This is a genomic window from Paraburkholderia ginsengiterrae (assembly GCF_001645125.1).
GTDB classification, from domain to species: domain Bacteria; phylum Pseudomonadota; class Gammaproteobacteria; order Burkholderiales; family Burkholderiaceae; genus Paraburkholderia; species Paraburkholderia ginsengiterrae.
The window spans coordinates 173,015-276,400 of the sequence record NZ_LXKA01000360.1 but is presented as its reverse complement, the minus strand read 5'-3'; the positions used below and the strand labels follow the sequence as shown (position 1 = coordinate 276,400).

General features: G+C 62.0%; 92 protein-coding genes and 4 pseudogenes (1 of these 96 running past the window's edge). 41 read left to right on the top strand and 55 right to left on the bottom strand.

Translation table 11 applies throughout. The features are described 5' to 3' along the window. From A6V37_RS42655 to A6V37_RS33725, 15 genes and pseudogenes are all read left to right on the top strand, one after another. Positions 1-495: pseudogene (locus tag A6V37_RS42655) on the top strand (hypothetical protein); the annotation flags it as partial. Positions 496-696: 201 nt separating this feature from the next. Then, a complete protein-coding gene (locus tag A6V37_RS33785; RefSeq protein WP_064267984.1) occupies positions 697-1,332 on the top strand; it encodes a TetR/AcrR family transcriptional regulator in 636 nt (211 codons plus the stop codon). A gap of 43 nt (positions 1,333-1,375) precedes the next feature. Beyond that, on the top strand, positions 1,376-2,611 hold the full coding sequence (locus A6V37_RS33780) for an ABC transporter ATP-binding protein (protein WP_082902712.1): 1,236 nt from the start codon (positions 1,376-1,378) through the stop codon (positions 2,609-2,611). After that, complete coding sequence (locus A6V37_RS33775; protein WP_064267982.1) at positions 2,611-3,507, top strand: ABC transporter permease; 897 nt, start codon at positions 2,611-2,613, stop codon at positions 3,505-3,507. Before A6V37_RS33780 ends, A6V37_RS33775 begins: the two co-directional genes overlap by 1 nt. Continuing rightward, complete coding sequence (locus tag A6V37_RS33770) at positions 3,504-4,325, top strand: ABC transporter permease (protein WP_082902711.1); 822 nt, start codon at positions 3,504-3,506, stop codon at positions 4,323-4,325. The genes A6V37_RS33775 and A6V37_RS33770 overlap by 4 nt, the downstream gene beginning before the upstream one ends. A gap of 46 nt (positions 4,326-4,371) precedes the next feature. Beyond that, positions 4,372-5,403 carry an extracellular solute-binding protein gene (locus A6V37_RS33765; protein ID WP_064267981.1) on the top strand — a complete coding sequence of 344 codons (1,032 nt, stop codon included), beginning with the start codon at positions 4,372-4,374 and terminating at the stop codon, positions 5,401-5,403. Positions 5,404-5,424: 21 nt separating this feature from the next. After that, positions 5,425-7,476, top strand: a complete 2,052-nt coding sequence (locus A6V37_RS33760) for a hydantoinase/oxoprolinase family protein (RefSeq protein WP_064267980.1) — start codon at positions 5,425-5,427, stop codon at positions 7,474-7,476. A gap of 9 nt (positions 7,477-7,485) precedes the next feature. Then, positions 7,486-9,504, top strand: a complete 2,019-nt coding sequence (locus A6V37_RS33755) for a hydantoinase B/oxoprolinase family protein (protein WP_064267979.1) — start codon at positions 7,486-7,488, stop codon at positions 9,502-9,504. A 31-nt stretch (positions 9,505-9,535) separates the two neighbouring features. After that, on the top strand, positions 9,536-9,691 hold the full coding sequence (locus A6V37_RS41595) for a hypothetical protein (protein WP_165614437.1): 156 nt from the start codon (positions 9,536-9,538) through the stop codon (positions 9,689-9,691). Further along, a complete protein-coding gene (locus tag A6V37_RS33750) occupies positions 9,675-10,766 on the top strand; it encodes an ABC transporter substrate-binding protein (protein WP_064267978.1) in 1,092 nt (363 codons plus the stop codon). Before A6V37_RS41595 ends, A6V37_RS33750 begins: the two co-directional genes overlap by 17 nt. A 31-nt stretch (positions 10,767-10,797) precedes the next feature. Then, positions 10,798-12,018 (top strand): alpha-hydroxy acid oxidase, encoded by a 1,221-nt coding sequence (locus A6V37_RS33745; protein WP_064267977.1) that lies wholly within the window; start codon positions 10,798-10,800, stop codon positions 12,016-12,018. Next, positions 12,015-13,427 (top strand): FAD-binding oxidoreductase, encoded by a 1,413-nt coding sequence (locus A6V37_RS33740; RefSeq protein WP_064286796.1) that lies wholly within the window; start codon positions 12,015-12,017, stop codon positions 13,425-13,427. The genes A6V37_RS33745 and A6V37_RS33740 overlap by 4 nt, the downstream gene beginning before the upstream one ends. A gap of 32 nt (positions 13,428-13,459) precedes the next feature. After that, complete coding sequence (gene dapA / locus A6V37_RS33735; protein ID WP_064267975.1) at positions 13,460-14,368, top strand: 4-hydroxy-tetrahydrodipicolinate synthase; 909 nt, start codon at positions 13,460-13,462, stop codon at positions 14,366-14,368. 215 nt (positions 14,369-14,583) lie between these two features. Further along, a complete protein-coding gene (locus A6V37_RS33730) occupies positions 14,584-15,705 on the top strand; it encodes an ABC transporter ATP-binding protein (RefSeq protein WP_064267974.1) in 1,122 nt (373 codons plus the stop codon). Positions 15,706-15,801: 96 nt separating this feature from the next. Then, positions 15,802-17,517 carry an ABC transporter permease subunit gene (locus tag A6V37_RS33725; RefSeq protein WP_064267998.1) on the top strand — a complete coding sequence of 572 codons (1,716 nt, stop codon included), beginning with the start codon at positions 15,802-15,804 and terminating at the stop codon, positions 17,515-17,517. 921 nt (positions 17,518-18,438) lie between these two features. Here A6V37_RS33725 and A6V37_RS33715 read toward each other — a convergent pair. The 3 genes from A6V37_RS33715 to A6V37_RS33705 form a co-directional block, all read right to left on the bottom strand. Then, on the bottom strand, positions 18,439-18,861 hold the full coding sequence (locus A6V37_RS33715) for an ExbD/TolR family protein (RefSeq protein ID WP_064267972.1): 423 nt from the start codon (positions 18,859-18,861) through the stop codon (positions 18,439-18,441). Continuing rightward, on the bottom strand, positions 18,858-19,298 hold the full coding sequence (locus A6V37_RS33710; protein ID WP_244174067.1) for a MotA/TolQ/ExbB proton channel family protein: 441 nt from the start codon (positions 19,296-19,298) through the stop codon (positions 18,858-18,860). The genes A6V37_RS33715 and A6V37_RS33710 overlap by 4 nt, the downstream gene beginning before the upstream one ends. A 274-nt stretch (positions 19,299-19,572) precedes the next feature. Then, positions 19,573-20,412 carry an energy transducer TonB gene (locus A6V37_RS33705; RefSeq protein WP_082902709.1) on the bottom strand — a complete coding sequence of 280 codons (840 nt, stop codon included), beginning with the start codon at positions 20,410-20,412 and terminating at the stop codon, positions 19,573-19,575. Positions 20,413-20,724: 312 nt separating this feature from the next. On the opposite strand from A6V37_RS33705, the gene A6V37_RS33700 reads away from it, so the two are divergent. Then, on the top strand, positions 20,725-23,010 hold the full coding sequence (locus A6V37_RS33700) for a TonB-dependent receptor (protein ID WP_064267970.1): 2,286 nt from the start codon (positions 20,725-20,727) through the stop codon (positions 23,008-23,010). A gap of 77 nt (positions 23,011-23,087) precedes the next feature. On the opposite strand, the gene adh is transcribed toward A6V37_RS33700, so the two are convergent. Then, a complete protein-coding gene (gene adh, locus A6V37_RS33695) occupies positions 23,088-24,608 on the bottom strand; it encodes an aldehyde dehydrogenase (RefSeq protein WP_064267969.1) in 1,521 nt (506 codons plus the stop codon). A gap of 473 nt (positions 24,609-25,081) precedes the next feature. Between adh and A6V37_RS33690 the strand changes: the two genes are divergently transcribed. Together A6V37_RS33690 and A6V37_RS33685 are read left to right on the top strand one after the other, a co-directional pair. Continuing rightward, positions 25,082-26,812, top strand: coding sequence for a methanol/ethanol family PQQ-dependent dehydrogenase (locus A6V37_RS33690; protein WP_064286795.1), 1,731 nt, complete (start codon positions 25,082-25,084; stop codon positions 26,810-26,812). Positions 26,813-26,902: 90 nt separating this feature from the next. Further along, positions 26,903-28,144: a c-type cytochrome gene (locus tag A6V37_RS33685; RefSeq protein WP_064267967.1), complete on the top strand. Its 1,242-nt coding sequence runs from the start codon at positions 26,903-26,905 to the stop codon at positions 28,142-28,144. Between the two features lie 116 nt (positions 28,145-28,260). On the opposite strand, the gene pqqE is transcribed toward A6V37_RS33685, so the two are convergent. From pqqE to A6V37_RS33660, 6 genes are all read right to left on the bottom strand, one after another. Beyond that, complete coding sequence (pqqE, locus tag A6V37_RS33680) at positions 28,261-29,439, bottom strand: pyrroloquinoline quinone biosynthesis protein PqqE (RefSeq protein WP_423213120.1); 1,179 nt, start codon at positions 29,437-29,439, stop codon at positions 28,261-28,263. Beyond that, positions 29,411-29,692: a pyrroloquinoline quinone biosynthesis peptide chaperone PqqD gene (gene pqqD, locus A6V37_RS33675; protein WP_064267966.1), complete on the bottom strand. Its 282-nt coding sequence runs from the start codon at positions 29,690-29,692 to the stop codon at positions 29,411-29,413. The genes pqqE and pqqD overlap by 29 nt, the downstream gene beginning before the upstream one ends. Continuing rightward, the gene (pqqC, locus tag A6V37_RS33670; RefSeq protein ID WP_064267965.1) at positions 29,689-30,408 is read right to left on the bottom strand and encodes a pyrroloquinoline-quinone synthase PqqC; all 720 of its coding nucleotides are present in this window, start codon (positions 30,406-30,408) and stop codon (positions 29,689-29,691) included. The genes pqqD and pqqC overlap by 4 nt, the downstream gene beginning before the upstream one ends. A 2-nt stretch (positions 30,409-30,410) precedes the next feature. Then, complete coding sequence (pqqB, locus tag A6V37_RS33665; RefSeq protein WP_064267964.1) at positions 30,411-31,334, bottom strand: pyrroloquinoline quinone biosynthesis protein PqqB; 924 nt, start codon at positions 31,332-31,334, stop codon at positions 30,411-30,413. Positions 31,335-31,399: 65 nt separating this feature from the next. Further along, complete coding sequence (pqqA, locus tag A6V37_RS39650) at positions 31,400-31,474, bottom strand: pyrroloquinoline quinone precursor peptide PqqA (RefSeq protein WP_007178434.1); 75 nt, start codon at positions 31,472-31,474, stop codon at positions 31,400-31,402. Between the two features lie 273 nt (positions 31,475-31,747). Next, entirely contained in the window at positions 31,748-33,715 is a 1,968-nt protein-coding gene (locus tag A6V37_RS33660) for a sigma-54-dependent Fis family transcriptional regulator (protein WP_064267963.1), read from the bottom strand. 464 nt (positions 33,716-34,179) lie between these two features. Here A6V37_RS33660 and A6V37_RS33655 point away from each other — a divergent pair, with 464 nt between their 5' ends. Beyond that, entirely contained in the window at positions 34,180-34,644 is a 465-nt protein-coding gene (locus tag A6V37_RS33655) for a universal stress protein (RefSeq protein ID WP_341845769.1), read from the top strand. Positions 34,645-34,793: 149 nt separating this feature from the next. Continuing rightward, positions 34,794-35,780, top strand: a complete 987-nt coding sequence (locus A6V37_RS33650; RefSeq protein WP_064267962.1) for a zinc-dependent alcohol dehydrogenase family protein — start codon at positions 34,794-34,796, stop codon at positions 35,778-35,780. 27 nt (positions 35,781-35,807) lie between these two features. Here the strand turns inward: A6V37_RS33650 and A6V37_RS33645 are convergent, their stop codons facing one another. From A6V37_RS33645 to A6V37_RS33635, 3 genes are read right to left on the bottom strand one after another with little or no spacing between them, the layout of a single operon-like run. Further along, a complete protein-coding gene (locus tag A6V37_RS33645) occupies positions 35,808-36,635 on the bottom strand; it encodes a universal stress protein (RefSeq protein WP_064286794.1) in 828 nt (275 codons plus the stop codon). After that, complete coding sequence (locus A6V37_RS33640; protein ID WP_064286793.1) at positions 36,632-37,141, bottom strand: universal stress protein; 510 nt, start codon at positions 37,139-37,141, stop codon at positions 36,632-36,634. Before A6V37_RS33640 ends, A6V37_RS33645 begins: the two co-directional genes overlap by 4 nt. Before the next feature lie 35 nt (positions 37,142-37,176). Then, positions 37,177-38,013 carry a universal stress protein gene (locus A6V37_RS33635; RefSeq protein WP_064267959.1) on the bottom strand — a complete coding sequence of 279 codons (837 nt, stop codon included), beginning with the start codon at positions 38,011-38,013 and terminating at the stop codon, positions 37,177-37,179. Between the two features lie 218 nt (positions 38,014-38,231). On the opposite strand from A6V37_RS33635, the gene A6V37_RS33630 reads away from it, so the two are divergent. After that, positions 38,232-38,453, top strand: a complete 222-nt coding sequence (locus A6V37_RS33630; RefSeq protein WP_242665802.1) for a hypothetical protein — start codon at positions 38,232-38,234, stop codon at positions 38,451-38,453. Between the two features lie 12 nt (positions 38,454-38,465). On the opposite strand, the gene A6V37_RS33625 is transcribed toward A6V37_RS33630, so the two are convergent. Beyond that, positions 38,466-39,812, bottom strand: a complete 1,347-nt coding sequence (locus tag A6V37_RS33625) for an NRAMP family divalent metal transporter (protein ID WP_082902708.1) — start codon at positions 39,810-39,812, stop codon at positions 38,466-38,468. 269 nt (positions 39,813-40,081) lie between these two features. Here A6V37_RS33625 and A6V37_RS33620 point away from each other — a divergent pair, with 269 nt between their 5' ends. The 4 genes from A6V37_RS33620 to A6V37_RS33605 all read left to right on the top strand — a co-directional run bounded on the left by A6V37_RS33620 (position 40,082) and on the right by A6V37_RS33605 (position 43,110). Then, positions 40,082-40,435 carry a hypothetical protein gene (locus A6V37_RS33620; RefSeq protein ID WP_064267958.1) on the top strand — a complete coding sequence of 118 codons (354 nt, stop codon included), beginning with the start codon at positions 40,082-40,084 and terminating at the stop codon, positions 40,433-40,435. Between the two features lie 57 nt (positions 40,436-40,492). After that, positions 40,493-41,533, top strand: coding sequence for a zinc-dependent alcohol dehydrogenase family protein (locus A6V37_RS33615; RefSeq protein WP_064267956.1), 1,041 nt, complete (start codon positions 40,493-40,495; stop codon positions 41,531-41,533). Between the two features lie 80 nt (positions 41,534-41,613). Then, the gene (locus tag A6V37_RS33610; RefSeq protein WP_064267954.1) at positions 41,614-42,264 is read left to right on the top strand and encodes a BON domain-containing protein; all 651 of its coding nucleotides are present in this window, start codon (positions 41,614-41,616) and stop codon (positions 42,262-42,264) included. A 156-nt stretch (positions 42,265-42,420) separates the two neighbouring features. Beyond that, complete coding sequence (locus A6V37_RS33605; RefSeq protein ID WP_064267952.1) at positions 42,421-43,110, top strand: CBS domain-containing protein; 690 nt, start codon at positions 42,421-42,423, stop codon at positions 43,108-43,110. 93 nt (positions 43,111-43,203) lie between these two features. Here A6V37_RS33605 and arcC read toward each other — a convergent pair whose 3' ends face one another. Continuing rightward, on the bottom strand, positions 43,204-44,115 hold the full coding sequence (gene arcC / locus A6V37_RS33600; RefSeq protein WP_064286792.1) for a carbamate kinase: 912 nt from the start codon (positions 44,113-44,115) through the stop codon (positions 43,204-43,206). A gap of 273 nt (positions 44,116-44,388) precedes the next feature. Here arcC and A6V37_RS33595 point away from each other — a divergent pair, with 273 nt between their 5' ends. After that, a complete protein-coding gene (locus A6V37_RS33595) occupies positions 44,389-45,936 on the top strand; it encodes a sensor domain-containing diguanylate cyclase (RefSeq protein ID WP_341845768.1) in 1,548 nt (515 codons plus the stop codon). A gap of 49 nt (positions 45,937-45,985) precedes the next feature. Here the strand turns inward: A6V37_RS33595 and A6V37_RS33590 are convergent, their stop codons facing one another. Beyond that, positions 45,986-47,086, bottom strand: a complete 1,101-nt coding sequence (locus tag A6V37_RS33590) for a PAS domain-containing sensor histidine kinase (protein ID WP_064267949.1) — start codon at positions 47,084-47,086, stop codon at positions 45,986-45,988. Positions 47,087-47,455: 369 nt separating this feature from the next. On the opposite strand from A6V37_RS33590, the gene A6V37_RS33585 reads away from it, so the two are divergent. Together A6V37_RS33585 and A6V37_RS33580 are read left to right on the top strand one after the other, a co-directional pair. Beyond that, positions 47,456-47,887 carry an Hsp20/alpha crystallin family protein gene (locus A6V37_RS33585; protein WP_064267947.1) on the top strand — a complete coding sequence of 144 codons (432 nt, stop codon included), beginning with the start codon at positions 47,456-47,458 and terminating at the stop codon, positions 47,885-47,887. Between the two features lie 93 nt (positions 47,888-47,980). Continuing rightward, the gene (locus A6V37_RS33580) at positions 47,981-48,241 is read left to right on the top strand and encodes a hypothetical protein (RefSeq protein ID WP_064267946.1); all 261 of its coding nucleotides are present in this window, start codon (positions 47,981-47,983) and stop codon (positions 48,239-48,241) included. Positions 48,242-48,288: 47 nt separating this feature from the next. Here the strand turns inward: A6V37_RS33580 and A6V37_RS33575 are convergent, their stop codons facing one another. The 9 genes and pseudogenes from A6V37_RS33575 to A6V37_RS33535 form a co-directional block, all read right to left on the bottom strand. After that, positions 48,289-49,449, bottom strand: a complete 1,161-nt coding sequence (locus A6V37_RS33575; RefSeq protein ID WP_064267944.1) for a phosphoketolase family protein — start codon at positions 49,447-49,449, stop codon at positions 48,289-48,291. Continuing rightward, positions 49,436-49,858, bottom strand: coding sequence for a DUF3564 domain-containing protein (locus tag A6V37_RS41050; RefSeq protein WP_064267943.1), 423 nt, complete (start codon positions 49,856-49,858; stop codon positions 49,436-49,438). Before A6V37_RS41050 ends, A6V37_RS33575 begins: the two co-directional genes overlap by 14 nt. Positions 49,859-49,906: 48 nt before the next feature. Further along, positions 49,907-50,203 carry a c-type cytochrome gene (locus A6V37_RS41045; protein WP_423213119.1) on the bottom strand — a complete coding sequence of 99 codons (297 nt, stop codon included), beginning with the start codon at positions 50,201-50,203 and terminating at the stop codon, positions 49,907-49,909. Positions 50,204-50,345: 142 nt separating this feature from the next. Next, a pseudogene (locus tag A6V37_RS33560) lies at positions 50,346-50,966 on the bottom strand (Acg family FMN-binding oxidoreductase); the annotation flags it as partial. A gap of 64 nt (positions 50,967-51,030) precedes the next feature. Continuing rightward, complete coding sequence (gene fnr, locus A6V37_RS33555) at positions 51,031-51,813, bottom strand: fumarate/nitrate reduction transcriptional regulator Fnr (RefSeq protein ID WP_064267992.1); 783 nt, start codon at positions 51,811-51,813, stop codon at positions 51,031-51,033. 13 nt (positions 51,814-51,826) lie between these two features. After that, positions 51,827-52,237: a response regulator gene (locus A6V37_RS33550; RefSeq protein WP_064267940.1), complete on the bottom strand. Its 411-nt coding sequence runs from the start codon at positions 52,235-52,237 to the stop codon at positions 51,827-51,829. A 135-nt stretch (positions 52,238-52,372) separates the two neighbouring features. Next, positions 52,373-53,020 (bottom strand): response regulator, encoded by a 648-nt coding sequence (locus A6V37_RS33545; RefSeq protein ID WP_064267939.1) that lies wholly within the window; start codon positions 53,018-53,020, stop codon positions 52,373-52,375. Further along, positions 53,017-54,303: pseudogene (locus A6V37_RS33540) on the bottom strand (PAS domain-containing sensor histidine kinase); the annotation flags it as partial. The pseudogene A6V37_RS33540 and the gene A6V37_RS33545, both read right to left, overlap by 4 nt. A gap of 261 nt (positions 54,304-54,564) precedes the next feature. Beyond that, positions 54,565-55,815, bottom strand: a complete 1,251-nt coding sequence (locus A6V37_RS33535) for an acetate/propionate family kinase (protein WP_064267937.1) — start codon at positions 55,813-55,815, stop codon at positions 54,565-54,567. Positions 55,816-56,020: 205 nt separating this feature from the next. Between A6V37_RS33535 and phbB the strand changes: the two genes are divergently transcribed. The 3 genes from phbB (at position 56,021) to A6V37_RS33520 (ending at position 58,358) form a co-directional block, all read left to right on the top strand. Then, on the top strand, positions 56,021-56,767 hold the full coding sequence (gene phbB, locus A6V37_RS33530) for an acetoacetyl-CoA reductase (protein WP_064267936.1): 747 nt from the start codon (positions 56,021-56,023) through the stop codon (positions 56,765-56,767). After that, a complete protein-coding gene (locus tag A6V37_RS33525; protein WP_082902706.1) occupies positions 56,764-57,324 on the top strand; it encodes a poly-beta-hydroxybutyrate polymerase N-terminal domain-containing protein in 561 nt (186 codons plus the stop codon). The genes phbB and A6V37_RS33525 overlap by 4 nt, the downstream gene beginning before the upstream one ends. A 194-nt stretch (positions 57,325-57,518) precedes the next feature. Beyond that, a complete protein-coding gene (locus A6V37_RS33520; RefSeq protein WP_064267934.1) occupies positions 57,519-58,358 on the top strand; it encodes a potassium channel family protein in 840 nt (279 codons plus the stop codon). 535 nt (positions 58,359-58,893) lie between these two features. On the opposite strand, the gene A6V37_RS33515 is transcribed toward A6V37_RS33520, so the two are convergent. After that, positions 58,894-60,258, bottom strand: a complete 1,365-nt coding sequence (locus A6V37_RS33515; RefSeq protein ID WP_064267933.1) for an MBL fold metallo-hydrolase RNA specificity domain-containing protein — start codon at positions 60,256-60,258, stop codon at positions 58,894-58,896. Between the two features lie 388 nt (positions 60,259-60,646). On the opposite strand from A6V37_RS33515, the gene A6V37_RS33510 reads away from it, so the two are divergent. Then, a complete protein-coding gene (locus tag A6V37_RS33510) occupies positions 60,647-61,231 on the top strand; it encodes a hemerythrin domain-containing protein (RefSeq protein ID WP_242665801.1) in 585 nt (194 codons plus the stop codon). Between the two features lie 16 nt (positions 61,232-61,247). Here A6V37_RS33510 and A6V37_RS33505 read toward each other — a convergent pair whose 3' ends face one another. Then, positions 61,248-61,742, bottom strand: coding sequence for a LuxR C-terminal-related transcriptional regulator (locus A6V37_RS33505; protein WP_082902705.1), 495 nt, complete (start codon positions 61,740-61,742; stop codon positions 61,248-61,250). Between the two features lie 465 nt (positions 61,743-62,207). Beyond that, positions 62,208-62,577: pseudogene (locus A6V37_RS40240) on the bottom strand (hypothetical protein); the annotation flags it as partial. A 565-nt stretch (positions 62,578-63,142) separates the two neighbouring features. On the opposite strand from A6V37_RS40240, the gene A6V37_RS33495 reads away from it, so the two are divergent. The 7 genes from A6V37_RS33495 (at position 63,143) to A6V37_RS33465 (ending at position 72,317) form a co-directional block, all read left to right on the top strand. Beyond that, positions 63,143-65,446 (top strand): sigma-54-dependent transcriptional regulator, encoded by a 2,304-nt coding sequence (locus A6V37_RS33495; protein ID WP_064286790.1) that lies wholly within the window; start codon positions 63,143-63,145, stop codon positions 65,444-65,446. 3 nt (positions 65,447-65,449) lie between these two features. Next, positions 65,450-66,676, top strand: coding sequence for a DUF917 domain-containing protein (locus A6V37_RS33490; RefSeq protein WP_064286789.1), 1,227 nt, complete (start codon positions 65,450-65,452; stop codon positions 66,674-66,676). Then, positions 66,673-67,398 carry an aspartate/glutamate racemase family protein gene (locus tag A6V37_RS33485; RefSeq protein WP_064286788.1) on the top strand — a complete coding sequence of 242 codons (726 nt, stop codon included), beginning with the start codon at positions 66,673-66,675 and terminating at the stop codon, positions 67,396-67,398. The genes A6V37_RS33490 and A6V37_RS33485 overlap by 4 nt, the downstream gene beginning before the upstream one ends. Positions 67,399-68,194: 796 nt before the next feature. Next, entirely contained in the window at positions 68,195-68,383 is a 189-nt protein-coding gene (locus A6V37_RS33480; RefSeq protein WP_064267927.1) for a hypothetical protein, read from the top strand. A gap of 247 nt (positions 68,384-68,630) precedes the next feature. Next, on the top strand, positions 68,631-69,503 hold the full coding sequence (locus tag A6V37_RS33475) for a M24 family metallopeptidase (protein ID WP_064267926.1): 873 nt from the start codon (positions 68,631-68,633) through the stop codon (positions 69,501-69,503). Positions 69,504-69,604: 101 nt separating this feature from the next. After that, on the top strand, positions 69,605-71,350 hold the full coding sequence (locus tag A6V37_RS33470) for an SDR family oxidoreductase (protein WP_064286798.1): 1,746 nt from the start codon (positions 69,605-69,607) through the stop codon (positions 71,348-71,350). A gap of 64 nt (positions 71,351-71,414) precedes the next feature. Continuing rightward, the gene (locus A6V37_RS33465; RefSeq protein ID WP_064267925.1) at positions 71,415-72,317 is read left to right on the top strand and encodes a metal-dependent hydrolase; all 903 of its coding nucleotides are present in this window, start codon (positions 71,415-71,417) and stop codon (positions 72,315-72,317) included. A gap of 48 nt (positions 72,318-72,365) precedes the next feature. On the opposite strand, the gene A6V37_RS33460 is transcribed toward A6V37_RS33465, so the two are convergent. The 17 genes from A6V37_RS33460 to A6V37_RS33380 form a co-directional block, all read right to left on the bottom strand. Continuing rightward, on the bottom strand, positions 72,366-73,919 hold the full coding sequence (locus A6V37_RS33460; protein ID WP_064286787.1) for a phospholipase D family protein: 1,554 nt from the start codon (positions 73,917-73,919) through the stop codon (positions 72,366-72,368). Positions 73,920-74,298: 379 nt separating this feature from the next. Then, on the bottom strand, positions 74,299-74,535 hold the full coding sequence (locus A6V37_RS33455; RefSeq protein ID WP_242665800.1) for a hypothetical protein: 237 nt from the start codon (positions 74,533-74,535) through the stop codon (positions 74,299-74,301). A 93-nt stretch (positions 74,536-74,628) separates the two neighbouring features. Then, positions 74,629-75,000: a DUF6697 family protein gene (locus A6V37_RS33450; protein WP_064267922.1), complete on the bottom strand. Its 372-nt coding sequence runs from the start codon at positions 74,998-75,000 to the stop codon at positions 74,629-74,631. A 433-nt stretch (positions 75,001-75,433) separates the two neighbouring features. Then, positions 75,434-76,138, bottom strand: coding sequence for a phosphatase PAP2 family protein (locus tag A6V37_RS33445; protein WP_064267921.1), 705 nt, complete (start codon positions 76,136-76,138; stop codon positions 75,434-75,436). A gap of 423 nt (positions 76,139-76,561) precedes the next feature. Next, the gene (locus A6V37_RS33440; protein ID WP_100249385.1) at positions 76,562-77,095 is read right to left on the bottom strand and encodes a type II secretion system protein; all 534 of its coding nucleotides are present in this window, start codon (positions 77,093-77,095) and stop codon (positions 76,562-76,564) included. A 95-nt stretch (positions 77,096-77,190) separates the two neighbouring features. Further along, on the bottom strand, positions 77,191-77,580 hold the full coding sequence (locus tag A6V37_RS33435) for a type IV pilin protein (RefSeq protein ID WP_064267920.1): 390 nt from the start codon (positions 77,578-77,580) through the stop codon (positions 77,191-77,193). Between the two features lie 9 nt (positions 77,581-77,589). Further along, on the bottom strand, positions 77,590-78,135 hold the full coding sequence (locus A6V37_RS33430) for a type II secretion system protein (protein WP_064267919.1): 546 nt from the start codon (positions 78,133-78,135) through the stop codon (positions 77,590-77,592). A 3-nt stretch (positions 78,136-78,138) separates the two neighbouring features. Beyond that, a complete protein-coding gene (locus A6V37_RS33425) occupies positions 78,139-80,415 on the bottom strand; it encodes a secretin N-terminal domain-containing protein (RefSeq protein ID WP_064286786.1) in 2,277 nt (758 codons plus the stop codon). Then, positions 80,416-81,051 (bottom strand): hypothetical protein, encoded by a 636-nt coding sequence (locus A6V37_RS33420; protein ID WP_064267917.1) that lies wholly within the window; start codon positions 81,049-81,051, stop codon positions 80,416-80,418. Continuing rightward, positions 81,048-81,614: a hypothetical protein gene (locus tag A6V37_RS33415; RefSeq protein WP_064267916.1), complete on the bottom strand. Its 567-nt coding sequence runs from the start codon at positions 81,612-81,614 to the stop codon at positions 81,048-81,050. The genes A6V37_RS33420 and A6V37_RS33415 overlap by 4 nt, the downstream gene beginning before the upstream one ends. After that, on the bottom strand, positions 81,611-82,174 hold the full coding sequence (locus A6V37_RS33410) for a hypothetical protein (protein ID WP_064267915.1): 564 nt from the start codon (positions 82,172-82,174) through the stop codon (positions 81,611-81,613). The genes A6V37_RS33415 and A6V37_RS33410 overlap by 4 nt, the downstream gene beginning before the upstream one ends. After that, positions 82,171-83,103, bottom strand: a complete 933-nt coding sequence (locus A6V37_RS33405; RefSeq protein ID WP_064267914.1) for a hypothetical protein — start codon at positions 83,101-83,103, stop codon at positions 82,171-82,173. The genes A6V37_RS33410 and A6V37_RS33405 overlap by 4 nt, the downstream gene beginning before the upstream one ends. Next, positions 83,084-84,838, bottom strand: a complete 1,755-nt coding sequence (locus A6V37_RS33400) for a GspE/PulE family protein (RefSeq protein ID WP_064286785.1) — start codon at positions 84,836-84,838, stop codon at positions 83,084-83,086. The genes A6V37_RS33405 and A6V37_RS33400 overlap by 20 nt, the downstream gene beginning before the upstream one ends. An 18-nt stretch (positions 84,839-84,856) precedes the next feature. Then, positions 84,857-86,059 carry a type II secretion system F family protein gene (locus tag A6V37_RS33395; RefSeq protein ID WP_064267912.1) on the bottom strand — a complete coding sequence of 401 codons (1,203 nt, stop codon included), beginning with the start codon at positions 86,057-86,059 and terminating at the stop codon, positions 84,857-84,859. Positions 86,060-86,138: 79 nt separating this feature from the next. Then, positions 86,139-86,588, bottom strand: a complete 450-nt coding sequence (gene gspG / locus A6V37_RS33390; protein WP_064267911.1) for a type II secretion system major pseudopilin GspG — start codon at positions 86,586-86,588, stop codon at positions 86,139-86,141. 166 nt (positions 86,589-86,754) lie between these two features. Then, on the bottom strand, positions 86,755-87,444 hold the full coding sequence (locus A6V37_RS33385; RefSeq protein ID WP_064286784.1) for a response regulator: 690 nt from the start codon (positions 87,442-87,444) through the stop codon (positions 86,755-86,757). 36 nt (positions 87,445-87,480) lie between these two features. Then, entirely contained in the window at positions 87,481-88,113 is a 633-nt protein-coding gene (locus A6V37_RS33380) for an SCO family protein (protein WP_064267909.1), read from the bottom strand. A 303-nt stretch (positions 88,114-88,416) separates the two neighbouring features. Between A6V37_RS33380 and A6V37_RS33375 the strand changes: the two genes are divergently transcribed. After that, positions 88,417-89,550 carry a PAS domain-containing sensor histidine kinase gene (locus A6V37_RS33375; RefSeq protein WP_064267908.1) on the top strand — a complete coding sequence of 378 codons (1,134 nt, stop codon included), beginning with the start codon at positions 88,417-88,419 and terminating at the stop codon, positions 89,548-89,550. Between the two features lie 40 nt (positions 89,551-89,590). Here the strand turns inward: A6V37_RS33375 and A6V37_RS33370 are convergent, their stop codons facing one another. Continuing rightward, positions 89,591-90,388 carry a response regulator gene (locus A6V37_RS33370; protein WP_082902704.1) on the bottom strand — a complete coding sequence of 266 codons (798 nt, stop codon included), beginning with the start codon at positions 90,386-90,388 and terminating at the stop codon, positions 89,591-89,593. Between the two features lie 558 nt (positions 90,389-90,946). Here A6V37_RS33370 and A6V37_RS33365 point away from each other — a divergent pair. Next, on the top strand, positions 90,947-91,579 hold the full coding sequence (locus A6V37_RS33365) for a lytic transglycosylase domain-containing protein (RefSeq protein WP_064267988.1): 633 nt from the start codon (positions 90,947-90,949) through the stop codon (positions 91,577-91,579). A 100-nt stretch (positions 91,580-91,679) separates the two neighbouring features. Here A6V37_RS33365 and A6V37_RS33360 read toward each other — a convergent pair whose 3' ends face one another. From A6V37_RS33360 to A6V37_RS33315, 9 genes are all read right to left on the bottom strand, one after another. Further along, a complete protein-coding gene (locus tag A6V37_RS33360) occupies positions 91,680-92,189 on the bottom strand; it encodes a hypothetical protein (RefSeq protein ID WP_064286783.1) in 510 nt (169 codons plus the stop codon). 142 nt (positions 92,190-92,331) lie between these two features. After that, on the bottom strand, positions 92,332-93,555 hold the full coding sequence (ccsB, locus tag A6V37_RS33355; RefSeq protein ID WP_064267906.1) for a c-type cytochrome biogenesis protein CcsB: 1,224 nt from the start codon (positions 93,553-93,555) through the stop codon (positions 92,332-92,334). A 318-nt stretch (positions 93,556-93,873) separates the two neighbouring features. Further along, a complete protein-coding gene (locus tag A6V37_RS33345; protein WP_064267904.1) occupies positions 93,874-94,548 on the bottom strand; it encodes a c-type cytochrome in 675 nt (224 codons plus the stop codon). Positions 94,549-94,599: 51 nt separating this feature from the next. Continuing rightward, positions 94,600-95,904: a cytochrome C gene (locus tag A6V37_RS33340; RefSeq protein ID WP_100249388.1), complete on the bottom strand. Its 1,305-nt coding sequence runs from the start codon at positions 95,902-95,904 to the stop codon at positions 94,600-94,602. 270 nt (positions 95,905-96,174) lie between these two features. After that, positions 96,175-97,878, bottom strand: coding sequence for a type 1 periplasmic-binding domain-containing protein (locus tag A6V37_RS33335; protein WP_064267903.1), 1,704 nt, complete (start codon positions 97,876-97,878; stop codon positions 96,175-96,177). 2 nt (positions 97,879-97,880) lie between these two features. Next, a complete protein-coding gene (locus A6V37_RS33330; RefSeq protein ID WP_064267902.1) occupies positions 97,881-98,717 on the bottom strand; it encodes a LolA-like protein in 837 nt (278 codons plus the stop codon). A 26-nt stretch (positions 98,718-98,743) separates the two neighbouring features. After that, positions 98,744-99,592 (bottom strand): LolA-like protein, encoded by an 849-nt coding sequence (locus A6V37_RS33325; protein WP_131799869.1) that lies wholly within the window; start codon positions 99,590-99,592, stop codon positions 98,744-98,746. 42 nt (positions 99,593-99,634) lie between these two features. Then, entirely contained in the window at positions 99,635-100,129 is a 495-nt protein-coding gene (locus A6V37_RS33320; protein ID WP_064267901.1) for a hypothetical protein, read from the bottom strand. 13 nt (positions 100,130-100,142) lie between these two features. Continuing rightward, a protein-coding gene (locus tag A6V37_RS33315) for a choice-of-anchor Q domain-containing protein (RefSeq protein WP_165614436.1) crosses the window boundary here: on the bottom strand, positions 100,143-103,386 show its 3' portion. The gene runs 5,027 nt beyond the window's last position; 3,244 of the gene's 8,271 nt are visible here — the last part of the coding sequence; its start codon lies off the right edge, out of view — the gene reads right to left on this strand; the stop codon is at positions 100,143-100,145.

The following is a 103,386-nucleotide window of genomic DNA, read 5'->3' as shown; positions in this document are numbered from 1 at the left end:
GCATGGGGTGAGGCGCTGGTCCGAACGGCAAAGAAGCAACCCGAAGCTTCCCTACAAGTGCCGACAGTCAAACGTCGGCTTAGGCCAACAACCGGTCAGCAGGGCCAGCAGCAAACGACCGCTGTGCTTCAAGACGAAACGTGGCGTCGGTCGCGTCGATACTGCCTATGCTGTGATAAGCCGCATTATCACGGCGAAACCACTCAAACGGATCGGCGCGCGTTGCAAGAGAGTCGACCATTTCGTCCGTTCGAAACCGCACGTCAATTTCGACTTCACGTTGAGGTCGTCCGTCGGTCGAATGATCACAATGACGATTGTGGGGCATCGGTTGACCACATCGAAATCTACGCCGACAAATCTGGCGCGTTCTCTGTGAGTAGAAAGCCCGCCGTCGATGAACGAATCGAGCGTCTGCGGAAGTATCGTGGTCGCCTGCCTGCTGACTTCAAGTTTGATCGGAAATCGCTCAGCGAGAGGGATAACGCTGAATGACCGTTGACGCACGAGTCTGTTGAAAAAGTCGGCAGGCAAGTGAACTGTTCGCCGTCCTGGAAGACCTTGGTAGAAGGGAGGGACAGCATGCGTGCCATCTGTCATGGCCAGGGTTTGTCCTGGGTGGAATCGTTTTTGTGGCCGTCGTAACTTACATACCAATCAGTTGGTATCTTAAATGGGACCTCACGGAGAGCAGTGATGTCACTTGCAGAAAAGCGTCGCACCCAGGCAGATCGAACCGCGCTCGCGCGGGCCGCGCTCGTGCAGTCCACAATCGCACTGCTGAGTGAGCAAGGGTTTGCGAGGACGACGACCGCAGCCATCGCGCTGCACACGGGCGTGACGACGGGCGCGTTGCACCATCATTTCCCGACCAAGGAAAGCCTGCTTTTCGCGGTGCTCGACGAGCTTGCTGATGAGGCGCTTGCGCTCTTGCGCGCGCTGCGCGATGCCGACCTACACGATGACGCGCCGGCGCGCGCGATCGTCACCTCGCTGTGGTCGTTCTATGGCAGCCGGCGCTATTGGGCCGTGTGGGAGATCAACCTCGGCCTGCGTCCAGATAGCGAAATGTACGACGCGCTGAAAGCGCATCGTGCCCGCACGCGCGAGCAAATGTACCAGGCGATCAATACCAATGTCGCGCTCAGGCCACATACAAAGCGCGCTTTGACTATGCTGCTGCCGTTCCTGCTTTCGACGATGCGAGGAATTTTCCTCGACACCTTTTTCGCGGGGCACGAAGCCGAATGGCTCGACCGCCAACTCGAACGACTGATTCACGCGCTCGATCAGGAAATGCGTGTGTTATCGAACGTCCTGCCCGCGGCTTGATGAACAAGACCGACTAATCCCGTTCCAGTATTAGGGAGTTCGAATGAATTGCCCTCCTCAAGCGACAGCGCACAGATCTTCCGCAACTTCCAAAGCGGGTTCGAAGAGTCTCGCGCTCGAGGCCGTGAGCAAGCGCTACGGCAACGCGCTCGCGCTGGACATGCTTACGCTGAACGTGGAGCCGGGTGAACTCGTGTCGCTTCTCGGTCCTTCGGGCTGCGGTAAGACCACGACGCTGCGCCTGATCGCCGGCTTCGATTTCCCTGATACGGGAACTGTGCAGATTGGCGGCGCGGACGTTTCGGCACTACCGCCGAACAAGCGCGGCCTCGGCATGGTGTTTCAGAACTACAGCCTGTTCCCGCACATGACAGTCGGTGGGAACATTGGCTTCGGTCTGCGCATGGCAGGTGCGAAAAAGGCGGAGATTGCGGCGGCGACGAAGCGCATGCTCGACCTCATTCGCCTGCCGGAGTATGGCGAGCGCCGCATCTCTCAGCTTTCGGGCGGTCAGCAGCAGCGCGTCGCGCTGGCGCGCGCGATCGTGAATGATCCGTCCGTGCTGCTGCTGGACGAACCGCTTGGCGCACTCGACAAGAACCTGCGCGAAGGCATGCAGTTCGAGATTCGCAGCCTGCAACAGAGCCTCGGTATCACGAGTGTGATGGTCACGCACGACCAGGAAGAGGCGATGACGATGAGTGATCGCATCGTCGTGATGAGCCATGGTCGCATCCTGCAAACCGGTGCGCCGCGCGAAGTCTATGACCATCCGCGCAATCGCTTCGTCGCCGAATTCCTCGGTGCCGCCAATATCTTCGCGTGCCGAGTGAGCGCGCGCAGCGCCCACACAATGACAGTGATGACCTCGCCCGTGGGCGCTGAACCTGGCGTCGAACTCACGCTTGCGTTGCCGCAATCCCTGCAACGCGACTTGCCGAACGCGCTCGAGTTGGCCGTGCGCCCCGAAAAAATCGCACTGAACGCGCCGAAGCCCGGACACCTGCAATTTCGCGGCCGGATCGTGCAGCATGTGTTCCGCGGTTCGCAGCATTCATACGAGCTTGACGTGCCGGGCCTCGGCTCCGGTGTCTATGCGTGCCAGCAAGCGTTTTCCACCGATCACGCCGGCCATGCGCGCGGCGAAGCCGTGACGGTATCGTTCGCGCCACACGATGTGATCACGCTCGAGCCCGACGAAGTGCCGCTCCCTGCGTCGGGTGCGCACTCGACGCCCTTCGGCCGCTCGACCCCGCTCGCTAGCGAAGGAGCGCGCTGATGTCATCGCCAACCATCACTTCGTCGGTGCCGCTATCGCGCAGCCGCGCGCGCTCCGCTGCGGCTCGCGTGGCGCTGCTGTGCGCCCCGGCGGTCGTGCTGCTACTCGTGTTCTTCGCGCTCCCGCTGATCGGCAATGCCGTGCGGAGCTTCGGGCTCGATACGAACTTATCCACGGCAAGCGGCAATCCGCTCGCGAACTACGAGAAGCTGTACTTCGATCCATACTATCGCGGCGTGATTGTCGAAACGCTCCAGGTCAGCTTCGTTTCGATGCTGCTGTGCCTTGCGATCGGCTATCCCGTTGCGCACTTCATGGTACGCCGCGCGGGACGCCTGGCTATGCCGATGCTATTCCTGCTGATCGCGCCGCTGCTCACCTCGATCATCATGCGCACGTTTGGCTGGCGAGTGCTGTTCGGGCGCCACGGGCCTGTGAACGACCTACTGCTGTGGCTGAATCTGATCGAGCGGCCGTTGCACGTGCTTGGGGGGCCGCTAGGCGTGTATATCGGCATCGTGCATGTGATGGTGCCATTCATGGTGCTTTCGATCGTGCCGGTTCTGCGCGGCGTGGACCGGCGGCTCGAAGAATCAGCGCGCATTCTTGGCGCGGGTGCGATTCGGACCTTCGTGCTCGTCACGTTGCCGCTTGCAGCCGAAGGCATCATGACGGGTTGCGTACTAGTGTTCATGCTGACGAGCGGCAGCTTCGTCACTCAGCTCCTGCTCGGCGACGGCAGCGTGGTCACGCTGCCGCTCCTGATCTTTCAACAGTTCTCGCTGACCCAGGACTTGAGCTTCGCAAGCGCCATGGGCAACCTGCTGCTCGTAATCGTGCTCGGCTGTCTATATATTCAGCTGCGCCTGGCAGGCGGCAAAGGAGAGTCGCAATGATGCGGGCCGGTACGCTGGACAAACACGCGGCACGCGCCGGCGCCGCATCGCTCTCGTGCTTCACGGCGCTTTTCTTCGTCGCGTTGATCGCACCGATCGTGGTTGTTGTGCTCGTGTCGTTCTCGGCGGACGAATCGATCGCGGTGCCGATCAGCGGCTTCTCGCTGCGCTGGTATCACCGGCTCTGGGAGTACCGGCCGTTTGTCGACTCGCTACTGACGAGCCTATATCTGGCGCTTAGCGCATCGTTCATCGCGATCCTGGTCGCCGTGCCGGCTGCGATCGGCGTGGGCCGCAGCAGCGGCCGCATGGCTACCGCGCTCACTACATTCCTGCTCGCGCCCATTGCGATACCGGCGCTGGTGATCGGTCTTTCGCTGCTGTACTTTCTCTCGAATATTGGCATTGGCGTGTCTTTCACGGCCCTGCTGATCGCGCATACGGTGGTGTCGGTGCCGTATGTGATGCGCACTACGCTCGCCACGTACCGCAACACGCAGGCTTCGTACCTCGAAGCGGCAGCTGTATTGGGTGCAAGCCAATGGCAGACGTTCTGCCATGTAACGCTGCCGCTGATCGCCCCCGGCATTTTCGCGGGCGGGCTCTTTTCGATTCTCGTGTCGCTCGACAATCTCGGCGTGTCGTACTTCTTTGGCACCGCAAACGTCACGACGCTGCCGGTCGTCATGCTGTCCTATCTACAGAACCAGTTTGATCCCGCCATTGCGGCAATCAGCACCGTGCAGATGGGCATTACAGTGCTGCTGCTGCTGATCGTCGAAAAAACCTACGGCCTGCGCGCGTTGACGACGCAATGACATGATTGCCGATTCGCTTGCCACACTATCACGCTATGGAGTCCAAATGAAAGCCTCTCGTGCATTACGTGTAGTCTCACTGACTCTTTCGCTTTGTGTCGCCGCGATCGCCGCGCAGGCAGCCGACCTGACAGTGACTGCATACGGCGGCGCGTGGGAGCAGGCGTACCGCAAGTGCTTCGTGCAGCCGTTCGAAAAGCAGACCGGCAAGTCGGTAGACGTGATCCTCGGCAGCCCAATGCAGTGGATTAACCAGATCGGCGCGAACCCCGCGCATCCGCCTATCGACGTGATGATCGGTCTCGTGGATAGCGGCGAGATCGCGCGTCAGCGCGGGCTCGTCGAGCCGATCAATACGACCGCGATCCCGAACCTGAAGGACATCAAGCCGGACATGATTGCGTACGGCAAGGGGTATGGCTTTCCGATCGCCTATGGCGACTTTGGTCTGATGTACAGCAAGAAGGCCGTGCCGAATCCGCCGAAGACCTGGAAAGAGTTTGTCGACGGCACGATCGCCGGCAAGTGGCACGTCGCGTTGCCCGGAATCGCCTATGTGGGAACTGCGCAGGGACTGATCGGGCTGTTCGCGAAGGTGTATGGCGGCAGCCTCGACAACGTTCAGCCCGGCCTCGACGAGATCAAGAAGATGCAGCGGAGCGGCAACGTCACGTTCTATAGCGAGCCGAACTCCCCGCTCATCGCGCTCAAATCGGGCGATATCGACATGGCGATGTACTTCGACGGCCGCGCGTGGGCCGAGCACGACGCGAACAACCCGGATATCGGCTATGTCAATCCGCAGCCGGGCGCGGTGGCGTTCCCGACAATGGTGCAGAAAGTCAAGAACGGTTCGCCGCTTGGCTTCCAGTTCATGAACGAGATTGCGTCGGCCGAGGGCCAAAGCTGTTTCGCCAATGCGATGCAGTATTCGGCATCGAACAAGGATGTGAAGTACACGGACAAGGTGGCACAGCGAGTGGCAAAAGACAACGACTCGATGTGGCTGCCGTTCGACGTGATTTCGCAAAAGACGCCCCAGTGGGTCGAACAGTGGAACAAGCAGATCGGTCGTTGACCTCAACAGGGGATCAAGTTCATGAGTTTAAGAATCGGAGTGGACATCGGCGGTTCCTTCACCGACTTTGCGGTGTTGGACGAGGACTCACGCAAGATCCGCACGCTCAAGGTGTTCTCTCGGCCCGACAATCCCGGTAGCGAAGTGCTGGCCGGGATGACGGGGCTGATCGAGCGCTACGGTATAGACGCGAAAGAGGTGGCTTATTTCACGCACGGAACGACGGTCGGCGTGAACGCCGTGGTGCAGCGCAAGGGGCTGCGTCTTGCGCTCGTCACGACGGAGAAGTTCGAGGACGTGCTGGAGATTGCGCGCCTGAAGATTCCCGACATGTATCACTTGCTGTCGAAGCGGCCGGAGCCGCTGATCCCGCGCGATCGCGTGTTCGGCGTGAAAGGACGACTGGCGGCGGACGGCAGCGAGGAGGCGCCGGTCGACGAAGCGAGCGTGCTCGCGGCAATCGAGGGTATTCGGGCCGCCGGCTGCGAAGGCGTGGTGATCTCGCTGTTGCATGCATACCGCAATCCGCAGCATGAGAACGCGGTGAAGGCGCTGATTGCGAAGCATTGCCCGGAGTTGTTCGTGTCGTGCTCACACGAGGTGTGGCCGATCATCCGCGAGTATGAGCGCACCTCCACGGCGATCATCAGCGGCTATGTGCAGCCGAAGGTGGCGAACTATCTCACGCGTTTGCAGTCGGCGCTCGCTGAGGTGGGGGTGCCGGCTGAGCTGAAGGTGACGAAATCTAACGGTGGCGTGATGAGCGCCGAAAACGGCAAGACGAACTGCGTGCAGATGATCTTGTCCGGCACCGCGTCGGGCGTGATTGGCGCCGCGTATATCGCCAGTCAGTGCGGTATCAAGAATTGCATGAGCCTCGATATCGGCGGCACCACGGCAGACGTCGCGTTGATCGTCGACGGCAACGTTCAGTATGCGACGGGCGAGTATATCGGGGACTTTCAGATTCATATTCCCTCGGTATCGGTCTCGTCGATCGGCGACGGAGGCGGCTCTATTGCCTGGGTTGATGATTTTGGCGTACTAAAGGTAGGGCCCAACAGCGCGGGGTCGAATCCAGGACCGGTATGCTATGGTCGCGGCGGCGAGCAGCCCACGATCACCGACGCCTTCGCCGTGATGGGCATACTCGGCCAGTCCGATCTGGGCTACAACTCAGTCACGCTCGATCGCACGGCCGCACGCCGTGCGATCGGCGCGCTCGCCGAGCGCCTCGGCAAGAGTGTCGAGCAAACGGCCGAGGCGATCATCCGCGTTTCGACGTCGAGCATGTATGCAGGAACGAGCCGGCTCGTTTCGCGTTTTGGCATCGATCCGCGCACATTCACGCTGCTGCCGTTCGGCGGCGCGGGTCCGATGCTTGGCTGCTACCTCGCGCGCGCGCTGAATATGCCGAACGTGACGGTGCCGGTCACACCAGGCGTGCTGAGTGCATTGGGCGGCCTCATTGCCGACATCAAGAACGATTTCGTCAAGACGACCTACTACGAGCTGAACGATGTGACACTGGCGCTGCTGGCCGAAGACGCGAAGGTACTCGAAGCTGAGGCCCGCGCGTGGATGGCGCACCAGATCGGCCACAGCGAGGGCGCCTCCCTCGTGCTCACGGCCGACATGCGTTATCGCGGTCAGTCGTTCGAGATCGAGACGCCAATCAACGCAGCCGCGATAGCAGGGCGCGATGTTGCGGCGATTCGGGCGGCGTTCCATCGCGAGCACGACCGTCTCTATGGTCACAGCGACGCCGGGGCCGGAATCCAGGTCGTCGCGCTGCGGCTCGTCATCGCCTCGGCCACGCCAAAGCCCGAACTCGAGCGAATCGAAGCAAGCGTCGCCGTTCCAGTGCCGCTGCGCGAGATCGACGTATGGATGGACGACGCCTCGCACCGCATTCCGCTCTATCGCCGCGCCGATTTGCGCGCGGGTCAAACGTTCGACGGCCCCGCGGTGATATCGCAGGACGACGCGACCACCTGTGTGTTGCCCGGCTTTACGGTGAACGTCGACGCATACGGCAATCTGGTTCTGGTGAACCGCACCATCCAATCTTGAAGGCCGACCATGAAATTCGACAAATCGGAACTGCAGATCTTCGCGAACTATTGCGTGGCGGCCGCCGAGAGCATGGCCTATACGCTCGTGCGCACCGCACATTCAACGTTCGTAAAGGAAACCGAAGATTTTTCGTGTGCGCTGACGAGCATCGACGGACTGACCTTTGCTTCGCCGCGCACGTTCGGCGCGACCTGGTACGTGGGACTCGACTACGGTCCGCTGATTCGCTCCTTCAGCGATTACCGGCCCGGTGACGTGTGCATGACCAACGACCCGTACAGCGGCTACGTGGCCACGCACACGCCTGACGTCGTGATGTGGAAGCCGGTGTTCTACGCGGGCGAGATTATCTGCTTCGTAGCGGGCCACATTCACAACACCGATATGGGCGGCGCGGTGCCGGCCTCGCTTTCGCGTACGCTAACCGAGATCCATCAGGAAGGGATTCGTTTTCCGCCGACGAGGGTAGTGGAGGGCGGCGTGCTCAACGAAACGCTGCTGGCGTGGATGATGGCGAACGTGCGCGCCCCCGCGCAAAACGTCGGCGACCTGAAGGCGCAGATCGCGAGCCTGGCGACGGGCGAGCGCCGTGTGCTCGAAATCGTCGAGCGCTTCGGCGTGGAGGCGTTCAAGGCTGGCATTGGTCAACTGCTCGACTATTCGGAGAGCCAGGCACGCGCGGTGGCGCGCACGATTCCTGACGGCCGGTATTTCTTCGCCGAATACGTCGATGAAGATGCCGTGGGCGGCAAGCCGATGCGTATTGCGCTCACGCTCACAGTGGCCGACGGTCTGCTGCACTTCGACTTTACGGGCAGTGATCCGCAACTCGCATCGTCGATGAACGTGCCGACTGGCGGTCATCCACGGCACGCACTGTTGCTGGTCGGCTTGAACTACGTGCTGTACTCGCTCAACCCCGACATTCTGCTCAACGCCGGCATGTTGCGCATCGCGACGTGCGAGATGCCGTTGGGCAGCGTGCTTAATCCCCTGGCGCCGGCGGCGGTCGGCATGCGCACGCTTACGTGTGTGGTAGTGCAGGCGGCGGTGTTTGGCGTGTTCGCACAGGCGCTGCCCGAGCGCATGCCCGCGTGCCCGGCGTCGAGCGTGTGCCTGCTCAACGTGAAGACGACCGATGCGACGGGCCGCACGATCATGGCCTCGATTGGGCCGGTAGGCGGTGGTGCAGGCGGCTCGTCGGCCGGCGACGGGTCCGATGCGTCGGGTGCGAACATGGCGTTTCTGCGCAATACGCCGGTGGAAATCAATGAAGCAGAGGTGCCAATCCGCATTCAGGAGTATGGCCTCGTTTGTGATAGCGGCGGCGCGGGCCAGTATCGTGGCGGCCTTGCGATTGTGATGGAGTTCAAGGTATCCGCGCCGAACACACTCGTCACGGCGCGCAATCGCGACCGCACGCTGTTCAGTTCGTGGGGCGTCAAGGGTGGCAGGGCGGGGCGCACGTCGGTGTTCACGCACAATCCGCGCAGCGCGAGCGAAACCGTGCTCGGCAATACCGATCTCGTGGCCTGCAAGCCTGGCGATGTGATTCGTCTCGAAGGAAACGGTGGCGGCGGCTACGGGGCGCCGACGCTCCGCCCGGTCGAAGCCGTCGAGCGTGACGTACTTCGCGGCTGCGTATCTGCGCAGCAGGCGCGAGAAGTCTATGGTGTGGTCTGGGCAAATGGTGCGATGGACGCGAAGGCGACAGCGGCATTGCGTGGGTCAATGGGCGACGCGCGCGAACTCGACGACGGTTTCTTCGATTACGGCCCGAACCGCCGCGCTCACGAGGCCATATGGACGAAGGCACGCTATGCGGCGCTTTGCGAGCGCCTCGAATCGGTGGCGGTTGGCTGGCGCTTCTTTCTCAAACATCAGATGTTCGACCGTCTCGCCGCACGCGTGGCTCGCAACGAGGCGCCGGGAGGCGCGGATATCGTCGCCACGCTGTTTGAGGAACTGGTTGCCGAATATCCGGCGCTGGCCGCGCAGCGTAAGGAGCCGGAACTGACGGCTTGAGCGGGAAACGTTGCTGAACAGCATGCGCATCATGACCGAAGTGCATCAGATGGTGTCATTAAATCGCGTGGCCGCGCGTCGCACGCAGGTCGATGATGAGCGCAATGTCGATCCACCATGCGGCTTCGCGGATCGGCTGACTTCGTCACTCGCCTTTAAAGGGATATCTCATGGCAAACGATCATAGAAAGCCATTCGCCGCTTCGCGGCGCGATTTCATTCGCCTCAGCGTGGCCAGCACCGCTGGTTTGGCAATGCCGGCCATCTGGACATCGGCCAAGGCTGACACGAAGCGCCTTGTGGTGCGCGACTCGGGCGGCGTCTATACCGATGTCTATACGAAAACACTATACAAGCCCTTTCAGGCTGCGACCGGCATTGAAGTCGTTGGCGTTGCCTCGGGTGCGGAGCCAACCGCGCAAATCAGGAGCATTGTCGATACCGGCGCGAAGACGTGGGACATGGCGGAGCTAAGCTTCCCCGCGGTTTATCTGCTTTCGCGCGGCCAGAAGGTGTATCTCGAGCCGATCAAGCTGGAGAAAGACCCGGCCGTCGCGAAGATTCCCGCGCAGTTCGCGGATCCGTACGCCATCGGACACAACGTCTACGCGACGGTCATGGTGTATCACGCCGATGTGTTCAAGAATGGCGCGGCGCCTTCGTCGTGGGCCGACTTCTGGAATGCGAAAACCTTTCCGGGCCGCCGCGCGTTACGCAAGTTCCCCTTCGACACAATTGAGGAATCGCTGATGGCGGCCGGCGTGGCGCCGGGTTCGATGTATCCGTGCAATCTCGACGCGGCTTTCAAGAGTCTCGACGCGGTGAAGCCGCATATCGACATCTGGTGGACGACCGGCGCGCAGTGCGAACAGATTCTGCGCTCCGGCGAAGTGGCACTTGCCTCGAGCTGGATCGCACGCGTGCTGCCGGCTATCGAAAGCGGCGCGCCGCTGGCCATTTCGTGGAACGGCCACATCTATGGCCCGCAGGGCTTCGGCATTCTCAAAGGCGGCGACAACGTCGATGCGTGCCGCCGTTTCATTGCGTTCTGCGCGGACCCGAAGCGCCAGGCCCAGGTGGCGAGCGCACTCGCGGTCGGGCCAACGCAGCCGGAAGCGTTCCAGTTCATCGACCCCAAGCGCGCGAAATACCTGCCTACGTGGCCCGACAACCTGCGCCGGGGCGTGCGGATTGATCCCGCGTACTGGCCCGCGCACCAAGATGCGGCGATTGAGCGCTTCAACGAATGGGTGCTGAGCTAGGTGCCGTTGCTTGACTTGGACTGCTAATCGAATGAGTCTCTTCTACTCGTCCACGCGCGGCTTTGCGAGCGTCGCCGACTATCGTGAAGCCGCTCGACGAAGGCTTGCCAGAATCGCCTTCGACTATCTCGATTGCGGCGCGGAAGGTGGTCACACGCTCGCGCGCAATCGAGCGGCTTTTGCCGAGGTGCACTTCGCGCCGCGCGTTATGGAGGACGTGTCGTGCGTTTCTCCGGCGGCGCCGCTATGCGGCTATGCAAGCGCCGCGCCGATGGTGGTCGGGCCTACGGGCCTGAATGGCCTTTTCTGGCCGAACGCCGACCAGGTACTTGCGCGCGCCGCCGCGGCACGTGGCATTCCATTCGCGCTGTCGAGCGCCTCCACCTCGCTGCTCGAAGACGTGCGCGCGGCAGCGCCGGATGGCGAGCTGTGGATGCAACTGTATGTGCAGCGGGATCGCCGCATTGCCGAAAGCATCATGCGGCGAGCGGCCGAAGCGCGTTATAGCACGCTGCTCGTGACCGTCGATACGCCTGTTCACGGCAAGCGCGATCACGATATCCGCAACGGCTACCGTCTGCCGCTACCCGTTACACCAAAGCTGATGCTCGATTTGCTGTGCCATCCGCATTGGGCGTTGCAGATCGTGCGTCATGGCACGCCGCAGCTCGTCAACCTCGCAAAGAGCCTCGGCGAAGCGCCGGATCTGCAACGCCAGGCGCAAGCCCTCGCGCGCCAGATGGACCTTTCGCTGACATGGCGCGACATTGCGTGGCTGCGCCGGCACTGGAAGGGTCGTGTGCTGATCAAGGGCGTCATGACCGTCGAGGACGCACGCCTCGCCCAGCACCACGGGGCCGATGGCGTCGTTCTGTCGAATCACGGTGGCCGGCAGCTCGAAGGCTCGCTTGCACCGATCGAAGTCTTGCCGGCAGTGGCCGGTGCGCTCGGCGCCTCGTTCGACGTGTTCGTCGACGGCGGCGTACGGCGTGGCGCCGACGTGGTGAAAGCCGTCGCGCTTGGCGCGCGCGGCGTGCTGCTCGGGCGTGCGCCGTTGTACGGTCTCGCCGCGCGCGGCGATGCCGGAGTCGCTCACGTGCTTACGCTGCTCTACGAGGAGATCGTGACGACCATGACACTACTCGGCTGCACGAGCGTCGAGACGCTGCATGAGCGGATCGTCGATGTGCCCCCGCAGTCCTTGTGCGCTGTGTGTTCCTCTCCTCCTGCTTCAAGGCTCCTCCATTCATGAACTTAATCGAATCGCTGCGGGAAATCGTCGGCTCATCAGGATTCGTCGCCGAGGGCGACGCCGAGCCTTTGCTTACCGACTGGCGCGGCCGCTATCGCGGCAAGGCGTGCGCCATCGTCAAGCCATCGAGTACCGTGCAAGTCGCACAGGTGCTAAAGCTGTGCGCTGAGCTTGGCATAGGCGTTGTGCCGCAGGGTGGCAACACCGGTCTCGTGGGTGGCGCCACGCCGTCCGAAGCGGGCGACGCCGTCGTGATCTGCCTCGCGCGCATGACAAAGATCCGCGCTATCGATACCGGCAACGATACGGTCACGGTCGAAGCCGGTTGCACGTTGCAGCAAATCCAGGAACTCGCGGCTTCGGTAGACCGGCTTTTTCCGCTTTCGCTCGCAAGCGAGGGCTCTTGCCAGGTCGGTGGCAATATCTCGACCAACGCGGGCGGCACGGCTGTGCTGCGCTACGGCAGTATGCGCGCGCTCGTCCTCGGCATCGAGGCCGTATTGCCCGATGGTCGCATCTGGGACGGCCTGCGAGGACTGCGCAAGGACAACACGGGCTACGACCTCAAGCAGTTGTTCATCGGCGCGGAGGGCACGCTCGGTGTCGTCACTGCCGCCGTGCTCAAGCTCTTTCCCGCGCTGCACTCGCGCGCCACCGCATGGGTCGCGCTCGATTCCGCCGATGCGGCCATCGAACTGCTCGCGCGCTGCCGCGCCGTATGCGGCGACGCGCTGACCTCGTTCGAGCTGATGTCGCGCAGCCAACTCGATGTCGTCTACGAGCACGTGCCGGGCACGCGCGATCCGCTCGATGGCCAGTCGCCATGGGTGCTGCTGATCGAGCTCGCCGATCCGTCGAACGATGCGCCGCTGCAAGCGATGCTCGAAGACGTCATTGGCGCTGCGCTCGAAGCGGGTCTCGCGCTCGACGCCGCAGCGGCGGCGAGCGCGGCCCAGGCTGCCGCTCTCTGGCATATCCGCCACATCGTCTCGGAAGCGAACGTGCGTTGCGGCATCAGCGTCACGCACGATATCTCATTGCCGATCTCGCAGATCCCGCGGTGCCTCGCGACAACCGAGGCGAAACTGATCGAGGCCGGCCTTGTCGATGGCGCGCGCTTTCTTTACGTCGGCCACGTGGGCGACGGCAACATCCATTCGATCGTGCTGTTTCCACATGCTGCCTGGGCGCGCGTGAGCGACGCCGACGCGCGTGTCGATGCGATTGGCAAGGTCGTCAACGGCACGGCGGTGCAGTACGGTGGCAGCATCAGCGCAGAGCATGGTATTGGCCGAGCGCATCGCGCCGAACTCGCGCACTACAAAAGCGCAGTGGAGATCGACATGATGCGTGCCGTGAAGCACGCGCTCGATCCGGATGGCCGCATGAATCCCGGCAAGCTGCTGTAACGCAAGTTCACTACGTGACAGGACACCGACTCATGACACTTGAACGATCCGCCTTGAAAGGCATGTTCCCGGCATTTCCCACGCCATTCGACGCGCTCGGCGCCATTGACGTCGAGCGCTTGCGCACGCTCGTCGAGACGTTGATCGCCAATGGCGCAACGGGTCTTGTGCCAGTTGGCGGCACGGGAGAATACACTGCGCTCTCGCCGGCTGAGCGTACACAGGTCGTGCGCGCGACCGTCGATGCCGCGCGTGGGCGGGTGCCGGTGGTTGCCGGCGTGGTGTCGCCCGGCTATGCCGAAGCGCTCGACGCGGGCCGCTCGTTTGTGGATGTCGGTGCGGACGGCCTGTTGCTCGTCACGCCTTTCTACGTGACGCCGACCGATGCCGGCGTGCGTGCATACTTCGCCCGCTATCGCGAGGCAGTCGGCGTGCCGCTTCTGCTCTACGACATTCCGTCGCGCACGCGCTACGCGACGCCGCCCGCGATGGTCGCGGCCATGGCGCGCGACGACGGCTCGATTATCGGCATGAAGGCGTGCAACACGGATCTCACCGTGTTTGCCCGGACCGTCGAGGTGAGCGGCGATCATCTGGCGATCTTGAGCGGCGACGATCTGCTGTACGTGCAGCATGTGCTGCTTGGGGCGACGGGCGGCATTCTCGCCTCAGCGAGCCTGCTGCCGAAACCGTGGACGCACATCCACACCAGCGCGGCGAGCGGCGACGCAGCCGCGGCGCTGCGCGAGCACGGCAAGCTCACCGCTCTGCTCGATGCGCTGTTCAGCGAAGTCAATCCGGGGCCGGCGAAAAAGGCGTTCGAGCTGCTGGGCCAGTCGCTTGGGTCCGTGCGCTTGCCGCTCGTGGAGCCTGCGGCGGCCACGGTCGAGCGGCTGCGCGCGGCGCTCTCGGCGCTGCCGCAAGCGTGGGTGCCGGGGTAGAGGTTGCAGGAGAGGGAGCCTCAAGCCGCCTTGCATCGTGAATTCGCGGGTCTGCTTCAGCGGCCGCGCACGAAACTGTTCGAGCGGCTGACCATGACTGTGCCCGGTCGGATAGATAAGGCAATAGGCCGATGCGAGTTGCGTGGCCACCTCGGTTCGAGCCCACGCGCCAGGTGGTTGGCGATCGTTGTTGACGAGTGATGCAAGGAGTTCCAATGGCAACCCTCAATCTCCAGATATCGGGTCTGGGCAAGCGCTACGGCGACTTCGTGGCGCTTGCGCCAACCGACCTCGACGTGGCCCCGGGCGAGTTCCTCACATTGCTCGGCCCAAGCGGTTCGGGCAAGACAACCTTATTAAGCCTGATTGCGGGCCTCGCGCAGGCCGACAGCGGCTCCATCCGCATCAACGGCGCAGACGTCACCCACGGTGCGCCGTACGATCGCGACATTGGCATGGTGTTCCAGAACTACGCTCTCTTTCCGCATATGACGGTGGCGGAGAACATCGCGTTCCCGCTGCAAATGCGCAAGATCGACACCGCGAGTGCGAAGAAACGCGTGACCGATGCCTTGGAGATGGTGCACCTGCCGCATGTTGCCGGGCGCTACCCGCGTGAGCTTTCGGGCGGGCAGCAGCAGCGCATTGCACTTGCACGCGCCCTGGTATATCGGCCGTCGATCATTTTGATGGACGAGCCGCTCGGCGCACTCGACAAGAAGCTGCGCGATCACATGCAACTGGAGATCAAGCGCATTCACCGCGAGCTCGGCACGACTATTATTTACGTGACACACGATCAGGAAGAGGCGATGACGATGTCCGATCGCATCTGCCTGATGAATGCGGGTGCGATCGCGCAGCTCGGCTCGCCCGCCGACCTGTACTTCCGTCCGAAGAGCGTCTTCGTGGCCGACTTCCTTGGCGAGTCGAACCTGCTCGATGCAAAAGTAACCGCGCGCGAAGGCGATCAGGTGCGCGTGGCGATGCAAGGCATCGACAAGGGGAGTGCGATGGTGTACGACCCGCATGTGCAATCGGGCAAGAAGGTGAAGCTGATGCTGCGCCCTCAGAATCTGCGTGTCAGCGGTAACAGTAACGGTAGCAGCAAAGGCCATGCAGAGGCAGATAACAGCGAAACTATGTCCGCGTTGCTGACGGACATTGTGGTCAGCGGCGGCATGACAAGGCTCTACATGAAGCAGCGGCAGCACGCGGGCGAAGCTTCAGGGCTTGTCGCGTCGTTTCCGACCAACCGTCTCGGTGCACAGTACGAGATTGGCCAGACGCTCACGCTGTCGTGGTCGCCCAGCGATGCGGTCGCAATTGCGGGGTGAGCCATGAACGATACCGCACTCCTCGCTGGCAACGAGCGCGAGTTGCCACAACGGCGCCGACATTCGCATTGGCGCCGGTCGGCCAGAATCGCGGCGATGGCCGCGCCCGTGATCGGGTTGCTCGTGGTGTTCCTGATCTATCCAGTCGGGCAACTACTGCTGCTCAGCATCCACAACCGGAACGGCTTCACGGTGACCGAGTATCAGCGACTCTTCGCTTCCTCGGTCTATGTGGACGTCTTGTGGACCACCATGAAGATCTCGCTGCTCACCACGTTTTTTTCGGTGCTCATTGCTTATCCGGTCGCGTATCTGATTTCGGCGGCTACGCGCGGGCGCAAGCACCGGTTGCTGTACTGGGTGCTGCTTTCGTTCTGGACCAGCTTTCTCGTCCGGACCTTCGCTTGGGTCGTGCTGCTCGGGCGCAACGGCGTAATCAACTGGACACTCGAGCGTCTGGGCCTGGTCGAACGGCCGCTCGAGATGCTTTATAACTTGCCTGCGGTGATCGTCGGCATGACACACGCGCTCATGCCGATCGCGATCATGATAATGCTCTCGGTTATGGAGAACATCGACCGGCGTTTGCCGGCCGCGGCCTCGACGCTTGGCGCGCGGCCGGGTACGGCGTTCTGGCGAATCTGGTTTCCGCTCTCGCTGCCTGGCGTGTTCGCGTCAGCGCTGATGGTGTTCGTCACCGCTATCGGCTTCTTCATCACGCCCACGCTGCTGGGCGGCCGCCACGAAACGATGATCACGCAGCTGATCATCGACCAGGTGCTGCAAGCGCTGAACTGGGGCTTCGCTGGCGCGATCTCGGTGCTGCTGCTTGCAGTGGTGCTGGTCGTGTTCGTCGTCTACGACCGGATGGTGGGTCTTTCGACGATGACGGGCGGCAGTAGCAGTTCGCCGCGCGCCGCGGAAACAGGCGCAGGCGTGAGCCGCCGGCTAGGCAATGCGCTGCTTGTAGCGCTGGCCAACGCCACCGACGCGTTGATCGGCCTGCTGCCAAAGCGCCGCAAGCGCGCCGTCGAGGGCGAGAGCCGCACGGCACGCGTCGTCGTGTCGCTGATTCTCGTGTTCCTGAGCGCGCCTGCGTTCCTGATGATTCCGCTCTCGTTCGATTCGGCTTCGGGCCTTGCGTGGCCGCCGCATGGAGTGTCACTGCAGTGGTATCGGCAGGTGGTCGATTCGCCGCTCTGGATGCAGGCCGCCACGCGTTCGCTGCTGGTGGGCGCCGGCACGGGCGTGCTCTCGATGACGATTGGCACGCCCGCGGCCTTTCTGCTTGTGCGCGGCGGATTGCGCTGGAACGCGGCATTCCTTGCTTTTGTTCTCGCGCCGCTCGTCGTGCCGCGGATGATTCTCGCGGTGGGCGTCTTTTATTTCTTCGCGAAGATCGGCCTTGTCGGCTCGTCGCTCGGGCTAGTGCTCGGCCATACCGTGGTGGCGGTGCCCTATGTCGTCATCACTATGATGGCGGTGCTGCGCAACTACGACACGCGACTTGATCTGGCCGCGCAGAGCCTGGGCGCGCGGCCGTTCACCACGCTGCGGCGCATTACCTTCCCGATCCTGAGTGCCGGCATACTTTCGTCGCTCTTGTTTGCGTTCGCTACATCGTTTGATGAACTGACGATTGCGCTCTTCACCTCGGGTGGTCTGAGTACGACATTGCCCAAGCAGTTCTGGGATGAAACGACGATGCAGATCTCGCCGACAATCGCTGCCGTTTCGACCTGCCTGTTCGTTTTCGTGACGATTCTAATCTCGGTTGCCGAGCGGTTGCGGCGCCGCAGTCTCGCGTCGTAAGGGTTCGTCAACGGCCAGTGACGCGGCCAGGCAGGCCAGGTTGCAGCAGGCGGCGGAAGGTACCACTCGAGACGATCGAGATCTGCGCGCAGAGCGTCACTGGGGAGACTTCGTTAGGCGACCGCATACGTGCGCCGGTCAAAATGCGTTGGCCGAGTTCGCTTCGACGCGCATCGGCTTTGTTGAAGTCCTTAAAAACCGACGCGGCCATCGGGAATGCCCGCTTGCCCGCGCAGATAGACGATCGCGCGAATGTCTGTTGTACATTGGAAGCGGCAGTTGCGGTCGCGATGAGGCGACGGACTGAAGTGGCCGATCCAGGTCGCCCGACGTCTGACAGGCGGGGCTGAATGTGCTCAGTTTTTCGCGCTCTGACGGGCCGGACGGCTGGCCGCGATAACGCGGCATTATCGCGGCAACCGCCTCCTGACAGGCGCGGCGGATCCGGAAGGACAAGGAGGCGTCTGCCAGCTTCTCTTAAGGTTTGTTCGACGGCTGCCCATGTCGGCGGGCTCGCAAGCACGCGTCAGCGCGTGCGGGCAGGCGTTGGACAAACCTTAAGAACTCCGGTCTTACCATGCGATTCGACGCGTGGCCGCTGCACCTTGAGTACCGATCCGGATGTCGCACCGGGTCGACGGCCCTTCATGGAGCGATCGGCGTCATTTACTCCCCCCGATCCGAAAGTGACATAAAACCTGGTGTCACTCGTTGCCCGGGCGCGTTGTTCCGGTTTCTCTCTGCAAGCTCTTCAACTCTTTACATCCAAAGTTGCCCAACCGGCATCAAAGACCAGGCATTGGACGCGACACCGAAGACGGGCGGGCATCCGCCGGCCCTCGACGAGGCTGAGGAGCGAAGAGGTTCGTGCTCAATATTCATGCGCCTGCAATAGGACATGAAGTGCATAGCCGGGTCATATCAATTCCGTTGCCCCTCATTCGCCGTGGCGACTGCGACGTGCGCTATGCCCGCATGGCCGATTCTGGCGAGCAGATTCGCAACCGCCCCGAATGGCTGGCTTCGATCGGCATGCAGGTTCACCACGATCCTGTCACTCCGCGCGGCGATGAGCCGGAGTGTCGGCTCGAGTTGGTCCGTGGCGAGGTCGCGGCCGTCGATCGAAAGCTTGCCGTGCGCATCGAGGCTGACGGTTACCGCGTGATCGCGCGCCTCAGGCGTGCTGGCCGCGACCCTCGGCAGATCGATGTGCAGCGTTCTGCTCAACATTGGCGCCATGACCAGAAGAATCACGACGAGTACCAGCATGACGTCGACAAGCGGCGTGATGTTGATTTCAGCGAGCGGCTCGTGCGTGGCGTTTGCGTTCGAACGCAAAATCATGTGAGTACCTCGGCCCGATGAGCGCTGGAAACCGCGCGAAAACCGTTGCGTTGCGCCACGTTGACGAGATCCGCCGCGTAGTCTTCGAGATCGGCAATCAAGATGTGAACGCGGCGCACGAAGAGGTTGTAGGCCAGTGCCGCGGGAATGGCGACCGCAATTCCGATACCCGTCGCCGTCAGCGCTTGGCCGACCGGGCCGGCCACACCCTCTATCCCGCTCGCGCTGCCCACAGCGACAGCGTGCAGCGCGTGGATAATGCCGAACACCGTGCCGAACAGCCCGATAAAAGGCGCAGTGCCGGCAATCGATGCAAGCAGCGTCAAACCGCGCTCAAGCGCGCGCCTTTCCCGCTGGATCTGCTGATTCAGGAATCGATCCAGCAATTCCTGGCGGTCCCAGGCAAGCAGTTCCGCATTCGCTGTCGTCGTCTCCATAGGGGCGACTCCCGACCACGCCGAGAATCCGGCGCGCGCCACTCGCGCCTTAGGACACTTCGATGCGTGTGATGGGCCATTGGGAATGCCTGATGGGTCGCGCTCGGCCGTACTCCAGAACAGCGCCGTGAAGCGCCGGTTCTCAGAAGCAATACGCCAATAGGCGCAGCCTTTATACACAATCAGCAACCACGTCAGTAACGAACAGGCCGCGAGCATACCAAGCGATAAATCGACGATGAGTTGTGTAGCGAAGTCAGACATATTCATAGCCTCAGGTTCCCAGTTTGAATACGATGGGTACCTGGACCCATCCATCTGTCGCCAGATCGCCGCGCCGCGCCGGCACAAAACGCCAGTTGGTGACGGCTTCGATGGCGGCGTCATCGAGCGAATCGTGCCCGCTCGACGACGCGAGTCCAACGTGGTCAGGTCGGCCGCTGGCGTCTACATGAACCTTGAGCAGTACGGTGCCTTGCCAGCCGCGTTGCTGCGCCACGCCGGGATAGCTCGGCGGAGGATTGCGCAGGTAGGCAGCGCCGAAGCTGGGTTCAGTGAGCTGTTCTGGCAGCGGCTGGACGTCCGGCGGTTTTGCGGCCGACGCAGTGAGTGGTTCACCATCGGCGTGTGTGGACGCCGGTGGTGGCGCTGAAGTCTCAATTGAACTCGGCGGCGCAGGCTGCCGCCTTGATGCATGGTTCTGCGCGGTCTTCGGGAGTGGCTTCGACGGTAACGACTGTGCGGTATTTTTCGGTGTGGCCATTTCGCTGCTACGGCGTGGCGAGCTCGAGGATGGTCGTTCAGGCTCCGTCATAACCGGCTCCGGGTTGGCGGCACGTACGTCGAATAGCAAGTCCAGCGCACGCGGCGCCGTGTATTCCACCTTTTCAACGGCCACACGCCATGCCTCGAACGCAATCGTGCAATGGATAGCAAGCATAACTAACGCAATGGCATGGGTGCGCGTACCGCGAAGGTCGTCGAATAGACGGGGAGACTGCGGTGGCAGCCGGCACGCCGCGACGCGCACTGGCAGATTCACCGCCATGTCACGCGGCGGGCGATGCATCCTGCGCCGTACCGCGTGTGCGCCATTCAGCGATGAAGTAATCATGCGCGCCACTCCCGGATTCTGATTGCCATACGGATCGCAACATGCGTGCCGGTCGCGAGACTCCCTATACAGCCTTGTTTCGATCAGGTGTGGTCCGCTGGTGTGCGTTCAGTGTCCCAGTTCGCAACACCGGCTGTACCAAATCGACACGGGTGTCACATGAACGCAGGCCGGCACGGCAAAGCGCTCGACTTCAGTCGCACTGCGTCTATATCCGGCACCGATGTTGCTTGAAAGCGAACACATCGAACATCGCTGTCAACGAATAGAACGCGTAGGGCCACGTAGCCTGGCGCGCCACGGAGGAGACATATGAAGTCGCATCGCGACGACTGCCGACGCACGCGCATCGCTGCCGCCATAGCAGGCATGCTCGCCATGGCCCAGAGCACATGCGCAACGGCGCAAAGCGGGCCCGTGCCGGTACCTGCTCAGGTGATGCCGGCCGTGACCGTGGTCGGCACCGCGCCGCTGACCGGGCTCGGCATGCCGCTCACCGAGGTACCAGCTGCCGTGCAGATCGTCAGCGCGAAGGACATCGAGGCGCAACATCCGAATACCATCACGGCCTACTTCGAGCAGAACGTCACGAGCGTGACGCTCAATTCAAGTCAGGGCAACCCCTATCAGCCGGACGTCAACTATCGGGGTTTCACCGCTTCGCCGCTCCTCGGCACACCTCAGGGCCTGTCGGTGTTCCAGGACGGCGTACGGATCAACGAACCATTTGGCGACGTGGTCAACTGGGACCTGCTGGCACAATCGGCGATCGAGCGCATCGAGGTCATGCCTGGGTCCAATCCGCTATTCGGTTTGAACACGCTCGGCGGTGCGATTGCAATCACCACCAGAAATGGCCGCGACAATCCCGGTGGCAGCATCGAAGTGGAGGGCGGCTCGTTCGGACGCAGGAGCGTGGTGTTCACGCAAGGCGGCCAGTTGGGACACTTTGACTATTTCGTCACTGCCAATGACGAAGCCGATCAGGGTTGGGCCGAGCATAACCCCAGCCGCGTGAAGCAACTGTTCGGCAAGGCCGGATATACCGACGCCCGCACCACGGTCGAGCTAAGCCTCACTGCAGCCGATAATGAGTTGCAGGGAACGCAGACCATTCCTCGCTCGTTTCTCGACAATCCTCGTCAGGCGTACACGTATCCCGACGAGAACCAGAATCGGGCAATCATGCTGAACCTGTCCGGCAAGCACGACTTCAGCGATGCGTTACAGGCCTCCGGCAATGCGTATTACCGGCACTACAACAACGACAATCTCTCCAGCAACGTCAATGGAGATTACGGTTCCATCGATCCTGCGACGGGCGCGATCGATACCACGCCCGCGCAGAACGTGCACTCCGTGATCTCGCAGGAAAGCTACGGATTCGCGTTGCAATTAGGTGTCGCCAGCAAAGTCGCGGGCATGGACAACCAGTTGACGGCAGGCGTCAGCGGGGATTTTGCCAACACCGGCTTCACGCAGTACTCGCAGGATGCGCAGTTCAGCGTGGACCGGCAGACCGTCGGAACTGACGGTTACACGTTACATACCGACGCGTCCACACGTAACAGCAACCTCAGTGTGTTCGTGACCGACACGCTTTCCCTGACCCGCACAATCGCGCTGACGGCCTCTGCGCGCTACAACCACGCCAACGTCGATATCGAGGATCTCAGCGGCATGCAACCATTGTTGAATGGCTCGCACAGTTTTTCGCGGGTCAATCCGGCGCTGGGGGTGACGTATAACCCGGGTTCCTGGTTGACGGCTTATGCGAACTACAGCGAAGGCACGCGCACACCGACGGCCATCGAGCTGGCCTGCGCCGACCCGGCCGCGCCCTGTTCGCTGCCAAACGATTTCATCGCCGACCCGGCGTTAAAGCCCGTTGTATCGCGCACGTTTGAGGTGGGGGCACGTGGCACGTTATCGTCGGCGATTCATTGGAGCGCGGCGTTGTTCCGCACCGATCTCCACGACGACATAGCGTTTGTCAGCAGCAACGGGGCATCGACCTCGACCGGATATTTCCAGAACGTCGGCACCACACGGCGGCAAGGGTTCGAAATCAATGCGCGCGCGCAGACAGGGCCGCTTACTGTGAACGCGGGCTATTCATATCTCCGCGCAACGTATCAGAGCAGTTTTGTGGAGCAAAGCGCGAGCAACTCGAGCGCCAATGCTCAAGGCAACATCACGGTGCATCCGGGCGACCATATCCCCGGCATTCCGGAAAACACACTGAAGCTGCGTCTGGATTATGCGGCAAGCGCGAAATGGAATGTAGGTGCAAACATTCTGTATCGCAGCTCGATATTTGCCCGCGGCGACGAGAACAATCAGGACGGCAATGGGCGCATCCCGGGCTATGCGATCGTCGATCTGGACACGACCTATCAGGTCACGAAGCAGCTCCAACTGTTCGCGCACGTCAACAATCTGTTCGACAAGCGCTATGCCGATTTCGGCGTCCTCGGACAGAATTATTTCAATGGTCCCGGCCATTCGTTCTCGCCCGGCGCCGTGACCAACGAGCAGTTTCTCGGTATGGGCGCGCCGCGTGGCGTGTGGGTCGGTTTGCGCTATGCGTGGAAGTAGGGCGGAGACGGCAGTGGGCGTATAAAACTGCTTGCCTGGAGCGGGCCTCGCACCGCTCCAGGGCTGTATTTGATTGGTTAGAAGAAACCCAACGGCTGCTCGCTATAGCTGACGAGCAGATTCTTGGTCTGTTGATAGTGATCGAGCATCATTTTGTGAGTCTCGCGACCAATGCCGGACTGTTTGTAGCCACCGAATGCCGCGTGCGCCGGATAGGCGTGGTAGCAGTTGGTCCACACGCGGCCGGCCTGAATCTGCCGGCCGAAACGATACGCGCGCGTGCCGTCGCGCGTCCATACGCCGGCGCCGAGACCGTAGAGCGTATCGTTGGCGATCTCGAGCGCTTCTTCTTCGGTCTTGAACGTCGTCACCGAGACCACCGGGCCGAAGATTTCTTCCTGGAAGATGCGCATCCTGTTATGGCCGCGAAAGACGGTAGGCTTCACGTAGTACCCGTTGCTCAGTTCGCCACCAAGCGTATTGCGTTCACCGCCGATCAGACATTCGGCGCCTTCCTGCTTGCCGAGATCGATGTACGAGAGGATTTTTTCCAGTTGTTCCTGTGAAGCCTGCGCACCGATCATCGTCTTCGTATCGAGCGGATGACCCTGCGCGATGGCGGCCACGCGTTTCAATGCACGCTCCATGAAGCGGTCGTAGATCTTTTCATCGACCAGTACGCGCGACGGGCACGTGCACACTTCGCCCTGATTCAGCGCGAACATCGCGAAACCTTCGAGCGCCTTGTCGAAGTACCCGTCGTCGCGATCCATCACGTCGGCAAAGAAAATATTCGGACTCTTGCCGCCGAGTTCGAGCGTCACCGGAATGATGTTCTGGCTCGCATACTGCATGATCAGACGGCCGGTGGATGTTTCACCCGTGAAGGCGATCTTCGCGATGCGTTTGCTCGACGCGAGTGGCTTGCCGGCTTCGAGGCCGAAGCCGTTGACCACGTTCAACACGCCCGGCGGCAACAGATCCTGGATCAGTTCGATCAGCACGAGGATCGACGCTGGTGTTTGCTCGGCAGGCTTGAGCACGATGCAATTGCCTGCGGCCAGCGCCGGCGCCACTTTCCACACTGCCATCAGGATCGGGAAGTTCCACGGAATGATCTGGCCGACCACGCCAAGCGGCTCGTGGAAGTGATAGGCCACAGTATCGGCATCGATCTCGGAGATCGTCCCCTCCTGTGCGCGGATGCAACCGGCGAAGTAGCGGAAGTGGTCAATGGCGAGCGGGATGTCGGCAGCGAGCGTTTCGCGGATCGGCTTGCCATTGTCGATCGATTCGGCGAAGGCAATGCGCGAGAGGTTCTGCTCCATACGGTCCGCAATCCGGTTCAGGATCGTGGCGCGCACGGCTGGCGCGGTATCGGCCCAGGCTTTGCGGGCGCGGTGGGCGGCATCGAGGGCGAGTTCAATATCTTCTTCCGTTGAGCGGGGAATCGACGTAAAAGGTTCGCCGGTGATAGGCGAAACGTTGTCGAAGTATTCGCCGCGTACCGGCGGAATCCATTCGCCGCCGATGAAATTGGCGTATTGCCGCGCATACGGAAATTCGACATCGAGAAACTGCATATCTGCGTGATTCATGCCTGACTCCTCCAATAGTTGTGTGACCGGTGTCGATGGAGAAGGTCTGGGTGGGCTCGGTGTGTCCACCGTGCTGACGCTCTTCATCGTGCGGAGCCCGCAGCGAGAAGCGTGCCATTGACCCTTGCCGGTGTCTCGCGCGGCGTACGGGCATTGGCGCATCGCGTATCTCGTGGAGTGTGAGCATGGTGACGTATGGAGTAGTCCTGTGCACCGTTCGAACCACGACGGTGGCGACTGTCACTTTTAGCAACACATGACCGCCTTACTGCGCCAACCTGCAACGCTGCTCGCGTACCGCGGCGGCCGTGTCACCGTCACGCCGCACCGGCTTTTCGCGAGCCATCATGGCTCGCGGCAACTCTGCGGTCAGTGGCACGCGACTTGCCTTGAATGGTCCGCAGGCAGTCTGCGATCACCAGACGATGGCGCCGCCGCACGGCCTCGCGTCGACAATTCAACAGGAGACAAGGATGAAAGCACGTTTAGCTTCGGCGAAGCGGCCCACGGCGCTTGCAATGAGCGTGGCCGCCGCCGTCAGTGTGGTATTCGCGTCGGCAGCAGCGGCCGATGTCTATCCAGCGGTCACCTATGAGCGTTTGACAGCCGCGCAAAGCGATCCCGGCTGGCTCACGTATTACCGCACCTATAACGGCCAGGCGCATTCGCCGCTCAAACAGATCGACGCAGCCAACGTCAAGGATCTCAAGCAGGTCTGGAGCTACAAATTTCCGGCGGATCTGCAGCAGGGATTCGAGGCCACGCCAATCATCAATGGCCGTTTTCTCTTCGTGACCACGCCGAAGGACAACGTATACGCATTCGACGCCGTGACCGGCAAGCAACTCTGGAAGTTCGAACCCAAGCTCGGCGCGGAGTCGTTCAAGACGGCGTGTTGCGACGTGATCAACCGTGGTGTCGCGTTGTATGGCAAGAATGTCTACGTCGCGATGTTGAGCGGCGACGTCGTCGCGCTGGATGCGCAAACCGGCACGCTTGTCTGGCGCAAGCAGATGTTCGAACCGGGACTAGGTTACGCGTTCTCGCTGGCGCCACTCGCGCTCGACGGCGCATTGGTGGTGGGCAGCGCCGGTGGCGAATACGGCGCGCGCGGTTTTATTGCGGCATTGAATCCCGATAACGGCAACGTGCTGTGGAAGCGCTTCACGGTGCCGGCGGCAGGCGAAAAGGGCGGCGACACGTGGCCGAACGGAATGCAGGATCATGGAGGCGCCCCGGCCTGGCTGACAGGCACCTATGACGCCGCATCGAAAACACTCTACTGGGGTGTCGGCAATCCGGGCCCCTGGCTCGCCGATCTGCGGCCGGGTGACAACCTGTACTCCGACTCGCTGCTCGCGCTCGATCCGAAAACTGGCGATCTCAAGTGGCATTACCAGTACACGAAACACGACACGTGGGATTACGACGGTGTCAACACACCGGTGCTTGCCACGATCAAGTATGAGAACAAGGACTATGACGCGATCATCCACGCGGACCGCAATGGCTTTTTTCACGCAATCGACCGCAGCACCGGCAAGCTGATTTATGCGAAACCGTTCGTGACGGCAACGTCGGTGACCGGCTATACGCCGGACGGCGTGCCAATCCAGGATGCGTCGAAGTATCCCAAGGCCGGCACGACAATCGAAACCTGTCCGAGCTTCCTTGGCGGCAAGAACTGGTGGTCGGTCTCGTACGACCCTGACAAGCATATTGCGGTCGTTCCGGCTTTGCATGCGTGCATGTCGCTGTCCGGCAAATCGGTTAACTATATGGAGGGGTTGCCGTATCTCGGCGAAGGCTTCGAGATCAAGCCGGAACCTGGCAGCAAGGGTTATGGCGAGCTGCAGGCGATCAATGTCGACACCGGCAAGAAAATCTGGAGTCACTGGAGCAAGCTGCCGTGGAATGGTGGCGTAGCGACCACGGCCGGGGGGCTCGCCTTCAGTGGCTCGCTCGACGGTCACCTGTATGCATTCGACGAAGCGACCGGCAAGGTGCTGTGGCAAAGCCCGAAACTGGCGAGCGGGGTTGTCGCGCAACCGTCCGTATTCGAGGTCAACGGTCAGGAGTACGTCGCCATTCTCGCGGGTTACGGCGGCGCGAACCCGATCTGGGGTGGGCCGATGGCGAAGGCGGCGGAGAAGGTGCCACGCGGTGGCACGTTGTATGTGTTTGCACTCAACCACCACGGCTGATGTTCACGTGACCGCCACGACAATCTGGCGATACCTGCATGGATGTAGCCAGCCTGCCGTGGCGGCCCGGCCTTTTCCGGAAGCGAGATCATGAATACCCGACTTAACTGCCTTGCCCTTGCCAGTGTTCTGCTGGCCACCGGCACACTCATACCGGAACCTGCCAGCGCGGCTGCGGGCGTACGTGTTTGCACATTTCCCGGCAGCCCATCCGTTGCGCTCGACGAAGCGGTCGCGCGCGAAGCGCTTCGTACCGCAGGTATTGCGCTGTCGCTTGCCCCTGGGGGATTCGACGGTAGTGACGACGATGGCGTTTCGCTGAAAGAACTCAACAAGGCGCTAGCGCGAAAATGCGACGTGATCGCCGGCTTTCCTCGCTCGAGCGTCGCTGATGGCGCCGGCGCCAGGATGACGTTTTCGCGTGGCTATCTGCGCTCTGGCTATGTTAGCGTCACCACGCGCGAATCGTCCGCGCCGACTGGCGGCGCGGAAGTCGTTGCGGCAACCTATGCAAGCCCTGCGCAACTGATCGCCGTGCAGCAGCCCAACGTGAGACTCGACCTGGAGAACACGGCGGCACTCACGGTCGACGCCGTGGCGAGCGGACACGCACACCGTGCAATCGTCTGGTACCCGGCGGTCGTGGCGTATTCGATCACGCACCCCGGGCAGCACTTCCGGATTGCGGGCGCCGCCTCGCCGTATGCCGACTGGCAACTGGTGTTCGCGTTCGGGAAGAACGGCGCGGCGCTGCAGCCGCGCGTCGATGCCGCGCTGGAGAAGATGGCGTCCGATGGGCGGCTGGCGGCGTTGACGCGTAAGTGGACACTTCCTGAGACGGCGCAGACAGCCCAAGCCGCGGCGGCTACGTTTGCCTATCGCGACGGCCCCGCTCGCAGCGACTATGCGGCATGGAGTATGACGTTAGCAGCCGGTCACGGGGCTGAGCAAGGGCGCATCATCAAGGTCGATGCGAGCACCGCAGCCGACGCCCCGGGATTCGACAGCGCACAGGTGGCGCACGGCAAGACCCTGTACTCGGGCGCGTGCGCGAAATGCCACGGGCCCAACCTGCAAGGATTGAATGCGCCCGCGTTGCGCGGTCCGGCGTTTGCGCCGGCGGCAAACGCCAAGCTGACCATCGGCGGGGTGTACGGGTACATGACGAACAATATGCCCGCTGACCGCCCTGGCAAGATGAAACCCCAGGAGTATGCCGACATCATGGCCTTTCTGCTGTATTCGAACGGCTATAGCGCTGGCTCTACCAAGCTGACGGACGACAACGCCAAGGCTTCGAAGACGCCGCTCAACGCGGGCCCTTCGCAATAGTCCCGATTTACGCGCGTTAAAAAAAACTGCCCGGCGATTCTCCGTTATTCAGGAGAATCGCCGGGTTTTTTCGGTCGAACCCGCCATCTCACCCCGTCTCACGCAAGATTCAGGGATCACCCCAAACGCAGCGAGTTCTCTCTGCTGCGGAAAATCAGCGGCTGCGCCTGGGTGTCACACGCGCCGTCACGGGCAGGCCGCCGGGCCAGCGTCACCACCTGTTCGATCTGTTCGTGATGAGCCGATTTTGCACACACCGGATCGGCGGCCGCGGCGTCTCCGGTTAACAGATACGCCTGACAGCGACAACCTCCGTGATCGGCCCCACGTTCGTCGCAACTCCGGCAGGGTTCGCGCATCCAGTCATCGCCGCGAAAAGCATTGAACGCATGGCTGTGGTACCAGATATCTGCCAACGCAGTGTCCTGCACACGGGGCAGGCTCAGACCCGGCAGCGAGCGCGCCGCATGGCATGGCAGCGCGGTTCCATCCGGCGCGATGCCAAGAAATACCGAACCCCAGCCGTTCATGCAGGCCTTGGGGCGCGATTCGAAGTAGTCGGGGACCACGAACAGGATGCGACAGCGATCGCCGACGCGCTCGCGGTACCGGTTGACCATCGCCTCGGCCTCCTGCAGTTGCTCTGAGGTCGGCATCAACTGTTCACGGTTGAGCATCGCCCAGCCGTAGTACTGTGTGTTTGCCAGTTCGAGGTAGTCAGCCCCCATTTCCAGCGCCATGTCGATGATCTGCGCGACATGGGGCAGGTTATAGCGATGCAGCACGCAGTTGAGGACCATGGGGTAGCCGTGAGCCTTGATGAGGCGCGCGACACGGTGTTTCAGGTCGAAGGTCTTCGTGCTGGAGACGAAATCGTTCAGCTCGCGCGTCGAGTCCTGGAACGAGAGCTGGATATGATCGAGGCCCGCCTCTTTCAGCGCGGCGATGCGCTGCTCGTTAAGTCCGACGCCCGAGGTAATCAGATTCGTGTAGAAACCGAGTCCACGGGCATGCGCGACCAGCGTTTCCAGGTCATCGCGCACCAGCGGTTCGCCGCCTGAGAAACCAATTTGTGCAGCGCCCAGGCCGCGCGCCTGCGTGATCACGTCGCGCCAGGTGTCCGTATCGAGTTCAGCGCCATGGCTGGCGAAGTCGACGGGGTTGTAGCAGAACGCGCAGTGCAGTGGGCAGCGATACGTGAGTTCCGTCAGCAGCCACAGGGGCGGAGACGCTCGCTGGTCCAGGGGGGAGGTGGTCGTGCTCATGTCAATCCAGCCAGCCGCGTTGCCGCGCATGATCGATGAAGCGATACACATCGGCGGCCAGATCCGACGTGTTGAACAGGTCTTCCAATTCCTCGATGATGTCGTCCATTTCCCGGGTTCCGTCGCAGCGCGCGAGAATCTCGCCAGCACTCGGATTGAGTTTGACCATGCCTTCCGGGTAGAGCAAGACATAGGCATCCTGAGCGGTTTCCCACTGCAGGCGGAACATCATTCGCAGGTGCGGCCGCGCACTGGCGTGGTGATCGTGGCGAGGGGCGTTCATGCGGGGTACGCCTTTTCAATCGCGTCGAGCATCGACCACAGAATGTCGAGCTTGAAGCGCAGGATGTCGAGGGCGCGCCGTTGCGCGTCGGGTGTCCTGAAGTGGCTGAGCGTAACGGCGAGTCCGTGTTCGACGTCGCGCTGTGCAAGCGGAATGCGACTGCGAAAGTACTGCAATCCTTGCGCATCGATCCACGGGTACAGGTCCGGCCAGCCGGCCAGCCGGTCGCGGTGGATCTGCGGCGCGAACATTTCCGTAAGCGAAGAGCAGACCGCTTCCTGCCACGGCGCACGGCGCGCAAAATTGACATAGGCGTCGACGGCGAAGCGCACGCCGGGCAGCACATGCTCGAGCGACCACAATGCGTTGCGCTCAATGCCGACAGCGTCTGCGAGGTGTGCCCATGCTTCGATTCCGCCTGGATTGTCGCCGTAGCCATCGTGATCGTGCAGCCGCTCAATCCAGAGGCGCCGCGTCTGCCGGTCCTCGCAATTGGACAGGATCGCGGCATCCTTGAGCGGGATGTTGATCTGGTAATAGAAGCGGTTGGCGACCCAGCCGCGAATCTGCTGCGGCGAGCATCGGCCGCTATTCATCAGCACGTTGAACGGGTGATGAATATGATAGTGCGCGCCGAGCGCACGCAGGCGTGCCTCGAATTCGGCGGGCGGCCAGGGGGCGGCGTGCGTAACCGCGGCAGGCAGGGGGGCGTTCATGGCTATACCTGGAATTGCATTCCGTCGCGTGCCACTTCGATACCGCGTGCGCGTATCACGGCGTATTCGGCGGAGTGCGGGTCGAGAATCGGATTGGTGTTGTTGATGTGAATCAGCACCTTGCGTGTCGCGTTGGGCAACGCATCGAGCAGTTGGACCATCCCTGGCTGACCACGGTGGCCGCACTGCGCAAGATGACCCATGTCGGCCGCAAGATGAGTGGACAGGCCCAGATCGATCATCTCCGTGGCCGACCAGAACGTGCCATCAACCAGCACGAGTTGCGCGGAGCGCATCGCAGCGACCACGGGCTCCGGTGCATTCGCGAGACCGGGCGCATAGAATACACGCGCGCCGCTGGCAAGGTCTTCGATCAGTAATGCGATGTTGTCGCCGGGTGCGGCGTCCATGCGACGTGGGGAATAGGGTGGTGCCTTGCTCTCGATCGGCAATGCGGTGAAGCGGATGCCTTCCACCGGTGCGACCGTGAACGTCTGGTTGAGCGCGATCTCATGACGCTCGACACCGCAGTAGTGTTCGAGCAGCGGCACGAGCGGCAACCCGGTCGAAAGATCGTCGAACACGGGCGCACATGCATACAGCGGCAAGGGCGCAGTGCGTTCGCGCAGCATCAGCAGACCAGTGACGTGATCGATCTGAGCGTCGATCAAAACCACCGCGGCGATGGCGCTATCGCGGATCGAGCGGCCGGGCTGCAGTTCCGGATTCGCTCGCAATTGGGCGAGCAGGTCCGGCGAGGCGTTGATCAGAATCCAGTCAATGCCGTCATCGCTCACTGCAATCGACGACTGGGTACGCGGCAGCACGTCTCCGGTCTGATAGCGGGCCCGGTTGCAGTTCGTGCAGTTGCAGTTCCATTGGGGCAATCCGCCGCCTGCGCCTGAACCAAGAATCTTGATCTTCATGAGCGATGCTCCGGGCGCCGTCACGCACCCTCACTATGAGAGGCGTGCGGCGTTTCATCGTTGCTTCAGCGATTGGCGATATACATCGTGATTTCAAAACCGAAACGCAGATCGGAATAAGCCGGTGTAGTCCATTGCATGGTTGTCTCCTTGAATACGACATGTGATTGAGAAACCGCATTGAGAAAGCGGTCGTATCAATCGAATGCAAAGTCTGTGCCGGACCTGTCAATTCGTGCTCCGTAGGCATGCGGGTTCCAACACATGCTTCGCATGCCGAACGGATGTGGTGTTGTGAATGGATCCAAGGCTTGTTGCACAGAATCTGGCTGTATGTAGCGGCGAAACCTGCAACGCACTGTTCAGTTCGAGTACACCGTTGTTGCAAATTGGAGCACTCGTGTCACAGTGGGTCAGGTTGCGTTTTCGGCGTTGCTCACACCCTGCGCCGGTAGTTTGCGATATATCGTATTACGTGAGACCCCAAGCGCACGGGCGGCGGCCGACACGTTGCCGCCATGCTGCGCCACAGCCTTGACGATGACGCTGACGGCGACATCCTCCAGGCGGCCAGTTGGGAGCTGCAATGCGTCATGGGAACCCACGGGCGCTGCGGTGATAGTGCGTAGGCCATCAAAGAAGTCGTCGGGTAAGTGCTCGCGACGGATCTCGCCATCCGCATCGACCATGGCGGCCGCTGTGCGCAGAAGATTGCCGAGCTGACGAAAGTTGCCTGGCCACGCGCACTGCTCGAACAAGGCCATCACGTCTTCGGCGACGCTTAGGCGTTGCCCGTCGGCGTTTTCGGACGACGCGCATTGCAGCATCTTCTGGATCACCGCGGACAGATCCGTACGTTCGCGCAGCGGCGGTAATTTGACCACCATGCCGTTCAGGCGGTAATACAGGTCTTCGCGGAACCGGTTCTGCGCGATCATGTCGCGCAGGTCCCGGTGGGTCGCGCAAATAATGGCGATATCGACCGGAGTCGACTTTGACGAACCGAGCGGATTGACCAGCCGCTCTTGCAGCACGCGCAGCAGCCGTACTTGCAGCGGATAGGGCATGTCGCCAATTTCGTCGAGAAACAGCGTGCCGCCGTTGGCCTGCAGCAATTTTCCGGTGGCACCTTTGCGCCGCGCGCCGGTGAACGCGCCTTCCTCATAGCCGAACAGTTCGGATTCGATCAGCGTTTCCGGGATCGACGCGCAATTGACCGCGACGAACGCACCGGAGCGCCGCGGGGAGTCGTTGTGGATCGCCTGGGCGAGCAGTTCCTTGCCGGTACCTGTCTCGCCGGTAATCAGGATCGGAATGTCCTTGCCGATCACTTTGCGGATTTTGCCGATCACGGCGCTGATCTGCGGGTCGCCGGTATCCAGGTAGCCGAGTTTCGACAGCGCGGCGGGCGCCGGTTGCTCCGCGCTGTGTGTCGCGCGATATTCTCGACGCTCCTGCGGCGGCCGGCCGTCATCGGCGTAGGTGGCGCGCCGGAACTCGACGTGCGCGCAGACCACCGAGCCGTTGTTCAGGTTCAGTGACAGATGCCGGTCCCGGCTGACTCGAAGATGGTCAATCAGTTGCGCGCTAGTCAGACCGAAGAGCGATGACAGCGTGTGCGCGCGCAGGCCGGCGAGCGGCAGGCCCAGCTGAAATTGCGCGCTGCGATTAGCCGACAGGAAGCGGCCATCGCAGGTGAACGCGACGATACCCTCCATCAAGGTGCCGAGAAATTCCGGGCGGCCGTGAAAGACGATTTGTAACGTCTCGCGAAAGGTATTGGTAAACAGATGGTTTTCAATCATCTGCACGGACATTTTCGCGAGCGCCATGGTGTGCTGGTGATAGCTCCGGTGGTCGCCGGTGACGTCGAGTACGCCGATCAGATCGCCGTACGGATCGAGGATCGGCACGCTGGAGCAGGTTAGAAAGCGGTTTGCCGTCAGATAGTGCTGCTCACCATGGACGACCGTCGGGCATTGTTCCGCAAGCGCCGTGCCGATTGCATTTGTGCCTTGACGGTCCTCGGCCCAGTTCGCGCCCGGGCGTAGTGCCACTTTCTCTGCTCGCCGCAGAAAGTCATCGTCACCAATCGAATGAAGGATCAGCCCTTGTGCGTCGGTCAGCACGATCATGCTTTGCGTGTTGACGATCTGCTCGTGCAGCGTCTCCATGACCGGTGTGGCATGTGCGCAGAGCACGCGGCTTTGCTCGAGCTTCAGTGCAAGGTCGGCGGCCGGCAGCACATCATAGTCCGGCCGCATCGAGGCGCTCAGGCCAAAGGTTTCGGAGCGTTGGTGGGATTTCTGAATCGACGGCGTGAGCCAGCCGGCCTCACGTGTCGCGATGGATGTTACGGCGGGATAGACCTCATCGCGCATTGTCTCCTCCTGCGGGTCGGCCCCGGTCGTTTGCCGAGGCTGTGTCGATACTACGTTAAGCAAGTCCTGCGCCAGATTTGCAGCAATTGCGCGCGGACAAAGCGTCGTCGCCGTTGAGATCGCCCCCTGGCGCACCGGTCGAACGGGCCGGCTGGCCGAAGTCTGTGGTCGATGAGAGATAACGCATAGTCGTCCCGATACGTATAAGCGGTTTGATCTGAATCAATGCCGGTCAAATACGCCGCCGCCGCGGCGAAACGCCGGATTTTCGGCAGGACCGGGCAGCGGTGGTACGTGCGCGATTGACACAAATCAATTCACAGGCCTGGAAGGCGCCGATGATGAGCTCGTGAGTGCCGTTAGCCTTGTTTGTCACGCGGCGAGCGTACCTCCAACGGACGTTGCGCTGACGATGCGGTTGAAACGCCATCAGGCGCGAATTCGTAAGCGGGTTACCTGAGAGAATGGTCATGTACAAAGATATCGTGGTCGCACTGGATGGCAGCAACGCATCAAAGAGGGCGCTAAAGGAAGCTATCAGCATGACGAAGCTGGCTGACGGCACCCTGACGGCGCTGTACGTGCTCGACCGTTTTGCGATGTTTGCCTATTTGGCCAACCACGACCAGTTTTCGATGGTCGAGGCATTGCGGACTGAAGGCGATCGGATCCTGGCGGATGCGCGTATGGAGGCAACCAGGAGCAACGTTGCGTGCAAGGTCGATACAGCAGAGACGGACAACATCAGCGAGGACGTCGCTACCTGCCTGCTGCGTTACGTGCAGGGACATAGCGTGGACCTTGTCGTGATGGGTACCCACGGACGCCGCGGGATCCAGCGTATGACGATGGGCAGCGTAGCGGAGCAATTCCTTCGGCGCTCGACCTGTCCCGTGCTGCTGGTCCGCGATGCGGCAGGCGCGACGTGAACAACGTGAGGTTGATGCCGGGTGGCGTCGAGGCGCAAATTTGACGGATCGCGCTTAGCCCCTATTCTGGAGACAGACGCGTGTCGCCTGGATCGCGTCCGCATGTCACCGGGTGTCGGCGGCTACAGCAGGATCGTGGAGAAAATCCTATGCGTGCGATGGTGTTCGACGGCAAGACGCCGTCGCTGCGTGAGCAGGTGCTGCCAGATCCGACACCTGGAGCCGGGCAAATCCTGATCGACATTCACGCATGTGGTGTGTGCCGCACCGATCTTCATCTGGTCGATCGTGAACTGGAGCATCCCAAACAGCCCGTGATTCCGGGGCACGAAATCGTCGGCACGGTTGCCGCGCTCGGCTCGGGCGTGACCGGGTTCGCCGTCGGCGACCGCGTGGGGGTGCCATGGGTCGGCCACACCTGCGGGCATTGCCGCTACTGTCTGTCGGCGCGGGAAAATCTCTGCGACGAGCCCGTTTTCACGGGCTATACGATTGACGGCGGTTACGCGGAACGCACCGTCGCCGACAGCCGCTACTGCTTCCATCTGCCGCAGCACTATAAGGACATCGAGGCGGCGCCGTTGCTATGCGCCGGCCTCATCGGCTATCGCACCTTGAGCATGGCGGGCAGCGCGCAGCGGATCGGCATCTACGGATTCGGCGCTGCAGCGCATATCGTCGCGCAGGTCGCGCGTCATCAGCAGCGTACGGTGTATGCGTTTACACGGCCAGGAGACCACGCCGCCCAGCAACTCGCGCTGCGTCTCGGCGCGGCGTGGGCGGGCAGCAGCGAGGATGCTCCGCCTGACGAGCTCGACGCGGCGCTGCTTTTCGCACCCGTCGGTGCCCTGATTCCGAAAGCCTTGCGAGCGGTCGCGAAAGGCGGTGTGGTGGTGTGCGGCGGGATTCACATGAGCGACATTCCGTCGTTCCCCTATGCGTTTTTGTGGGGCGAACGGCGCGTGGTGTCAGTCGCGAATCTGACCCGCGACGATGGGCTTGCCTTCATGCGTATTGCAGACGAAATCTGCTTCGAGATCGCAACCACGACCTATCCTCTGACCGATGCCAATCGGGCACTGCGTGACCTGCGTGATGGCCGGCTGACAGGTGCGGCAGTGCTCAAAATCCGTTAGCGCGCCCGTTCGGTGTCAATCCGCTACCTAATGCGACATCAGCACGGGCACGATCATCGATTGCAACATAGTACGGGTGACGCCGCCGAGCACCCGTTCCTGAGCCCGCGCATGACCATATGCGCCCATCACGAGCAGATCGACATGGCGGTCGGCCAGCGAATTGAGCAGCATGGTGCCCGTGTCGACGCCCCGCACCTTGGGTGTGGCCGTGAAGCTTGCGTCGATGCCGTGCCGCGCCAGCCAGTCGGCCACGTCGATCCCGGTCGGCTCGCCATTGTGCGGATGACGCTGAACTTTCATTATGGTGACGAACCTGGCTCGGCGGATGAGCGGCAGCGCATCGGTCGCGGCTCGCGCGCTTTCCCGGCCGCCGTCCCACGCGATCATCACGTTTTCTACCTGTGGCCGGACTGGTCCAGCATAGGGCAGCACGATTGCTGGGCGGCCCGAACCCATGATGATGTCCTCGACGAAGTGGCGCGCGCCATATGTGCTCCCATCTTCCGGAACGTCCTGGCCGAGAATCAGTAGATCGGCATGCCGCGCGTGCAGAATCGCCGTCGCGGCCGGCGCTCCGTCGGGCGCACGCCATTCGGCGTTGCACGCCGCGCGATCCGTCGCGGCGAGAAAGGCCGCTTCTGCACGTTTGCGGTTGTTGTTCCGCTGCGCCTCGTAGCCGGCGTTCCAGATTGCCTCTCCATGCAGGAAGATCGGCTCTGCCGGTTCCTGACAAACGGCATAGAGACCGATCAGATGTGCGTGGAAGCGTGCGGCCAGAACGAGCGCGTAGTCGAGCCGGGCGGCGCTATGGGCGCTGTCGTCGAGGTGCACCAGCAGCGTTTTGCAGTTCATGAAGGTTCCTTGGCCGGTTCGTTCGAGGACCGGGTAACGTCTGTAGCCGACGATGCGCAATGCGCGGAGATCAGCAAGATCGGACAGGTGGCGATGCGCAGAAAATGTTCGGCGACGCTGCCGAGCACCAGTCGCCGCACGCCGCGACGGCCGTGCGTGCCCATCACCACGACGTCGGCGCCAAATTTGCGCGCGGCAAGCTGGATGCTTCGGGCGATGTCGTCACCGCTCATCAGATCGGTTTCGACCATGCGAGGCGAGCCCGTAACGTCTCTGCTGGCCATTCGCGCGGCAGCGTCGGCGAGGACATGGCGGCCGTCCTCCACGAGCGCGTCCCGCACGTAGGATGGGTCGTAGCCGGGTACATCGTAAGACATCAGCGGCATGTCCACGACGTACAGCGGCTGCAGTCGGGCATCCGACTCGCGCGCCAGTTCAACGGCGGCGGTCAGCGCACGCGACGAGGTTTCGCTGCCGTCAACGGCAACCAGAATCCGTTTGTACATGGCGAACACTCCCAAAGAAAGAGAAGGCTCCGCGCTCAGTGCGACATCAGCACCGGCACGGTCATCGAGCGCAGAATCGTGCGCGTGGCACCGCCCATCACCAGCTCGCGCCAGCGGGCGTGGCCGTAGCCGCCCATCACGAGCAGATCGGCGCCGCCGTCGGCCACCTGCGAGAGCAGCACCTCGCCGACCGAGCCACCCGGTCCCGTTTCGATGTCGGTGACCTGGACGTGCACGCCGTGCCGGGCAATCACGGTGGCGATGTCCGCGCCTGGTATCCGGGTGCGTTGACTTCCATGCTCGCCGTTGACGGCAAGGATCGTGGTGCTTTTCGCCGTGCGCATGAACGGCAGCGCGTCGTGCACGGCCCGCGTGGCTTCGCGGCTACCATCCCACGCCACCAGCACCCGGTCGCCCGTGGACCTTTCGTTGCTCGCGTACGGCACCAGCAATATCGGGCGGCCACTGGACAGAATCAGGTTTTCCGGGAAAAAGTCGCCGACGTAGGATTCCGGATCAGCCGGATTGTCCTGGCCGGCCACGATCAGATCGGCGCAGCGGCCTGCGCGAGGGATGGCGACACTGGCAGGTTCGTCGATGGCCACCCATTCGCCCGGAACCCCGGCGCGCCGGAGTTCGGCGTGAAATAGCCGTTCCAGTGCCGCGCGCCGTTCCGTACGCCTTGCTTCGTGCTGCCTGTAGTACTCCGCAGTCCCTGCCATGACATGGAGCGAGCGCGGGTCCGGGCTGAAGACGGCAAATGCGCCGATCAGATGTGCATCGAACTGTTTGGCGAGGCGCAGCGCGATTTCGAATCGCGGATGGGCATTCGCGCTGGTGTCCAGATGGACGGCGATAGTTTTGTAGCTCATGGCGGTCGCTCCAGGAGGGGACAGGGGCACGTGATACGTGAGCTTGAGTCTAGAAACGATCGCCGCAGGCCCATTGATGCAGATCAACGGCAGCTCCGGCGTTGCGCGTGACGACGGAGCTTGATCTGCGTCATGAGCCACCGCCAGCTGCAGCCTAAGCTCTGAGCAAATCCGTGACGCCCGTGTGCGTCCTTGTGTTTGCTCTGGAGGAGAACCGCTTGAAGTTCAGACATGTCGCGTTCTTTTGCAGTTGCGGCGGCTTCGGCAGTCAGGCCGCCTTTGACGAGATGCGTGCGCTGGCCGGCCGGGCGCCTGTCGCGCAATACAAGGTGCGCGCGGCTGAAGTGCACCGCGGTGCGGCGGCCCCATCGCTGTTGCTGTTCGTGAATACGTTGAAACGTCATCTGGCGCAATACGCGACGCTCGAATGGACTTGCTGATTCACGCTCCGCTCAGACCGGTAACAGCATCACGATCGCTGCCGCGCCCATGACCACGGTCGCGATCGAGCCGAGCACGAGGAGCGGCCGGCTCGCGGTGAAGTCGCCCATGACCCTGCGTTTCGAGACGAGCAGGAGGATGACCACCATTAGCGGCACGGCCACCACGCCGTTGATAACCGCACTCCAGAACAGCGCTTTCATGGGGTTGATCGACGAATACTGGATGACCAGCGCGGCCAGCACGCTCACGGCGATCAGGCCGTAGAAACCGCGTGCGTCGCGCGGCGTTTGCTCGAGTCCTTCCGGCCATCCCATGGCCTCCGCCAATGCATAGGCGCCTGATCCGGCCAGCACCGGCACACCGATAAAACCCACACCGAGTATGCCGAGTGCGAACAGCAGATAGGCCAGGTTGCCCGCGAGCGGCCGCAGCGCGCTTGCCGCCTGGGCGGCGGTGGTGATGTCGGTCACGCCGGCGGCATGCAGCGTCACCGCCGTCGCGAGGATGATGAAGTAGGCGGTGAGATCCGAGTAGAGCATGCCGCTCCACGTGTCCCAGCGGATGCGCCGCAGTTCCACGCGCGCGGCGCGCGGGTCGCCCACGAGCGGGGCACCGCCGGCATGCGCGTGCATGTCCTCGACTTCCTCTGAGGCCTGCCAGAAGAACAGGTATGGGCTGATCGTGGTGCCGAACACGGCGACCACGACCGCCGCCGAGCTCGCGTCAACGGTGAAGTGCGGCCAGAGCGTGCGCAGGACGACGTCGCCCCACGGTACATGGACCACGAACAGAACTGCCGCATAGGCAAGCAGCGAAACGGTCAGCCACTTCAGAAAAAAGACGTAGCGATGGTACGGCACGAAGATCTGCAACAGCAGCGTGGCGAACACAAAGCATACGGTCATCATGTGACGGTTTACGCCGGTGACAAGTTGCGCGACTTCGCCCATCGCGGCCACGTCGGCGGCGATGTTCAGCGTGTTGGCCACGAGCAGTAGCGCGACCACGCCATACAGAACGACCGGCGGAAACACCTCCTTGATGTTGGCGGCCAGACCCTTGCCCGTCACGCGGCCCAGATTCGCGCACATGCACTGGACGGCCGCCATCAATGGAAACGCAAGGGGCATGGTCCACAGCATGTTCAGGCCGAATTGCGCGCCGGCCTGCGAATACGTGGCGATGCCGCTTGGGTCATCGTCGGCGACGCCGGTGATGAGACCGGGCCCAACCCGCGCGAGCGGGTGTTCCTTCAGTTGCGCAAGTATCGCGCCCTGGCGTCTCGACGGTGTTCTATCAGGTTCCGCTACGACATCTTCTTGGGCAAGCGTGCCAGGGTATCGGGAGTCGTTCATGTGGTGGTCCCCGAGGGGTGATGGCCGTGGACGTATGGGCTGGACCATACCCGCGCAGCGCGGATGCTCGTTGAGTTGGATCAATCGGGAGCCATCGTTCAGCGGCGCCGCGTGATTAATCCGGCAAAAAAGTCGCAGCGGGCGGCGCCGTTGATGCAGGTCAATCCCGGCGCGCGATTAGCGCGGATGATCTCCGCATGGGCTCGCTGCCGAATGCGGCTTTCATTGTCGCAATGGTCAAAGGATAGAACTGCACGGGCGGAGGCAGCATGGGAATCGATATGCAGATCGTCTACCTCGGATTTGCCGGCTCCGCGCAAATCGAGTCGGAGGCGGCAGCGCAACTGGTGCGCCTCGAGCGGTTCGGCAAAACCATTTCGGGATGCCATCTTGCGATCGAGGCCGTTCATGGGCGGGCGTTGAGCGAGACATCCGGTGCGCGTAGCGCCGCGCAGGACGCGATGCCGAGCCATCTCCTGTTCGACGCGCGGCTCGATCTGGTCCTGCGCTCGGGTGAACTGATGCCACTCAAGCATCGCCAGAGTGAGGATCCCGATGACGCAGTGCGGGCGTCATTCGATGCGGCAGAACGGCTGCTCGAGCGCGGCATCGCGCACATCTGAATTCGCAAACCTGATTCCGGCCTCATGGCAGGCCCGACTGATCAACGGAGGTTGTCGATGAAAGCACTTGTCTATCACGGCCCTGGCAAGAAGTCGCTCGATGAGCGGCCCATGCCGCAACTCGCCAGCGCCACCGACGCTATCGTCAAGGTGACTCGCACCACGATCTGCGGCACGGACCTTCATATTCTGAAGGGCGATGTTCCAACGTGCGAGCCCAGCCGCATTTTGGGACACGAGGGAGTGGGCATCGTGCACCAGGTCGGCACGGCTGTCAGTTCGTTAAAGGAGGGCGATCATGTGCTGATCTCGTGCATTTCCTCTTGCGGCAAATGCGAGTATTGCCGGCGCGGCATGTATTCGCACTGCACGACCGGCGGCTGGATTCTCGGCAACCGTATCGACGGAACCCAGGCTGAATACGTGCGCATTCCGCACGCGGAGACGAGTCTTTACCCGATTCCCGCCGGCGCCGACGAAGAAGCGCTCGTGATGCTGTCCGACATCCTGCCAACCGGCTTCGAGTGCGGGGTCCTCAACGGGAAGGTGCAGCCCGGCAGCACGGTGGCGATTGTCGGCGCGGGTCCGATCGGACTGGCGTCGCTGCTCACCGCTCAGTTTTACTCGCCGGCCCAGATCATCATGATCGATCGCGATGCGCATCGGCTGGAAGCGGCGAGCCGTTTCGGGGCAACCGCATGCATCGACAGCCGGATGAGCGAGCCGGTGGCGGCCCTGATGAAACTCACCGGCGGCGTCGGCGTGGATTGTGCGATCGAGGCTGTAGGTGTGCCTGAAACGTTCGAGTTGTGCGAGGCGCTGATCGCTCCGGGCGGGGTGATCGCCAATGTCGGCGTGCATGGTGTGAAGGCTGACCTGCACCTCGAGTCGCTGTGGGATCGGAATATTTCCATTACGACGCGCCTCGTCGATACGGTCAGCACGCCCATGTTGCTGAAAACGGTGCGCTCCGGCCGGCTTGATCCCGCCAGCCTGATTACGCACCGCTTCCAGTTCGAGGACGTGTTGAACGCCTATGAGACTTTCGGAAGGGCCGCGGATTCCCATGCATTGAAGGTGATTATCGAAATGCCGTAACGGCGGTGTCGACGATGAATCCCGTCACGCTGAAGTTGCCGACGAGGGCACCGTCCGAGCGCAAACATAAGGAGCACGCAATGAAATCGGACATGGAATTGAAACGGCAGGTCGAAGAAGAGCTGGCGTGGGATCCGGCGGTCAACATCACGGACATCGGTGTCGAAGTGCGCGATCGGGTCGTGACGCTATCTGGCCATCCCGCAAGTCTTGCGGAAAAGCTCGCGGCAGAGAAAGCGGCGCAGCGTGTCGCCGGTGTCAAGGCTGTCGTCGTGGAAATGGACATCCGCCTGCTGAATTCGGATGTGCGAACAGATGAAGAAATCGCCAATGCTGTTCGCTCCATCATGCACTGGACAGTCGGGTTGAGCGAAGAGGCGGTGAAGGTGCAGGTCGAGAAAGGCCGGGTGACACTGAGCGGCGAGGTTGATTGCGCGTATCGGAGCCACGTCGCCACGCACACAATTTCACAGATGCGTGGGGTGACGGGGGTATCGAACCTCATCCGGATAGGTGGCAACGCAGCGGCGCAGGATATCGGCGAACAGATCGGCAAAGCGCTGCAACGCCACGCCGAACGCGAAGCGAAGCATATTGAGGTGAAGGTGCATGAAGGAACGGTCACGCTAACAGGTACCGTCGATTCAGTGGCGGAACGCGTGGCGGTGCGCGGTGCGGCATGGTCGGCGCCTGGGGTTCATGCGCTGGTCGACAATCTGGTGGTGAGATAGGCACGCATCGTTGGGATGCGTGATCCAAGTCAAATGACAGGGCGCGGCGCGCACCTAATCTAGACCACACGAGGGCTTGCCGGTGCCCAGATGCGGACCTATCGAAACGCACCGGAGCCATGAATTCAAGGATCCTAATTTTCAAGGAGACTCGCCATGCGCGCATCCGATGTCATGACCAGCAATGTCATAACCGTCACCCCCGACATGACCGTGCGGGAGGTTGCAAAAATCTTTGTCGATAACGGCATCAGCGGTGCGCCGGTGCTGGACACCGACGGCCATATCGCCGGCATGATCAGCGAAGGCGATCTGCTTCGCCGCAGCGAAATCGGTACTGACGAGCGTGCGCGAACCTCGTGGCTCGAATTCTGGTCGGCTAGCCATGAAGCGCGGGATTACATCAAAACGCACGCGACGAAAGTGCGTGACGTGATGACCACTGGCGCGATCAGCGTTCAGCCCGACACGCCGCTCGCCGAGGTGGCCGGTATTCTCGAGACGCGGCGCATCAAACGCGTACCCGTGACGAAGGCGGGCCAGCTCGTGGGCATCGTGAGCCGCGCCAACCTTGTGCAGGCACTCGCCAGCGTGCCGGATGAGCCGGCAGCCGATGTGACGCTCCCGGACGCCGAGATCCGTGCGATGCTGATGGGCGAGCTGGCTGGCCGTAAGTGGAGCTTCGCCGGCCGCAATATCGTCGTCACCGGTGGAGTCGTGCACCTGTGGGGCATTTTTCATTCGATGGAAGCCATTGACGCCGTCCGTGTGGCGGCGCAAAGCATACCCGGCGTCAAGCGTGTGGAGGATCACACCGAGCCGTATCCGGTGATGCCCGGCATCTAGCGCGCTCCGGCTCCGGCAGGCGGCGGCCGAAACGGTTCGGCCGCCGGCATGGGCGGAGAAACCGCGGGTGCGCGGGGCGCCTCCGCAGGCCGCTTACAGCGTGATCTGAGTTCCTGTCGTTCCAGCTGCCATTGCCTCGATATGATCGATCGAACCGATCACCGCGCGCTTGCCGGTGCGCGTGACAAAATCGCATGCAGCCTGGACTTTCGGGCCCATCGAGTGGGCGGGGAAGGGCATCGACCGCAGGCCGGCAGCGGATACCTGGCTCAGTATCCGTTCGTACGGCGTGTGCCAGTCGGCATAGACCGCATCCACATCGGTTGCAATCAGCAGCAGATCGGCACCCATATCCGTGGCCAGCAGGGCGCTGCACAGATCCTTGTCGATCACGGCCTCCACGCCGGAGCGCGTCTGTCGATCGTGTGCGGCACTGACCGGAATTCCCCCGCCGCCGGCAGCAATCACGACCACGTTGCGCTCGAGCAGCCATTCAATGGACTGAAGCGCCATGATGCGTTGCGGCTTCGGTGACGCAACGACGCGCCGGAATTCGTTCCCGTCCCGCGCAAAGATCCAGTCGGTACGACTCGTCAGACGTTCGGCTTCCGCTTCCGTATAAACCGGGCCGATCGGCTTGGCGGGATGCCGGAAGGCTGGATCCTGGGGGTCGACTTCGACGCGCGTAAGCAGTGTCGCGGCCTGGCGCTGGGCGGGCAGCGCGTTGGCCAGTTCCTGCTCGAGCAGATAGCCGATCATGCCCTCCGACTCGGCGCCGAGCACATCGAGCGGAGCCGCGCCCGCCACACCAGTGGCTGCAGTGGCCTGCAAGGCCAGCAGGCCGACCTGGGGGCCGTTGCCATGCGTGACAACCAGTTCGTTGCCGTCGGCAAGCCGGGCGATTTGCAGCGCGGCACGGCGGATATTAGCCATCTGGTGAGCCATGGTCATCGGTTCGCCGCGCCGCACTAACGCAGATCGGCCTAGCGCAATCAGAATTCGCATGATGTCCTCCGGTCCGCGTGGTGCCACGAGCACCGTGGCTGTCTTCACATAAGTGAATTAGGTCACCGTATGGAGTGGGACCGATTGATCTGGATCATTCGCATCGCACTGGCGGGTTGACGGCGATCGCTCATGTCAACTCAGGTGCAATCAGACCGATGTCAAGATTCGCGTGTGGCTGCCGATATATCTTGCATACGTTGGCAACAGTGGCGGCTTTTCCTGCAAAAGATTGTGCCGCCAGTTGCTTGCAAGGTGCCCACGGAGACCCGTTTGATTTCGTATCGACCGCCCATTATCTGGCGAGCGATCGCTTTCGTCGCGATCGTCTGCCTGTGCTTCGTCGTGCTCGATGGCTGGCGAAGTTGGAGCGCCCGGTCAGTCCATCTGGGCGAAATGGATGTCGCCGCCTCGAATCTTTCACGGGCGATGGTTCAGCAGGCCGACGACACGTTCAAGGAAGCAGACACGGCATTGCTGGGCATCGTTGAGCGCGTGCAGCATGGCGGAACCGGCCCAGCCGCGCTTAAACGACTGCACGACGTTCTGGTGATGCGCCAACAGGAGCTTCCCCAGCTTGTCGGTATTTTTGTCTATGACGAAAACGGAATCTGGATCGTCAATTCTACGTCGACCCCACTTAACCGGTTCAACAACTCGGATCGCGAATATTTCGTTTTTCATCGGTATAACGTTGATCCTGGCCCGCACATTGGTGTCCCCGTAATCAGCCGGTCAAGTGGAAAGTGGGTTATTCCCGTTTCAAGGAGAATCAATAAACCGGATGGCAGTTTTGGCGGTGTTGTCGTGGCGACCGTCGATGTCGATTTTTTCAGGTCTTTCTACGATAGTCTTCAGATTGGCAAGGCGGGAGCCGTTGTACTCGTCCTGAATAGTGGTGTGATGCTGGTTCGTCGACCGTTCGATGTCGCAATGATCGGTAAAGATATGCGGAAAACTGAGCTGTACCGCTATTACACGACGAAGGGTCCGGCCGGAACGGCTTTCATCAAATCGGCGCAGGACGGCGTCACGCGGCTGAACAATTACCGCAACCTCCCAAACTACCCGGTCTTTGTGGCCGCTGCGTTGTCCAAGGACGAGATTTTGCACCATTGGTGGCGCGACACGATCTGGCATTCTGCCGGCGTGCTTTGCCTTGTCGTCGTGGTGGGTTTGTTCGGCTGGCATCTGATCCGGCAGATGGAATTGCGAACTGCTGCAGAGGCGGAGCTGACACGTGCCCATGCCTCCCTTGAACAACTCAATCGGACGCTTGAACAACTTGCATTGCAGGACAGCCTGACACAGCTCGCGAATCGCCGGCAATTCGATGTCACATTGCATAACGAATATAGCCGTGCCACGCGTCACGCGAGTCCTCTTGCATTGATCATGCTGGATGTCGATTGCTTCAAACAATACAACGACATTTACGGGCATGCGGCGGGGGATGAATGCCTGCGGACGATTAGCCGTCTCGTCAGGGACCTGACAGCCGGACGTCCAGGAGATCTTGCCGCCCGCTATGGTGGAGAGGAGATTGCAGTGCTTCTTCCGAATACCGATGCCGCTCGCGCCGTAGTCATCGCAGACAACATCCGTCACGCTATTCGGGGGTTGGACATTGAGCACACGGGCAACCCAACTGGGTTCGTCACGATAAGCGCAGGTGTTGTCGCCCGGATCCCGATTCAAGGTTCGGGTGAGCCTACGGAGCTTATACGGGCTGCCGACAAGGCGCTATATGAGGCAAAGAGCGAAGGGCGAAATCGAGTACTCGCCGCCAGCTGCAGTCTTCCTTCGTCGACTGTATCTTGACATCGCAAGCACCCCGAACCAGCGTTGTGCCACCCGCGCTACCCTTCGGTTACTCGAGCGCGGCGAGCGGCACGCGGATCGAAATGCGAAATCCGCTGCCTGGTGAGCTGAAAAACGATACGCTGCCTTGCAACTGCCGCACCCGCTCACGAATGCCAAGCAAGCCAAACGAAGTCTTTTCAGGCGGACGGTCCAGCGCCACACCCATTCCGTTATCTTCGATTTCGAGCGAGAGGGTGTCTTCCGCGCAAGCCATCTCGATTCTCACGCGGCTTGCGCTCGCATGGCGTGCGACATTGGTCAACGCCTCCTGAACGATGCGAAATAGTGTCGTCGACGCGAATTCGTTGAACGCGGGCTCGTCCGATTCAACATGCACGGTCACATCGACGCCATAGCGCTTCACGAAATCTTCCGCGAGCCAGTCGAGTGCGGATGTCAGTCCAAGGTCATCGAGTAGCGGCGGCCGCAAATCGGCGGCGATACGCCGCAGCGAAGCCACCATTGAATCGATCTGCGTCTGCAGTTCATGCGTTTCCGATATGAGAGACGCCGCTACAGTCTGGTCGGCCAGGTTTGATTCGAGCAGGGCGACACTCATCTTCAGCGCGGTCAATTGCTGTCCGAGGTCGTCGTGGAGTTCGCGGGCGATGCGCTTCTGCTCGTTCTCCCGTGTGATTTGCACTTGGGTCGTCACTTCGACGGCGCGTTCGAGTTCCGCGAGGCGCATTCGTTCGGTCATGTCGCGCGTCACTTTGGCGAAGCCGAGCAAGGCGCCAGACGCGTCGCACACCGCAGAAATGACCACATTGGCCCAGAAGCGCGAGCCATCACGCCTCACCCGCCAACCTTCGTCTTCGACACGGCCTTTGGCTGCGGCGATTTCGAGTTCGCGGGTGGGTTTGCCCGCAGCAATATCTTCTGGGGTATAAAACGCCGAGAAATGCTGGCCGATGATCTCGTCAGGCGTGTAACCCTTGATGCGCTGCGCACCCGGGTTCCAGCTCGTCACGCATCCGGAAGTGTCCAGCATGAAGATCGCGTAATCCTCAACCGCCTCGATCAACAGAAAGTAGCGGTCCTCAAGCGGAACGTCGGATACGGACGCCGCGCCGGCAAAGCGGGAAGGTTCGCTACTCGACGGTCCCATCGCGCCTCCACGCGTGTGTGGTGAGGCACGACCTGCCTCATGCCTTTGATTTATATCAGTTTTCGATCACATGATCTACCTCATGGGATGTGCGCGTGAGGCTGTGTTCTGCCGCGTTCGACGACCGCGTGAAGGTCTCCGTCCCGGCGGCAAGTGGCAAGCAGGCGAGTAGCCCGTTGACCTGGATCAATCGTGCCAGCGCGCCCAACGATACGCTGACAGTACGGACGCAAAGCACGCGACGCGGGCGCTTAGAGGTCATCTCAGGGGCATCCCTGCCACCTGGCTGCGCGCCGCACGTTCGATCTGCCGGTGACGCCCCTGAAGCACATGCCGGCATACGGCACGAATATTTCTGGAGAGCATGCTATGAGCAACCTGACTCGTTACGACCCGTTCATGGATCCCATTCCTGAACTGTTTCACGGTCTCTTCCGGCCTTTCAAAGGCCTGTCGGTCGCAGAGGAACCCGACCTGTCTCCGATCAAGATCGACGTCGCCGAATCCGACACGGCCTATTCGGTCAAAGCGGAACTGCCGGGCATTGATCGAAACAACATCGACGTCCAGATCGAAGGCTCGGCCGTGACGATCAACGCAAAGGTCGAACGCAGCAAAGAACAAAAAGAAGGCGAACGGGTGATTCGGCGCGAACGTTACTCGGGATCATTCAGCCGGTCATTTACCCTCGCCAGCGTGATCGACGAGTGCAAAGCGACGGCCGAATATAAAGACGGTGTCCTGTCTTTGACCTTGCCGAAGAAAGCGTCTTCCGATCGCAAGCGGATCGAAATCAATTAGATGCTGTGCAAACAAGCCTGAGAGAACTGGGCCGTCGTCGCGTTAGCCAGGTAAAGCGTGGCTCGCGGCCCACTTTGCATCAAAGGAGTGACCGTGGCACTGACAGGGAAGATCGAGGAAAATGAGTGGTCCGTGCGGGTCCAAACCATACCGGCAACGGACGGCCAATTTTGCGGCGAAATTCACGTAAGCCATCGTACCCAGAACGGCGAATTTACGCATGCCTTCAGGAATCACGAGACATTTCCCACTGAGCGCGAAGCCGTGCTCGCGGGGCTGCGCGAAGGAGCGGTCTGGATCGAACTCAAGCGTTCTGAGGCATTTCAGGTCAAGAAAGCGGTTGACATGCCGTAAGGGATCAATGCCACCAACGGCCCGTAGTTTCTGCGCCGCTCCCTGCCTTATGTTTGGACGAGCCATCGCCAGTTTCTGATTTCGGGCAGATCGTCTCCATGCTGATCGACATACTGTCGATGTTCGACAAGTTTGTCCCGCATCGCCTGCCGAACATGCGCGGCTTGCGACGCCAAGCCTTCGACATGATCGATCACCGCTTCGCACAGATGGAAGCGATCGAGTCTGTTCAATACGGTCATGTCGAAAGGAGTCGTCGTTGCCCCTTCCTCGATGAAGCCGTGGACGTGGAAGTTCGCGTGATTCCGACGGCGGTAGGTGAGCCGGTGAATCAATGCGGGATAGCTGTGATGGGCGAAAATCACAGGACGGTCAACGGTAAAGAGTGTGTCGAACTCGTCGTCACTGAGCCCGTGCGGATGAGCAGTGGACGATTCGAGCGTCATCAGATCGACAACGTTGACGACTCGCACGCGCAGTGCAGGCAGGTGCGCGTGCAACAGATCGACAGCCGCCAGCGTTTCCAGCGTGGGCACGTCGCCCGCACACGCCATGACGACGTCGGGATTGCTGCCTGCGTCATTGCTTGCCCACTCCCAGATTCCAATGCCGGTGGCGGGGTTCAGGAATTTGTTCGAATGCCATGCCGTGGCGAGAGGGCCAGTTTCGGCTTCGCCGTCGCCAACCACGCACGCAACGATCAGATTCGGATGATCGAATGCTGCACCAAACGCGTGCGACAGCGAATAGCCGAGTTCGCCACCCTCATGAATCGAGCCAGGCGTATGTGCGGAGACATGGCTCGGCACGCCGCCCGGAAAGCTGAACTGCCTGAAGAGCGTGGCCATGCCCGCTGCGTCCTGCGGCACGTTCGCGTACGTTTCACTGTACGTGCCTTCGAGCCAGGCGTTGGCGAGCGCGGCAGGACCGCCATGCCCCGGGCCAGCAATGAACAGCATGTCGATGTCGTGTTCGTTGATGAGCCGGTTCAGATGCACATAGATGAAATTCAGGCCGGGCGTCGTGCCCCAATGTCCGAGAAGGCGCGGCTTTACATGAGCGGGTTCGAGTGGCTCACGCAGGAGCGGATTGGCGAGCAGATAAATTTGCCCGACTGAAAGATAGTTGGCGGCTCGCCACCAGGCGTCGATGCGATAGAGCTGGTCGGCGGACAGAGGCAAATCATTTCTGTATTCACGCAGAATCATCAGGTGCTCCAGGTTGACGCCATGTAGACGGATGTAACACTACGTCTCCATCTGCAAAGACGCCGTTTTCGGGCTCCACGTCATGCTCGTCGACGCACTGCACATGCCATTGACCGACCACGGGCGCACGATGTGCGTGTCGGTACCAGAGCACTTGGCCTGATTCGCCTTCGAACGGACCTCCCGGTGAGGTGAGATCGAGACCCGACAACTCGCAGAATCGATGCGTACCCGCAGCGTCATAAATTCGCGTGCCGCCGTTCGAATAGCCGAGCTTGCCCCATTCAGGAACATCGATTACAGCATGCCCCTCACGCGACCATTTGCGTGCTTCGCGGTCGAGCCAGAGAATGGCGTAGACGGCGAGATCGGCGCATTCGAATGTATCGAGGTGGACGGTGATTCTCATCAAAGCCTCCTTTGAAAACGATGATTCAGACCTCCAGCGCGCAACGCATCACTGGGACATCACCCATTCGATCAGCGTGTGCGCATCAGCCGCGGATAGCGGGCCGCCACGCTCCGCGGGCAACGGCATGGCCGTATCGCCCCAGTGCGCGCGTCCGCCCATCCGCAGCTTGTGTTCGAGCACGGCCGTCGCGTTGGGCTGGTCGCGGTACCGGTCGGCTATCTGATGAAACGACGGAGCGAGGAACGGCGCATCCGACGTATGGCAGAACATGCAATGCTGCTGATCGACCAGTTCAGTTGGTTCATTGCGCTGCGCGAACGCGGTTTGTGATGCGGCCAGCAAGCAGCCTGACGCGAAGACGAGTAATGCGGATAGAGGCGCGCGGATCACGGCAAGGGCTCCTTGATAGCGGATACTTTCAATCTATCGTGCGGCCGGTGATCGTTCTTGAGCCAGGTCAAAGGGATGCATGTGGACGAAGCTTCAGAAGTGGTGACGCAAAATCGAGCAACCCGCCAACAGCGGTGCCGTAAGCGGGCATGCCGTCGTTGCGTCGCTGCGGATGAATCCAGCTCGCGAGTTCGCGACGAAAACGCGGATCGGCGAATTGCATTTGGTCCGACTCGGCAATCAGGTCCGCGATGGCTTGGCGTTCAACAAGTCCATCCACGCAGCATGCCATCGTGCCTTCCGCGTCGCACGCATCAATCAGTTTCTGTTGCAGCGATGCCGGGATGGGTTCATTAACGAATGGCGCTCGCGTTGTCACGCGCGCCGTCAGCGCGCCAAAGAGGCCCGTGAGTTGCGCGTCCCAATGACCTTCGCGTGATACGCGCACGAGCGCCACGATGTCGGGGTCCGACTCGGATGGAAACAGGGTGATAGCGTAGGCCAGACGGAAGCGACCGAGTGCGACGCGAAGATTGAAGAGTGCCGCACCGCAACTGATGAGCAGCTCGCGATCGAATGGATCGACAACCGGAAGCGCGCGCATCCGGTCAGCGCATACCTGTACCGTATCGCCATCGACAATGAATTGCCAGGGTTGCGTGTTGTGATTCGACGGGGCAAGCACTGCGTATTGCAACGCGAAGCGCAACTGCTTTGAGGCAGATCAACCTTCCAGACGGTCGGCACGTATGCGACGTACCGAATCCTGCAAGATCGCGTCAGACCTGTGCGAGTCCTTCCGGATCGACGATGTGGACCGTCTTGCCGTTGGCATGCACGAGCCGCTCTCGCTGGAACTTCGAGAACATGCGGCTTACTGTCTCGAGCTTCATGCCGAGATAACAGCCGATTTCTTCGCGTGTCATGCGTAGATGAAATTCCGCAGGCGAGAATCCGCGCGCCTTGAAGCGTCTGGACAGATTGAGCAGAAACGTCGCGACCCGCTGTTCGGCTGTCATCGTGCCAAGCAGCATCATCTGGCTCGATTCGCGGACGATCTCGCTGCTCATCATCTGATAGATGTGATGCTGCATCGATTTGATCTCGCGGCAGATGGCTTCGAGTTGCGCGAAGGGAATGATGCAGACGATGCTGTCTTCGAGAGCGATCGCATCGCAGTTGTGGTTGCCGCCGCAAACACCGTCGAGACCGAGCGCTTCACCTGCAATCTGAAAGCCGGTGACCTGCTCACGGCCATCGCGGTGCATGAGCACAGTCTTGAACGAACCGACACGCACAGCGTAAATGCTCTGGAACATGTCGCCTGCCCGGTAGAGCGTGTCGCCGCGCTTGACGGAACGCGTCGTACAGATGACCGCATCGAGTTTGGCCAGTTCGTCGGCGCTCAGCTCGGGCGGCATGCAGATCGAGCGCATTGAACAGGCTGAGCAGCGGGGCGTACCGTGCCGTGACACGCTGCCCGGCGTGACGGCATGAATCGGTATCACGGTAGGGGCGTGCGCCGAAAGGCGTTGTGCTTCGCGGGCTGGTGCAACTTGCATGATCAGCTCCTGTTCAAACAGCATGTCGCGCGGTACGCGCGTTGACGATGGAATGGATAGTGCGGCAGGCCTTGTCGAACTCCGACGTTTTGTCGAAGAAGAAATCCGCGCCTGCCACTTCGCACGCCCGGCGAAAAGCGGCGCCGGAATAGTTCGTAAGTGCGATCTTCACGATGGTCGGCTTTGCCCGGGATAGTGCTTTGATCAGTCCAAGGTTCGTCTGGCCAGCAAGCCTTATATCGAGGACAACGACGTCCGCATGGCTTGCAAGGATGCCTGCCAGCGCCTCGTCCGTGTCTTCGGATTCACCGGCAATGGCAACGCCCGGAATGGCGGCGAGCAGACGCGCAAACCGCCGCCTGACCTCGAGCGTGTCGTCGACGAGATAGACCTTCGTTACGAGGGTTGACGTTGCGGTATCCATGTCAACCAGTATCGGCGACCGCATCTCAAAAATATATCGGTCGGGATTTAAGCGAAGATAGGAGCGCGGGTAGTTGCTGTAGGAATATTCCTACGCGATTTCCTGCGTGATGCGGCGGGGAGGGGATGTTAAAGGTCAGACGTCGTTTTCGTCGTCGAAAAGCTTGTGGCGGATCGCATAGCGCACGAGCCCGTTCTCATTGGGCATCTGCATTTTTTCGAGGATACGCGTCTTGTGTGTGCTGACAGTCTTGACGCTGACGCACAGCTCGTGTGCGATCTCCGTGATGCTCTGGCCCGCGACGATGCGCCGGAAGACGTCGAATTCGCGGTCGGACAGGCGCTGATGTGGCATAGCTTCGACCGGCTCGTTGAGATTCTGCGCGAAACGCTCCGCCATCGCGAGGCTCACATAGACACCGCCGGAAGCGATTTTCGTCACCGCGCCGACCAGTTCCGTGCTCGCGCTTTCCTTGGTCAGATAGCCGGATGCCCCCGCTTTGAACGCACGCACGGCATATTGCTGCTCCGCGTGCATGGTCAGCACGAGCACGCGCAGACCCGGTTTTTCATCCTTGATCTGTTTGATGAGCTCGATGCCGTTACGGCCGGGCATCGACAGATCGAGCAGGAGCACATGTGCATCGGTCGAGCGCACGAGGGCAATGGTCGTGACGCTGTCCCATGCTTCCCCCGCCACCTCGAATCCGCTTGCCTTCTGGAGGATATGGCGGAGCCCATCGCGTACAAGCGTATGGTCGTCAGCCAGCAATACCTTGATCATCGGTGGGCCTCTTCCTGTTGCACGGACTGCAAGGGGAACTTGACGGTGATTGCAAAGCCCTTGTTTTCTGCGGTGTCGATCTGGACGGTGCCGCCCAGCATGTACGCGCGTTCGCGCACGCCGATCAGACCGAACGACTTGTCCGGACCGGCATTCGGGCTTGCATGCTGGCTGGCGCCGCGTCCATTGTCCTCGATCCGGAGCAGGTAGTGCTGATCGCTCGCCTGAAGCGTCAGTTCAACGGCGGTCGCATCGGCGTGACGGGCGACGTTGGTGAGTGCCTCCTGGACGATCCGGAAGACAGCCGTCGCGCCTTCCTTCGTAAAGACGACGTTGCCCGGATCGATTCTGCGCGTGATATCGATGCCGTAACGGCTCGTGAAATCGTTCGCGAGCCATTCGATTGCGGGCGCGAGGCCAAGATCGTCGAGCATGACCGGCCGGAGGTCGGCGGCGATGCGGCGCAGCGACGCCACGGTCGAGTCGATCATGCGGCGCATGCCGCGCAACTGGTTCGACACGCTGCTGTCGACCGGGCCGGCCGCGTCGCGATTGGCAGCCAGATCCTGTTCTACAGCGGAAAGATCCATCTTCAGAGCCGTCAATTGCTGCCCGAGATCGTCGTGAAGCTCGCGCGCAATGCGCGTTTTTTCTTCCTCCCGCACGTTCTGCAGGTTGGCCGATAGCAGGCGCAGTTCTTCTCGCGACTGTTTCAGCGCATTCTCCGATTTGACGCGTTCGGTGACATCCCGCAGCATCACCGTAAAGAGCTTGCCTGAATCTTCCTGTATCTGCGAAATCGACGCTTCCAGCGGGAACTCTTCACCGTTCGCGCGCAGGCCGTACAACACGCGTTGCTGGCCCATTTTCCGCTCGGAGATGCCTGTGACGCCGAACCGGGTGACATGTTGTACGTGCGCGTCACGGAAGCGCTTCGGAATGAAACGGGAAAGCGGCATGCCGATCGCATCCATCGCCGTGACGCCGAAGACCCGTTCCGCCGTTGGGTTGAAGATCAGGATGTTCTGGGCGTCGTCGATCGTGATGATCGCCTCCATCGACGAACGGATGATGCCCATCATGCGCGCCTCGTTGCGGCGCGCTTCGTCCGGCATGGGGTTGATGGGGGAGCGTGACGTCGCGATCAGCCACGCAAGGACGGCAAAGAGCGCCGAGGCCGCCATGCCGGCGACGAGGACAATGGTTGCTGCGCGGGTCGCGACCAATTCATCTGTGCCTTCCCACTGCTGCATGACGAGCCGCGATACGGCGAGCGTGATTCCCGCGGTCACGGCGAAGGTCAGAAGAGTCAGTACGGCGGGCGCGCCGAAGCCTCTGCCCAGGCTTTGCTGGCGCAATCCGGCGGCGCGACTGGTTTCCGGGTTGATTTTCATCCGAGCCTTCATGCGGGGTATGCCTGCCGTGTCGGGAGGCGATTGTGCAGCGTGTAGCGATCCAGATTGCCTTGTGATGCCATTGTGCGCGATTCCGCAGGCGCAGCCAACGCAACAGCGACGTACCGGGATTGGCAAATAAATAGTCGATCAGGCTGGACTCGATAGCATACGGGGCGAGCCGGGATCCGCCGTGCGGCTGCGGTCCAGCAACCGCCACGCGCTGCGCGCGGCGATCCACTCCTCGTTCGTCGGCTCGACGACCACCGTCACCCAGCTCGATGCTGTCGAGATGACGTGAGCGTTGTTCGCGTTGGCCTGTTCGTCGATCTCAACGCCGAGCCAGCGCAACGCCGCACAGACGCGGGTGCGGATGGGTGCGCAATGCTCGCCGATGCCCGCGGTAAAAACCAGCATGTCGAGGCCGCCCAGCAAGGCCGTCAGCGCGCCGGCTTCGCGGACGATGCGATGGACGTACAACGCCAGTGCGTCTCTCGCGCGCTCGTCCGATGCTTCGTGTCCGAGCAGATCTCGCACATCGGATGAGTACCCGGAGACGCCTTTCAATCCTGCCTCCTCGTACAGCAGCCGTCCCATATCGCGATGCGACATGCCGCGCGCCTCCATCATATGCAGGACGACACCCGGATCGAGCGAACCGCTGCGCGTGCCCATCATTAGGCCGTCGAGAGCTGAAAAGCCCATCGTCGACGCAACGCTTTGCCCTGCGAGCATCGCGCACAGGCTGGCGCCGTTTCCGAGGTGCGCGGCGATCACGCGGCCTCGCGCGGGTGCCCCGAATCTGTCGGCAATCGCAATCGACAGGTATTCGTAAGACAAACCGTGAAATCCATACCGGCGCACCCCGGCATCGAACCATTCGCGTGGAAGCGGCAGCAACTGTTCGACACGCGGCAGTGTCTGGTGAAACGACGTATCGAAGACGGCGATCTGCGGGATGCCGGGTAGCGCATGCCGCATGGCGTCGATGGCATCGATGTTGTGCGGCTGGTGCAGCGGCGCGAGCGGGATCAGCGTGCAGAGTTCATCGAAAACCAGGGCGTCGACGACAACAGGGGCCATGTGATGCGCACCGCCATGCACGACCCGATGCGCGACCGCCACGACCACGATGTCATGCCGCATCGCGTCGACCCATTCGAGAATCGCGCCGAGCGCCGCGCGCCAGGGATTGCGCTGCGAATACGGTGGCGCGTCAAGCAGTCCACCGTCGATACGAAGGACAGGTTTGGTGCCGATTCCACTGACTTCGCCCTGATGCAGCGGAGTGCACGTCGGCTCAACATTCGCATTCTTCGCTGTGCCTTCTGGACAGGAGAACAGCGCGAACTTGATGCTCGAAGAACCGGCGTTCAGGACAAGAATGGTGCGAATTGGCATGTCGTCCCTCAATGCGACATCAGGAAAAAACGCCCGTCAGCCTCGTATGGAACTGATGAGCGAACCACAGTGCGATTTCGAGTCTATGAGCCAGACGGGCGAGCCTGTTGATGCAGATCAATCGCGAACTGCGACCCGCCAATACAGTGAGACAGTCGAACGACGGCAGCGCGACTCAATGCGGATATTTCATCAGGAGGCTGAGATGCGAACGGCACGTGTGGCATTCGTAACAGGTGGCATGGGTGGGCTCGGTGCGGCGATTAGCCGTTCTCTTCACGACGCGGGGATGACTGTGGCCATGTCTCACTCGACGCGCAACGATCACGTCGCGACATGGCTCATGACAGAGCGGGATTCCGGACGCAACTTTCGCGCTTACGAGGTCGACGTCGCCGACTTCGATTCGTGCGAGCGTTGCGCACAACGCGTGCTCGATGAACTGGGCAAGGTCGACGTACTGATCAACAACGCTGGCGTTACGCGCGACGCATCGTTTGCGCGGATGAACAAGACGGACTGGGACGCAGTCATGCGCACCGACCTCGACAGTCTGTTCAACATGACCAAACCGCTGCTTGCGGGCATGGTCGAGCGTGGCTTTGGCCGCATCGTCAATATCGGCTCGGTCAACGGGTCACGGGGGGCGTTCGGACAAACCAACTATTCCGCCGCCAAGTCCGGCGTGCACGGGTTCACGAAAGCACTCGCACTTGAAGTCGCGAAGCACGGTGTGACGGTGAACACAGTGTCGCCGGGCTATCTGGCGACCGCGATGGTCGAAGCTGTGCCTCACGACATCATGCAGACAAGGATCCTCCCGCAGATTCCCGTCGGGCGGCTGGGGCGCCCGGAAGAGGTGGCTGGCCTCATCGCTTATCTGTGTTCCGATGACGCCGCCTTTGTCACCGGTGCCGACATTGCAATCAACGGTGGGATGCACATGCGATGACTTCACCCGAGCTCGTTCGAGAAAACGGGGGCCGAGTTGCACCGCTACGCAGAGCGAATGGCGATGATCGCGATCGAGCGACGCATGCGGCTTTGGCAGCATTGACGGGCGGGTTGTCGCCCGCATCGATGATCCTTGCATGGCTCGACTGGGTGTTGCATATGGCCGTTTCACCCGGCAAGCGGCTCAATCTCGCGATGGAGGCCATGGGGGCCGCGGCTCAGCAGACCGATGGCGCGACAGATCAGGAGACGCTGGCAGACCCGCGCTTCGTGGCACCCGAGTGGGCCATATGGCCTTTTCAGTGCTACCGGGACACTTTTCTGCGTGTGCAGCAATGGTGGGAGCATGCGACCACTGACGTACCCGGTGTCGAATCGCATCACGAGCAACTCGGCCGTCATCCGGTTAGCCGCGTGCGCAATGTCCGCCTGGAAGGGTTGATTTCCAGCGGACCGTTGACCATCATTTTCTTCCGGCACGGGAGTGGATCATGGGACGTATTCCCGCCCGTTCCTGAAGCGCCTGCCATATGCGCGCAACTCTTCGCCTGCTAGCCAGAGCAGCTCACGACAATCTTGACGACTGCAAACGCGGTCAGGCGTATCCCTGATCTGCGTCAAAAACGGCACTGAGACCTGAGATAGCCTGAAACGCGTGATGCCTTGGCCTGTATGCCTGTCACGCACAGGAGACAGTTCGCGTAGACCTGCCACAGTGGAAGGCAACTCGTTTGGCACCTGATCAAACCATGGACAGCGAGCTCGGCAATTTCGGACTGGGTGGCGTGGACTCGCACGATGGCCCTCGGGCGATTCGCGCGTGGCGCCGCGTCCGCTGGGTGCTTTGCGCGTTGAGCTTCCTCGCCATACCTGCCTTCTACATTGAACTGAATGCTACCGCCCAATTCTCGCTGACAGTTGCACGTACGCTGTACCTTTGCATGTTCGCCGGCTTTGCGTCGTTGCTAACCTGGATGCACCACGTGAGCAGAAAGCCAAAGGTATGGCTCGCGCATAACCGACTCGACCTGGTGATCATGATCGGGTCTGGGCTCAGTGCCGGCTTTGGAGCGACCCCATGGCAACCGGCCGAGTGGTTTCTCCGGATGGCGTTCATGTGCCTCGTGGCGCTTCGCATTGTTCTGTCTCTACGAAGCTTTTTTACACCTAACCGTCTGGTGTGGCTGCTGGTCGCAGGGGCGTGCGTCCTCGCGATGGCAGGTGCGGGATTTTATTGGCTTGAACCGCGGGTGCATTCTTACGCTGATGGTTTATGGCTTGCTTTTAAAAGCGGTGCTACGGTCGGATATGGTGATTTTGCACCGACGACTCCTGCGTCGCGCGTCTTTGCGGCGTTCGTCGTTCTATTGGGTTACGGGATGCTATCGCTCGTGTTCGCGAGCATCGCTGCGGCGTTTATCGGGAAGGAGGAGCGGGCGCTGCGGCACGAGATGCATCGCGATATCAAGCGTCTGAGCGATGAAATCATCCGGATGCATGTGGAGCTCAACGCGTTGCGAAAGGCGTTGAATATCTCAGGAGGAGGGGGCGATGACGTTGTTCAACTACGCCCTCGCGACGCTCCGTGAGGAAACTCTGCAAGTTGCTCAACGAAGGCTTGGCAAGTCTCCCTGCTGAGAGCCTGATCGTCTGGCAGGCTTAACGTAGTCCGCTGATCTGGATCAATGTTGCAATGTCAGCGGGTTCTAGCATGAAACCATAGCCTTTCTGCACGCAAGCCCCCATGCGGGAAGTTACCCCTGCCGTCTGAGAGGGGCTTTTTTTGGCAGCGTCGCTTGAGGCGGCACGAATGATTAGCAGTTGCGACGAAGCTTGCGAGGTGTGCGGGCAACGAGGACTGTTAATTCAGGTCGAGCCCGCAGCGGAACGAAGATTCGCGGCCGCAAATGACGGCTGATGACAACGGGGGCGGGTCTTATCGCCCCTGTTATCGTTGGACCGCGAGCGAGGCAGGAGTCGCTCGCGCACATCGCGGACATCGATCTCTCATCATTTCTCATTGAGGATGTGCCTCATAGTCACGCTGCGGCCGCTCGGGCGGCGGAGCTGCGACTGATCTGACGCCCCATGTCAAGCACTGGGCGTTTGAAGGCGTCATTGGGTCTATAACCCCTCCAGTTCCACGGTCTCTTGATAAACAGGCACCTCGCAGGGCCAGCCCAACGTTTCCGCAATACGTCTGCGCATTGCATCGGCTGCTGCGGGCTCCCCATGTGTTACAAAAGTCCGCTTCGGCGGATCGGCGAGACCTGATAGCCATTGCAGCATTTCGCGATAATCGGCATGCGCCGAGAGGGACGTGACCGACTCGACAGTTGCACGCACGCGCACGTATTCGCCGTGCAGTTTGATTGACGGTTCGTGAGCAGCCAGCGCCGCACCGCGTGTGCCCGGCGCCTGGAAGCCCACGAGCACGATCGTGTTGCGAGGATCGTCGGCATACAGATGCAGGTGATGCAGCACGCGACCACCCGTTGCCATGCCACTACCGGCGATGATCACCATCGGCCCGTGGTGTCCCGCAATCTCCTTTGACTGATCGACGGTTCGAACCATGATGGCTGCCTTGTCGATTGCGTTTGCTTCGGAGACCGTCAGCCGATGCTCGTTGAGGTGTCTGCGGTAGACCTCCGTGACGCTCGTTGCCATCGGGCTGTCCAGGTAGACGGGCACATTCGCCATCCGCCCCGTTTCCTTGAGCTTTGCAATGTAGTAGAGAATCTCCTGCGCGCGTCCCACCGCGAAGCACGGCATGACGACGATTCCGCCCTTCGCGAACGTGCGGCTGAATATCCGCGCGAGCTCGTCCTCGGGAATGCTGTCGGGGTGCAGGCGGTCACCGTAGGTTGATTCGACGACGAGATAGTCGGCATGTACAAGCCGCGTCGGCGCATGCATGATGGGGTCCTCGGGTCGACCCACGTCACCGGAGAATGCGAGGATTTTGTGATTCCGGCACATAACCACGCTGGCTGCGCCGAGAATATGAACCGCTCGCAGGAAGCGGAAGCAAAGCCCATGCGTCAGATTGACCGGCTCGTCAAACGCCCGCGGTACGAACAGTTGCAGCGCGCGCTGTGCGTCGTCGAGCGTGTAGAGCGGCAATGCGGGTTTGTGTTTCGAGTATCCGTGGCGGTTCGCGAAGTCCGCTTCTTCTTCCTGTAGCCGCGCGCTGTCGCGCAGCATGATGTTGCATAGATCCGCGGTTCCCGGCGTGCAATAGACGGGGCCACGAAAACCATTGCGTACGAGCAGCGGAAGGTAGCCACTGTGGTCTATATGCGCGTGTGTGAGGATCACAGCCTCGAGCGAATCGGCGGGAACGGGCAGGGGAGCCCAGTTGCGCAACCGGAGGTTCTTGACGCCCTGAAACAGCCCACAATCGACGAGGATGCGGACACCCGTATCCTCAAGCAAATACTTCGAGCCGGTGACAGTCTCGCTGGCGCCGAGAAAGGTCAGTTTCATTGTCGGTCTCCGTCGGGTAGCCGTGCGTTTCCGCACGATTCTTATTGGACGGCAAGGGGCTGGCGGGCCATTGACATAGATCAGTCGGATTGATCTCGATCATCGCAATGCCCTTGATATGTCATCCCGCGACATCAAGACAATTCGTGCGCAAGCTGGGCTTGCAAAAGTCGATGACTGGATTGATTTGTGTCAAGTTCGGTTGTCCCGAGCGGCACATAGTAGATGTAGCGGTCCCAGAGAAAGGACAGACGAGAAATTGATGTCCCGAGGCCCGCGGTGTTCTGCAGGCAACCGGATCTGAACGTGCGCAACGCTGGACGACAGTCGTGGCCAGCAGATGCGACAGGTTCGAAGGGGGGCGATACGGTCATACGGAGGTATCAGAATGCGAACGTGGATGCAGGCGCGTAACGCCATTCAGGTCATGATGCGTGAACACCAGCAGTTGACGACGGTGATCTCGGGGATGAATCATTTCATCCATTTGCGCGAAGCTGGCATGGCAACACCTGGGCTGATGGTGTTTCGGGCAATGCTCTACTACATCCGGGAGTATCCCGAGAAGGTGCATCACCCGAAGGAGGACCGTTACCTGTTTGCACGATTGCGTGAGCGAACCCATGATCTTGACGAGGTCATTGCGGCACTGGTCAGCGAGCATGCGCAAGGTGATGCCCGTTTGCGCAATATCGAAGACGCACTTGTTCGATACGAACTCGAAGGGCCGCCTGCGATCGCTGCGCTTCGCGTGATGGTGGACGAATATGCGAGCTTCTATCAGCATCATCGCAGTGTGGAGGAAGAAGTCATTCTGCCGGCGGCGATGAAATATCTGACGGCGTCCGACTGGAGCGAACTCGACGAAGTGTTCGGCGCGAACCGCGATCCCTTCGATGGCGAAAAGCTCGAAGACGATTTCGACAGGCTCTTCGATATGTTCGTGGCGACGCTTCCCGAAGCGAATCGGTAGGAAGGCGTGCGGGATATCAGAACGCCCGAGCGACAACGTGAGTTGCAGCTTGCACGCGTGAGCCGAGCTTGCGCTTGCGCGGAATGTGCTGCACGCGGGCCTTGACCGTCGTTTCGGCAATGTTCATCGCGCGCGCAATTTCCTTGTTGGTTCGGCCCTTTGCGATACGGCCGAGGTTTTCCTCTTCGCGAGGCGACACGTTGCTGCAGGGGGCCCGGTCGAACGAAGCCTTGTCATCTTTCTGACTTTCTTGCAACGACCGCAATGGGGTGACGAGCTTGCCGGTCATCTCACGGCTGACGGCCGATTCACTGGCCGTGATGTTGACAATGGCCGGGCTCATGACACAACTATCGACGGTCTTGAGAGGGTAACGGGCGTCATCGTGGCGTCGTGCGCCAGCCTTGCATACGTTTGTAGCTGTCGGCAGTTCCACCCGCTTCTTCGCGTTGTTCAAAGGATAGGCGCTGCTTGAGTACCAGCAGCGCGCATTTCGTAGCAGGGCAAACATGTCAACGATGGAGAACTCCGTGCCTTCCGATTCGGCAGTGGCTCAACCTTGACATGAATCAATGGCAGTGCGACAGGAAGCCACAGAATTGCCATCAGGTAGCGATGTAGCATTAATTCATCGCCACTCGGAACCAATATGTTTGGTCAGACTGTCCGTTCCGTGCAGGCGAATGCTTGTTCGGACCCGTGTTTTGTTATGCCTTTAGGAATCCAAATGTTACCCGTCACTGCTGTTCTGATCAGTTTGGCTCCAATGTGGGCAATTTTGCTCGCCGTATCCTGCGCATCTGCGTACTTGCTCTTTTGGCGCAAGGTAATCAAATAATCTTGACTTCCGAGGTGTATCGAAAGCCGAAGAGCATACTTGGCACGGTTCGAACCGGTTGGCGGCGGCGCGATGGGTAACGGCGGCTGAACGAATCAGTGGTCAACGTTAACTTATGCCAAATGTCGGCCGTCCGGGTCACCAGTCAATGCGATGCTTTTCATCGGTTTCACGATGGCGACGATCGTCGGCATGCCCGAGATTGTCACGCAGGAGCCTCAAGCCGACCTGCCTGTCTGCCATATGCGAACCTGCGATCGTCGCCGTTCGCGTCCCGACGGCGGAAGAATCGGCGCATCGTGTTTTCACCCACTTCAGTGATCCGTAAGCCACCGAGCTAGAGCAGGGTGAACAGCCAGCGCACGCGCGCGTAACGCTCGCGCTCGCGGCCAGTTTCCTTTGGCATGTTCTGGATCCGGGTTTTGACCTCGAACCAGAGCTCGGGCGACAGGTAGCGGGTAATCCTCGGTTTGGCGTGCCGCGTGCGCTGACGCGCCAGCGAAAGCGGCTGGTCCATCTGGACGACGGACCACAACAGAAGCCGTTCGGCTTCCTTGCGGTTCTCGAGCACTATGGGGCTGGTGGGTTTTCGTACAGAAGTCTGCGAACGGTTTTGTAATTTGACATAAGATAAATTATCAACATTTCAGATGTCGTAGCTTTATAGAAATGTCCGGTTCTGGATCATTAGAAATGTCCGCTTTCGCGGTGCGTATGCTGCCCACGCACCAAGTCCCGAACCGTTAAAGAATCATCGCTACCCGCCGATATCACCGTTACTTTTCATCAACCGGCCATACGCACTCCCAGCATCGCGGCAAGCCCTCACAACACATTGTTCACAGCCCACCGCGGTGGCATCCCGGATACGCCGTCACGAGGTTAATTTTCGAAAGGACAATGTCCGCAATTAGCCGTCATACTCTGACTCTTCTCGCGGCGGACGGCCCCGGCAACGCGACCGGAAGCCTTCGCCAGACACCAGATGGATGCACAAACGCCGTCTTCCCGACGGCTGTTTCCGCGTAGCGCCACGCGCGGATCATATTGAATTGTGTGGAGCGTACTTCCTGATGAGTTATACCCCCGTCGCGCCGTTTGCTCACGATAAGCCCGATTCCGGCGCATTCGTAGGCAGTGCGCCAGCGTTTCGTCAACTGGTCCGCATGATCGACCGGGTCGCGCCTACCGAGCATCCTTTGCTCATTTTCGGGCCGACCGGATCGGGCAAGGAACTGGTTGCCCGTCGCGTGCACGCGCACAGCCTGCGTCAGGATCAGCCGTTCGTCGACGTGAACTGCGGAGCGATTCCGGAAAACCTCGTCGAGGCCGAACTGTTCGGGCACGCCAAAGGTGCTTTCACGGGCGCGGGCGAAAGCCGCCAGGGGCTTCTCCAGCAAGTCGGCACCGGCACCTTGCTGCTCGACGAAATCGGCGAACTGCCGCTTGCGCTGCAACCGAAACTCTTGCGTGTGCTTGAAACGCGAACCTTCCGCCCGATTGGTTCGTCAACCAGTCTCCACTTCGCGGGACGCGTTGTTGCCGCGACCCATCGCGACTTGCGCGAGCTCGCGCGCGAAGGGCTGTTCCGCGAGGACCTCTTTTACCGGCTCGCGGTCTTCGTGCTCGCCGTCCCCGGACTGGAACAGCGCGTCGAGGACATCCCGGCGCTGGTCAATCACTTCGCCTCGCAGCACACGCGCCGGCTCGAGTTTTCGCCGGCCGCGCTTCGGCGTCTGAGCCAGCACGCATGGCCAGGCCACATCCGGCAATTGCGCAACCTGATCAGCCAGCTCAGCGTGCTGGCCGAGAGCACGCAGATCGACGTCGACTCGCTCGAGCCGTTTCTCGCCAACGAAACCGGCGGGCCGGTGTCGCGTACGAGCCTCGCCGACATGTTGCTGCAACTCGAAGGACGCGACAAACTCGCCGCCGCCGAGGACCTCCTGATCGACCGCGCGCTCGAACGGACCGGGCGCAACAAGAGCGCGGCGGCCACGCTGCTGGGCGTAGGCCGCAAGACCATCGAGCGGCGTCTGAAGTCGCGCGAAGAGCATCACCGGGAAGCGCGCAAGTGTCTCGATCACGGCAGCGCGCTGGTCGGCGAGTCCAAGTTCGCCGAAGCCATTCCGCTCCTGCGCCGCTGCCTGGAGCTGCTGCAGACGCCCCACGAACCGGAGGCCGCACGGCGTCTTCAGTTCGACGCCTACCGGCTGCTCGGCCTGAGCTTGCGCAGCGTGCACGGCTGGCTCTACGCGGAGGCCACCGCCTGCTACGCCGCGGCATTGGCCATCGGCGAAGGCGTCTGCACCCCGGCGGAAATCGCCGCGATTCAGTTCGGCGTCTGGACCACGCAACTGACCACGCTCGAGCTCAAGCAGGCGCGCGCGACCGCGCAGAACATGCTGGAGCGCGCGCAGAACGGCGGTGACCGGGTGTCGCTCGATGAAGCCCACGTCGCGATGACCAACACCCTCTTCTGGCTTGGCGACAGCGAGGAAGCGCTTGCCTGTCTCGCGCGCGGCAACCTGCTTGGCGTGACGCGCAACGACGTTCGCACGGGCTCGCAAGGAATCGATCTCGCCAGCCTCGCCTTGACGTTCGAAGGACTCGCCGCCTACCAGATTGGCGCATTCTCGCAGGCGCGGCGCGCCATGGAGATGTTGATCCTGCGCGCGTCCGAGCCCGGCACGCACGCCTTCGCTCACGCCGTCAACCTGCAGGGCGCCGCCTGGCTCGCCTGCCTGTTCGAGGACTCGGAGCGGCTCGGACACCTCGCGAGCGAACTCGAGTCGGTGTCGATTGCGAATGGATTCGCGTTCTATCGGGGCGTCGGCCAGATTCTCCGCGCCTGCCATCTCAGCTCGCTCGGCCATTCCGTGGAAGCGGAAACGGTCATGCTCGACGGCTTCGATAACCACGTCGTCTGCAATGGCGGCGCCCTCTTCTATTCCTTCATGGCGTGGCAGCATGGCGAGCTGCTGTTGCGCGCCGGCGAAGCGAAGACCTGCGAGGCCATGCTCGCCGGCGCGATCGACGAGACCCTTGCCCGTCAGGGGCGCGTCTATCTGGGCGAGCTGCTGGTCACCCGGGCGCGCGCGCAGTGGGCGCTGGGCGATACGAACGCGGCGGAACTGGGATTGCGCACGGCGCTGTCCACCGCGCTCGCGTTCGGTTCGGTGCCGGCGCGCGTGGACGCCGCGCGCTATCTCGCCGATCTGCTGCGCGCCACCGGCCGCAGCGCCGAAGCGATCGACATCATTGAGCGCGGTTTGCGCTCGCTGAAGGCGGAGTCGACCGCCCGCGTCATCAGCGCGGCTGGTTTGCTCGCCGAACTCCGGCAGGACGTGAGCTTCAATCTCAACAATAAAGGATGACAAATGGCCTATGAGTTACACCGGGAAGATCTGGAACCGCTGCTGCTGGGCGCAGCGTTCTTTGGCAGCGGCGGCGGGGGCACGATCGAATCCGCGCGGCATCTGGCCGCGCATTTTGTAGCCGGCGACTACTATCCGACCGACACGGTCAAGGTCGTGTCGGTCGAAGAAGCCACCGAAGGCGCGGCGGTCATGGTCGCCTACCTCGGCGCGCCTGAAGCGATCAATACAGCCACCTACCCGCTTGGTCCCGTGACGGCCGCGAAGAACGGGCAGGACCGGCTCGATCTGAAGCCCACCCGGCTTGCCTATGTGATGCCGCCGGAAAGCGGCGCGCTGGGCTTCACCGTGGCGGTGCTCGTGGCGGCGAAGCTCGGCCTCGCGGTCATTGACGCGGATGGCGCCGGTCGCGCCGTGCCCTCGCTGCCGATGCTCACCTTCGCGGCCGCGGAGATCGATCCGCGCCCGGCGTTCCTCGTGAGCCAGGGCGGATTGTGCGTCGAACTCGACGTGACGCCGCGCGTGGGCAATCAAGGCGGCACGACGCATCAACGCGACGTGTCGGCGATCGTCGAGCAGATGATGCGGCCGGTCGTCGCCGATCCCGAGTTCGGCCAGTTCGGCGGCCTCGCGATGTGGGTCATGCAACCCTCCGACATCGGGCGCGCCACGCCGATTCGCGGCACGCTGACGCGCGCGCTCGAGCTCGGGCGTGCGGTGCAGGCCGGGCGGATCGGCAGCGCCCGGCAGATGATCGGCTATCTGGCCGAGCACTGCGGGCTGGCCGCGCGGGCGATTTCGGAGCCCGGCGAACTGGTCTCGGCCGAAGTCGATACGAGCGGCGGTTTCGACCTCGGCAAGGTTCGCATTCAGGCCGGCCAACACACCTACACGGTGATGTACCAGAACGAGTCGCTGCTTGCGTGGGACAGCGAGCGCCCGCAGCCGATCGTGTTGTCGCCGGACAGCGTCGCGTACTACGTGGGTGGCGAGGGCCAGTCGATCTTCAGTAACGGAGATCTGGTGCAAGCCGACGGAACGCTCAATCCGGCGATCGGCAAACGCCCGGTGACACTGATTGCGTGGCGTGCCGAAGCCGAATTGCGCAAGCCCGGTCTGAACCTGGACAGCTTCATGCAACTGCTGAACTCGCTCGGCTATCTCGGGCCGTATGTGCCGCTGGAGTCACTCCATTCGCTTCAGTCCATGCACAAGGGAGACGCATCTTGAGCGCCCCGCTTCGCATCTGTGTGCTGGTGCCCGTCAACACATCGCAATACAACGACCGCATCCTGAAGGCGGTCGCGCCGGTGGTGCCGCCGGACGTGCAGGTCGAGATTCGCAATATCACGCAAGGGCACGCCGATATCGAAAACCGCACTAACTGGCTGCAGAACGGCATGCCGGTGGTCGAACTGGCGCAGGCGATTGCCAACGACGGGTTCGACGGCATCTGGCTGACCGACTTCGATATGTGCGGCGTTGAAGCCGCGCGTGAGGTGATCGACATTCCGATCATCGGCGGTTTTCCGGCGGCGGCGTTCACGGCCCTCGCGCTCAGCCAGCGGTTCTCGATCATCACGATCCTGCAGAGCACCCTCGCGATGCAACGTGGCCATCCGCAGACTTATGGCATCGAGGACACGTTCGCGTCGATCCGTGCGATCGATTGCCCTGTCTCGCAGCTCAGCGACATCGACACCGTGATTGTCCGCACGTTCGAAGCGGCGCTCAAGGCAATCAAGGAGGACGGCGCGCAAGCCATTCTGCTCGGGTGCACCGGTTTCGTGGACGTTGCAAGCCGCGTCTCGACGTTGCTCACCGAGGCGCTGGGCGGCTTTGTGCCGGTGATCGATCCGAATCAGGCCGGGTTCAGCTTCCTCGTATCACTGGTGCGCATGAAGGTTCGCCCCAGCCGGCTGACTTACAGCAAGGTCAGTCTCCAGTCGTAACCGCCCCGCTTCACTCCTGCTCTACATCCGGCGCCCGCTCGCCGCGCCGGATGGTCCCGCCACCCTCCCCACCTGGCATTTCCCCTGCTTCCTGGTCGAACGCGTTCCCCTTGTGGACGGAAGCGCCCATTCAATATGCGAGATACGGCCATGTGGACAATAACGTCCATTTTTTTAGAAAAATGTGGACGATATCGTCCATTCCGATGCCGTAAATATTCAAGGATCCCCGCCCCGCGCGTTATCTCGAATTGGCATGACTATTGCTCTGTTTAGTAGGTATTGCTCATCGCCTGGGAAAAAGTCTGGACAGGCGGTAGCAATGCCCGAATCGAGTAATGAACCCGACCGATCATCCGGGGAGCCTGAGAGACCAAAAAAAGATCGCGCGCCGCAAAGAGTTCGAAACATCGATGTCCGGTAACGTTGCGTTTGTTTCCGGATCACCGGCAACGATGCCCGTGGGCCGCCGTTAATGATCGCGGCCGTTCGATTAGTTATACGAACCAGAGACGAAGCGCCGATCGACACCAGCGATACTGCGTTGGTGGTAGCAGACCGAGAGGGGCTGTGCTGTTGTTGTAGTCGTAGTGACTGTCGTGTGCCGACACGTGGCGGCTGAATTCTTCCGTAGAGAAGATCGCTGCGTTGTTCGACACCGGCTTGGCGAGATTGGTCTGGCTATGTACCAGGCTGACCGCTGCAGGCTCGGCCGTCGTCGCCTCTCGCGCAGGGAGGCAGCGACGACCTGGCCTTCGCCAATGGGCCGCACGGCCATCTCCGGGGAATTGAAACGATGCACCACGCCATTTTCGAACGCGAGCTTGTCCATCTGGAACGCGTGATCGCCCTCGCGCAACAAAAGCCGTTTCCGCCGACCTACTGGCGCGATCGCGTCAAGCATCTGGAAGATTCCCCGCAAGCTCCCCTGTACCGCAAGCGCATTGCCCGCCTCGCCAGCCTGCTCTCCGAACTGACCGGCTGAGCCCAGCCGCCCACGGGAAATCGGCCTCCCGGCATTCACACGATCCCATTGCGCGCTACGACGCCCGTTCTCCGGCAACGCGCGTCTTAACGCCCGCGCATTCTCGCCCACCCCACCAGGGAAACAACCAGTGGACTGGTCTTTCTCATCGTGTAGCATCCAATCGTTACATCATTCAATGTAACAATAAAAAATGTCATCATGGCGGGCCGCCGCACGTCCGCCGGACAGGATATTGGGAGGCAGTATGGGTGAGAAGGCCATTCCACACGTCAACGTGGACGAATTGGGGCAATTCCGTGAAGTTCAGCAACTGGCCTACCACTGCGTCGAGAGCGTCGGCGAGATGCTGCGGCCGGGTATGACGGAGAAAGACGCCGCCCGCCTGTTGACCGAGTGGCTGCAGGATCACGGCGTGCGCGACTGGCTGCACAAACCCTTCGCCTGGTTTGGCGACCGTACCGCCTTCGAAGGGTTTTCCGGGCTCTCGCACATGGCCGGCTTCAACCTGGCCTTCTTCCCAGGTTCGCGCCGCCTGGAAGCAGACATGCCGGTCATTCTCGACGTGGCGCCCGTGCTGAATGGAGTGATCGCCGATGTCGGCTACGCGACCTGTGTCGGCACGAATCCGATTCTCGAGCAGCTGAAAGACGACCTCGCCGAACACCGCGAACTGATCGTCAGCATGGTGAAGCAACGGCACACGCTGGCCGACGTGGCGCGCGCGGTCGACCAGTTGTGCAGGAAACAGGGCGTGGAGCCGCGTCACAAAGCCTATCCGTTCAAGGTGCTCGCGCATCGTGTCGCGAAGCTGCACAACCCCGCCAAGCCGCGCTTCGTGGCGCGTTTTGGCCTGAACGCCACGCGCAATCTGGTCCTCGACCAGGTGAGCGCGGGCCGCAAGGAAGGCTGGTCGCCGTTGTGGTCGATCGATCGCCGCTCCGATCATGCGCCGACGCCCGGCCTGTGGGCCGTCGAGCCGCATCTTGGCTTTCAGGGCGTGGGCGCCAAGTTCGAAGAGCTGCTGGTCATCACCGACGACGACGCCTACTGGCTCGACGACGATCTGCCGCATGTGCGCCGCTGGGCGCAACGCGGACGCGTGTTGGCGGCGGCATGACGGGGGCGCGCATGGACCTTTTGACCGAACCCGTACCGTCCTCGCAAGACGAGGTACAACCCGAGGCACAACCCGAGGCATCGTTCGATGCGCCGCCCGCCATGCGGCGCACCGACTTCAAGGTGCACTCGGGCGACGTGACGCTCGCCGCCAGAGCATGGGGCGACCCCACGCGACCGACGGTGATGCTCGTGCATGGCTACCCCGACAACAGCGAAGTCTGGGACGCCCTGGCGGGTTTGCTGGCACACGATTTCCACGTGGTGGCCTACGATGTCCGCGGCGCAGGGCAATCCACTGCCCCCACCCGCATGAACGCCTATCGCTTAGGAAAACTGACCGACGATTTCATCGCCGTGATCAATGCCGTGAGCCCCGATCGCGCCGTTCATCTGGTGGCGCACGACTGGGGTTCGATCCAGGGATGGGAGTTCGTCACCGACGAGCGTCTGCGTGGGCGCATTGCTTCGTACACGTCGTGCTCGGGGCCGTGCCTCGACCATGTCGCTTACTGGATACGGGCGCGGTTGATGCGCCCCACGCCGCGCTCGATCGGCAAGCTATTGGGCCAGCTGGTGCGCTCCTGGTACGTGCTGATGTTCCACCTGCCGTTGCTGCCGGGATTGACCTGGCGCCTATGGCTCGGCCGCGCGTGGCCGCGTGTGCTGCGTCGCGTGGAAAAGACCCACCTCATGCCTCGTCCGACGCAAACGCGCGACGGCGTGCGCGGCGTATCCCTGTACCGCGCCAATTTCATCCGCTGCCTGTTCACGCCGCGCAGGCGTTACGCGCATGCGCCGGTCCAGGTGATCGTGCCGACGCTCGACAAATACGTCAGCCCGGCGCTCTCCGAAGACCTCTCCCGATGGGTGCCGAGGTACTGGCGCCGTGAACTGACCGCACGCCACTGGGTACCCCTCACCCACCCCGAGCAGATGGCCCGGATGGTGCACGAACTGGTCGAGCACACCGAAGGCGGCGACGAACCTGAGACGCTGCAACGCGCCCGCATGCACTCGGAACGCAAACCCCTCAGCGGCAAGCTCGCGGTCGTGACCGGCGCGGGCAGCGGCATCGGACGATGCATTGCACTGGAATTCGCCAGACAGGGCGCGGCGGTGGTGGCGGTCGATATCGACTCCGCCGCCGCCGAGCGTACCGCGACACTGGTCCGGTTGTTAGGCCAGCAGGCGTATGCGCGCAAGACCGACGTCGGCAATGCCGAGCAGATGGAAGCGCTGGCCGGCTGGGTCGGCACCGAACTCGGCGGCGCGGACATCGTGGTCAACAACGCGGGCATCGGCATGGCGGGCGGCGTGCTCGATACATCGGCGCGCGACTGGGAACGCATCCTTCACGTCAACCTGTGGGGCGTGATTCACGGCTCACGCCTGTTCGCCCAACAGATGGTCAAGCGCGGCAATGGCGGTCACATCATCAACACGGCGTCAGCCGCGGCCTTCGCCCCTTCGCGCGACCTGCCCGCCTACGCGACCACCAAAGCCGCCGTGCTGATGCTCAGCGAGTGCATGCGCGGAGAACTCGCCGGTCGAGGGATCGGTGTCAGCGCAATCTGCCCCGGGTTCGCCGAGACGGGAATCATGGCGGCCACGCAGTACGTCGGCGCCAGCGCGCAGGACCAGGATCGCATGCGCCAGAAAGCCACCAGGCTTTATCAAATGCGCGGCCTGCAACCGGAGACGGTAGCGAAAGCCGCGCTGCGCGCGGTATTGCAGAACAAGCCTGTCGTTGCCATCGGCGTCGAGGCGCATTCCATGCGGTTTATCTCGCGCTACATGCCCTGGCTGGGCCGCGTGATCGCTCGCATCAGCATGATCCCGCACTGAGCCTGCGTTGAGCACGCACTGAGCGAGCCGCATTGACCCCACCGCCCGGACGCCGGAGACCGTTATGACGCAAGACTCAACCCCATACAAGATCAAGGCACGCCACGTGAAGTTCGACTGGAGCCAGACGCCGATCCAGTGGATTCCGGGCGACCCGTCGAGCACGCACATCATCAACGTGCTGAACCTGCTGTTCCCCGCCGGCGAACTATGGTTCTGCCGCGTCTATAACAAGGCGCTGCCGCTGATTACCAACCCGGCGTTGCGCGACGATGCGGAGGGCTTTCTCCGCCAGGAAGCGGTGCATTCGCGCTCACACGGCGGTGTGCTCACGCACTACTACAAGGCCCACGGCATCGATACGCAGCCTTTCACCAGGCAACTCGACTGGCTGTTTGGCAAAGTGCTCGGCGAACAGCCCTTCGGGCTGAAGATCGGCAAAACGCGCTTCTGGCTGCGCCAGCAGCTGGGTGTCATCGCCGCGCTGGAGCACTTTTTCGGTTACCTCGGCAACTGGGTGCTCAATGCCGACGGACTCGATGTGGCTAACGCCGACCCCACCATGCTCGACCTGCTGCGCTGGCACGGCGCAGAAGAAGTCGAGCATCGCACGGTAGCGTTCGACATTTTCCGGCATATGGGCGGCACGTACTTCGAACGCTGCTTCCATATGCTGTCGACCGTGATGCTTCTGCTGTATTTTCTGACGCGCGGCGCGCGCTTCATGCACGAGCGCGATTCCGGCGCCGGCAAGTATCGGGGCTTCATTCTCGGCTGGCGTGCCGGGGCGCGGCGCCGTTGCCTGCCGTCGTTCTGGAAAATGATCGCGGCGGCGCTGCGCTATTTCAACCCGCGCTATACGCCGCACCACGAGGGCTCCACTGAACAGGCGCTGGCCTATCTCGCCACCTCGCCCGCTGCGCAGGCCGCGGCGCATGGGGGCAACTGGGTGCGTAGTGCGGGTTGAGGCGGCATGGCCCGCGCTCGTCCCGCAACCAGCGGGACGCCGTCGCCCTCATAGCTGCGATTCGATCGGCAACAGGCTCAAGAACCAGATCGTGGTGAGCCGCATGCCCGATACGCCGGGTTCCGCATCGAGTTCTTTCGTCGTTCCGTCCGCGGCCGTTTCTATCCAGACGATCCGGGTGCTGCCGTTTGCATCCGTGCGTTGCTCGACTCGCCAGGCGATCCGATCCAGTTCCGGCTCGACGCCGTCGACCACCTGCCTGGCCGCTGCCGGACTCTCGCAAAGCACGCCGATTTCCGTGTTGAGGGTGCTCGAGCGCGGATCAAAGTTCATCGAACCAATGAAAATGGTTTGGCGGTCGAATACATACGTTTTCGCGTGCAACGATGCTTTTGAAGAACCGAAGATGAGTTGCTTCTCCGTTGCCCCTTCTGTTGCAACCGGCTTGAGCTCGTAGAGATGGACGCCCGCGGCGAGCAGATCTTTCCGGTAGCGTTGATATCCCGCATGCACGGCACTGACGTCGGTCGCCGCCAGCGAGTTCGTCAGCACCGTGACGCGCACGCCGCCGTCAGTCTGCTTGCGTATCCACGCCACCCCCTGTTTTCCGGGAACGAAATACGGCGAGACGATCAGCATCTGCTGCTTGGGTTCAAGATCCAGCGCCCAGAATTGGGTCATGAGATGGCCCTGCCGGTCTTTCGGTGAGCGTGTGACTTTGGACGGATCGTCGTAGAGCAGGATGGCTTTGCCCCAGGAATAGTCGTCATGAGGCCCTGCCATGGCCTGAGCCAGCCGTTGCCGCGCCTGCACAATGTAGGGTGAGTTGTGCTGCGATGCGACGTATTGGTCCAGTTTTGCGCGGTAGTCGGCGAGAGCGGCCGGGTCTGCGCGATGCCCCATCAGACTGTCGATGGGATAGGCCGAATCGGCATTCCAGAACTCGTCGAAGGCATGGGAGACGTCCCGGACAATCGGCCCATGCACGAGTACATCCAGGTCCCCGAACGTCACTTCACTCGACGCCCCGAAGTATTCGTCGCCGATGTTCCGTCCACCCAGGATCGCGCCTTCGTTATCCGCAATCATCGCCTTGTTGTGCATGCGGCGATTGACCCGGGAAAACTCGACGGCGGACGCCAGCTTTTTGAAGGTGCGGCTCGCGACCGGGTTGAATAGCCGTATTTCGACGTTAGGGTGTGAGCTGATCGCGAGCAGAACCTGATCGTCGGCGTTGGTCCCCAGATCGTCGAGCAGCACGCGCACTCTCACGCCACGGTCGGCTGCCCTGAGCAACGCGGCCGCCAGTTCGCGTCCCGTCAGATCGTCGTGCCAGATGTAGTACTGCAGGTCGAGCGTGCGATCCGCCGTTTCGGCGAGCATGACGCGAGCCACAATGGCATCCTGGGCGTCCGGCAGCAGATGAAACGCGCTGCTGTCCGGGTGCTGTTTCTCCTGAGGCGCGAAGACCATGCCGAGGCGCGTCGTTTCGGAACTCTGAAGCGCATAGCTCGGCGTCCTGCCAGTCTGTGACGGCAGACTGGCGCAGGCAGCGAGTAGAACCACCAGACAGGCTGCTATAAGACTGCGAAGCTTGGTCATGTCAGTTCCTCGTTGGGCTGGAATGCGCGGCGGCAAGATTCAACGCGGTTGCAATTCAACAGGCGGGTCGGCCTGGCAGCCTCCGTCGAGCGGCTTCGTCAGTGCGATTTCCTGGCCAGGTGTCTGGCCGTCGCGCGTCGCAAGCCCGCTACCCGCTTGCGTCACATTCCGGACAGCATTGAGCACCGCCTCATTGTATTGCTCGAAGAGTGTATTTGAAGGTGCGCGATGAGAGTTGACGCGGCGCAGGTGGGGCTAGCAACGCTGACGCAAGCGCTCGTAAAAACGCATCCTTGGCGTATGAGCGATCTCTGCGCTTCGCGCGGTTCTCGCATCCCATACACCTCGGCGTGTTCCTAAAAGCGCTTGCATCAACCGCCTACGAGAAAAATGCGAATGGCAGGATGGCCGCGATATAGACAGCGATCCCGACCTTGGCAAAACCCAGGCTCATTGCCAGCAAGGCGATCATGCTCGCGGTGACAGCCAGCCTGAAACACCAGCGGCGCTGATTCTGACGGGCAACGATGATGCGTCTGTACCCACCCGTTGCGTCCACACCTTCTGTCGCGTCCTTGAATTGACGAAATCTCAACCGAAGCATCACGCGCCCCACTTATTTGATCATTAGATTCTGTCAGCAACCGCATAAAAAATTTCTAAAAGTGGAGAGGCGCGACCGGCCACCCCTCCACCAGGCGTGCGCAAGCTAGCAGCGGTTCATCTTGATGACGCGCGCAACTTGCCCAACGGTGAAGCTGCTGTTTTGCGCATACGGCGCGCAGTCAAGCGGCGCGGTCAGTGATTCGCTGACGGAAAAATGACCCACGTAGCGAAACGAATCAGTTTCGAGCTTGATGAAAACAGGGATCGCCCCGCCCTGCCTTGCGAGCGCTTTTCCAGCGGCACGCGCTGCCGCACCGCCGTTGCAGATGATGATGTCAGGCGCTTGCGGGTTGAGATCGGGCCGCAGGCAGGCCGCTACGACCTTGCCATTCTTCGTTGGGAGAAAAGCCTGCTTGCTGCCGCCGCAGACAGTGTGGATGTACTCGCGTGTATAGTTCTTGTTCATTTCAAACATGATGGACCTCTAAGGAATGCATAGAGCGACGTTGATGCGTATAACAATACGGATTGCTAAGTATACAAATCCGATTTGCCAAAAAAATCTGAATGAATTGTGTGCCCGCGCAGGCACGCCCCTCCGAACGCGGGCGAACCCGGCATTCAGGTGGCGCTAAACAAGATGCACGGAAGGTTACTGCGGCGCGCACCGTCTGCCTGCTGGCAAGACGGCGGCTGGGAGAATGGGCACGCGGACGTCCTGCCGGTCAGGCAGTGAGGTTATTCGACGGTCGACGACATCGGTTATTCATGACACCCGTTCCCGGTTTGAGGTTGCGGCTATTGTAGCGATCCCAATCCCGGCGCCAAGTAAAAAGGTGATAAAAACCGACTCGGCGTAGTTCTCAAAGCACGGGTGCATTAAAGCGCTGGCGGAGCATCGACGGACCTTAGCCGTGGATAACATGCCGAACGATAGATTGCGCGAGGATGCGTGGTTCATCGAACATGGTCGCGAGTTCGAACAGAACAACGAACAGGCCGGCATACGACACTCTCGGATACCTGTCGATCAGCCGCACGATGGCCGGCGCAAATAGCTCCATGACCGGTCTGCGCGTGACAACGCAGGTCACGCAAACGCCGAGGATCAGGCCTGCCAGAACGTCGCTCGGGTAGTGCAAGCCCAGATAAACGCGCGGAAAACAGATAAGAACGATGCATTGCAGCAGCGCGAGCACGCCCATCCATCGGGAGACGAGAAAGATGCCCATCGCGACGGCGGCCCATATCATGGCATGGTCGCTGGGAAAGGAACTCCAGGTTCGAAGAACCGCTTCCGGCGTGGGCGCGATCGGAAATGTCAGGTGCAGCGTGGGATCGTAGAGCGGCCTCTCGCGGAAGGGCAACCAGGAAGCGAGAATCCGGCCAACGAAAAGGGCCAGCACACCGCTCAGGATCGTGGCAACCACCATTTCCCGTTGCCACTGCCTGCGCTCGCTCGTGTCGAACCAGATGGCGCACAGCATGGCGAGTGGCAGAACACCCTTGAACAGGTAGAAGTCCGCGACGAGCCTGACTGCGTGGCTGAGCGTCTCCGAGCGCATTGCACCTTGTGTCGCGATGGTCAGGAGTGTCGTGTCGAAGCTGTTCATAGTCTGGATTTGTATTTGGCTTTGGCGGGGCACGTTGATTGACGAATCGCCTCCCACGCGGCGGTGACGGCCAGTTGTAGCGGAGCGTGCATTGAACGCCATGCGTCTGCCCGTCAGATGGTCAGATGAACGGACAGAACTGGAGCGCCTCCAACCCGAGCCATTAAGGCACTTCGCGTTTCGTTAATATGTGTGCTTGCGCACGCAGGTCCATCAAATTGTCACAGTCGTCAGCAAGCGCTGTGCCTGTCCGCAATGTTTGTGCCCGGCGATCGCCGCGATGCCGAACAGGCAGTCCCGGAACGCGTGACGCTGACACGCAAGGGATGCGGCGTGCTTAGGGCCGCGGCCGGCCCGAACCGAATTTACCGCCTCCGCATTTGCGGTAAGTTCTCCCGCGAAGTAGCGCACACCGCCGGCACATTATCGAAGCCGTCCCATCGAAAAACCGCCCACGTCATTCTGAGGGTTAAGGTTCAGCACCGGCAACCGGGGTGCCGAAGTCGCGTCGTTTGTCACGCTGGCGGGCGTGTTGCGCAGCCCTGGCGCCAGATACACGAATCGCCACCCGCCGTAAGTCTCTTCCTTCTCGAACTCCACGTAACGCAGCGGAAATCCCGTGCGCTTGATCGTCTGCGCGCCCGAGCTGCTATAGACACCAAAAATGCGATCGCCCTGCAGCAGGAACTGCCAATCGGTCTTGCCGGTGACCGGATCCGGATAGGCCTGCCGCAGATGATGCATCGGCACCGCAAAGCGCGTGTCGTTCATCAGATCGTCGACCGACGTCGGGTACGCGCGGCCGACGCGGTAATAGCGCGCGATCGCTTGCCGGTATTGATCGCCGACGAACAGCAGCTGCTTCTCCTGCTCGCGACGCCGCTCCAGCGACCAGACGTCGAGCGCGCCCGCCAGCGCGATCGACATGAGCATCAGCGCAATCAGAAGCGCCAGCATCACGAGCCCGCGCTGCCGCGCAGGGCATGGCGCGATTCTCTGCCTTGCAGCCCGTACGCGGCGTACGCAGCCCCCCGCCCGGCACGCGCGGAGACTCACTTGACCGCCCCTTCCGCATCCGCCACCCGCCCTTGCGGACTGCTCGCGGGCGCGACGTCGTAGACGCCGGTCTTGGAGTCGTCGGGCGAGGCGATCACGGCCCATTTGTCGTCGCCGTTCACCGGGTCGACCGGTACCGAGCGCAGATAATGCTTCGCCACCAGTTCATCGAGCGTGTCCGGATACTGGCCGTTGTCGCCATAATATTTGTCGATCGCATCGCGCATCACCGCGACGTTCTGCTGCCGTACCTGCTCCTTGCCGCGTTCAATGCTGTGCATATAGCGAGGCAAGGCGATCGACAGGAGCAGGCCGATGATCGCCATCACCACAACCAGTTCGATCAGCGTAAAGCCACGGGATCTGAGCGTACGAGCGGTTTTCATGTTGCACCGTCACCATTGTTTGTACGGAACGCCGTTGATGCCGGTCCGCTCGGATTTCGACGATACGTCGAACACGTCCTTGCCGGTCCGGTCATTGACGAGTGCCGTGCCGGCATCGGTGCCGTCCGGCGGTATCCCATAGGCGCGCACGTTCCACGTGTCTTCCGCCGGCGTGTCCGCGTCGCCGATGAAGAACGGATCGCGCGGCACGTGGCGAAGGAACATCAGCAGGCTGCCTTGCGGATCTTTCGCATTAGGCACGCCTGTCACGAGTATGGTCAGCGACGGCGGATAGCCGGATGCCTCCGCCTCCTTGTCGATCAGACCCATATCGCTCGATTCCTTGTAGGCGTCGAGCGCCGTGCGGATTTCGCGCAGCGCGCTGCTCAACTGCTGCTCCTTCTGGCGCTGCACGATCAGTTCGGAGAACGGCATGACCGCAAGCGCGAGGATGGACACGAGCGCGAGCGTGATCACCAGTTCGATCAGCGTGAAGCCACGCTGATCGAACTGGCTTGCGCCACGCAGGCGGACAGTGTTCCCCGGTTTGGCCACGGCTCAGTACCCGTTCTGAATCGAGCGAAGCGGGTTATCGCTCGGCATGTCACCCGGCGGCATCTGCAGAATCGGCGGCGGGGACGGCGGCGCTGCGGGTGCCGGTGGGGGCGCGGGCGGCGGTGCCGCGGCTGCCGCATTTGCCCCACCGCCCTGCTCCGCGTCGCCCGCGCTTTGCTCCGCTGCTTGCTGCGCATTGGGAGTTGGCGCGGCCGGTGCCGGCGTTGGCGGTGGCGCGGTCGGCGTCGGCGCAAAGCGACCCCCGTAGGGCAAGGGCGGCGGCGTCGTGCGCTGCGGCGGAGGCAGTTGCCCAAACGATCCGGTCGCGGGCCCCGGGGTTGAACTGCTTGCCCCCGCGCCCGACTGTGCGGCCCTGGCGCTCGTCGTGCCCCCACCTACGCTGCCCGGCAGCGGCTTCGCGGCCGGTGCGCCTGGCACCGCGGCGGCGGCCATGACGGGATCGAGCCGAAGCTGGTCGGCGTGCACGTTGACGTCGGTGCCGGACCAGACTTCCTGCGTGTCCACATCCGCGGAGAGTTGCGGCCGTACGATTTGCGGCGTGATCTGCAACACGATCTCGGTCTTCGTATGGTCGCCGTTGTGATCCGAGAACAGGCGCCCAAGCACGGGCAATTGTCCGAGACCCGGCACCTTGTCCGCCGAGCGGCGGTCCTCGTCCGAGATCAGGCCGCCGAGAATCTGGCTCTCGCCGTCCTTCAGGCGCAGGCTTGTCGAGGCACTGCGCGTTCCTATCTGATAGGCCAGCGAGCTCAGGCCGGTCTGCGAATTGCCGCTCTGGATCGTCTTGGTGATGTTGCTCACTTCGAGATTCAGTTTCATGCCGACATCGCCATCCCGATAGACCTGCGGTTCCACTTCGAGTTTGATGCCGACGTCGATGTACTGAATCATCTGTGTGTACGACGGACCGCTCGTGCTGGGTGTGCTGGAACTCGAAATCACCGGCAGCTTGTCGCCGATCAGGATGCGGGCCTTCTCCTTATTGCGTGTGCGGATGCGCGGGCTCGCCAGCAGATTCGCGTCGGTATCGGTGAGCTTGAAGTTCGCCGTCGCGGACAGGCCGCTGACATTGAACGCGTTGAGCGGAAGATGGTGCAACGCGCCCCATGTGTCCGCAGTGGACGGGGTGGACATCGTGAACGAGTTCGGCCATTCGATCCCGAGATCGGACAGGCGCTCGTGCGAGACTTCCAGCACCTCGACTTCGAGCATCACCTCGGGCTCCGGCAGGTCCTGGGCGGCAATCATCTCCTGCGCCACCTTGATGGTGTCCGGGGTGCCGCGGATCGTCACGGTATTCGCGCGCTCGTCGATCACCACCTCCTTGATTTTCAGGAGGCTCTTGAGCAGTGACTGGATCTGCTTGGCTTCGACGTTCGACAACTGGAAGGTCCGTACCTTCAATTCCTGATACTCGAGCTGCTTGGCGGGCGTTGCCGGGTAGATGAACAGCGTGTTCGCGTTGAGCTGCTTCTTGTCGAGCTGGTTCTGCATCAGGATCATGTCGACCGTGTCCTTCAGCGAGGCGTTCGTCACGAAGATGGTCGTCTTCAGGTCCGCACGAACGTCACGGTCGAAAATAACGTTCAATCCCGAGGTGCGCGACAACGCTTCGAACACCATGCGTACGTTGGCGTCGCGAAACTGCAGCGAGACCGGCGTGCGCATGATCGACGATTCGGCGAGCTGCTCTTCCTTGTTCATGCGCTGCTCGTGAATCTTGTCGTCGATTTCCTTTTGCAACTGCAACGCCAGCGTGCTGGTCGGATTCGTCAGCAGCACGCGGTGCACGCGGTCGGCCGCCGGTCCATACGAGCCGCGCTGCATCATGCGGTCGGCTTCCTGCAGCGTGGTGAGGTCCCGCCGGTCCTGGTCGATCAGTGCGCCGATCTTGCGGCCGCGTTCGCTGGTCGGATCGATCTGGCTGGCCGCATAGAGCTTCTGGATTGCCGCGTCGAACTGGTAGCTCTTGCGGAACTCGTCGGCCTGGTCGAGCAGCGCGTTGACCTGGGCGTTGCGGTCGTTCAGATAGTTGAGTTTCAACTCGGCGTCGGTCGGGGCCTCCTGCCGGGTCGGAATATGCATGCAACTGCTGAGGGCAAGCATGGAGACGGCGAGCGCAAGCGCGCGTCGCGTCATACCCGCAGAGCCCTCCCAGCCGGCGAGGCGCGGCGTACAGCACGGCACCGGGGGCGAGAGATGGATCGATGGGCCGCTGTCCCCTTTGCGGCTCGCATCCCCGTTGCGTGAGGTTGTCATTTACTTTGCCTCTCTTGGAATGGATACAGCCTGAGTCTGGTTAAGCGGCAGATAGGTCAGCACCACGTCGGACTCCGACACCGACTCGATTCGGTATTGGTTGTCGACGACATCCCCCGGTGAAACGACCAGCAACTGGTCGCCGTTGCTGAGAAAAATCTGCGGCTTCGCCGCTTTCGCGTCCAGCTCACCCAGGTAAGTGAACGGCACTGGCGGCGCCGTGGGTGCTGGCGCGCGTACCTCGGGCACGACCGGCACCTCGACCGGCGGCGGTGGCGGAAGCCATGAGGAGGCGGCGAACGGATTGTTGTTCGACTCGACGGACAGCGGCGCGCGTAGGGAAACCAGCCTGGCGTGCGGCGTCGGCGCGCTTGCCGGTGTTGCGTGGGCAGCGCTCGTGTGCGGTGCGGAACCGGGCGCCGGCGCCGCCGCATGAGTGGCCGTGGGCGCAGTTGATGATGCGGGCCGCAAACGCATGGACGCCGGCTGCGCGCGCCAGTCGTCGAGCCGCTGGCCGTGGAGCGCGGCTAACGCCATTGGCGTCTGGGGCGCAGCGATCTGCGCGCGATAGCCGATGCTGGCGGCGGCGATCCCGCAGATCGTCAGCAGCACGGGTTTGACGAGAGCGGAATTCATGGCTGCGCAGTCCGGTAGATCAACTCGAAGCGGACTCGCGCATCGAGTATGTTGCCGTCGACGGCAGGCCGCTCGACGTGGATCGCCTGCAGGGCCGCATTGGGCACATTGTTCAGGACTGCGGCCAGAAACCGGCGGATCGCGCTGTACTGATCCTTGACAGGCAGCAGCACCTGATACCGCGTAAAGGGTGCTCCCGCTTCAGTCGTCACCTGATATTCGGCGGAGCCGAGCGTCAGATTGCTCTCGTGAGCCTGCGCGAAGATCACCGCGATGTCGTCCGCGCTCTGCGTGAAACCGGGGAATAGTGCCGGCAAGGTATCGAGCGCGACCGCATCCGCCACCGCGCTGCGTTCGTGAGTGGCGTGTTGCGCGCCTGCCGTTCGCGCCGTTCGTGCGGGAACCAGCGCGTCGTGCGCGCCGGATTCGACGCCAGGCGCGGAGACGGTCACGATGGCCGCCGCACCGATCAGCAGCGCGCCGAGCAGTCCCGGCAGGCCGAACGTGCGCTGCAACTCGAAGCGCAACGTCAACAGCCTGTCCTGCAACTGGTCTGCTTTCATGATTTCCTCCAGACAGCAGTGATCTGGAAACGCACCGGTTTTCCGGGCACGTTTGTCTCGATCAGGTGATCGTTGAGCACGGCTTCGCGCAGCAGCACACTGCCCTGCAGATACTTCAGGTACGCGATCATCGCGTCGAAGTTCTTCGCTTCGGCGGTGATGCGGATCTGGCTTTGCGCGGGGTTCTGATCGATGCCGATCAGCGCGACATCGTGATCCGGATAGTCTTCGACGATCGAGAACAGGTCCTGCCAGGGCACGGTCAGTTCGCGCAGCACCGACTGACTCTGTTTTTCCGCGAGCTTCGCCGCCGGCGTGAGCGGCGCCTTGACGACATGCCGGCTTGCGATGGCCTGCTGCCGGATCGCGTCCAGTTGCGCCTCTTCGCGCTCGTTTACCGCATGGACATGCCAGAGCCGCACGCCGCTTGCGAGCACCAGCACGGCGGCCACGCACAGCAGGATCACGCCGCCCATCGGAGGCAGAGCGCGGCGCCGGCTGAAGTCGAGATCGAGGCGCTGGCTGAGCTCCAGGCCGGGTCGTGGGATTCGCGGGATCATTGCGCACACTCCATCAGCCGATGCGCGCGCGAGGCGTGCGCCGCCGGCGCGAGCTGGACCGCCGCCGCGAAACGTGCTTCGAACGGCTCCAGCTCCGTGCCCGCTCCAACCAGATAGAGCTTGCAGTCTTCGTGCTTCAGGTTCGCGCGGGTCGCGGAGCGCTCGAACAATTGCTCCGCCAGTTCGGCGAGCCGGGATGCGTCGGCGGCATCGCCGGGAAAGAGGCGCTGTGCGTCGTACGCAACCCAGCGGTGCTGTTCGACCATGACCGCCTGCATCAGCTCGTCCGCGACGAACAGCAGCAGCCCTTCATCGCTCACGGCTGAAGCGTCGATACGATTGAGCATCTCCGGAAGACCGAGCCTCAGCCGGCTAATGTCGACCTGTTCGGCCGTGCTCACGTCGTGGATGCTGTCGTGAAGCGCGCGTGACATCGCGCTCGCGAATAGCGCTCGTCCGCCGCGCTGCACGCTGAAACGCACGATCAGCGATTCGCCGGCGATCCCGTACGTATCGGCGAAATGGGCCAGCACGATCTCTTCGAGTTCGCGGGCGCGCAGCGTGCGGAAGTCGCCGCGCAAGATCGCGTGATTGCCCCAGAAGTCGTCCAGCACCATGCAGGCGCTGCGTTTTTGCGCACTCGCGGCTGGAATGGGGGCGGCGGCGCGCTGGGCGCCAACATCGGCTTCGGTGATCGCATCGGCGGTGGCAGGCGTGGCGGCAAGCGCCGCGCGCAGTGCATCGAGCAGGCCCGCTTCAGTGCAGCAGTACTCTTCGGGAATCGCCACGCTGGCAGGCTCGACGGCGGGCACCGACGCCGACGCGGGCGCCGGCCGGCGCAGGCGTATCAACCAGGGCACACGGGCACCGACAACGATCTCTCGCGTGCTCGCTCCGATCGCAACCGGATTATTCAACCATCGTGACACGGTTAATCTCCTCGAGAGTCGTTTCGCCGCGCTTCACGAGCTCGACCGCGGCGGCGCGCAGCGACTGCATGCCGTAGCGGAACGCCGCCGCCTTGATCGCCCCAAGCGGGGCGCGCTCCGACAGGAGTTGGCGCAACTCGTCGTTCATGCGCAAGGCTTCCGCGATCGCGCGGCGTCCGCGGTATCCGCTGCCGCGGCAGGCCGCGCAGCCCGTGCCGCGACGAAACAGATAGCTGCCGGCGGTATCGGGCTCGATGCCGGAGCGGACCAGCGTGTCGGCGTCGACGGAGTCATCGGCCGTGCAATCCGGGCAGCACTGCCGCAACAGACGCTGGGCGACGACGCCGTTGAGCGCGGACACAAAGCTGTAGGGATCGACCTCCATGTTGGTGAAGCGGCCGATCACGTCGAAGACGTTGTTCGCGTGCACGGTGGTGAACACCTGGTGGCCGGTCAGTGCGGCCTGCACGGCAATTTGCGCGGTCTCCGAATCGCGGATTTCGCCGACCATGATCTTGTCCGGGTCGTGCCGCAAGATCGAGCGCAGTCCGCGCGCGAAGGTCAGTCCCTTCGCCTCGTTCACCGGAATCTGCAGGATGTCGCCGAGCTGATATTCGACCGGGTCCTCGATCGTCACGATCTTCTCGAGGCCGTTGTTGATCTCGGTGAGAATCGCGTAGAGCGTGGTCGTCTTGCCGCTGCCGGTCGGCCCGGTCACGAGCAGCATCCCGTAGGGCATCGACGCGACCGAGCGCATGAAGCGCGTATCGCCCTGCTGGAAACCCAGGGCTTCGAGCGTCAGACCGCCGGAGGCTTGCGACAGCTGATAGCGGTCGAGTATCCGCAGCACTGCGTCTTCGCCGAACTGGTTCGGCATGATCGACACGCGGAAGTCGATATCGCGGCCTGCGTACTGCGCCTTGAAGCGCCCGTCCTGAGGCACGCGCCGCTCGGCGATATCGAGCTCGGAAATCACCTTCACGCGCGACAGAACCTGATCCGCGACGTCGCGGCCTTCGACGCGGCCCACCACGGTCAGCACGCCGTCCACGCGGCACTTGATCATCAGGCCGTTGGCGCGGCATTCGAGGTGAATGTCGCTCGCCATCATCTTCAGCGCGTCATAGATCGTCGAGTTGAGCAGCCGCACCACGGGGCTGTCGTCACTGCTGATGCCCTGCAGCGTCAACGCGAGTGAAGCCGGATCGACTGCGTTCTGGATCGGGTCGTCGAACGCGAGCGAGTCCATCGCCCGCACGTCTTTTTCGCGCACGGCCAGATATGCGCTGATATCTCCGGCGCTCGCGAGCGCCCAGCGGTAAGGTACGGTCGGCCGGGAACGCATGCGGTGCTCGACACTGCCGCGCGTGCGCGCATCGAGCGGATCGGCGATCACGAACAGCAGACCCTTACTGCTGCGGGGAGTGGCGTCCGTGCCGCTTGCACCGTCCGTGTCGCGAAAGCACACGCACAGACGCGTGGTGGCTTCGACAAATGGAATCACGTCGAAATCGGGTTCGTACTGATTCAGCTCACGCATGCTGATCGGCTTCATGCGGAATTGCGCCGCCAGCCGGGCGCACATGTCGTCCGCGCTCAGCGCCGTCTGCGTCATCAATTCCTCCAGCGCACGAATGCCGGAACCATGCCGCTCACCGAGCGTTCGCAATGCGTCGCGCAGATCGACGCGCGGTTCGGCATCGAGGCTGGCCGGAGTCGTGCTGACGGTATCCACGTCGTTTCTCCCGGAGGTCTATTGAATGCTCGAGGCGATTTCGAAGATCGGCATGTACATCAGCACGACAATGCCGCCGATCACCACGCCGATAAAAATCATCATCGCGGGTTCGATGAGGCGCGAGATCAGGTCGATCGTGCGCGACACCTGCGCCTCCTGAAACGCGGCGATTCTGTCGAGCACCGGCCCAAGGCCGCCGGTCTTCTCCGCGACGGTCAGCAGCCGGTAGGCAATCGGGTTGGCAAGACCGCCCTGCTGAAAGGCGTCGGAGATCTTCGAGCCGTTGCGCACCTGTTGCAGCGCGTTCGCGAGCGCGGTCTGGTCCGCGCGGCCGACCAGACCGTGCGCCAGATCGAATGCGCGCACCGCGGGAATGCCGCCGTCGACCAGCATGGCGGTCGTGCGATAAAACTGTGACTGGCGAAACACGCGGAAGTGTTGCCCGATGCCAGGCAGCGCGAGCATGCGATCGGTGATCCAGTTGCGCACCGCCTGCCTGCGCAGCGCGACGCCGGCCGCTACCGACACCACGGCGAGGCCTATCCCCAGCGCCGCTCCGTTGGCGTGCACCATGCTGCCCCAGGCAATCAGCAGGCGTGACAGCAGCGGAAGCTCGCGCCCGCTGTGCTCCAGCAAAGTGGCGAACCGGGGGACGACAAAACCCAGCAGGAACAGCACGACCGCTGCGCCCACCAGCAGCAGGACCGTTGGATAGATCGCCGCCGACACGACGCGCCCGCGTAGTTCGTGAAGCATCGCGCTATTGCGTGAGTAACGCGTGAGGCTGTCCGCGAGGCCGCCGGTTTGTTCGCTGGCTTTCACGCAGGCCACCAGCACTGGGGGGAAAATGTGGCTGAAGTGCTCGAGCGCCGCCGAGAGCGACTGGCCCTCTTCCAGCAGGCGCAACAGATCGCGGTACACCTGGGCCGAACCCTCGCGGCGCTCGTTGCCGCCGAGCGTGCGCAAGGCATCGACGACACCCACGCCGGCATCGAGCAATGCCGCTAACTCGCGCGCGAACAGTTCGACGTTGAACCTGGCGCCGGGCAGCGCCGCCCAACTCTTGCGCTGGCGCCGCCGTCCCGCGTCGGCGCGTACCGAGACGACCCGCAGGCCACGCGCACGCGCAAGCGACGCCGCGGTCGAGGAAGAATCGCTGTCGATACGGAGCGTCTGAACCGCACCGCTGGTATCGAAGACACGCAACACGTACTTCACGTCGACTCTCCTTGCAAACAACCCACTACCCCACTACCACGCTACCCGCCTTGCGTTCAGGCAACCACGCGATGTACCGCTACCACGAGGAGACCGTTGTGTTCTCGCCGGTACCGCCACCTCGTCCATCCTTGCCAAGCGAGAAGAGATCGTAGTCGCCATGTTCACCTGGGGAACGATACTGGTAGGGTCGATCCCATGGGTCGGCCGGCACGGCCTTCGCCAGATACGGCCCGCTCCACCGCGTGGCATCCTGCGGCTTCGTGATTAGCGCCTGCAGGCCTTCTTCGGTGCTGGGATAGTTGCCGACATCCAGCCGGTATTGATCGAGCGCCTGGCCCAGCGAAACGATCTGCGCGCGCGCGATCTTCGTATTCGACTTGCCGACCTGTTCGAAATAGCGAGGCGCAACGAGACCGGCCAGCAGGCCGATGATGACCATCACCACGAGCAGTTCGAGGAGCGTGAAACCGCGGCTGCGGCGCCGGTTCGTTTCAGGGCAAACACACCGCTGCGGACACCCGGGCATGCCGGGCCTGATAGAGGACAATTCGCTGTGCACGGCTCCCCCTGTATCGACTCACCGCTTCGGCGTTGCCGAAGCCGTTGAATCCATTCTTGTTCAGGTCGATACGGGCAAGAAGTAGGGAGAGCCGTCCAAAGACATGGGTAAAGACCCTCCAGTTGTGAGGGTCCTATAGGGAGGGACGGCGAATGTGTTCCTCGTCCGGCCGTGCCAGCACACCCATTTCGATGGCGATACGCACGAGGTCGGTCACGTTGGTGATACCCAGCTTTCGCATCAGGCTGGCCCGGTGTTTTTCGATGGTTTTCGGGCTGAGATTGAGGCACTCGCCGACCTGCCGGTTGGTGTGCCCTTCGACCACGAGCCGCAGCACCGAGCGCTCGCGGCCGGTCAATGCGTCCCATAGATGCGCTTTGCGCGGCGCGCCGGGAGCAAGCACGGTTGAACTGGACCACTGCCCCCGAACGTCGAGGCTCGTGTTGCGCTTGCCTTGCATGACGAGCCGCATTTCACTGACGAGGTCTTCGAATGATGCGTCCTTGACCACATAGCCGTCCGCGCCCGCGTCGAACGACTCTCGCACGTGTTCTTCGCTGCGGTGAATGGTGAGGACGATGATATGGATCTGCGGCGCGCGGCGCTTGATGGCCGCGATCGTCTCGAAGCCGCTGCCGCCTGGCATCGACAGATCCATCAGGATCAGATCGGGCATCGTCGTAATCGCAAGGCGGTAGGCCTCGAGCCCGTCGCCCGCCTCGCCCACGATGCTGAAGTCGTATAGTTCGGAGACCATACGGCAAAGCGCGCTGCGCAATAGATGCTGATCCTCCGCGACCAGCACGCGATGCCGGGTTTCCAATTTCGTCGCTCCTGACGGGGCCGCGCGCGGCTAGTTCTAATTGGACGCGACGGCGTCATGGTAGGCGCCCAGCAGGTCCGCCGGCGTCGCGAAGCCGTCGATGCGCAGCCACGGCTTGCCGGGCGCCGCGCGCACGAACGTAACCGGCGTGTGGTTCATCTTGTCGCCGCGATAGACGTTAAAGGCGCGTTGCGCCGCGATACTCGCCGCGACGGTGCCGGTGTAGTGCTGCCACTCCGGGCCGGCATCGAATTTCGCCGCGTAGGTTCTGAGGCGCGCCGGCGTGTCCTGCTCAGGATCGATCGAGATCGACACGATGTGCACCTTGTCCCGCTCGGCGCCCAACTGCGCTTGCAGCCTCTCGAGCGTCTGGCTGACCATGGGACAAATCGTGGTGCACGTGGTGTAGATGAACGTGAGGATCACCGGCCGCCCGTCGTTCAGTTCGTCGGGCAGCGAGACTGTCTTGCCGTCGTCCCTGACGAGCTTCACGGCCGGCAACGTGTACTCGGCGGTCGTGCGCATCGTGCCCGGCATCATGTGATGATGCATATGCATGGCGGCGCTATCGTCGGCGTCCGCGGCGGACGCGCACCATGCCGCGGGCCCCGTTAATCCCGCGCCGGCAAGCAGGATCGCGCCAAGCAGGAATGCGTTGGTTGTTCTCATCGCTGCCTCCAGTAGTGGCCAGCAAGGTTCGGTCGCGCGACGTCACGTGCAGGTCACGTCGACCGTGTGGAAAGGCGCGCCACCTTGCATGTTCAGTCTCATGAATTTGCGCACGATCGTCATTGGATAACAGCCCCCAAAGCACGGTAGGGCATGTCCGCTACGAGGGAAAACCCGCTGCGATCAACCGGGGAGCCCCCACATCACAACTCAGTAGATGCCCTGTTGCGGCGAGCGCCAATCGCGGCCTACAATCAGTCATGTGCTTAAGGTTTCCTTAAGAAAACGCATCGGGATGCTCACATGAATACCAACGAGCCCACGCAATGGCAGGTGAAGCTGGCCGACCTGATCGACGGCATGCGCAAGCTGTGCAGAGCCGCCCGGCACTACGAGCCGGGCACGGGCAGCATGCCCGATGCGCGTGGCGCGCCGCTGGCGATTCTTTCGCCGGATGGCATCTTCCTGTCCGCGAATCGCACGGTTGCGGCCCTGCTCGGCTACACGAGCGCCGACCTGGTCGGCAGGCAACTCCTCGAGATGGCGGCGGCCGACTTTGAAGAGCCGCTGGCGAACGAATTGTCCGCGAGCGCACGGCGCGACTTTCATTCTTTTCGTGCGGTGCTCGCCGGCCGCACCGGCCAGCCAATGCGCCTCATGTTGCACCAGCAGTCGGTGCCGGCCGGCCAGAGCGGTCGCACTGCGCTGCTGACGCTTTTCGAGGAATCCCTGCTCCCCCTGCCCGAACCGGCCTCTGTCACGCGTTCGGCCGATGCTGCCGCGCGGGAACGCCTCATGTACCTGACGATGGGCCAACAGAAAGAACGCCAGCGCCTTTCGGCGGAATTGCATGACGGTCTCGGGCAGGCACTGACGCTCGTCAAGCTGATGGCTGAAGACGCGCTGATGCGCATACGCCGCGGGCAGGTCGACGACGCGGCCCAGCTGCTGGATGCCACCGTGCTCAGAATCCGCGAGACGATCGGCGACGTGCGGCAGATATGCGGCGAACTGCGCCCGCAGATGCTCGATCAGCTCGGACTGCCCGCCGCATTGGGTTCGTTGTGCCGGCGCATCGAGCGCAGCGCCGAAGGCATCTCGGTGGTGTTCGACTGCGACGTGAGCGACGAGGACGTGCCGGAACATCTGAAAGCCGACATGTTCAGGCTCGCTCAGGAGGCGTTGAACAACACCGTCAAGCACGCTGCAGCCACAGAGGTGACGCTTGGCGTCAGGCTCACGACAGGCGGCGTGCTGATGACGATTCTGGACAACGGCATCGGCTACGAAAACCGTCCGCTTTCTACGGGGGACGACTGTGCAAGCGGACTCGGTCTCATCGGCATGCAACACCGGGTCGAGTCGCACGGTGGCACGTTTTCGATCCAGTCGCTCGGTAAGAGCGGCACACTGGTGTCGGCGGCATGGGCTGCCTAGTGAGGTTGCGGGTTGCACACGGACTGCGCCCGGAATGCGCTCAGATTGCGCCGCCGCCCAAACTGTAGTTCGGAAAATCCGTGTCCGCGGGGGGCTCCGGCGGCGGATCCAATTCCATGTCGAGGTTGGCCGGCGATCGCAATGGCGTCTCGTCGGCATGCGGCTCGGAGCATTTCTCCGCTAGCGAAGTCAGCAGACCCATGCTGATCGCGACCAGAACCAGTTCGGTCAGGTTGGCAATGTTGAGCTTGTGCATCATGCTGGCCCGATACTTCTCGATCGTCTTCGGGCTGAGGTTCAGGTACTGCCCGACCTGCCGGTTCGTGCGTCCTTCGGCGATCAGTTTCAGCACACTGCGCTCGCGCGCCGTCAGAATGTCCCAGGCCTTCTTCGGTGCGGGCGCATCGTGACCCGTCACGAACGAGTCGACCATAAAGCCGTACACGTCGGCGCTCAGATGTTTCTTCCCGTGCATGACGGTGCGCATCGCGATCAGCAGTTCGTCGAACGAGACGTCTTTCAGCACGTAGCCGTCGACGCCGGCGCGCAGCGCCTCGCGCACGTACTCTTCGCTCTGGTGAACCGTGAGCACGACGATGCGCACGTTCGGCGAGCGGCGTTTGATTGCCGCGCTGGCATCGATGCCATTCATGCCACGCATCGACAGATCCATCAGGATCAGATCGGGGTGCAGCGTCATCGCCAGTTGGCAGGCTTCCTTGCCGTCTCTCGCTTCGCCGACGACGTGGTAGTCGCCTTGCGCGGAGAGCATCGAGCGCAGACCGTTTCTCAGCAGATCGTGATCTTCGGCAATCACGACACGGCAGTTGGCATTCATTTGTTTACCCCTGCAACCATGAACTGGTCGCGACCATGCGTTGAAGCCTCTCAGTGCAGTTCGCCGCAGGTCTCGTCTTTTTCTTGCACCTTCTACCTTCGAATTCCTAACTGTTCCCTTAATTTTGCACGCGCATGGGTAGCAGTCCGCCTCCCCTTCGCAAGGTTCGCGCCATGTCCCCGTAACCCAATGTTGTCCAGTACGTCATATTCGTAAGACGTTTGCCATGGCTGAAAACAGCTACGCGAATGTTTCATATTTGAACTGATCCGAGCCGGCGCGGAGATTAGTGCCAATACTGATGCGGTAGGCATTACGCACAAAATCTTCCCGTGAGGCAAGACTTACCGCGCGTTTAACAAAATCAGAAATATTTCCCCTCCCGAGAAACCCAGCCGCGAGACGGGTTCGATTGCGGACGTTTACCGCGCGTTACGAACGTAACGCTTTTGTACAGCCCCTCGAAACGTTTGTCCGCCGCCGCAAAAGTGTAGGGAGGTGCCCCATTGCCGCTCGGCTTTTCCCCACACCACAATTAAGACGCGGGGGAACATGACCATGCGCTGCAGCTCTTCATCCAGACCGGTAAACACGATACTCGTCGCATGCGCGGTGCTTGGCATGGCTTCACCGGTAGCTGCATGCGCGGAGATTTTTGGTGCGGTTCAGAGCAATGGAGCCATCGTCCTGACCAACGAGCCCGGCAAAGCAGGACTGGCTGTCATCGTTGCCGGCGATCCGCCCGCCGAACGCGGCGCGAAGCGCGCGGATACCTCGACGCCCGGCAACGGAGACGCGTCGCAGTTCGCCGATGTGATCGCCGAAGCGAGCCGCACCTTTCGCGTTCAGCCCGAACTCCTGCGCGCGGTGATCGACGTCGAATCCCGCTATAACCCGAAAGCGGTTTCAGAAAAAGGCGCGCTAGGACTGATGCAAGTGATGCCCGAAACAGCACGGCGCTTCGCGGGAGGAGACATGCTCAATCCACGCGATAACGTGCTGACGGGAGCACGCTATCTGCGCTTCCTGCTCGATCTCTTCAAGGACGATGTCGAACTCACCGTGGCCGCCTACAACGCCGGCGAAAATGCCGTGATTCGTGCGGGCTATCGCGTGCCCTCGCTGCGGGAAACACGCCTTTACGTGCCGCGCGTTCTGGAGCGCTACCGGCGCATGCTCTCCGCGGGTTAGCGTGGCGCGTTCCCGCCGATAGCGGGCACCGCAGACATGACCTTCCCGGCGCAGGCGCGCCGGGTTTTTCATCCGGTCGACGATTGCGGAAACAGATGGATTACGGAAATGCGGGAATCGTTGGCTCCGTTCCCTGGATGTCAGCCTCTGCGTGATGCAGCTTGACCATGTCTTCTATTTCATCGACACGGTTCTGCGGAACGTCGACCATCATCAGCAGCTCGCCGTGCTCGATGGCCTGTTCGAAGCGTTTGAGGCGCGTATTCGGCACGCCGAGACCGATCATGGTCGCGGTCCATGCGCCGAAGCCGCCGCCCGCGAGCGTGAGCGCAACGACTACCCCGCCCGCAATGGTCAGTCCGGCAGGCGGAAAAGCCATGGCGACCAGGCCGGTCAGCATGCCGGTCGCACAACCCGCCGCCGTCCCTCGCTCGAGCGCGTGCAGCACGTCGCTGCTCTGGACGAGCGAGGCCTCCGGTAAGTCATCGAGCGTTACGCTGTGGTTGGCGAGCACGTGGATGTGCCGCCAGGTGATCCGTTTCAACAGGAGTTCATCGACAATCATCCGCGCACATTGCGTGCTGGGGAGCAGAAAGTATATGCGTCTCATGGCGGCCTCTCTGACCGTATATCAAGGTCCATTTGGACCCGTAACACTATTCTCGCGCGGATCGGAGTCCCCTGGAAGCAGGATTACCCGCTTCCAGGGGTGGGAGAGACCCGCCATGCGGCGCGCCCGTGGCGGCCCGTATTCACAGCTTGCCGTAGCTATGCAGACCCGACAGGAACATGTTGACGCCCAGGAACGCAAAGGTCGTCACCAGCAGGCCAGTCAGCGCCCACCAGGCCGCCACCGCGCCGCGCAGCCCCTTCATGAGCCGCATGTGCAGCCAGGCCGCGTAGTTCAGCCAGACGATCAGCGCCCACGTCTCCTTCGGGTCCCAGCTCCAGTAGCCGCCCCAGGCTTCCGCGGCCCACAGCGCGCCGAGAATCGTGGCAATCGTGAAGAACGCGAAGCCGACGGCGATCGACTTGTACATCACGTCGTCGAGCACGTCGAGCGCCGGCAGGCGGTCGGCCAGCACGCCGCGCTCTTTCATCAGATACGCAACCCCCACCATGGCCGACAGCGCAAAGCTGCCGTAGCCAATGAAGTTCGCCGGCACGTGAATCTTCATCCACCAGCTTTGCAGCGCCGGCACGAGCGGCTGGATCTGCTGCGCGTCGCGCGCCACCGAGTACCACATCAGGAAGCCAACCGCGGCGCTGATCACCAGCAGCACGAAGGCGCCGAGCGCCCGCGTGTTGTAGTGCTGCTCGTAGTACAGGTAGAACAGCGCGGTGATCAGGCTGAACAGCACGAACACTTCGTACAGGTTCGAGATGGGAATATGGCCGACGTCCGCGCCGATCAGGTACGACTCGTACCAGCGCACCATCAGGCCGACAAATCCCATCACGACCGCGGCCCACGTCATCTTCGAGCCGATCGCGGCGCCGGTCGGCGAGCGCGACAACAAACCGATCCAGTAGAACACGGTGGCGAACACGAAGAGCGCGCTCATCCACAGAATCGCGGACTGGCTCGACAGGAAGTACTTGAGGAAGAACGCGTTGTCCGCGCGGCTGAGATCGCCGTGATAGATCTGGATGGCGAGCAGCGACAGCGCGGCGATCCCCACCATCAGCGGACGCACCGGCTTCCAGCGCCAGCCGAGCACCACGAACACCGGCACGGCGCAAACCAGCACCAGCTTGTCGTAGTAATTCATGAACGGGTAGTAGCGCGACAGCGCGAACCCCGCGCCCGCCACCATGGCGAGGGCGAACAGCCAGTCGACGATGCCGAGCCGTTTCAGGAACGGCCGCTCGTCGAGCGACGCCAACGCTCGTGCATCCAGCTCTACGCCGTCCCGTTGAAGCACGGGCACAAGGTCCGGCGTGCCGGCGTCAAGAGACATTCGTGTCGGGTTCATGGCCTTCACCGTTGCGCAGAACTATCAATGCGACGCCGGACGCATGCTATGGACCGAAATCGCTACGCGCGCGCTTCGCCAATCGCTCTGCGAGTGCGCACTGTCGATTGAAAAAAAAGCGCCCGCCGGCGGATGGAGCGCCACCCGTCCGCCTCAATACGACCGGCGCTCCAAACCGCGATGATCTCAACACCGATGCCTGCGTCCTGGTGGGCACCGCTGCCGTGCAGCGGCCTGCCCTCACCGCGCGGGTAGGCCGCCCTGGGTGCAGTCTGCCCCGCCCCACCTGGGCGCGCGGTGCCCGGTAAGGCAGCGTGCTCATTGGTCGGCCGGCGGGTTCGCCGCTGCCTCGGTTTCCGGCGGAAACGCCTCGACGAAGGCCGCAACGGCGCGCATATCCCGCTCCGACATGTTGCTGCAGATCGACTTCATGATTTCACCACGTGGCCTTTGTTCGACGTCGTGCTGAAAAACCAGCAGCTGCTTGTAGACATAGTCCGCATGTTGTCCGGCTAAGCGCGGAAACTGATTCATTCCCTCGCCATGCTTGCCGTGGCACGACACGCATGCCGCGACACCCTTGTCCGGCAACCCCGAGGCGAAGATCGCCTTGCCTTCGACCATGAGCGATTGCTCGGCGGGTTCGCCCATCACCGGCGTCTGACTGGAAAAATACGCCGCCAGATCGTCGATTTGCGCTTCGCTCAGGTGCGTAAAGCCCCACATGAACCGCTTGGCGTTCGGGTCGGATCGCGCATGAGTCTTGAAGTCCGTCAATTGATCGACGAGGTATTCGCGCCGCTGCCCCGCCAGCTTGGGAAAAGCCGGCGATATGGAGACGCCCTTCACGCCGTGACAGTTCGAGCAGACTTGCAGCGCGATGGTCTTGCCCGCGACGGCAGGGTTATCGACCGCTCGTGAGCGGTCCATGTCGTGACAGCCCGCTCCTGCCAGCGCCATCCCGAGAGAGATGAATTGCGCTATCTTTTTCATGTCACGAACCTCCTTGCCACTACCTGTTCCGATGTCTGAAAAGAAGAAAAGTCACCAGTACGCTGCCCACAAGTAGACGAACAGCGTGTCGTTATCCGACGCGTTGCGCCCATTTCCGTCGTAGTTCGAGCGGGACCCGAGAAATTTGGTGAAATGCGTGTACTGCAGGCCGACCCGGATGTTCTGCACCGGAATCCAGAAAATCTCCGGGGTCCAGCCTTGCGTGTTGGGCGAGAAATTCGCGCTGCTGGCGTAGGCGGCGCTATCGGTGCTGCCCGTCACGCTGAAGTAAGACAGGCTGATGCCGTACTTGGCCTGATAGATATACGAGGCTTTCAGCAGCACCGATTTGAGATTCGCCGACTGGCTGTCGCTGTAGATAAAATTATTCGGATCACTGATGTTCTCGTGAATATAACGAGCCTGCGCGGTGATCGTATGCGGCTCCAGCAGATACTGATACTGCGCGTCCACCCCGACATCGCGGAAGCGGGTCACGCCCTGCGTGAAGATAGGAAACGCATTCGGGTCGTTGGGATAGACGTCCGCAAAGAGGCCGAACGTGCCCACCATGATGTTGTGCGGACCCCATTCGTGCGTCAGCGCAACGCGCCAATAGGGGTTGTAGCCTTTCAGATAGACCTGCGGGTGCGCGAGGTCTCCGGCCTTGTTGCCGTGGCTCAGGAACGACCAGATGCCGTCGGCCGTGCTGTACGCGGTCAGTTCCGCGTACAGCAGCTTGTTCCAGTAGAGGTAGCCGCCAATGCCTACCACCTGCTGCGCCAGCGCGCCTTCGATCAGCGTGGTGAACGGCGGTGAGCCAACCGCGCTGGTTGACGAAGAAACATAAGGGTAGCTCCACGCCGGAGCGGAGTTGAAGACGTCTTGTACAGTCGGATTGTTGTGCAACGTTACGCCTAGTATGAAGTCGCTCGCTTCGCTGACAATCCGCTCCACGAAACGGAAATCGGTGTTGTCCGATGCCCATTTACCGACCCACTTGCCGGCAGCGTCCTGGTGATCGTAGTTCGTATAGGTATATTGAGCGAATGCGCCGATCTTGTCGGTAATCTTGCCGGCGAGGAAAATGCTGGCCGCGTCCCAAGTCAGATTGCCGTCCTTGGGTGAGACCTGATTCCCGCTGGCGTCGGTGTTGTGCCTGGTCTTGGTCGCATCGACCGTGCCCATCACGGCGAGCGGAATCGTACGTTCACCGAGCGTATAACCGTTCAGCTTGAACATGCGCCCATAGGGCGTGAGTTCGGGAAACTGGCCGCCCGCATGGCACGCCACACAGCTTTGACCCGTTTGACGGGCGAAGATAGGCAGCGCGTGAGCGATAGAAGCCTGGAACAAGCAAACTGCCACGAAAGACGTGAACCACACGCATCGCAGCCATTTGATAAATGCAGGATTGCTGATAATAGTCAAAACCATGGCTATTTCTCCCTGCACTGTGTTTAAAACCTGCCTTGTCTCAGGCCTCGTCTACTCAGGCCACGTCTATATTGTGCAAACCGACAGCGGGAACCGGCATGGGTCAATGTCCTATTCTTGCGGTAGGGGAGACGCTCAATGGCGCGGTGGCGATGGTGCTCGCGTGGCAGTGCGCGCCCCACCCCATCGTCACGGCACCATCCAGTCCCCATCGGCGACGAGCCTGACTCGATCCGGCTCGGCAAAGCGCACGATATAGCCGCCCTTGGACGCGAAACGCTGCCCCGGCGCGAGCGTCAGACGTGGGTAATAACCCGTCAGGATGCGGCGTTCGAGCATGTCCTGAATGCGCTCGATCAGGTAGTCCCGCTCGAACGCATCGACCATATGACTCAGCGTTTCCGCCAGCAGACCACACGCGAGATAGGTGTCGGCCTGGACCTGCGGCGCAACCATCGGGATCTTGCGGATCGAGAACCAGCCGAACGCATAGTCGACACGGACCCGCCGTCCATCCGGCAAGTCGAATGGATACGCAAGGCGCGTGACGGCGCGCCAGTTCTCCGGCAGCGGTGTGCTGTCGAGTCCGCCCAGCAGCCCCGACATGAACACGGCGTTCGACGGCGGCGGCACATGCCCGAGCGCCGCGATGTCGGGCGGACGCAGCCACAGCACCAGCACGTCCGAGTGCGAAATGCCGTGCAGCGCGCCCGCAACGTTCTCACCTGGCGCTAGCGCACGGTTCGAGACCGCGACACCACGGCCTTTCAACGCGGCGGCCAGCGCCTCAGCGCCCCGCTCGCCATTGTCCCCGGTGCGATAGACTTGCCAGACCTTTGTCTTCGCTGTCGAGGTCTTGCTGGCCGCTTCATCGCTAATCCGCCTTGCGAGCAGATCCGCCTCGAGCAGCACGCCCTTCGAGTAATACACGGAATAGAAATCCTGGTCGGTTTCGACCGGCACTTCCACATTGGGAAAGAGACACGGCACGGCCTCCTGCTCGCAGAAGTCATGCACCGGCGCCCAGTTTTTGCCACCGAGTCCCGAAAGCACGGCAAACACGGGCTGCTCAGCCAGATAGCGTTTCAACTGTTCATGCCACGTCGAGGGCGGCCCGCTCAGCTGCCATACATGCAACTCCCAGCGGCGGTTGACCATGAACATCATCTTGCGCGACGAGCGCAGCGGCGGCGTCGCACCGAGCGGAAATATGTTCTTGTCCGCGAAGTACTGCTTGAGCACATCGAGCATGCCCTGCCGTTTCACCGGGTCCGCGTCCGGTGTGACGATCGTCGCGAAGTGCAGCACGGTGTCCGTGACACCCGTTGGCGCGTGCCGGTCGAGGCGTTTCAGATAACCGATCAGCGCGCCCATGTCGCTGTCGTTCAGCGCGTACTGCGGCATCAGACTGCTCAGCGGCTTGCCTTCCGAGTCGAGACCCTCGCGTACCGCCCGTGCGATCGTCGCATCGGTGTAGGGCTCGCGATCGGTGCGCATGCCGGGAACGTAGGGAATGTCGAGATCGTCGGGACTGTCCGCGCGAGGATGGACCAGATACCGGTCGGTGATCGGCGGGATGTTGTTGTTCCCCTCCCTGGAGCCGAGGCCGCTGCGCCGATGGCAATTCATGCAGGCCGCGGCGGCGCCGCGCAGGTTCACGCCGCCGTCGTGCATCGCCTCGATCGGTTCGCCCGAACCCAGCACGCCTTTCTGGAAGATCGCCTCCCCCGTACTCACGGTCGCGACCGGCGGCGTGGGTTGTGCCGGCGGGGCCGCGTTCGCCTTGCCTGACGGCGTAATCGACGCCGCGAGCAACGCCCATTGAATCACTGCGAGGGCGGCAAACGACCGTGCCCGCGCGATGGCTCCCCGGTTGCCCCGAGCGTGGCTCATGGTTAAGGGCTCGGCCGGTTCAAGGTGGGCGGCATGGGCAACGACGCCTCGGCATTTACCGACACTGAATTGCGATGAAGCGGCGCGCCCGGCCTCGCGAACATCGCGTCGTTGAGCGGCGGATTGATCGACACTTTCTCAATCGTCAGCCTGTCGCTCCTGCCGGCCGCGACTACGCCGCTTTCGATCGTGAACGGCACCTGCACGCCGTCGACATTTTTGTAGTCGCTGTACTTCACTTCCACCGTGACCGGCCCACGAGGGCCGCGCGCCTCACGGTCATACTTCACGTCGAGAAAGCTCTGCGCGTCGACCCACACATGCCGCGTCACCCCGGAGGGCAACTTCGCGGCGAGGCGGTAAGCGTCGTGCCCGTCGAGCTTGTCGCTGCCTTCGAGCGTGACTTCGATGCCCTTGGCCTGATGATCGATCAGCAACCCGTCGATCACCTGCTCGTCCTTCGCGGACCTCAGTTCGTCGATGGTGTACGGTCGCAATTCTCCGCTGCCTGTGGCGCTCGGGCTCGTTTTCCAGCCTTGCTTGCCGTCGAATGCACGGACAGCGCGATGGTTGAGCACGGTGATTTCGAAGCGCGTCAGGTTCGGACGTTTCAGCGCGAGCGAGAACGGCAGCTCTTCCGAAGGAGCATTCGCGCTATCCACGTGCCCGACCCAGGCCATCGTGTCGATCTTCCTCCACGCTTCGAGGCCACCCCGGGCGTCGACATTTTTTGCGACGATCTGATCCACGTTCAGATCACGCCCCTCAGGTAATTGCTCACTCGCGTACACCGCCGCCGTCAGGCAGCCGATGAGCATCCACAGTGCGATTCGCGTCATGGCAATGGACCTCGCACGCATGATGGCTAGTGGCTCGCCACTTTAGCCGTGGCCGCATTAGCCGTAGCCGCATTGGCCGCGGCCAACTGTGGCTTCGCAAACAGGGCGTCGTCCATGGACGGATTCACCGTGACATGCTCAATGGTCAACTTGTGCGACGGGTTGGCCCCGGTGACGACCGTTTCCAGCGTATGGGGAATGACGAGCCCATTTTCCTTCCTGTAATCGCGATAAAAGATGGCGACGTTATGCATCCGGCCGTCGAGCTTGCGCGGTTCGCCGTCGATCTTCAGTTCGAGAAAACTGCTCGCGTCGATCCAGATACGGCGCGACGTATTGTCTTTGGTCGTCAGCTTAAGCACGTACGCGCGATGCCCTTCCACCGATTCCATACCCAGCGCCTCGACCCGCGAACCCTTGCTCGCATAGTCCATCAGCGGCCCTTCGAGGTCCGCCGATGCGGCGGCCGACTTCGCCTCCGTGGGGGTATACGGCTCGACTTCGCTGCGTCCGAGGAACGGCCTGACCTTCCAGCCCTGCGCGCCGTCGTAAACCTGAAACGCCGTCTGCTCATTGAAGCGGACCTCGAAGCGGCTCTTGTTCGGCCGCTTCATCGTCATCGTGAACGGCAGTTTGGTGTTCTTCGTGCCACCGGCCTCGAGCTGCCCTGACATCGTGATCGTATTGACCGCGTGCCATGCCTGAAGCCCGCCACGCGCCGCGATGTTGCGATCGACGATCTGCGCCGCGCTCATGTGACTCGCCGCCGCGGCCTGCGCCGTTCCCGCCGCGGAGGCAGCGAACGCCGCCGGGCCGGATGCCAGAACACCGGCCACGCAGGCCGCCGAGATCGCTTTCAAAGGAAACCGGATCATGAGTCACCTCCCGTCTTTATGTGGTTGATCGCTGTGCCGCGATCATTCGACAATCAGACCGTCGACATGCAGCGAGCCGATGAACACATCGACGCGCTCGCCTGCCTTGATCGGACTGCCCTTATTGGAAAACACCATCCAGTATTCACGGCCGGTTTCGAGCGGGCCCGTCTGGCGCAACGGGCCGACCTTGTCCATGACTGGAATTTCAAGCAACGCGTGGCTCGTTTCTCCGTACATATACGCAGTTGCGGTTTTCTCGCCGAGCAGATGCGCGGCCTGCGGGTCCGTTACGCGGTAGCTGAAGCGGATCAGATTGCCCGATGCGGTGCTGCGCACGCTCAGGTTGTCGATGCCCTTCATCATCCCGTAGTAGGTCCTGGCATGCTGCGACACGCTCACCGGCAAGTACGGCGAGTGCTTGTGCGCCGCCGGTGAACTCTGCCCGGCCTCGGCCCCTTGAATCAGAGCCGCGGCCAGACACACTCCGCTCGCGAACCGCGTTGCAAGTGACATCGTGAGGGAACGAGCTTTCATTGCCGCGCCCCTCTCACTGTGCGTTCTGCGACTGCTGCTGCCCCTGCTGCCCCTGCTGATTCTGCAGGTTCGGCGTCACGAGCTTGAACAGACCTAGCAGGCCGCCACCGGTCGAGCCACCCAAGGCGAGCGGATCGATCGGGGTGCCGCCGCCCAACAGGGGCGGCGCCACATACTCGACTGCGCCGATGTCGTACGCGAGTCCCTGCGGCCGGGTCGTGCCGTAGATGTCGTGATTCGGCGCACCGCTCGCGGTACCGGTATTGATCGCCGGCGAACCCGCATTGATCGAGTAGTTGCCCAGCACCACGTTGTAGCCCGGCTTGCCCGCCGTGAGCGCTTCGTTGAACAGCGACAGCGGACCGTACGACATGTTGATCCAGTTGTTGCCTTCATCCGGCGTCGCCGACGGCATCAGGCTGAACAGCGGATTCGGCAGAACCGTATCGGCGATGCCCGGCGGCACCACGATGCCGATTCCACCTGCCTCCGGCGGCACACGCGAACCATTGCAGTACTGATGCACCACTGCCGGATTCATATTGCTGTTGTGCGCTCCCGGGTAGTCGCCGGCGTCGGTCAGGATCGAGTACTGCGGATGCATCGTCAAAGTTGCCTGACGGTTGCTGGCCGACGTATCGCCATACGCACCGATATCCCAGTAGACAGCGTTCGGATCGCAGTAGCCCGTCGCCTTGCCGGTCTGGTTCAACGTCGGGTTCAGCGAGACCGCGTTCTGCAATCCGGCGATATTCGGATTCTTTCCTCCCACTGTGATGAAGAAGGTGCGGTTCTGCCAGAACACATCGTTGCTCAGCACCGGGTTCGAGAACGTCGTGCAGTTGGGCAACCCCGCCGGACAGGCCACACTGGGATTGGTGAACGCCACGATGAAGTTCGCCGTGTGCTGCGCAGTCTCCAGTCCGGCCGGCTGATAAACCGACGTCGTGATCGGCGAGCACGTCGTTTCCGATCCCACCGTCGTGCAGTTCGGCGGCCCGACGTTGGCCTGCGCGGCCGCGGCCGTATTGAACAGCACGCCCGCGGACGCCGTCGCGTCGTTGGAGACGACCGTGTTGTTGATGAAGCTCACGGCCACCGCATCCTGCAGCGAGACACCACCTCCCCCCCACCCGGCCACGTTGTTCGCGATGATGTTGTTAGTCACGCTAACCTGATACCACGCGTTCGAGTTGCTGGGGCTGCGCTGCACCTCCGTGCCGTTGACGTTCTGCAGCCGCAGGCCGCCGCCTTTGCCGCTTTCCGCCGTGTTGCCGACAATCAGATTGCCGTCGATCTTGAGATTGGGGCCAATGCCGTCCGACAGCTCAGGCGCGCAATCGGTGTCAACCGCGGCGTTCTCGCAGAACGTGCCGTCAGGCGGTACGCCCTGGGCGATGATGCCGCCGCCGTACGTCGGCAGCGTCGGGTTGTTGCTCTGGTTGAACAGCACCCAGTTGTGCGAGATGTCGCCGTTGGCACTGAAGCCGAAGTGCGCGACCCCGCCGCCGTCGCCGGCACTGATGTTGCCGCAGACCCAGTTGTAGTTGAAGTGATAGTAGTCCGAACCGGTGCAGAAAGTCACGCCGCCCGCGGACGAAGGCGTGTTCGAGTTGATTTCATCGCCGTACGACGCATTCGACGTCACCGCGTTGTTGTGCACGTTCACATGCTGGTTCAGCAGGAACGGCACTTGCGTGACGCCGTCCGCGGCGATGGTCGCCTCGGCCGTTTCGACCTGACCTACCGTGATACCACCCGTGAGCGTCCCTGCGTTGGCGAAGACACGGTTGTTCGACACCTCCGTGTAATGGTTCCAGCCGTGCAGGTAGATCCCGCCTCCGCCTTGCGAGCTGTTGGTGAAGGTCATGCCGTCGATACGCGACGGATTGCACAGGAAGTTGCTCGGGTAGTTCATGCAATCCGGCGGGTTCGGCTGCAGCAGGGTCGGCCCGGTGAGCGGCGTGCAGATGCCGTTCGCGGTGCAGTTCGGGTCGGGTGCCGGCGCGCCGTTCACCGTCACGTCCTTCACGCCCTTGGCCAGCACAGTAATGGCCGCACCTTCGTACGCGCCCATCAGCGTCGGCTCGATCAGCAGTTCAGCCAGGTTGCCGTTGAGGTTGAAATCCCAGCCGGAAGCCGGTTCGAACGGTATCGCATCCACCTTGCGCTGCATCGTGCTCGGGCAGGAATACGTGCCGGTCGGATCGTACTGATTGCTGGCCGACAGCAGGCCGCCGTTCAATGCGTCGCCGAACAGACACCCAACCTGCCTGCGCCACGGGTCCAGCTTGCCCGACGGGTGGGTATTGGCGTTGACGGTCACCGACGTCGCACCGACACCTTGCAGCCGGACCGGCTTCCACATCAGCAGCATTTCGTTATAGACCCCCGGACCGACGACGATCATGTCGCCCGGGGTCGCCTTGTCGATCACCGTCTGGATCGCGTTGCTCGTGGCGTTCTCGCCGCTCACGTAGGTCGGCATCTTGCCGCCGATCGTGACCGTGACCGTGTCGATCGAACGCTTGCCGTTGGCCGCCGTGATAACGAGTTCACCGCAGGACGTGGGCGTCAGCACATTGCGCTGCTGGATCGTGCAGCTCGACTGCGTGGGCAGCAGGACCGGAGCCAGGATCTTGATCTGTGTATCGCTCCATGACGTCACGATTGAAGGCACGCCGCCGACCGTGACGTTCTGGCACGGGAGGCCGGGCAGACATGCCGTAGGCTTGGTGCCAAAACCATAGTGGCGCGTGAGGAACTTCTGGTTGAACGGCGCGGTGGTCGCCGCCGGACCCGTATAGGCATGGTTCGGCACCTGCGCGTTGCCCTGCGCATTGATGGTCAGCGTGTGCAGCGCGCCGCTGACCCACGGTCCCGAGCCGCCGCCGGTGATCGGATCGCCCGTCACGCTGGAGATCGCCGGCGTGGCATCCGGGTACGCGCAGTCAGGCTGGTTGTAGCCTTCCGCGAAGGCCGAGACCGGCACCACTGGCGTATCCATGTACTGGGTCTGTCCAGGCATGAACGGAATCTCGTAACAGAACTGGCTGTATGCCGGGTTGAACAGAGGATCGCGTATCGTCTGACCGGGATGCGCCGGATCGGGCATGTCGGGATCGTTCATGCAGGCGACCATCATCGTCGGCGCGTAGCCCGTCGGGTTCGGCGGGTTGACCTGCCACGTCGAATAGTTCAGCCCGTTGAAGATGCCCCACTGATCCGAGTACGTGCGGGCGACTTCGTTGCCGGCG

Excerpts from the sequence above, each read along its gene's own strand:
- A6V37_RS33785 (WP_064267984.1), top strand. The coding sequence starts at position 697 with ATGTCACTTGCAGAAAAGCGTCGCACCCAGGCAGATCGAACCGCGCTC.
- A6V37_RS33780 (WP_082902712.1), top strand. The coding sequence starts at position 1,376 with ATGAATTGCCCTCCTCAAGCGACAGCGCACAGATCTTCCGCAACTTCC.
- A6V37_RS33775 (WP_064267982.1), top strand. The coding sequence starts at position 2,611 with ATGTCATCGCCAACCATCACTTCGTCGGTGCCGCTATCGCGCAGCCGC.
- A6V37_RS33770 (WP_082902711.1), top strand. The coding sequence starts at position 3,504 with ATGATGCGGGCCGGTACGCTGGACAAACACGCGGCACGCGCCGGCGCC.
- A6V37_RS33765 (WP_064267981.1), top strand. The coding sequence starts at position 4,372 with ATGAAAGCCTCTCGTGCATTACGTGTAGTCTCACTGACTCTTTCGCTT.
- A6V37_RS33760 (WP_064267980.1), top strand. The coding sequence starts at position 5,425 with ATGAGTTTAAGAATCGGAGTGGACATCGGCGGTTCCTTCACCGACTTT.
- A6V37_RS33755 (WP_064267979.1), top strand. The coding sequence starts at position 7,486 with ATGAAATTCGACAAATCGGAACTGCAGATCTTCGCGAACTATTGCGTG.
- A6V37_RS41595 (WP_165614437.1), top strand. The coding sequence starts at position 9,536 with ATGACCGAAGTGCATCAGATGGTGTCATTAAATCGCGTGGCCGCGCGT.
- A6V37_RS33750 (WP_064267978.1), top strand. The coding sequence starts at position 9,675 with ATGGCAAACGATCATAGAAAGCCATTCGCCGCTTCGCGGCGCGATTTC.
- A6V37_RS33745 (WP_064267977.1), top strand. The coding sequence starts at position 10,798 with ATGAGTCTCTTCTACTCGTCCACGCGCGGCTTTGCGAGCGTCGCCGAC.
- A6V37_RS33740 (WP_064286796.1), top strand. The coding sequence starts at position 12,015 with ATGAACTTAATCGAATCGCTGCGGGAAATCGTCGGCTCATCAGGATTC.
- dapA (WP_064267975.1), top strand. The coding sequence starts at position 13,460 with ATGACACTTGAACGATCCGCCTTGAAAGGCATGTTCCCGGCATTTCCC.
- A6V37_RS33730 (WP_064267974.1), top strand. The coding sequence starts at position 14,584 with ATGGCAACCCTCAATCTCCAGATATCGGGTCTGGGCAAGCGCTACGGC.
- A6V37_RS33725 (WP_064267998.1), top strand. The coding sequence starts at position 15,802 with ATGGCCGCGCCCGTGATCGGGTTGCTCGTGGTGTTCCTGATCTATCCA.
- A6V37_RS33715 (WP_064267972.1), bottom strand. The coding sequence starts at position 18,861 with ATGATTTTGCGTTCGAACGCAAACGCCACGCACGAGCCGCTCGCTGAA.
- A6V37_RS33710 (WP_244174067.1), bottom strand. The coding sequence starts at position 19,298 with ATGGAGACGACGACAGCGAATGCGGAACTGCTTGCCTGGGACCGCCAG.
- A6V37_RS33705 (WP_082902709.1), bottom strand. The coding sequence starts at position 20,412 with ATGATTACTTCATCGCTGAATGGCGCACACGCGGTACGGCGCAGGATG.
- A6V37_RS33700 (WP_064267970.1), top strand. The coding sequence starts at position 20,725 with ATGAAGTCGCATCGCGACGACTGCCGACGCACGCGCATCGCTGCCGCC.
- adh (WP_064267969.1), bottom strand. The coding sequence starts at position 24,608 with ATGAATCACGCAGATATGCAGTTTCTCGATGTCGAATTTCCGTATGCG.
- A6V37_RS33690 (WP_064286795.1), top strand. The coding sequence starts at position 25,082 with ATGAAAGCACGTTTAGCTTCGGCGAAGCGGCCCACGGCGCTTGCAATG.
- A6V37_RS33685 (WP_064267967.1), top strand. The coding sequence starts at position 26,903 with ATGAATACCCGACTTAACTGCCTTGCCCTTGCCAGTGTTCTGCTGGCC.
- pqqE (WP_423213120.1), bottom strand. The coding sequence starts at position 29,439 with ATGCGCGGCAACGCGGCTGGCTGGATTGACATGAGCACGACCACCTCC.
- pqqD (WP_064267966.1), bottom strand. The coding sequence starts at position 29,692 with ATGAACGCCCCTCGCCACGATCACCACGCCAGTGCGCGGCCGCACCTG.
- pqqC (WP_064267965.1), bottom strand. The coding sequence starts at position 30,408 with ATGAACGCCCCCCTGCCTGCCGCGGTTACGCACGCCGCCCCCTGGCCG.
- pqqB (WP_064267964.1), bottom strand. The coding sequence starts at position 31,334 with ATGAAGATCAAGATTCTTGGTTCAGGCGCAGGCGGCGGATTGCCCCAA.
- A6V37_RS33660 (WP_064267963.1), bottom strand. The coding sequence starts at position 33,715 with ATGCGCGATGAGGTCTATCCCGCCGTAACATCCATCGCGACACGTGAG.
- A6V37_RS33655 (WP_341845769.1), top strand. The coding sequence starts at position 34,180 with ATGGTCATGTACAAAGATATCGTGGTCGCACTGGATGGCAGCAACGCA.
- A6V37_RS33650 (WP_064267962.1), top strand. The coding sequence starts at position 34,794 with ATGCGTGCGATGGTGTTCGACGGCAAGACGCCGTCGCTGCGTGAGCAG.
- A6V37_RS33645 (WP_064286794.1), bottom strand. The coding sequence starts at position 36,635 with ATGAACTGCAAAACGCTGCTGGTGCACCTCGACGACAGCGCCCATAGC.
- A6V37_RS33640 (WP_064286793.1), bottom strand. The coding sequence starts at position 37,141 with ATGTACAAACGGATTCTGGTTGCCGTTGACGGCAGCGAAACCTCGTCG.
- A6V37_RS33635 (WP_064267959.1), bottom strand. The coding sequence starts at position 38,013 with ATGAGCTACAAAACTATCGCCGTCCATCTGGACACCAGCGCGAATGCC.
- A6V37_RS33625 (WP_082902708.1), bottom strand. The coding sequence starts at position 39,812 with ATGAACGACTCCCGATACCCTGGCACGCTTGCCCAAGAAGATGTCGTA.
- A6V37_RS33620 (WP_064267958.1), top strand. The coding sequence starts at position 40,082 with ATGGGAATCGATATGCAGATCGTCTACCTCGGATTTGCCGGCTCCGCG.
- A6V37_RS33615 (WP_064267956.1), top strand. The coding sequence starts at position 40,493 with ATGAAAGCACTTGTCTATCACGGCCCTGGCAAGAAGTCGCTCGATGAG.
- A6V37_RS33610 (WP_064267954.1), top strand. The coding sequence starts at position 41,614 with ATGAAATCGGACATGGAATTGAAACGGCAGGTCGAAGAAGAGCTGGCG.
- A6V37_RS33605 (WP_064267952.1), top strand. The coding sequence starts at position 42,421 with ATGCGCGCATCCGATGTCATGACCAGCAATGTCATAACCGTCACCCCC.
- arcC (WP_064286792.1), bottom strand. The coding sequence starts at position 44,115 with ATGCGAATTCTGATTGCGCTAGGCCGATCTGCGTTAGTGCGGCGCGGC.
- A6V37_RS33590 (WP_064267949.1), bottom strand. The coding sequence starts at position 47,086 with ATGGGACCGTCGAGTAGCGAACCTTCCCGCTTTGCCGGCGCGGCGTCC.
- A6V37_RS33585 (WP_064267947.1), top strand. The coding sequence starts at position 47,456 with ATGAGCAACCTGACTCGTTACGACCCGTTCATGGATCCCATTCCTGAA.
- A6V37_RS33575 (WP_064267944.1), bottom strand. The coding sequence starts at position 49,449 with ATGATTCTGCGTGAATACAGAAATGATTTGCCTCTGTCCGCCGACCAG.
- A6V37_RS41050 (WP_064267943.1), bottom strand. The coding sequence starts at position 49,858 with ATGAGAATCACCGTCCACCTCGATACATTCGAATGCGCCGATCTCGCC.
- fnr (WP_064267992.1), bottom strand. The coding sequence starts at position 51,813 with ATGCAAGTTGCACCAGCCCGCGAAGCACAACGCCTTTCGGCGCACGCC.
- A6V37_RS33550 (WP_064267940.1), bottom strand. The coding sequence starts at position 52,237 with ATGGATACCGCAACGTCAACCCTCGTAACGAAGGTCTATCTCGTCGAC.
- A6V37_RS33545 (WP_064267939.1), bottom strand. The coding sequence starts at position 53,020 with ATGATCAAGGTATTGCTGGCTGACGACCATACGCTTGTACGCGATGGG.
- A6V37_RS33535 (WP_064267937.1), bottom strand. The coding sequence starts at position 55,815 with ATGCCAATTCGCACCATTCTTGTCCTGAACGCCGGTTCTTCGAGCATC.
- phbB (WP_064267936.1), top strand. The coding sequence starts at position 56,021 with ATGCGAACGGCACGTGTGGCATTCGTAACAGGTGGCATGGGTGGGCTC.
- A6V37_RS33525 (WP_082902706.1), top strand. The coding sequence starts at position 56,764 with ATGACTTCACCCGAGCTCGTTCGAGAAAACGGGGGCCGAGTTGCACCG.
- A6V37_RS33520 (WP_064267934.1), top strand. The coding sequence starts at position 57,519 with ATGGACAGCGAGCTCGGCAATTTCGGACTGGGTGGCGTGGACTCGCAC.
- A6V37_RS33515 (WP_064267933.1), bottom strand. The coding sequence starts at position 60,258 with ATGAAACTGACCTTTCTCGGCGCCAGCGAGACTGTCACCGGCTCGAAG.
- A6V37_RS33510 (WP_242665801.1), top strand. The coding sequence starts at position 60,647 with ATGCGAACGTGGATGCAGGCGCGTAACGCCATTCAGGTCATGATGCGT.
- A6V37_RS33505 (WP_082902705.1), bottom strand. The coding sequence starts at position 61,742 with ATGTTTGCCCTGCTACGAAATGCGCGCTGCTGGTACTCAAGCAGCGCC.
- A6V37_RS33495 (WP_064286790.1), top strand. The coding sequence starts at position 63,143 with ATGAGTTATACCCCCGTCGCGCCGTTTGCTCACGATAAGCCCGATTCC.
- A6V37_RS33490 (WP_064286789.1), top strand. The coding sequence starts at position 65,450 with ATGGCCTATGAGTTACACCGGGAAGATCTGGAACCGCTGCTGCTGGGC.
- A6V37_RS33480 (WP_064267927.1), top strand. The coding sequence starts at position 68,195 with ATGCACCACGCCATTTTCGAACGCGAGCTTGTCCATCTGGAACGCGTG.
- A6V37_RS33475 (WP_064267926.1), top strand. The coding sequence starts at position 68,631 with ATGGGTGAGAAGGCCATTCCACACGTCAACGTGGACGAATTGGGGCAA.
- A6V37_RS33470 (WP_064286798.1), top strand. The coding sequence starts at position 69,605 with ATGCGGCGCACCGACTTCAAGGTGCACTCGGGCGACGTGACGCTCGCC.
- A6V37_RS33465 (WP_064267925.1), top strand. The coding sequence starts at position 71,415 with ATGACGCAAGACTCAACCCCATACAAGATCAAGGCACGCCACGTGAAG.
- A6V37_RS33460 (WP_064286787.1), bottom strand. The coding sequence starts at position 73,919 with ATGACCAAGCTTCGCAGTCTTATAGCAGCCTGTCTGGTGGTTCTACTC.
- A6V37_RS33450 (WP_064267922.1), bottom strand. The coding sequence starts at position 75,000 with ATGTTTGAAATGAACAAGAACTATACACGCGAGTACATCCACACTGTC.
- A6V37_RS33445 (WP_064267921.1), bottom strand. The coding sequence starts at position 76,138 with ATGAACAGCTTCGACACGACACTCCTGACCATCGCGACACAAGGTGCA.
- A6V37_RS33440 (WP_100249385.1), bottom strand. The coding sequence starts at position 77,095 with ATGCTGGCGCTTCTGATTGCGCTGATGCTCATGTCGATCGCGCTGGCG.
- A6V37_RS33435 (WP_064267920.1), bottom strand. The coding sequence starts at position 77,580 with ATGAAAACCGCTCGTACGCTCAGATCCCGTGGCTTTACGCTGATCGAA.
- A6V37_RS33425 (WP_064286786.1), bottom strand. The coding sequence starts at position 80,415 with ATGACAACCTCACGCAACGGGGATGCGAGCCGCAAAGGGGACAGCGGC.
- A6V37_RS33420 (WP_064267917.1), bottom strand. The coding sequence starts at position 81,051 with ATGAATTCCGCTCTCGTCAAACCCGTGCTGCTGACGATCTGCGGGATC.
- A6V37_RS33415 (WP_064267916.1), bottom strand. The coding sequence starts at position 81,614 with ATGAAAGCAGACCAGTTGCAGGACAGGCTGTTGACGTTGCGCTTCGAG.
- A6V37_RS33410 (WP_064267915.1), bottom strand. The coding sequence starts at position 82,174 with ATGATCCCGCGAATCCCACGACCCGGCCTGGAGCTCAGCCAGCGCCTC.
- gspG (WP_064267911.1), bottom strand. The coding sequence starts at position 86,588 with ATGCCCGGGTGTCCGCAGCGGTGTGTTTGCCCTGAAACGAACCGGCGC.
- A6V37_RS33380 (WP_064267909.1), bottom strand. The coding sequence starts at position 88,113 with ATGAGAACAACCAACGCATTCCTGCTTGGCGCGATCCTGCTTGCCGGC.
- A6V37_RS33375 (WP_064267908.1), top strand. The coding sequence starts at position 88,417 with ATGAATACCAACGAGCCCACGCAATGGCAGGTGAAGCTGGCCGACCTG.
- A6V37_RS33370 (WP_082902704.1), bottom strand. The coding sequence starts at position 90,388 with ATGAATGCCAACTGCCGTGTCGTGATTGCCGAAGATCACGATCTGCTG.
- A6V37_RS33365 (WP_064267988.1), top strand. The coding sequence starts at position 90,947 with ATGCGCTGCAGCTCTTCATCCAGACCGGTAAACACGATACTCGTCGCA.
- A6V37_RS33360 (WP_064286783.1), bottom strand. The coding sequence starts at position 92,189 with ATGAGACGCATATACTTTCTGCTCCCCAGCACGCAATGTGCGCGGATG.
- ccsB (WP_064267906.1), bottom strand. The coding sequence starts at position 93,555 with ATGAACCCGACACGAATGTCTCTTGACGCCGGCACGCCGGACCTTGTG.
- A6V37_RS33345 (WP_064267904.1), bottom strand. The coding sequence starts at position 94,548 with ATGAAAAAGATAGCGCAATTCATCTCTCTCGGGATGGCGCTGGCAGGA.
- A6V37_RS33335 (WP_064267903.1), bottom strand. The coding sequence starts at position 97,878 with ATGAGCCACGCTCGGGGCAACCGGGGAGCCATCGCGCGGGCACGGTCG.
- A6V37_RS33330 (WP_064267902.1), bottom strand. The coding sequence starts at position 98,717 with ATGACGCGAATCGCACTGTGGATGCTCATCGGCTGCCTGACGGCGGCG.
- A6V37_RS33325 (WP_131799869.1), bottom strand. The coding sequence starts at position 99,592 with ATGATCCGGTTTCCTTTGAAAGCGATCTCGGCGGCCTGCGTGGCCGGT.
- A6V37_RS33320 (WP_064267901.1), bottom strand. The coding sequence starts at position 100,129 with ATGAAAGCTCGTTCCCTCACGATGTCACTTGCAACGCGGTTCGCGAGC.